Here is a 113,116-nt window from a genome sequence, read left to right on the forward strand (position 1 = left end):
GAAGAAGCGACCAAACTGGTGAGCGGCTTCGACAATCGCGCGATAGCCCGCGATATTTGCCATTGAGCTGAGCGCATCCAGCGCCTGGGCACGCGAAATACGCGGCACGGCGTCCATTGACATCACGGTGACGTTACGCGCCGCCAGTTTTTCCATCAGTTCTGCATTCTGGGCAGGCCAGATAAAGCTAATCAGCGTTGTGCCTGGATTGAGCAACGCTATTTCCGCATCCGTAGGCGCGTTCACTTTGAGAATGACATCCGATTGCCAGACGCTGCTGGAATCGGCGATTTCAGCACCGGCCAGGGTAAAAGACTCGTCATCAAAACTCGCCAGTTTACCTGCCCCGCTCTCAATAGCGACGGTGAAACCAAGTTTCAGCAATTGCTCAACCGTTTTCGGCGTTGCTGCAACTCGCGTTTCACCGGCCCACCGCTCTTTTGGTACACCAATACGCATAGTTTTCCCTTCCATCGATTTTTTGGAGATGGTTGTTGTATCGTCAGATGAAATCAGTGACGCGGTAAACCGCGCAAAATTGCATCTGCAAAATAAAACAGTAACAAACTTTCTATAACCTACTGAAAATAACGGCTGTGATCTACCGCAAGAAAAAACTATTTGCGTATTTATTGAGGAAACACCCTGTCATGCGCAGTCAGACAGTGATTTTCGCCTGAAAAGAAGAAGCATGACTGATAATTCGCTTGCTGAAGTGGCAAAAACGTCATGATATTTCTGCGCTAAAACTGCATTTAACATTATATTAACCTGACGAAGTGTTATGAATAATCGCTTTTGCTGGTCAAGCGTCTGTTTTTTCAACATATCACTTGTACTTATATCCCTCACCCCGGTCGGCAGAGCTAAGGTGAAAAATGACGCAGACAATCGCGCCGTTAAAATGCAATAATCAGCACAATTTTCGTCAACAACAATACCAGTCACTGGTTTGCGCAAGGCAAAGGACTCTTTTTTATGAAGCTTAAGAACACCCTCCTGGCATCCGCACTCCTGTCTGCAACTGCCTTGTCAGCACAGGCAGCAACGGAATTAACACCGGAGCAAGCAGCAGCGCTAAAGCCTTATGATCGCATCACGGTCACTGGCCGTTTTAATGCCATTGGCGATGCCGTCACCGCCGTTTCCCGCCGGGCAGATAAAATCGGGGCCGCCTCTTTCTATATTCAGGACACCTCCGACGCGAATAACAGCGGCAACTGGCGGGTAGTTGCGGACGTCTATAAAGAAAATGCGCCTGAAGCTGACCAGCCCAAAAATCGCGTGATTAACGGCGTGATGGAACTGCCGAAAGATCAGGCGGTGGCGCTGGAGCCTTTCGATACCGTGACTATTCAGGGTTTCTTCCGTACCCAGCCGGAAGTCAACGACGCCATCACGAAAGCGGCGAAACAAAAAGGTGCGGCGTCTTTCTACATCGTGCGTCAGGTTGATGCTAACCAGGGCGGCAACCAGCGTATTACGGCGTTTATTTATAAAGCGGATGCCAAAAAACGCGTGCTGCAAAGCCCGGATGCCATCCCGGCTGATTCAGAAGCCGGACGCGCAGCGCTGGCGAAGGGTGGCGAAGAAGCGAAGAAAGTTGAAATCCCTGGCGTTGCTACCAGTGCGGCCCCCAGCGCGGAAATCGGACGCTTCTTTGAAACCCAGTCATCAAAAGGTGGACGTTACACTGTCACCTTACCGGACGGCACGAAAGTTCAGGAAGTTAACAAAATCACCGCTGCCCAGATGGTGCCGTTCGATAGCGTCAAATTTACCGGCAACTATGGCAACATGACCGAAATTTCCTATCAGGTCGCCAAACGTGCGGCGAAGAAAGGCGCGAAGTTCTATCACATCACGCGCCAGTGGCAGGAACGTGGCGGTAACATTACTATCAGCGCCGATCTGTACAAATAACCTTCATACCACAATTCGGGTCTGGCCCTCAGACCCGAATTTCTTTAATTATTGGTGACAAAGTCGCCTTTCATCCCATTCATGATTGCATCTGTCTAATACACTTCGTACAATCCCGCGCCTTAGAGCGATCCACCATCTTTATGCGCTTTTATAAGATAAATATTCGCGTCTTCCCATTTTTGCCACAGGTTGCCAATGGAAAAGAAACTCGGCCTTAGCGCCCTCACCGCGCTTGTTTTAAGCTCCATGTTGGGAGCGGGTGTATTCAGTTTGCCGCAGAATATGGCGAGCGTCGCCAGTCCGGCCGCGCTCATTATTGGTTGGGCCATCACCGGCGTCGGCATTTTGCTGCTGGCATTTGCAATGCTGATCCTCACGCGCCTGCGTCCCGAACTCGACGGCGGTATTTTTACCTACGCGCGGGAAGGCTTCGGGGAACTCATCGGATTCTGTTCGGCCTGGGGCTACTGGCTGTGTGCGGTGATCGCCAACGTTTCTTATCTGGTCATCGTGTTTTCCGCGCTGAGCTTTTTTACCGACACCCCGGAACTGCGCATTTTTGGCGATGGCAATACCTGGCAGGCAATGGTGGGTTCATCCGTGCTGCTGTGGATTGTCCATGCGCTGGTACTGCGCGGGGTGCAAACCGCGGCCGGGATCAATCTGGTCGCGACTCTCGCCAAGCTGCTGCCGCTGGGCTTATTCATTGTGCTGGCGGCAATCGCCTTTAATCTCGATACCTTCAGCCTCGATTTTAGCGGTGTAAAGTTAGCCGTTCCGGTCTGGGAGCAGGTGAAAAATACCATGCTGATCACCCTGTGGGTGTTTATCGGTGTAGAAGGCGCGGTGGTGGTTTCCTCACGCGCCAAAAACAAGCGTGATGTCGGACGTGCCACTTTGCTGGCGGTGCTGGCCGCGCTGTGCGTCTATTTACTGGTAACGATGCTCTCGCTTGGCGTGGTGCCGCGCCCGGAACTGGCAGAAATGCGCAATCCGTCTATGGCCGGGCTGATGGTCAGAATGATGGGGTCCTGGGGCGAGGTGATTATCGCGACCGGCCTGATTATCTCAGTCTGCGGCGCTTACCTGAGCTGGACAATTATGGCGGCAGAAGTGCCGCTGGTCGCAGCGACCTATAAAGCCTTCCCGCGCATATTCGCCCGGCAGAACAAAAATAACGCGCCTGCCGCTTCGCTGTGGCTGACCAACATCAGCGTGCAGGTTTGTTTGTTGCTGATCTGGCTGACCCATTCGGATTACAACACGCTGCTGAATATTGCCTCGGAAATGATCCTCGTGCCCTATTTTCTGGTCGGCGCGTTCCTGGTCAAAATCGCCCGCCGCCCACTTTACCGGACGGTGGGTATCGGAGCCTGTATTTATGGCTTATGGTTATTGTATGCCTCCGGCCCGATGCATTTATTGCTCTCAGTGATCCTGTACGCGCCCGGCCTGCTGGTGTTTATCTACGCCCGCCGCACGCATCAGCACGACAGCCGCTTACGCAAAGGGGAGCAGGCGCTGATCGTGTTTTTACTGGTTGCTGTCATTCCCGCAACCTGGTTCCTGATGGGGTAACGCTTTTGCCCCGTCGCTAATCGTAGCAAGGAGATAACGATGGGAAGTCAGCCGCGCCCGATTTTAATTACCGGGGGAGGTCGCCGTATCGGCCTCGCCCTTGCCCACCATTTTCTCAATCATCACCAGCCGGTGATTGTCAGCTACCGCACCCGTTATTCCGCTATTGACGGTCTGGAAAAAGCGGGTGCGACCTGTATCGAGGCCAATTTTTGCCACGATGAAGGAATTCTGGCTTTTGCTGAGGAAGTCAAAAAACGCACCGACACGCTGCGGGCGGTGATCCACAATGCCAGCACCTGGCTTGCGGAAAAACCGGATGTCCCGCTGACCGACGTTCTCTCCACCATGCTGCACGTCCATGTTCACGCGCCCTACCTGCTTAATCATGCGCTGGAAGGGCTGTTGCGCGGACGGGGCCATGCCGCCAGCGATATTATCCATTTTACCGATTATGTGGTGGAGCGCGGCAGCGATAAGCACATCGCCTACGCCGCCAGCAAAGCGGCGCTGGATAATTTGACCCGTTCGTTCGCCCGTAAGCTGGCCCCGGAAGTGAAAGTCAATGCTATCGCGCCGTCGCTGATCCTGTTCAGTGAAAATGACGATCCCGACTACCGTCAGCACGCGCTGAATAAATCGCTGATGAAGATCGCGCCCGGCGAGAAAGAAATCATTGATTTAGTGAATTATTTGCTGACCAGTTGCTATGTCACCGGGCGCAGCTTTGGCGTCGATGGCGGACGCCCGCTGCGTTAGTGAAAGCGGCTCCAGACGAGGATCAGCAGCCAGGCGCTCAGGCTCCAGCAGACAACCGCACCGCCGAGCGCCAGCGGAAGGCGCAGAAAAGCGGTGAAATACCACAGCGAGAGCAAATAAAGGAAATACGGGATAATCGACCACATGCCGAACACAATCGTTGTGCGCAGTGCCTCCGTGCCGCGCTCGCTGGCGACAATATAATGAGCAATCAGCGCGAAGGTCGGAAATAACGGGATCAGTCCGGCGATATAATAGTTTTTGCTTTTTGATAACAGCCCGATCAGGAGCACCACCAGCGCGCCCAGCGTTGCTTTCAATACCAGCCCCATTCCTTTGCCTTTAACCGTTAAATAACCATTAACGCAGCATAGCGGAACTCATTCTGTTTATGAATGATTAATGGAAGCTTTTGCCCGGTCGGTGTATGTTGGCGTTTTCCCCCGGCATTCATGATATGAATAAGATTGTTTTTGTTGAAGACGACCCGGACGTTGGCGCACTGATCGCCGCTTATCTGGGCAAGCATGATATGGACGTGATTGTCGAAGCGCGCGGCGACCGCGCCGAAGAACGGGTACTTCAGGAAGCGCCGGATCTGGTGCTGCTGGATATTATGTTGCCGGGCAAGGACGGAATGACCATTTGCCGGGATTTACGCAGCCAGTGGCAGGGGCCGATCGTGCTGCTGACGTCTCTCGACAGCGACATGAATCATATTCTTTCCCTCGAAATGGGTGCCAGCGATTACATCCTCAAAACCACGCCGCCCGCCGTCCTGCTGGCGCGGCTGCGTTTACATCTTCGTCAGCATGTCAGCACATCCGCAGCCCCGGCAACCTCTGGCCTGACGCCGCATAAAGCGATTCGCTTTGGCACGTTATCCATAGACCCGGTGAATCGCCAGGTCTTATTGGGCCGCGAGGACATCGCCCTGTCCACCGCCGATTTTGATCTGCTGTGGGAGCTGGCAACCCACGCCGGGCAAATTATGGATCGCGATGCGCTGCTGAAAAATTTACGCGGTGTCAGCTACGACGGTATGGATCGCAGCGTTGACGTGGCCATTTCCCGTCTGCGCAAAAAGTTGCAGGATAGCGCCACCGAGCCGTACCGTATTAAGACCGTGCGTAACAAAGGCTATTTATTCGCGCCGCACGCATGGGAAAACTGACCGTTCGGGTGAAGCGATGAAAAAGCTGTTTGTGCAGTTTTACCTGCTGCTGTTTGTCTGCTTTCTGGTGATGACCATGCTGGTCGGGCTGGTGTATAAATTTACCGCTGAGCGCGCCGGGCGTCAGTCGCTGGACGACCTGATGAAAAGCTCGCTCTATTTGATGCGCAGCGAACTGCGCGAAATCCCTCCGCATGAATGGGGTAAAACGCTCAAGCGGCTGGATCTTAATTTGTCCTTCGATTTGCGTATTGAGCCGCTGAATAAATTCGCCCTCGCGCCCGGCGACATGCAGCATCTGCGAGCCGGAGATATTGTCGCGCTCGACGATCAGTACACCTTCGTCCAGCGTATCCCGCGCAGTCATTACGTTCTGGCAGTGGGGCCAATCCCCTATCTCTATTTTATGCATCAGATGCGGATGCTGGATATCGCGCTGATGGCGTTCATCGGTATCTCTCTGGCTTTTCCGGTCTTCATCTGGATGCGCCCACACTGGCAGGATATGCTGCGCCTGGAATCCGCCGCCCAGCGGTTCGGTGAAGGACATCTTAATGAACGCATCCATTTTGATAGCATGTCGAGTTTTGAGCGCCTCGGCGTGGCCTTTAATCAGATGGCGGATAATATCAATGCGCTGATTGCCAGCAAAAAGCAGCTGATCGACGGTATCGCTCACGAGCTGCGCACGCCGCTGGTCCGCCTGCGTTACCGGCTGGAGATGAGCGAAGGTCTGACGGAGGCGGAATCTCTGGCGCTGAATCGCGATATTGAACAGCTCGAAGCGCTGATCGAAGAACTGCTGACCTATGCCCGCCTCGACCGCCCGCAAACGGCCCTGACCTTAACCACCCCCGACCTTCCGGCGTGGATTAGCGCGCATGTAGAGGACGTTCAGTCCGTCCATCCGCAGCGGCACATCGTGGCAGGCGCGATGACGCCCGGCGACTATGGCGCGGTGGATATCCGCCTGATGGAGCGGGTGGTGGACAATCTGATCAACAATGCGCTGCGCTACAGCCAGCGGCAGATTGTCGTTAGCCTGGCGTTAAACGGCAGTCGCGCCTGTCTGATCGTCGATGATGACGGCTGCGGCATTGCTGAACACGAGCGGCAGCGCATCTTCGAGCCGTTTGTACGCCTCGATCCCAGCCGCGACCGCGCCACCGGCGGCTGCGGTCTGGGTCTGGCGATCGTCTTTTCAGTAGCCCAGGCGATGGCCGGGGACGTGACCTGCGAAACCAGTCCCGCAGGCGGCGCGCGCTTTCGTTTTAGCTGGCCGCTGTGGCATAACATCGCCCTTCCCGTTCCTGCCTGAAAAAGTTGCACTGCGGTTGAAGCTTGCGTAAAGTAAAAACCTTCAAGTATGTTGTAACTAATGAGAGGCAGCCATGGCACGTTATGATTTGGTTGAACGGTTAACCGCCACTTTTCGCCAGCTGGAGCAGGAATTGCAACTGCTGCGTGCCGATCTGCAAGACTGTCGGCTGCTGGCGGCCAGGGTTTTCTCCCTGCCGGAAGTGAAGAAAGAGCATGAGCATTCCCCGCTCAACCGTATTCATGTGGTGCAGCAACTCGGCAAAGCGGCGTTTGCCCAGGCGATGCAGCATTTCAGCCATCTGTTTATTCAGCAGCAGTCAGAAGCCCGCAGCAGTAAGGCGGCGGTGCGTCTGCCCGGCGTGATTTGTCTTCAGGTAACGGCGGCGCAGCAGGAAGCGTTACAGGCGCGAGTGACGCAGATTAATACCCTGAAAGCCGCCTTTGAGCAGATGGTCACCGTGGAGTCGGCACTGCCGGTGACGGCGCGCTTTGAATGGGTGCATCGTTACCTGCCGGGGCTGATTACGCTTAACGCCTATCGCACCCTCACCCTGCTGAACGATCCGAGTACCCTGCGCTTCGGCTGGGCCAATAAGCACATTATCAAAAATTTGACCCGCAATGAGGTGCTGGAACAGCTGGAAAAAAGCCTGAAGTCGCCGCGTGCCGTCGCCCCCTGGACGCGGGAGCAATGGCAGGCGCGGCTTGAGCAGGAACATCAGGATATCGCCGCGCTGCCGGAAAAGGCGCGGTTAAAAATCAAACGTCCGGTAAAGGTTCAGCCCATTGCCCGCGTCTGGTATGCCGGGCAGCAAAAGCAGGTACAGCACGCCTGCCCCAGCCCGATGATTGCGCTGATATCCGGCACCGGCGGCGTTAGCGTGCCGGATATTGGCGAGCTGTTAGATTATGATGCGGAAAACGTACAGCACCGCTATAAGCCGCAGGCGCAATCGCTGACGCTGATCATCCCACGACTGCACCTGTACGTGGCTAACGACTAGCCTGCATACTGCCGACCATTTCTTCCGGGCGCACCCAGCGGTCAAACTCCTCTTCGCTCAGATAGCCGAGCTTCAGGGCAGACTCTTTCAGGGTCAGCCCTTCTTTATGCGCTTTTTTGGCAATTTCCGCTGCTTTATCGTAACCAATGTGCGTATTGAGCGCGGTGACCAGCATTAATGATTCGTTAAGCAATTTCGAAATGCGCTCACGGTTTGGCTCGATCCCCACCGCGCAGTGAGCGTTAAAGCTGTCAATGCCGTCAGCCAGCAGGCGCACCGACTGGAGGAAATTGTGGATCACCATCGGGCGATAGACGTTCAGTTCAAAGTTGCCCGATGCGCCGCCAAGGTTAACCGCCACGTCATTACCCAGCACCTGACAGCACAGCATCGTCATGGCTTCGCACTGGGTCGGGTTAACTTTACCGGGCATAATTGAGGAGCCGGGTTCGTTTTCCGGGATTGCCAGCTCGCCAATACCGCAGCGCGGACCGGAGGCCAGCCAGCGCACGTCATTGGCGATTTTCATCATTGAGGCCGCCAGTCCTTTCAGCGCGCCGTGGGCATGAACCAGCGCGTCGCAGGTTGCCAGCGCTTCAAATTTGTTCGGCGCGGTGATAAACGCCTGGCCGGTCAGGGTTGCCAGCTCCTGCGCTACCCGCTGCGCATATTCCGGGTGTGTATTCAGCCCGGTGCCTACCGCCGTGCCGCCCAGCGCCAGTTCGCTTAAGTGCGGCAGGCTTTGTTGGATATGGCGAAGATTATGCTCCAGCATCGCCACCCAGCCGGAGATTTCCTGGCCCAGTGTTAACGGCGTGGCGTCCTGAAGATGCGTGCGGCCAATTTTAACGATATCGCTAAAAGCGGCGGATTTTTCCGCCAGCGTGGTTTTGAGGACGTCGATTTGCGGCAGAAGATCTTCCTGTACCGCGATCACCGCCGCCACGTGCATGGCGGTAGGAAAGACATCGTTTGAGCTCTGGCTTTTGTTAACATCATCATTCGGGTGGATTTTACGCTCCATCCCGCGCACGCCGCCGAGAAGCTCACTGGCCCGGTTTGCCAGCACTTCATTCATGTTCATATTGCTCTGGGTGCCGGAGCCGGTCTGCCAGATAGCCAGCGGGAATTCCTGCGGATGCTTTCCGGCCAGCACTTCATCGGCGGCGGCAATAATGGCATCCGCTTTTTCGGCGGGCAGCAGCCCTAAGTCCTGATTGACTTTAGCGGCGGCGCGTTTGGTCAGCGCCAGCGCGCGGATCAGCGAGACCGGCATTTTCTCGGTTGAGATCCGAAAATGCTCCAGCGATCGTTGAGTCTGCGCTCCCCACAGCTTGTCTGCCGGGACCTCAATTGCCCCCATCGAATCTTTCTCACTGCGATGCGTTGTCATGACTGTCTCCTTTGAATACAAAATGATGGAAGTGTCGACATTGCTCAACGGCAATAAAGAAGAAGTATTAGCTATTTTCCGCGCTTCACGTAGTACATCGTGCGCTTAAACAGGCCGGGCAGCGTTACCGCCCGGCCAGCGCTTATTATTTTACGCAGCGCGCGCACTGCGCGCTGTTAATCTGCTGAAAGAAGTCATTACCTTTGTCGTCCACCAGAATAAACGCCGGGAAGTTTTCGACCTCAATTTTCCAGATCGCTTCCATACCCAGTTCAGGGTATTCGACACATTCGAGACTTTTAATGCTGCTTTGTGCCAGCACCGCCGCCGGGCCGCCAATGCTGCCGAGGTAGAATCCACCGTGCTTCGCGCAGGCATCCGTTACCTGCTGGCTGCGGTTGCCTTTCGCCAGCATGATCATGCTGCCGCCGTTGGCCTGCAACTGATCGACGTAAGAATCCATCCGCCCGGCGGTGGTCGGGCCAAGAGAGCCGGAAGCATAGCCTTCAGGGGTTTTGGCCGGTCCCGCATAGTAAATCGGGTGATCTTTCACGTACTGCGGCAAATCCTCGCCGCGATCCAGCCGCTCTTTGAGCTTCGCGTGGGCGATGTCGCGGGCCACAATAATGGTTCCGCTCAGCGACAGTCGGGTGGATACCGGGTATTGGGAAAGCTGGGCCAGAATATCGTTCATTGGCCGGTTGAGGTTGACCTGAATGGCCTCGCCCTCGCCCGCCTGACGCAGCGCCTGTGGGATATATTTGCCGGGATTATTTTCCAGTCGCTCCAGCCAGATGCCGTGACGGTTGATTTTGCCTTTAATATTGCGATCCGCTGAACAGGAAACGCCCATCCCAACCGGGCAGGATGCGCCGTGGCGCGGCAGGCGCACCACGCGAATATCATGGGCAAAATATTTACCGCCGAACTGCGCACCGAGGCCCAGCTTCTGCGCTTCTTCCAGTAATTCGCGCTCAAGCTGCACGTCACGGAAGGCCTGACCGTATTCATTCCCCTCATGCGGCAGCCCGTCGTAATATTTGGTCGACGCCAGCTTGACGGTTTTCAGAGTTGCTTCAGCCGAGGTGCCGCCGATGACAAACGCAATATGGTACGGCGGGCAGGCCGCCGTTCCCAGCGTGCGCATTTTGTCCACCAGATAGCTTTTCAGCTTGCCCGGCGATAACAGCGCTTTGGTTTCCTGATAGAGATAGGTTTTGTTTGCCGAGCCGCCGCCTTTGGCGATGCACAGAAATTTGTATTCATCGCCGTCTACGCTGTAGAGATCGATTTGCGCCGGAAGGTTAGTCCCGGTATTAACCTCGGTATACATATCCAGCGCGGCGTTTTGCGAATAGCGCAGGTTATCTTCGATATACGTTTCATACACGCCACGCGCCAGCGCGGCTTCATCGCCGCCACCGGTCCAGACGCGCTGGCCTTTTTTACCCATGATAATCGCGGTGCCGGTGTCCTGACAGGTCGGCAGAATGCCCTTCGCGGCGATTTCAGAGTTGCGCAGGAATTGCAGCGCGACGTATTTGTCGTTTTCGCTGGCGTCGGGATCGTTCAGGATGTCCGCCACCTGCTGCTGGTGCGCCGGACGCAGCATAAACGATGCATCATGGAAGGCGTGGCGGGCCAGCAACGTCAGCGCCTGCGGGTCCACTTTCAGCACATCCTGACCGGAAAATTGCTCAACGGAAACGTATTGGTTGCTCAGAAGGTAGTAGTCAGTGTCATCCTTTTGCAGAGGAAAAGGATCCTGATAAACGAAAGGTTTGTTCGACATTTTGCTCTCACTGATGACTCAATATGGTTATGTATAGAGGCAGAGTTTCCCTTTGCCCTGTTCAAAGCGAGTCCGCTCATCCTACACATTTTTTTAACAAAAACTGAGAGTAATACGACTTTTTAGGTGCGAGGGTTACTTCTGGTCAGATTATTGGTTTAATACCGCGATTAATTCCATTAAATACAGGGCTTGATAATGCAAAAACTCATCAACTCAGTGCAAAACTATGCCTGGGGTAGTCAATCTGCGTTAACGGATCTCTACGGTATCGCCAATCCTGATAACCTGCCGATGGCGGAGTTATGGATGGGCGCTCACCCGAAGAGCAGCTCAAAAGTGCAGGACGAATCAGGTAACGCGCGCGCGCTGCGCGAGGTTATTGACGCGGATAAAGCCACGCTTTTGGGAGAGAAAGTTGCCAGCCGGTTTGGCGAGTTGCCTTTCCTGTTTAAAGTGCTGTGCGCGGCGCAGCCGCTCTCCGTTCAGGTTCACCCGAACAAAAAAGCGTCTGAAATCGGTTTTGCTAAAGAAAACGAAGCCGGGATCCCGCTGGATGCCGCCGAGCGTAATTACAAAGATCCTAACCATAAACCGGAACTGGTCTTTGCCCTGACGCCCTTCCTCGCCATGAACGCCTTCCGCGAATTTTCTGAAATCGTCTCTCTTCTGCAACCGGTCGCGGGCGCGCATACCGCCATCGCGCACTTTTTGCAGCAGCCAGGGGCAGAACGGCTGAAAGATCTGTTTGCCAGCCTGCTGGCTTTAGAGGGCGAAGAGAAAAGCCGGGCGCTGGCGATCCTGAAGTCTGCGCTCGACGCTCAGCAAGGCGAACCGTGGCAGACCATTCGCCTGATCTCTGAATTCTACCCGGACGACAGCGGTCTGTTCTCGCCGCTGCTGCTGAACGTGGTCAAGCTGAATCCCGGCGAAGCGATGTTCCTGTTCGCCGAGACGCCGCACGCTTATTTACAGGGGGTTGCGCTGGAGGTGATGGCGAATTCCGATAACGTGTTGCGCGCGGGTCTGACGCCGAAATACATCGACATCCCGGAACTGGTGGCTAACGTCAAATTCGAGGCAAAACCGGCGCGGGAACTGTTAACCCAGCCGATTCAGGACGGGCAGACGCTCGATTTCCCGATCCCGGTCGATGACTTTGCTTTCTCCCTGCACGATTTGTCGAATCAGGAGAACAGCATCGCGCAGCAGAGCGCAGCGATCCTGTTTTGCGTAGAAGGCGAAGCGGTGCTGCGCAAAGATGAGCAGCAACTGGTACTGAAACCTGGCGAATCGGCTTTTATCAGTAATGCAGAATCCCCGGTTGCGGTGAGCGGAACGGGACGCCTGGCGCGGGTCTACAATAAACTGGGGTAAGTTACTGAACCCTTTTTAAAAAATATTGCTAAGCTTAACGTACACTGGCGATCTTATCGGGCGGGTTGTTCCGCCCGTTTTCTTTTATGGATAAACATTATGAAAAAAACAGTGGTTGCAGCAGGAATTATCGTTGCTCTGGGCGTGGTCTGGACCGCAGGAGCCTGGTATACCGGTAAACAGTTCGAAAAGCACATTGCTACGGTTGTACAGCAGGCCAATGAACAGCTCAGGCTGACCGCCCCGGAAGCGGGCATTGAGGTTGCGTACCAGAACTACCAGCGCGGCCTGTTTACCAGCCATCTGGATCTGGTGGTGAAACCGGCGAACGGTGTCCCCAGCCCGTGGCTGAAACCGGGTCAAAGCCTGGTGTTCAATGAACGCGTCGATCATGGTCCTTTCCCACTGGCCCAGTTGAAAAAATTCAATCTGATCCCGTCGATGGCCTCGGTGAAAACCACACTGGCGAATAATGAAGCCGCGAAGCCGGTTTTTGACATTGCCAAAGGGCAATCCCCTTTTGAAGCCAATACGCGCATCAGCTATTCCGGCGACAGCCATTCGGATATCGACCTGAAAGCGCTGAATTACGATAAAGAAGGCGAGAAAGTCGCCTTCAGCGGCGGCGATTTCCAGCTTAGTGCCGACAAAGAGGGCAAAGTCTTGTCGCTGACCGGCGATGCGGAAAGCGGTCTGATTGATTCGGTTAATGAATATAATCAGCGCGTGCGCCTGACCTTCAATAATCTCAAAGTGGAAGGCGACAGTAAGCTGACCTCGTTTGATGAGCGCATTGGCAATCAGAAAGTGAATCTGGATAAACTGGCGATTGCCGTAGAAGGCAAAGAGCTGGCACTGCTGGAAGGGATGGCGCTTGATGCGAAATCCGATCTTAGCAAAGACGGTAAAAAGATCGATTCGCAGCTCGACTACACCCTTAACAGCCTGAAACTGCAAAATCAGGATATGGGTAACGGCAAACTGACGCTGAAAATTGGTCAGATTGACGGTCAGTCCTGGCACCAGTTTAGCCAGCAGTATAAATCGCAAACCCGGGCGCTGATGTCCCAGCCAGAGGTTGTCCAGGATCCGGCGCTGTACCAGCAAAAAATGGCCGAGGCGTTTTTCGGCGCACTGCCTTTACTGCTTAAAGGCGAGCCGGTGATCACCGTTGCGCCGCTTAGCTGGAAGAACAGTAAAGGCGAATCAACCTTCAACCTTTCCCTGTTCCTGAAAGATTCTTCGCAGAATCAACAGCCTGCGCAGACGCTGGCTGAAGAAGTGGACCGCAGCGTGAAAACGCTGGACAGCAAACTGGTGATCCCAACGGATATGGCTACCGAGCTTATGACGCAGATTGCGCGTCTGGAAGGCTATCAGAATGATGAAGCATCGAAACTCGCCAGCCAGCAGGTGAAAGGCCTCGCGGCAATGGGCCAGATGTTCCGCATCACCACCATGGAAGACAATAATATTACTGCCAGCCTGCAATACGGCAACGGTCAGGTGACGCTTAACGGGCAGAAAATGCCGCTGGAAGATTTTGTCGGCATGTTTGGCGTACCGGATTTAGGCATTCCGGCTCCGCAGGGCAATCCGGCAGTCCCGGCGCTCCCTTCTGACCCGGCAAATCCTGCCGCACCTGCGGTCCCGGTTACCCCGGCAGACCCGGCGGCACCGGTAACGCCAGTTAATCCGGCTGCTCCGGCTGCTCCGCAACAGTAATCTGTTCAGCCCCTCGTCGAGGGGCTATTTTTGGATCACCAGTCGGGGCGGCATAATTTGATTGCGTAACGGCGTACTGCTGCTCTCAATCCGCTGTAAAATTCTTTCCGCCAGGCGACTACCCATTTCTCTGGCTGGAGCGATCACCCAGCTTATCGGAATATCATCAAGCACCTGCTCCGGCACCTCGGCAAATCCCGCCAGCGTCACCTGCTGTTCAAAATAGCGTTGCAGACCACCTTCATCACTCTGTTTACCGGCACGCAACAGGCCAAACCATGCGCCCATCGCAATCACGCTGTTATAGCAAAGGATCGCGCTGATGGTGGGATTCTGGCGTAGTAGTTCGCCTGTCGCTTCGGCGGCCTGCTTCTGGCTTGAGCCGCATTCCACGACCCATTCGCTGTGAAAAGGTAACCCGAATTTCAGCAAGGTGGCACAGTAGCCGCCAACCCGCTCGGCGCGCGTCAGGGAGGCGCTTTCGCCGCCCAGCCAGGCGATGCGCTGATGGCCCTGCCGGATAAGATGCTCGGTGATCATCTGCGCCGCCTGCATGTTGTCAGGGCGGATCAGATCGACATCATCGAGGTAGCTGGCGCGGGACGCAAATACCAGCGGCACGTTGGATTGCTCTGCCAGCGCGCGAAACTCCACACCGCGCTCAATAGCTCCGGCAATGATAACCCCGTCGACGCCCTGGGAAATGAGCATATCGAGACGCCGCAGCATGAGATCGCCATCGCCGCCGCCCTGGGTCAGAAACACCATTTTACCCTGTGATTCCAGGGCACTGGTGATGCCGGTGGTCAGTTCAGCGTAGAACGATGAGGAGAGGTCGCTGACAATCAGGCCAATCACCCCGCTCTGCCCGCCGCGCAGCGAAGAGGCCTGCCGATTGCGCACAAAACCCAGTTGCTCAATCGCCTGATTGACCCGCTCCCCTGTGGCCGTCGAAATTCTCCCTTTACCGCTTAATACCAGCGAAACGGTACTGACCGATACGCCTGCGGCCTGAGCTACATCGCTGATTGTAATTTTTTTGGCGATTGTCATTGAGGTACGGTTTCCTTACACACTGAGATAAAACGTTTTATCTACTATGGCGCATGAGCAACACTATCATAAGCTAAAAGTGTGATACTAGTCGCACTAAAATTTGGTAAAACGATTTATCTTTCCGCTCCGTTAATCTCTGAATCTACAATGACAAGGAACCATGTATGAGTGCGAAAGCAGCACCTAAGATCACGTTATGGGAGTTCTTCCAGCAGTTGGGTAAAACGTTTATGTTACCCGTGGCGTTACTGTCCTTTTGCGGGATAATGATGGGCATTGGCAGTTCGCTGAGCAGTCATGATGTCACCACCCTGCTTCCCTGGCTGGATACGCCCATTTTGCAGGCCATTTTTGGCTGGATGAGCAAAGTCGGCTCATTCGCTTTCAGCTATTTACCGGTGATGTTTTGTGTTGCCATCCCGCTGGGGCTGGCGCGTGATAATAAAGGCGTGGCGGCGTTTGCCGGGTTTGTCGGTTATGCGGTGATGAATTTGGCCGTTAACTTCTGGCTGACCATGAAGGGCATTCTGCCGACCACTGATGCTGCGGTCCTCAAAGCGAACAATATCCAGAATATCCTCGGCATTCAGTCCATCGACACCGGTATTCTTGGCGCGGTGATCGCCGGTATTATCGTCTGGATGCTGCACGAGCGTTTTCATACCATTCGTCTGCCGGATGCCCTGGCTTTCTTTGGCGGCACCCGCTTTGTGCCGATTATTACCTCAGTGGTACTGGGTCTGGTCGGGCTGGTTATTCCGCTGATCTGGCCGGTATTTGCGATGGGCATCAACGCGCTGGGTTATGCCATCAATAGCGCGGGCGATTTTGGCCCGATGATTTTCGGCACCGGCGAACGTCTGCTGTTACCTTTTGGCCTGCATCATATTCTGGTGGCACTGATCCGCTTTACCGAAGCGGGCGGGACACTGGATGTTTGCGGTCACAGCGTCAGCGGCGCGCTGACCATCTTCCAGGCGCAGTTGAACTGTTCTGAAACCCACGGTTTTGCCGAAAGTGCGACCCGCTTCCTGTCCCAGGGCAAAATGCCTGCCTTCCTCGGCGGGCTGCCTGGCGCAGCGCTGGCAATGTATCACTGCGCACGCCCAGAAAACCGTCATAAAATTAAAGGCCTGCTGATTTCCGGCGTGGTGGCTTGTGTCGTTGGCGGCACCACTGAACCGCTGGAATTCCTGTTCCTGTTTGTCGCGCCGATCCTGTACGTTGTTCATGCTTTACTGACCGGACTTGGCTTTACCCTCATGGCGGTGCTGGGCGTCACCATCGGTAATACCGACGGCAATATTATTGATTTTGTGGTATTCGGTATGCTGCACGGTCTGGCAACGCGCTGGTATATGGTGCCGGTAGTGGCAGCAATTTGGTTTGTGGCTTACTACACTATTTTCCGTCTGGCGATCACCCGCTTTAATCTCAAAACGCCGGGTCGCGAAGTCGATACCACCAGCCCGCTGGAAAAAGCGGTGGCTGGCGTGACCGGTAAATCCGGCTACAACGTGCCTGCGATTCTGGCGGCGCTCGGCGGCGCGGAGAATATCGTTTCGCTGGATAACTGCATTACCCGCCTGCGTCTGTCGGTAAACGATATGAGCAAGGTAGACAGCGCGGCATTAAAAGCCAACCGCGCTATCGGCGTGGTCCAGCTCAACCAACATAATTTGCAGGTAGTCATTGGCCCGCAGGTACAGTCGGTGAAAGATGAAATGGCAACGCTGATGCACAGCGTGCAGGCATAAACAAGGCTTTCCCCCTTCCTGCAGAAGGGGGAAAATGCGCTTCCGATAAAAAAGATAAGGATGCTGACATGTTTGATTTTTCAACACCCGTCGATCGTCACGGCACCTGGTGTACCCAGTGGGATTATGTTGCCGACCGTTTTGGTGCCGCCGACCTGCTGCCCTTCACTATCTCCGATATGGATTTTGCCACCGCACCCTGCATTCTGGATGCCCTCCGTCAGCGGCTCGATCACGGCGTACTCGGCTACAGCCGCTGGAAGAATGACGAATTCCTCGCGGCGGTGGCCCACTGGTTCTCTTCCCGTTTCAACAGTCAGCCCGATATCCAACAGCTGGTGTATGGCCCTTCAGTGATTTATATGGTGGCCGAAATGATCCGCCAGTGGTCAGCCCCCGGCGATGGTGTGGTGGTACACACGCCCGCCTATGATGCCTTCTACAAAACCATTGAAAGCAATCAGCGCAGCGTCGCCGCCGTGCCGCTGCAAAAACAGGGTAACGACTGGCAGTGCGATTTCGACCGGCTTGAGCAGGTTTTGGCCCAGCCGCAAAATAGCGTGATGCTGTTATGCAGCCCACACAACCCCAGCGGCAAAGTCTGGACTCGCGCAGAGCTGGAAACCATGGCGCAGCTGTGTGAAAAGCATCACGTCGCGGTGATCAGCGATGAAATTCATATGGATATGGTCTGGGGCGCGGCGCAGCATATTCCGTGGTGCGAGGTGGCGCGTAGCCGCTGGGCGCTGTTAACCTCCGGCTCGAAGAGCTTTAATATTCCGGCGCTGACCGGCGCATATGGCTTTATCGCGGATGACGCTTCGCGCGAGGCCTATCTTAATGCGCTGAAAAATCGCGATGCGCTGTCTTCGCCGTCAGTCCCGGCGCTGGTTGCCCACGTTGCGGCCTATCAGCAGGGTGAGCCGTGGCTCGACGCGCTGCGCGAGTATCTTCAGGCAAATTTACGGTACGTTGCCGACGCGCTGAATAGCGCATTCCCGGCGCTGAACTGGCAGCCGCCGCAGTCAACCTATCTGGCGTGGATCGATCTTACTACGCTGGGCATTGACGACCAGGCGCTGCAAAAAGTGCTGATCGAGCAGCAAAAAGTGGCGATTATGCCTGGCTATACTTACGGCGCGGAAGGCAACGGGTTTGTTCGCCTCAACGCGGGCTGCCCGCGCAGCAAGCTGGAACAGGGTGTTGAACGGCTAATTGCCGGAATACAATCCTTACGCTGATCTTTTGCGCAACGGAGAAATCTGTTGCGCAAAATAGCTTTTTCCCCGCATTTGTTTTTATAATGGATCGCACTTTAACTAAAAAATGAGTGCGATCATGATTGATACTACCCTCCCATTGACTGATATTCACCGCCACCTGGATGGCAACATTCGCGCCCAGACCATTCTCGATCTCGGACGCGAGTTCAATCTCGCCCTCCCCGCCAGCACGCTTGACGCCCTGCGTCCGCACGTTCAGGTCACCCACAACGAACCGGATCTGGTCAGCTTTTTGTCCAAACTCGACTGGGGCGTGAAGGTACTCGGATCGCTGGAAGCCTGCCGCCGTGTGGCGTATGAAAATATGGAAGATGCCGCCCGCAACGGCCTGCACTATGTGGAACTGCGCTTCTCCCCTGGCTATATGGCGATGAGCCATGATTTACCGGTGGCAGGCGTGGTGGAAGCAGTGATTGCAGGCGTTCGCGACGGCAGCCGCGATTTCGGCGTTGAGGCGCGGCTGATCGGCATTCTGAGCCGCACCTTTGGCGAGGCGGCCTGTTCACAGGAACTGGAAGCTCTGCTGGCCTCCCGCGAACACATCACCGCGCTGGATCTGGCGGGTGACGAACTCGGCTTCCCCGGTTCTCTGTTCCTGAGTCATTTCAACCGCGCGCGTGACGCGGGCTGGCACATTACGGTTCATGCCGGCGAAGCAGCGGGCGCGGAAAGTATCTGGCAGGCGATCCGCGAACTCGGCGCGGAACGTATCGGCCACGGCGTTAAAGCGGTGGAAGATCCGGCGCTGATGGCGTTTCTCAGAGAACAGAAGATCGGCATTGAGTCGTGCCTGACCTCGAATATTCAGACCAGCACCGTCGCCTCTCTGGCGCATCACCCCCTGAAAACGTTCCTCGACCAGGGCGTACTTGCCAGCCTGAATACCGACGATCCGGCGGTTCAGGGCGTGGATATTGTTCATGAATATACCGTCGCGGCACCGGCGGCGGGTTTAAGCCAGGCCCAAATTCGTCAGGCGCAGATTAACGGCCTCGAAATTGCGTTTTTAAGCCGCCAGGAAAAAGATGCGCTGATCCAGCGCGTGCGTAACGCCTGAAAAAGTGCCCGCTTGCCGTGCGGTAAGCGGGCGCGAATATCAGGTCAGGCTAAGCGAAGCGCCCTGTTTGGATGACTCAATCCCCAGCTCAATCAGTTCCATGATTTGAATCGCCTGGCTTGCAGGAACCGGGTTTTCACCGTGACCATTCAGCGCGTCGCGGATCGCCGCATAGTAGGCCGGATAGTTGCCGGGGCTGGTCAGCAGCGGCGCGGTTTCAAGCCGATCTTCACTCACCGCCTGAGTCAGAACGCCGTCACGCATATCATAGCCCCAGTCGGCCTGCGGTAAACGCTCGCCGTTTTTCAGGCGCTCTTCCTGCGGGTCCACCCCATATTTAATGTAGCTGCCGCGCGAACCGTGCACGATGTAACGCGCGGTTTCGGCAGCCGCCAGCAGCGTGCCGTGCAAAACGACGCGGCGCTGCGGATAACGCAGAATGGCGTGGAAATAGTCAGTAGACTGCGCGCCCGGACGTAACTGCGCTAAATCAACGCTCAGACTCACCGGTAAACCAAACAAATTAACCGCCTGATCTAACAGATGCGGACCTAAATCGTACCAGATGCCGCTGCCCGGCCCGCCCTGTTCACGCCAGCGATTACGTACCTGTGGGCGATAACGGTCAAAGTGGGATTCAAACCACGCAACTTCCCCCAGCGTACCTTCTGCCAGCAGCGCTTTTACCGTCAGGAAATCGCTGTCCCAGCGGCGGTTGTGAAAGACGGAAAGCAGTCGGCCGAGGCTTTTTGCCAGCGCATCAAGCTCGCGTGCCTGTGACAACGTCACGGTGAACGGTTTATCCACCACCACATGCTTTCCGGCTTCCAGCGCCGCTTTCGCCAGCGGGAAATGGGTATCATTAGGCGTAGGAATGACAATCAGATCAATAGTAGGATCGTTAAACAAATGCTTCGGTTCGGAAACCACTTTAACGCCCGGCCAGTCAGCGTGGACTTTGTTTTCATCGCTGCTGGAGACGACGGCCAGTTCAAGCCCCGGCGTACCGTCTATGAGCGGCGCGTGAAATGTTTTACTGGCATAACCGTAACCGATTAATCCGACTCGAATATTGTCGCTCATCTTCAACCCCTTTTCGTTATCAGCCTCTATTTCACCTCATCTCAACTTTGGTCACAACATATTAATAACTTTCGCTAATGAAAAGTTTCATTACCGCTACTGTACGATAACCTGCTGATTCGACAGTTTTAATTTCATCCCTCTGTGAACTTGCCGAATTGCCGACGAGCGGCTAGGATTTATGAACGTTTTCAATAGCTTTAAGTTGCTTATGTTATCGCCATTCAGAAATATTCTTGAACTTGCCGGTTGGGTTGTCGTGGGCATTTCCGTTGTTTTGCTGCTTGTCGCCAGTCATATTGATCAGTATCAGCCACCGCAACCGCCTGACACCCCCGCACAGCATAAATAACCGCCCGAGCGCGATCCTCCTCGCAATACTGCAACCGGTTTCTGAAACCGGTTGCAGTATTGCGAGATCTGTTCGTATTATCTTTTTGGATCAGGATATTCAGCTTAAGAGGTAACAGATGACGGCTTTTGCGAAGGATTTTCTTTGGGGCGCGGCAACCGCAGCGTATCAGGTTGAAGGCGCGTATAACGAGGACGGGAAAGGTCCGTCCATCTGGGATATTTTTTCCCACCAGCCAGGCACGACTTATCAGGATACCAATGGCGATGTTGCCGTTGATCATTATCACCGCTTCCGCGAAGACGTGGCGTTAATGGCGGAAATGGGTCTGCAGAGCTACCGTTTCTCAGTCTCATGGCCGCGCCTGCTGCCCGCCGGACGGGGTGAGGTTAACGAAGCCGGGATAAAATTCTACAGCGATCTGATTGATGAGCTGCTGGCGCATAACATTGAGCCGATGCTGACGCTGTACCACTGGGATCTCCCTCAGGCGCTCCAGGATGAAGGCGGATGGGAATCCCGGGCCGTCGCCGAGGCGTTCGTGGAATATGCCCGCCTGTGTTATGCACGCTTTGGCGATCGGGTGAAACTGTGGGCCACGTTTAACGAAACCATCGTATTTATTGGTCATGGTTATATTACCGGCAGCCATCCACCGTCAGTAAAAGATCCGGCACGCGCGATTCAGGCCTGTCATCACGTATTCATCGCCCATGCGCTGGCGGTTCAGGCTTTTCGTGAAAGCGGCATTAAAGGTGAAATTGGCTTTGTGAATGTGCTTCAGCCGCATACTCCGCTGACCGATAGCCCGGAAGATGTTGCCGCGAGCGAACTTGCCGACGCCATTCACACCCACTGGCTGTACGATCCGGTCCTGAAAGGGAGCTACCCTGCCGGATTGCTCCAGCAAACTCAGGCACTGTGGGGCGTCCCGGTTTGTGCAGATGGCGATATGCAACTGTTGCGCGATAACCGCTGCGATTTTATCGGCCTTAACTATTATCGCCGGGAAACCGTCGCCGCTAACCCGGATGAAACCTGCACCCAGGCGAATAACAGCGGCGAGCGTCAAAGCGCCGGTGAGTTTGGCTTTAAGGGATTGTACAAGTTTGTGCGTAATCCTGACGGCGTGTATACCGACTGGGACTGGGAGATTTGGCCACAGGGATTAACTGACGGCATTATGATGATCAAAGCGCGCTACGATAATATTCCCATCTATATTACCGAGAATGGGCTGGGGGCGAAGGACCCGATCGTTGATGGCGAGATTGTTGACGATCCGCGCATTGACTATTTGCGGATGCATATCGACGCGCTGGAAAAAGCCATTGCAGCCGGGGCCGACGTGCGGGGCTATTATCCGTGGTCATTTATCGATCTGCTAAGCTGGCTTAACGGCTATAAAAAGCAATATGGCTTTGTGTATGTTGATCATCAGCAGGATTTGGCACGAAAACGCAAAAAGAGCTACTTCTGGTATCAGAACGTTATTGCCAGCCAGGGCGAACAGCGTTAATCTTCTCTGCGCAGGTGCCGTCCGGCATCTGCGTTATCGGGTAGGCATCTTTACTCTCTTCTGTAAATCAGTAATTTTATTCTCCTGAATTTACGATTTATTACTTAACTATTTAACGCCGCATTAAATGCCAAATTTCTGGGACGTTTAACAGCGAGTGCGCAGATACGGTAGAGAGTCATAAAGCATATCCATGCGATCAATATTTATTAACTTATTATTCTCATTATTAAATGGATCAACCTACAATGAGCGTACAGGATTATTTATTAAAATTCCGTAAAATCAATTCTCTCGAAACCCTGGAAAAACTGTTTGATCATCTTAACTACAGCCTGAGCGACGACGCCGAAATTATCAACATGTATCGCGCCGCCGACCACCGCCGCGCGGAGCTGGTTTCTGGCGGCAGATTGTATAACGTGGGTGAAGTCCCTAAGACGGTCTGGAAATACGTACAATAAAGTCTGTAAACATTAGCGCCAGATGTTTTATACTCCCTGCCCGGTCTTCTGACCTCTTTCTGGCGCTAATTTCTGGAGTTGGCATGTCTGTAAAACCTGGTGAACGCATCGGCGGCTGGCTACTGGCTCCCCTGGCCTGGCTGCTTCTGGCATTATTCAGCGCTTCGCTCTCACTGCTGATCTACGCAGGCGCACTTCTGACACCCCACATGCTGGACCAGTTGCAATCGCAAAGCATGAGCTATATCAGCCTGTGGGCGCTCTCCTGCCTGTTTGCGGTGGCGATGTGGTATTACACATTATGGCTGACCATCGCCTTTTTTAAACGCCGCGTCTTAGTACCGAAACATTATATTATCTGGCTGCTGATTTCCGTGCTGCTGGCGGTAAAAGCCTTTGCTTTTGCCCCTGTCGCTGACACGCTGGCACTGCGTCAGCTACTGTTCCCTCTTCTGGCGGCGGCGCTGCTGGCACCCTATTTCAGGCGTTCACAACGGGTCAAACACACGTTTGTGAACCCGTAATAACCCTACAGTTAACCTGTTGTCGCCTGGTGCAGTTTGACCGATAATAAGCGGCTTTTTTCATTCAGGTCGAGTAATGACTGACTATTTATTGCTATTTGTTGGAACAGTCCTGGTAAACAACTTCGTGCTGGTGAAGTTTCTGGGTCTGTGCCCCTTTATGGGGGTGTCGAAAAAGCTGGAAACAGCGATGGGTATGGGGCTGGCGACCACGTTTGTGATGACGCTCGCTTCCGTCTGCGCGTGGCTGATTGATAACTGGATCCTAATCCCGCTTGATTTAATCTACCTGCGCACTCTCGCCTTCATTCTGGTGATCGCCGTCGTGGTGCAGTTTACCGAGATGGTGGTACGCAAAACCAGCCCGGCGCTGTACCGGTTGCTGGGCATTTTTCTGCCGCTGATCACCACCAACTGCGCGGTGCTCGGCGTGGCGCTGCTGAATATTAATCTTGGTCACAACTTTTTGCAGTCGGCGCTATACGGGTTTTCCGCTGCGGCGGGATTCTCGCTGGTGATGGTACTGTTTGCCGCTATCCGCGAACGGCTGGCGGTGGCAGACGTTCCCGCGCCATTTCGCGGTAACGCCATCGCTCTGATTACCGCAGGCTTGATGTCTCTGGCCTTTATGGGCTTTAGCGGGCTGGTGAAGCTGTGATGACTGCAATCTGGATCGCCATTGCCGCCATCAGCGTGCTGGGCCTGATTTTCGGCGTCATTCTGGGCTATGCCTCGCGGCGCTTTGCAGTGGAAGAAGATCCCATCGTCGATAAAATCGACGCCATCCTGCCGCAAAGCCAGTGCGCCCAGTGCGGATTCCCCGGCTGCCGCCCTTACGCGGAGGCCGTAGGCCGCAACGGCGAGAGTATCAATCGCTGCGCCCCCGGCGGTGAAGCGGTAATGCTCAAAATTGCCGCCCTGCTTAACGTTGATCCGCAACCGCTGGAAGGCGATGCGCTGGCGCAGGAGCCGCTGCGGATGCTGGCGGTGATCGATGAAAATAACTGTATCGGCTGTACCAAATGTATCCAGGCGTGCCCGGTCGATGCCATTATTGGTGCCACCCGCGCCATGCACACGGTGATTAACGACCTGTGTACCGGCTGTAATCTGTGCGTTGATCCCTGCCCGACGCGGTGTATTTCCCTGCAACCGGCAGCCGTCACCACTGAAAACTGGAAATGGGATCTACACACCATTCCGGTGCGTAATATTCCTGTGGAACAACATGTTTAAATTATTTTCCGCCTTCAGAAAAGACAAAATCTGGGATTTCAACGGAGGGATCCACCCGCCGGAAATGAAACTCCAGTCCAGCAGCACGCCGCTGCGGCAATTGCCGCTGGCGCAGCGCTTTGTCATGCCGCTGAAGCAGCATATCGGCGCGGAAGGCGAGCTGTGCGTTAAAGTCGGAGACACGGTTTTACGCGGTCAGCCGCTGACCCGTGGTTTCGGCCGGATGCTTCCGGTTCACGCCCCAACGTCCGGCGTGATTACCGCCATTGCGCCCCACTCCACCGCGCATCCTTCGGCGCTGGCGGAGATGAGCATTATTATTGACGCCGACGGTGAAGACCGCTGGATCGACCGTGATGGCTGGCATGATTATCACACCAAAAGTCGTAGCGAATTAATTGAGCGCATTCATCAGTACGGCGTCGCCGGATTAGGCGGCGCAGGTTTTCCGACGGGTAATAAACTGCTCGGCGGTGGCAATAAAATAGAAACGCTGATTATTAATGCCGCAGAATGTGAGCCTTATATCACCGCCGACGATCGCCTGATGCAGGAGTGCGCGGCGCAGATTATCGAGGGCGTGCGCATCCTCGCGCATATTTTACAGCCCCGGCAAATCCTGATCGGCATTGAAGATAATAAACCGCAGGCAATTTCCATGCTGCGGGCGGTGCTGGCGGATGCCCACGACATCATTTTACGGGTGATCCCGACGAAATATCCGTCCGGCGGCGCAAAACAATTAACGCAAATCCTCACCGGCAAACAGGTCCCGCACGGCGGACGCTCGTCGGATATTGGCGTGCTGATGCAAAACGTCGGCACCGCTTATGCCGTTAAACGCGCGGTGATTGACGGCGAGCCGTTGACGGAGCGCGTGGTCACGTTGACCGGCGAGGCTATCGCCACGCCGGGCAACGTCTGGGCGCGTCTCGGTACGCCAGTCCGCCATCTGCTGGAGTCGGGCGGATTTTGTCCTTCAACCGGGCAGATGGTCATTATGGGCGGGCCGCTGATGGGCTTTACCCTGCCGTGGCTGGACGTCCCGGTCGTTAAAATCACCAACTGCCTGCTGGCACCCTCGGCAAGTGAAATGGGCGAGCCGCAGGAAGAGAAAGGCTGCATTCGCTGTAGCGCCTGTGCCGATGCCTGCCCGGCCGATCTGCTCCCCCAGCAGCTGTACTGGTTCAGCAAAGGCCAGCAGCATGACAAAGCTACCGCGCATAATCTGCAAGACTGCATCGAGTGCGGAGCCTGCGCCTGGGTATGCCCAAGCAATATTCCGCTGGTGCAGTATTTCCGGCAGGAAAAAGCGGAGATCTACGCAATTAGCCTGGAAGACAAGCGCGCGGCAGAAGCTAAAGCGCGTTTTGAAGCCCGGCAGGCGCGTCTGGAGCGGGAGAAAATCGCCCGTCTGGAGCGGCATAAACGCTCAGCCGTCCAGCCTGCGGCGGATGACCGTGACGCCATTCAGGCGGCATTAGCCCGCGTGCGGGAAAAACAACAGGTTGCCGGTCAGCCAATTGTCGTTGAAACCGGCAAAGCGCCGGACAATAGCGAAGCCATCGCCGCGCGTGAGGCCCGCAAAGCCCAGGCACGCGAGCGGCAAAGTGAAAAAACAGCGGTGGACGCCAGCGGTGACCCGCGTAAAGCCGCCGTCGAAGCCGCCATCGCCCGTGCGAAGGCGCGTAAAGCGGAACAGACGGTTTCCAGCGAACCGGCGCAGGCGACGGAAGATCCGCGTAAAGCCGCCGTCGAAGCGGCCATCGCCCGAGCGAAAGCGCGTAAAGCGGAACAGACGGTTTCCAGCGAACCGGCGCAGGCGACGGAAGATCCGCGTAAAGCCGCCGTCGAAGCGGCCATCGCCCGTGCGAAGGCGCGTAAAGCGGAACAACTGGCGGCCGCATCCGTCAGCGAAGATGACCCGCGCAAAGCCGCAGTTGCGGCGGCGATAGCCCGCGTTCAGGCAAGAAAATCCGCACAGCAGGTTGTTAACGAGGATTAAATGGTTTTCAGAATCGCAAGTTCCCCCTATACCCACAACCAGCGCCAGACGTCGCGTATTATGCTGCTGGTACTGCTGGCGACCCTGCCGGGCATCGCCGCACAGTTCTGGTTTTTTGGCTGGGGGACGCTAATACAACTGGTGATCGCCAGCCTGTCGGCGTGGATGGCGGAAGCGCTGGTCGTCACGTTGCGTAAACAAAGCGTTACCCGCATTTTATCCGATCACTCTGCATGGCTGACCGGCGTACTGCTGGCGATCAGTATTCCGCCACTTGCCCCCTGGTGGATGGTGGTGCTGGGAACGGTATTTGCGGTGATCATTGCCAAGCAACTGTATGGCGGACTGGGACACAATCCTTTCAATCCGGCGATGATTGGCTACGTGGTATTGCTGATCTCCTTCCCGGTCCAGATGACCTCCTGGCTGCCGCCGCAGAATATTGCCGCGACGGTGCCCGGTTTTCTGGACGCGTTGCAGATTATCGTCAGCGGGCACACCGCCGCCGGAGCGGATATGAATTTGCTGCGTCTCGGCATTGACGGCATCAGTCAGGCGACGCCGCTGGACACCTTCAAAACGTCGTTACGCGCCGGAAACCATGTCGATGGCATTATGCAACTGCCGATTTTTAACGGAGCGCTGGCGGGCGTGGGCTGGCAGTGGGTGAATCTCGCCTTCCTGGCGGGTGGGCTGTTTTTACTCTGGCAGAAAGCCATTCGCTGGCATATTCCGTTCAGCTTCCTGGCAAGCCTCGCCGTATGCTCAACGCTCGGCTGGCTGTTCTCCCCTGAAACGCTGGCGGCACCGTCAATTCATCTGCTTTCAGGGGCCACAATGCTGGGCGCGTTTTTTATTCTGACCGATCCGGTCACCGCCTCCACCACTAACCGTGGGCGGCTGATTTTTGGCGCGCTGGCGGGCCTGCTGGTCTGGCTGATCCGCTGTTTTGGCGGCTATCCAGACGGCGTTGCTTTTGCGGTACTGCTGGCGAATATTACCGTACCGCTGATCGACTACTACACCCGTCCCCGTGTTTACGGTCATCGCTGAGGAGATAACATGCTGAAGACGATGCGCAAACATGGCGTCACGCTGGCGCTGTTCGCAGCGGGAACGACCGGCCTGACGGCAGCAATCGATCAGGTCACTAAAAATACCATTGCGGTGCAGGCGGCAGGCCAGCAAAAAGCGCTGTTCGATCAGGTAGTTCCTGCTGACCTCTACAATAATGATTTGCAGCAAAGCTGTTTTCTGGTGAGCGATCCGGCGCTGGGGAAAGGCGAACATCGGGTGTATATCGCGATGAACGACGCAAACCCGGTAGCTGCGGTGATTGAAGCCACTGCGCCGGACGGCTACTCTGGGGCCATTCAGCTACTGGTCGGGGCAGATTTCCAGGGTACGGTCTATGGCTCGCGGGTCACTGAACATCATGAAACGCCGGGGCTGGGCGATAAAATAGAACTGCGTCTGTCGGACTGGATCACCCATTTTTCCGGTAAAAAGATTGCAGATGAAAATGACAGCCGCTGGGCGGTGAAAAAAGACGGTGGCGATTTCGACCAGTTTACCGGTGCCACCATTACCCCGCGTGCGGTGGTTAACGCCGTCAAACGGGCCGGACTGTTCGCCAGAACGCTGCCGCCCCGTCTTTCCCAACTTCCGGCCTGCGGAGAATAACGCATGAGTGAAGTCAAAGAAGTCATCGTACAGGGATTGTGGAAAAACAACTCGGCGCTGGTGCAGCTTCTCGGCCTGTGCCCCCTGCTGGCGGTGACATCAACCGCGACCAACGCCCTCGGACTGGGTCTGGCGACCACCCTGGTACTGACCCTGACCAACACCGCGATTTCCGCCCTGCGCCGCTGGGTGCCCACGGAGATCCGCATTCCGGTGTACGTGATGATCATCGCCTCGGTGGTCAGCGCCGTGCAGATGCTGATTAACGCCTACGCTTACGGGCTGTATCAATCGCTGGGAATTTTTATCCCGCTGATTGTGACCAACTGTATTGTTATTGGTCGTGCGGAGGCCTTTGCCGCTAAAAAGAGCGTTGCCCTCTCCGCGCTGGATGGCTTTTCCATCGGCATGGGGGCCACCAGCGCGATGTTTGTCCTCGGTTCGGTGCGTGAGATCCTTGGCAACGGCACGCTGTTTGATGGCGCAGACGCCCTGCTCGGCGGCTGGGCCAAAGCACTGCGCATTGAGATCTTCCACACCGATACGCCGTTCCTGCTGGCGATGCTGCCGCCCGGCGCATTTATTGGCCTCGGCATGATGCTGGCGATAAAATACCTGATTGATGAACGTTCCAAAAAACGCCGCGCGCAGGCCATTGTGACCTCCCCGACGGCGTCAGAGAAAGCCTGATGAACAATGCTAAACGCCTGACGATCCTGACCCGACTGCGTGAAAATAACCCGCATCCGACCACCGAGCTTCATTTCTCATCGCCGTTTGAACTGCTGATTGCGGTGCTGCTTTCCGCCCAGGCGACGGATGTCAGCGTTAATAAAGCCACCGCGAAGCTGTATCCGGTCGCTAATACGCCGCAGGCAATGCTTGAGCTGGGCGTTGAGGGCGTGAAAAGCTATATCAGGACAATTGGCCTGTTTAACAGTAAAGCCGAAAACGTGATTAAAACCTGCCGTATGCTGATTGAAAAACATGCGGGCGAGGTCCCGGAAGATCGCGCGGCGCTGGAAGCCCTGCCCGGCGTAGGGCGCAAAACGGCCAACGTGGTGCTGAATACTGCTTTCGGTTGGCCGACGATTGCGGTTGATACCCATATTTTCCGCGTTTGCAACCGGACACAATTTGCGCCTGGCAAAAACGTCGAACAGGTAGAAGAAAAGCTGCTGAAGGTCGTCCCGGCAGAATTTAAGGTTGACTGCCATCACTGGCTCATTCTGCACGGTCGATATACCTGCATTGCCCGCAAACCGCGCTGCGGCTCATGCATTATCGAAGATCTCTGTGAATACAAAGAGAAGGTTTACGCCTGAGAAGGCTGATGCAATGCGCTTCCTCCAGGAGGAAGCCGTTGCATGCACCGCCACCGACCTGCGTTTTATCCCGCGATAGATCGTGTTTGCAGTAAAAACATTTTTTTCGCTAAAAAAATTCTATAGCCTGTGGCCGCCTGGGCAATGTTAAAATTTTGTGCGCTTTTTGCGTGGATACAAATCGTTCACCATTGAGAAACCATTATTAAACAACACAATAAACCAGAATATTTTGAGAATATGGCCTATATCACTACAATAAACGCAAAACAGCAGAACATATCGCCATTAGCCCCCTGAAAACGGGAGCAGCCAGTTAAAAAAACCACTAAAAAATAAAAGATGAAATTAAACGCTGGATAACATTTGAATGTCAGGTTGATTATACGGTAAAATTTATATGTAACAGGTTATTACAAAAGTATTGCCTGAACGAGCAGGATAGTGAACATTACTGCCGTTTCCCCTCCAAGAATAACTATAAAGCGGATGTTTATTTTGCATCCCGCTGTAAAACACCCCCGTTGATATGGGATGTAAAAAAAGAGGTATTTGTGTCAACTGCAAACAAAAAACCAGCTGAAAGCGTGAGCATGAACGCTTTCAAACAACCCAAAGCGTTTTATCTCATCTTTTCAATAGAATTATGGGAGCGTTTTGGCTTCTATGGCCTGCAAGGGATCATGGCCGTCTACCTGGTCAGACAACTGGGTATGACCGAAACGGATTCCATCACTCTGTTTTCATCTTTTAGTGCCCTGGTGTACGGTCTGGTCGCGATCGGCGGCTGGCTGGGCGATAAGGTCCTCGGAACTAAACGCGTTATTATGCTGGGCGCTATCGTGCTTGCCATTGGTTATGCGCTGGTTGCCTGGTCCGGTCACGACGTTGCCATTGTCTATATGGGTATGGCCACAATTGCGGTAGGTAACGGTCTGTTTAAAGCAAACCCGTCCTCCCTGCTTTCCACCTGCTATGCCAAAAATGACCCGCGTCTTGATGGCGCATTCACCATGTACTACATGGCGGTCAACATTGGCTCGTTCCTGTCCATGATCGCGACACCGTGGCTGGCCGACAAATACGGCTGGAGCACCGCCTTCGCCCTCAGCGTTGTGGGTATGCTGATCACCGTAGTGAACTTCGCATTCTGCCAGCGCTGGGTCAAACAGTACGGCTCCAAACCAGACTTCGAACCGCTGCAGTTCGGGAAGCTGCTGATGACCATCGTCGGCATCGTGGCACTGATTGCGGTTGCAACCTGGCTGCTGCACAACCAGGGTGTTGCACGTATGACGCTGGGCGTCGTCGCTCTCGGTATCGTGTGCATCTTCGGTAAAGAAGCGCTGGCAATGAACGGCGCAGGCCGCCGTAAAATGATCGTGGCGTTCATTCTGATGCTACAGGCGATTATCTTCTTCGTGCTGTATAGCCAAATGCCGACCTCACTGAACTTTTTCGCCATCCACAACGTTGACCCGTCGATTTTGGGTATATCCGTTCAGCCAGAGCAGTTCCAGGCGCTTAACCCGTTCTGGATCATTATCGGTAGCCCGATTCTGGCAGCGACCTACAACAAGATGGGCGATACTCTGCCGATGCCGATGAAATTTGCGGTTGGCATGGTGCTGTGTTCAGCCGCATTCCTCGTGCTGCCGCTGGGTGCGAAATTCGCCAGCGATGCGGGCATTGTCTCCTCTGGCTGGCTGGTGTTCAGCTACGCGATGCAAAGTATTGGCGAATTGATGATCTCCGGTCTGGGTCTGGCAATGGTCGCGCAGTTGGTACCGCAGCGTCTGATGGGCTTCATCATGGGTAGCTGGTTCCTGACCACCGCAGGCGCAAACCTGATTGGCGGCTATGTGGCGAACCTGATGGCCGTCCCGTCTGACGTTAACGATCCGCTCCAGTCTCTGGTTGTTTATGGTGATGTCTTCCTGAAAATCGGTATCGCAACGGCCGTTATCGCCGTTCTGATGCTGCTGACCGCGCCGAAGCTTAACCGTATGACCTTAAACGATGAGAACGACGTTCGCGCAGAGCAAAAACCTGCCGTATAACGTTTGTCGGGAAACGCATAAAGAGAAGCCGCTAACCTGTTAGCGGCTTTTTTTTTATCCAAAGTCGCCCTACCATATAGCTACGCATCCCGTTGCCCTTAAGGAGTTTGACCGATGAAGCTATATTATAAACCCGGTGCCTGTTCCCTCGCGTCGCACATTATTTTGCGCGAAAGCGGTCTCGACTTTACGCTGGAGAAAGTCGATCTGGCGAACAAGCGGCTGGAAAATGGCGATGACTTTTTAAATATGAATCCGAAGGGCCAGGTACCAACGCTGCTGCTGGATGACAATGCCATCCTGACCGAAGGGGTGGCGATTATGCAGTTTATTGCCGATAGCGTCGCGGACCGACAGCTTCTCGCTTCGCCGGGCAGCATGGCGCGTTACCGGGCACTGGAGTGGCTCAATTATGTTGCTACCGAACTGCACAAAGGGTTTACCCCGCTGTTTCGCCCGGATACCCCGGAGGACTATAAACCGACGGTGCGCGCTCTGCTGGAGAAAAAGCTGCGCTTTGTGGACGAGGCATTGGGTGACAAGCCGTGGATCGGCGGAACGCGCTTTACGATCGCCGACGCGTATCTGTTTACCGTGCTGCGCTGGGCGCGGGCGGTAAAACTGGAGATGAGCGGCTTAAATCATATTCAGGCTTACATGGAGCGGGTCGCGGCCCGTCCTGCGGTAGCAGCGGCGCTGGCAGCGGAAGGTCTGTAAGACGATGCGTTTTTAGCAATAAAAAAAGCGCGGTTTCCCGCGCTTTTTTATGCCGTTTACGGCTTACTTCCAGCAAACGAGGCAGTAGTTTTTCTTACCGCGACGCAGCAGCGTATAACGCCCGAACAGGCGATCGCTGTCGGCAAAGGTGTATTCCGGGTCAGCCTGTTTTTCACCGTTGACCGTAACCGCATTAGACGCAATGGTCTTACGCGCCTGTCCACGTGAAGGCTGAAGTTCAGAGTCCACCAGCGCCTGCATCAGATCCGCGCCCTTCTCCATTTCAACCATCGGCACGCCATCCTGCGCCAGTTGCTCGAAGTCCGCTTCGCTCAGCGCGCTTAGCGTACCGTTGAACAGGCTTTCAGTAATGCGTTTTGCCGCCGTGAGACCTTCTTCACCGTGTACCAGACGTGTGACTAATTCAGCCAGCACGTACTGCGCGCGCGGTGCCTTACCGCTGTTTTTGTCTTCTTCTTCCAGGGCGTTGATCTCTTCAAGCTCCATAAAGGTGAAGAACTTCAGGAAGCGGTAAACGTCGGCGTCGGCGGTGTTGATCCAGAACTGGTAGAATTTGTACGGGCTGGTTTTCTTCGGATCGAGCCACACCGCGCCGCCTTCGGTTTTACCGAATTTAGTCCCGTCCGCTTTGGTGATCAGCGGCACGGTCAGGCCAAAGACCTGGTTTTGGTGCAGGCGACGGGTCAAATCGATACCCGAAGTGATGTTGCCCCACTGGTCGGAGCCGCCGATTTGCAGCGTCACGCCGTGCAGTTTGTTCAGGCAGGCGAAGTCATAGCCCTGAAGTAAATTGTAGGAAAACTCGGTGAAAGAGATACCCACGTCATCACGATTCAGGCGCTGCTTAACCGCTTCTTTGTTGATCATCTGATTAACAGAGAAGTGCTTACCAATGTCGCGCAGGAACGTCAGCACGTTCATGCCGCTAAACCAGTCATAGTTGTTGGCGGCAATAGCGGCGTTTTCACCGCCGTCGAAATCAAGGAACGGCGCAACCTGGCGGCGGATTTTTTCTACCCACTCCTGCACCGTATCTTCGGTATTCAACTTACGCTCGGTCGCTTTGAAGCTGGGATCGCCAATCAGACCCGTTGCGCCACCGACCAGGGCGACCGGTTTATGCCCGGCTTGCTGGAAGCGTTTCAGGCATAACAAAGGAACAAGATGCCCCAAATGCAAGCTATCAGCGGTGGGATCGAAACCGCAATAGAGTGCAATTGGCCCTTGCGCCAGTCGCTCTGCTAACGCTTCTTCGTCCGTTACCTGGGCTACCAGCCCCCGCTCTTGCAATTGTTTAATCAAGTTACTGCTTGCCATCAAAATCTCCATGTATAAAACGACTGTACCTTTGCCGGTACACGACTCTTCGCCTGATGCGAAGGAAATATAGAATAAAGCGCCGCAATCAGTTGTACCAGAACATAAAACAACATTTTGCCATCATTACGGCGCGAGACGATCTATTTTCCACTCATTTCCATCACGCTGGTATAAAAAACGGTCATGCAGGCGATGTTCACCACCCTGCCAGAATTCCATTTGATCAAAGCGCACGCGGAAACCGCCCCAGAAGCTCGGCAGAGGAACTTCACCCTGCTGGAATTTCTGTTTCAGTTCGAGGAATTTGCTTTCCAGAATACCGCGCGCGGAGATACGGCTGGACTGTTTTGACACCCAGGCACCAATCTGGCTGTCACGCGGGCGGCTGTGGAAATATTTCACCACTTCCAGAGTAGAAAGACGCTCAGCCTGGCCGATGACCATTACCTGACGCTCAAGCATATGCCACGGAAAAAGCAGGCTGATACGCGGATTATTTTCTAACTGGTGCGCCTTGCGGCTGCCAAGGTTGGTATAAAAGACCAGCCCTTTTTCATCGTAATGCTTGAGCAGGACGATGCGCTGATAAGGCTGTCCCTGTTCATCAACGGTGGCAACCACCATGGCCGTAGGGTCGGCAAGACGGGCTTCGCAGGCCTGGGCAAGCCAGCGCTCAAACAGGGCGAGCGGTTCGGCAGGAAGATCGTGGCGGCGCAGGCCGCCCCGGGTATATTCACGGCGCAAATGCGCGATGTGCTGTAAATCGTCGTTATCTGGCATAGCGTCAACCTGAACGAAAAAGTCATCATGTCAGGCTATTGTGCGCTGCGCCGGGTTAAATCTCAACGTTGGGCGGTGGCTAACTGACAGTTATTCAGTACGATACGATCCCGATTGTAGACCGTGGCACCGTCATCCTTCGACCAGAAAACCCAGATACCATCGGTATAACGCGTACCGGAAGCGGATAAGCCCTGTTTCAGCGTCAGCGGTTTATCATCATAGATAAAGTGAACTTCCTGGCGCGTATTATTAAGCTGAACGGTCAGCGGTTTTTCATCACACTGATATTCCAGCGTATCGGTGTGCATCCGCTCAACCATTTGTCCGTAATAACTGCACCCTGCCAGCATGAAAGGGAGGACGGCGAGAGCTATTTTTTTCATCAGACTTTTCCTTCAGACATTCAGGATGCGGGAGGATAAATGCATCCTCCCTGATGCGGACAGTCTAATGACAGAACGGGTGGCGGGAATTCGGTTAACTCCGATTTTGCCTCGGGTTTGCCGGAAAAATAGCGCCCAGAACGCTGGCCTCTGAAGCCCCGGTGACCGAGGGTAAATTTCCCGGCTGTCCGGCAATCGTGCGCCATGCCAGCCAGGCAAACGCCAGCGCTTCCATATCATCGCCGGAAATGCCGGCCTCGTCAGTGGTGGACACTTCGGTGCCGGGTAACAGCCCGGCAAGACGCGCCATTAGCAGCGGATTACGGCTACCGCCGCCGCAAACCAGCAGTCGATCGCAGCCACCGCTTAGCAAAACCTGCTCGCTAATAGTGACCGACGTGAGTTCCGCAAGCGTCGCCTGCACGTCTACCGCACTCAGCCCCGGATAGCGCGTCAGCAGCGACTGAAGCCAGCCAAAATTGAAATATTCTCTGCCGGTGCTTTTGGGCGCAGGCGCGGAGAAGTAAGGATCGCTGAGCATATCCTGCAACAGCGGAATGATGACTTTCCCTTCGCTGGCCCATTGCGCGTCCTGGTCGTAGGGTTTTTGCTGGTGACGCCAAATCCACGCGTCCATCAGCATATTTCCCGGCCCGGTATCGTACCCCCCCACCGCTCTGCCGGGGATTAACAGCGACAGATTGGCAATGCCGCCAATATTCAGCACCATCCGCCGCTCGGTGGGATGCGCCAGCAGCGCATGGTGAAACGCCGGAACCAGCGGCGCGCCCTGACCGCCGAGGGCGATATCGCGGCGGCGAAAATCACCGACCACGGTCACACCGGTGCGGGCGACGATGTGATTGTTATCCCCGATTTGTAGGGTATGCGGCGCATCCCCCACCGGTTCGTGCCAGACGGTTTGCCCATGACAGCCAATGGCCACCACATCTTCCGGGCGTAGTCCTTCACGGGTCATCAGGGCCTGCACCGCGTCGGCAAACAGGATACCCAGACGGGTATCAAGCCGACCAAACTGTGAAAGCGTGAGCTGCTGCCCCTGGCAGACCGCCAGAATCGCCTCTTTCAGCGCTATGGGCATCGGCCAGGTCAGGCTCGCCTGCTGCGCCACCATATGCTCATCGATCGTGGCAAGCACCACATCCACACCATCAAGGCTGGTCCCTGACATAACGCCAATATAGCGACCCGATATCATACGTCTTCCTTAATTTGCCGGACTGAAGGACTTCACTCCATCATAAACTGAACGCTAATGCTATGATGCATTAATCATTTTTACCAATATTTGCAGGCTGTAAAGCGGCATATTCGCTTCGTTGAGGCAATGTTCATGAAAAGCAGATTATTATTTTTACTAAAGTTTTACCGCAGCAAATGATCTGTCGCGCTGAAACGCATATAATTGATCCCAGACGGATGCTCGCCTGAGCTTTCTTGGTGAACAGGAGATTCATAAATGATTTTACGTGTGTTAGCCGTTTCGATGATCGGTTTTACTCTTGCGGGCTGTGTCAGTAATAGCGGCCTGTCGGGCGATGTTTACACAGCGTCGGAGGCCAAGCAGGTACAGAATGTCTCCTACGGTACTATCGTTCATGTCCGTCCTGTGCAAATTCAGGGTGGTAACGAATCTAACGCGATCGGTGCTATCGGTGGCGCGGTACTGGGTGGATTCCTGGGTAATACCATCGGGGGTGGCGCAGGCCGTTCACTGGCCACCGCAGCCGGTGCCGTAGCTGGTGGCGTTGCAGGCCAGGGCGTTCAGGGTTCAATGAACAAAACCCAGGGCGTTGAGCTGGAAATCCGTAAGGATGACGGTAATACCATCATGGTGGTGCAGAAACAGGGTGATTCCCGGTTCGCTGCGGGTCAGCGTGTGGCAATGGCCAGCAACGGCAGCCAGATTACCGTCTCCCCTCGCTAATCAACCTGCGTGCGTGATGAGCCATCATCACGCACCTGTTTGACCTGAATCCCCTTTCCCACATTCAGAAAACACATCAATTATTTTAATAATATTTATAATACGAATGTATTAATTTTCCGTTTCCCGGTATTTCTTTGCTTGCGCGCAATATTCCCGTTATTTATAAGTTATAGGATAGTTAATAAACAGGCCAGATGCCTGATTTATGGACAGAAACGCCGTCAGGTGCTTCATTGAGCAAAAGGAATCTCCTCTATGACTGACAAAAAATACGGCTTACAGCGCTATTTTCTTTTCTTTGCTATTTGTTTTATTGTGATTACCCTGCTGGAGCTGGCCTTCAAATCGATGATCCATGCCGGACAAGATCTGCCGCCGCTGCTTTTTCCCGCAATGACCATTTTTCTGCTGATATTTCACATCATGGTTGCCGGGTTTATGGTGATGAAATATCTGTGCGATAAACAACATCTCTATTTAATGGCGATAGCCTGTGCCTTCACCGGTTCGGCGGTCATGATGCTTGGTACGCTCAGCAGTTTTCCCGACTGGTTTCTGTGCCACACGACCGCCCTCGTTAATTATAATGACGCAATTATCTTTTTTACCTTTCGCAATATTATGATGGCGGTGTTATTCATCGTCTCCATCGTTCTTTTCCGGCAGCCCAAATGGGCCGCGCGCGGCGCGTTATTCCATACGTTTATTCTTAGCGGGATTATAACGTTTACATTACTGATGCTACTTCTGGCATATTTATATTCCAGCTATAACCCAATTTTAAGCGTATCGCTGGTAGATAATGAAACCCACACTTTCACCCCGCTCTGGAATGATTTTTTTAGCTGGGTATTAATCGCCACCTGGAGTCTGACGCTGGTGCTATTGCTGCGCGTCACCCGCTTATGCAGCACCTTCTGGTTCAGCGGTGCATTTTTTTGTACCTGTTATATCCTGACGATGATATTTCTTCTTTCGGATCATAATAGTGACGGCCTTGCCTGGTATCAGGCACGCTTTTTCGAAACCAGTTCTACGCTGTTTATTATTTTCACCCTGCTGTATGACATTTTTCATCTGTATCAGGATTCACAAAATAAGTATCTGGACTCTTATCAGAACGCCATCCGCGATCCGCTGACGCGCCTGCATAACCGCAGCTACTTTTACGACACGCTGGTGAAAAATCTTGCGGTGGCCTCGCCGATGCAGCCGGTTTCTGTCATCGTCAGCGATCTGGACCGCTTTAAGCGTATTAACGATACCTATGGCCATTTGCAGGGAGATAAGGTGATTCAGTTTGTGGCGACTGTCCTGCAGGATGCCGTGCACATTGATGATATTGCGGCACGGATTGGGGGCGAAGAGTTCGCCCTGCTGCTGGTGAACACCCCGGCGCAGAATGCGTTAATTGTGGCTGAACGCATTCGTCAGACTATCGCCCAACACGATGCAGCATCCAGCCAGCAACAGTTGCCGGAAGCGATCACTATTTCAATGGGGGTGTATACCGCCACCAGCGACGCGCTGACGGCAGAAGCCTGCGTTGAACGGGCTGATAAAGCCATGTATCAGGCCAAACAGACCGGGCGCAATCGCGTGGTGGTATGGGAGGAGCCTCGCCCGTCGCAAGGCTCCGCCATTAACCTTTCGCCTGAAGCTCAATAATATTTTGCTCAAGTCGACGGATCATGTCGATCAGTGCGTCCATCTCCTCCGGGGAGAAGCCAGAAAGGATTTCTCCCCGCGTTTCACTGATGACATCTTCCATTTGCGCGATCAGCGGCTCGGCCTTTTCAGTGAGCTTGATACGCTTTGCCCGGCGGTCGTTGGCACAGGTCTGGCGAGAAATCAGCCCTTTCTCCTCCAGTTGGTCGAGTGTACGCACCAGGGAGGGTTGCTCAATGCCTATCGCTTTTGCCAGCTGGATCTGCGACTGTTCGGGAGGTAGCTGATGAATATTGTGCAGCGTTACCCAGTGTGTCTGCGTTAGCTCCAGAGGCTTCAGGCGATGGTCAATCAGAGCACGCCAGATTCGCACTAAACGTGCCAGGTCAGATCCTAATGGCGATTCCAATTTCCTCTCCTTATAATTAGCTTGCTAAGTTATTATACTGATTTTAGAATAGTGTGCAGCATTTGTATTCCCAAAACAAATGCATTGCCGCATTCGCTCAGGGAATTGCAATGATTTACACTCAGTATAATCGGCCTGCCGTTTGCAAGGTGCGTTGATGCTAACGAGTCAATGTTCATTTACCGCAAAGGATTTCTGCTCGTGGAGTTGATATTCAATGCTTCAGGATTACTCCTGGAGGATCTGGTGGCTGGTGCATCCATCTACTTTCCCCCGCTGTTTAAAGCCATGGCGCTGGGTTTTTTAATCTGGCTGGTCGTCCATCGCCAGTTGCGTGACTGGATGTACGCAGGCGACATCTGGCATCCGATGCTGATGGATCTCTCCCTGTTTGCGCTTTCAGTGTGTCTGGCGCTGGCTATCCTCGTTTCATGGTAACACTATGTCTTTAAAGAAATTAAAATATTTCTCCACCCTGCTGGTGGTCGCTGTGGCGGTGGTCGCAATTTGGGCGATGTGGAATTTTTACATGCAGTCGCCGTGGACTCGCGATGGCAAAATTCGCGCCGAGCAGGTCAGCATTACGCCGCAGGTTTCCGGCACCGTTCAGACGCTCAACGTCGTGGATAACCAGTTTGTGAAAGCGGGCGACGTGCTATTGCGCCTGGATGAAACTCCGTGGCGCATTGCGGTGCTCAATGCCGAGGCGCAGCTGGCAAAAGCGCGGGCGGACGCCGCAAAAGCCAGCCACGAGGCGGGTCGTCGCCGTAATTTGCCGCAAAGTTATATTTCTGCCGAAGATCTCGACAGTGCCAATATGAATGTTGACGCCATGAAAGCCAGCGTCGCGGTGGCGCAGGCCACGTTGGATCACGCCCGGTGGCAGCTTGAGCAGACCACGGTAAAAGCGCCGGTTGACGGCTGGATCACCAATCTTTCCACCCGCATCGGCAATTATGCCACCGCCGGGCAGCCGCTTTTCGCGCTGGTGGACAGCCACTCTTTCTATGTCATCGGCTACTTCGAGGAAACCAAACTCCGGCACATTCAGCCAGGCCAGACGGCGAAAATCATTCTGTACAGCAGCGATCAGACGTTACAGGGTCACGTTTCCAGTATTGGTCGCGCTATCTATGACCAGAGCCTTGAAAGCGGCAGCGGTCTGGTTGCCGATATTAAGCCCAACATTCCCTGGGTCCGGCTGGCCCAGCGCGTGCCGGTACGCATTGAATTCGATCATCTCCCGGCGGGGTTAACGCTGGTGTCCGGCACCACCTGTAGCGTGGCGATTGGCGAACGCTAATGACCTTTCCTTCATTATCATGGCAGATGCTGCCCTGGTTTAAGGCGTCGCGCGCGCAGTGGCGCTATGCGTTACGCAATGGCATTGCCATGTGCCTGGCGCTGAGCATCGCCTATTATCTCAATCTCGATGAGCCTTACTGGGCGATGACCTCAGCCGCCGTGGTGAGCTTTCCAACGGTGGGCGGAGTGATCAGTAAAAGCTTCGGGCGTATCGCCGGAAGCCTGATGGGCGCGGCAGCGGCGTTGATTATCGCCGGGCATACGCTGGTCGATCCCTGGCTGTTCCTGTTCAGCATTTCAGCGTGGATCGCATTCTGTACCTGGAGCTGTGCATTTTTTAACAATAACGTAGCCTATGCCTTTCAACTGGCGGGCTATACGGCGGCGATCATCGCTTTCCCGGTGATCAACCTCACGGACGCCACAGAATTATGGGTTATTGCCCAGGCGAGGGTTTGCGAAGTCATTCTGGGGATACTGTGCGGGGGCATGATGATGATGATCCTGCCCAGCACCTCTGACGGCAGCGCCCTGCTCAGCGCCCTGAAAAACATGCACGGGCGCTTACTGGAGCACGCTTCGCTGCTCTGGCAGGCGGAGACCACAGACGCCATGCGTACCGCGCACGAAGGCGTGATCCGCCAGATTCTGACCATGAATCTGCTGCGCATTCAGGCATTCTGGAGCCATTACCGTTTTCGACGGCAGAACACGCTGCCGAATTATCTTCTGCATCAGCAATTGCGGATGACCAGTATCATTTCCAGCCTGCGGCGGATGCTGCTTAACTGGCCGCAACCGCCGCAGAATATCGCCCAGGTATTAAAGGATCTCATTCAGGCGTTGGCTCGCCCTGACGCCGATTTTTACGCCGTGGCGCGGGTAATTGCGCCACTGGCTCCTCACGATCCGCTGGATTATCGTCACCAGGCTTTCTGGCAGCGTCTGCGTTATTTTTGCCTGATCTATTTGCGCACCAGCCGCTGGCTAAAAAGAGTGGAAAATGCGTCGGCGGTGACGCAGTTTGCCGTTCCCGCCAGCCCGCCCCTGATGCGTCATACCGATCACGCCGAGGCGCTGTGGAACGGGCTGCGCACCTTTGGCGCGCTGCTGGCCGTCGGCGCGTGGAGTATTAGTACCCAGTGGGATTCCGGCTCGGCGGCGATCACTCTGACGGCAATCTGCTGCGTGCTGTATTCGATAGCGGCCTCACCGCACAATTCCCTCACGCTGCTGCTGCGCACGCTGATCCTGCTATCGCTTTTCAGTTTTGTGGTGAAATTTGGTCTGATGGTGCAAATCACCGATTTGTGGCAATTTTTACTATTTTTGTTCCCGCTGCTGACCACCATGCAACTGCTTAAACTGCTTCAGCCCAGGCAGGCGGGCCTGTGGGGGCAACTGATTGTTTTTATGGGTTCGTTCATCTCCGTGACCAATCCGCCAGCGTATGATTTTGCCGATTTCCTCAACGATAATATCGCCAAAATCCTCGGCGTTGCGGTCGCATGGCTGGCGTTTGCCGTTCTGCGCCCCGTCTCGGATGCACGCAAAGGACGGCGGCATATTCAGGCGTTACGGCGTCACTTTATCGACCAGTTAAGTTCGCATCCGCAAAACAGTGAAAACGAATTTGAATCGCTGGTTTACCACCGGATCAGCCAGCTTAGCAGTAGTCAGGACGAGCTGGCGCGGCGCTGGCTGCTGCGCTGGGGAGTGGTGCTTCTGAATTGTAGTCATGTGGTGTGGCAGCTTCGCGGCTGGGATACGCGTTCAGATCCGCTGTCCCGCGTGCGGGATGTGTGTATTGCGCATTTACGCAATGTGATGAGCGAACGCGGCGTTCAGCAACGACCGCTGGCGGCAACGTTAAAAGAGTTACAGCGGATTTGCGACAGTCTTTCCCGGCATCATCAACCTGCCGCCAGAGAGCTGGCGGCGATTGTCTGGCGGCTGCAATGCTCTCTGTCACAGCTTGAGCAGGCACCCGCCCCGGACATTACTTGATCACACCGCAGGCAAAGCGTGCCCCGCCACCGCCCAACGGCTCTGGTTTATCGGACATGTTGTCGCCACCGACATGGATCATCAGCGCTTTACCTTTTACTTCATCCAGCTTTTTCAGACGCGGCGCGACCACAGCTTTGTTGGCGTTGCCGTCTTTATCGACCACCAGCACCGGCAGATCGCCGGTATGGCCGTGACCTTCCGGCCCTTCATGCTTACCGGATTTATGCGGATCGAGGTGCCCGCCCGCCGCTTCCGCCGCGCTCGGTTTGCCCTCTTTCATGGCCGGTTCACAACTGCCCATCGCGTGGACGTGAAAACCGCGTTCGCCGGGCGGCAACGCTTTAAGATCGGGCGCAAATTCCAGCCCTTTATCCGTTTCGCTGATTTTGACGTGACCAATCGACTGGCCAATCCCCTGCGAGGTGACCAGATTCATTTCAACATCTTCACTTGCGGCCTGAGCCGCGCCGGTACACACCACCAGCGCTAAAAGTGCCAGATTAAAACGCTTCATATTGCCTCCGATAAATTCAGTGTCCGCGATAAGTGTAAACCACGGACACCGCTTTCACCGGAAAGCGCTTAAAAGCGTGCGTCAGGGCACATCGTAACCCAGTGCCGCTTTGCGAATGCGGAACCACTGCTGACGGGTGAGTTGCAGATGTTGTGCGGCGATAGCCGAACGCACGCGCTCGATCTTGCCTGAACCAATAATAGGTAAAGGCTGCGCGGGCAGACGCAGGATCCAGGCATACACCACCTGCTCAATACTTTCGGCGTTCAGTTCCTGCGCAACCTGAGCCAGTTCATCACGCAGCGGCTGGAAGGAAACATCGTTGAACAGACGCCCGCCACCCAGGCACGACCAGGCCATCGGGCGAATGCGCAGTTGCTGGAGTTGATCGAGCGTACCGTCAAGCAGCAGCGGCTGATGGACCGGCGAGATCTCGACCTGATTGGTGGCAAGCGTAAACGGCAGGCGCGATTGCAGAAGCGAAAACTGACGGGGCGTAAAGTTGGACACCCCAAAATGACGCACTTTACCGCTGTGATGCAGCGCCAGAAAAGCCTCAGCCACTTCGTCAGCGTCCATCAGCGGATCGGGGCGATGGATTAACAGCAGATCCAGACAATCGGTCGCCAGATGGGTCAGCGACTGTTCTGCGCTGCGAACAATATGGTCGCGATCGGTAATATAGTGTCCCAGCGCGTTTTCGGCGCGGGCGGTAGTGGCAATACCACATTTGGTGACAATTTCCATCCGCTGGCGCAGATGCGGGGCAAGTTTCAGGGCTTCACCGAATGCAGCTTCGCACTGGTAGCCACCGTAAATATCGGCATGATCAACGGTGGTAATGCCCAGATCGAGATGCTCTTCAATAAAGCTCACCAACTGGCGGGCGGACATATTCCAGTCCATCAACCGCCAGTAACCCATAACAAAACGCGAGAATTCCGGTCCCTGTGGAGCGAGGGTAATGCGCTGAACCATTGTGTTTTCCTCAACATAGATTTGCGTTGAGTATACGCACTTACGGCGCTAAAAAAGTGAGGGTTGTTGCGGTTCTTCGTCGGAGGGAGCTTTGTTTGCGCGGATTTTACGCAGCAGACGCTGATGGCACAGCCGCAACACCTCCTGTTTTTGCGCATCGCTAAAATTCTCCCAGTTAAAACGTTCTTCCCGGCTACGCATACAGCCACGGCAATACCCGCGCTCATCCGTCTGACAAATGCCACGGCAAGGGCTTTGCAGCGGAAAAAATTCCAGTTGTTGTGCCACTATCGCCTCCCGGTGAGCCATCGTTACTGTTATTGAAGACGCAGATAGCTGAACGCGCAACCTGAAATCGGCACTTGCATTAGACCGACTGGTCTATTACAGTGACGTCATGAACAAACATACTGAACACGGAACGCGCGAACATATTCTTGCCATTGGCGAGCAGCTTTGTATGCATCGCGGTTTTACCGGCATGGGATTAAGTGAGCTGCTGAAAACCGCAGAGGTGCCGAAAGGCTCGTTTTATCACTATTTTCGTTCTAAAGAAGCGTTTGGCGTGGCGATGCTTCACCGGCATTATGAGAACTATCAGCAGGCGCTGACTGTACACTTTTCGGCCGGGCAGCGTGATGCCCGCACGCGTCTGCTTGACTGGTATCAGCAAAATATCGATCAGTTTTGCCAGAACGGCACCATCAGCGGTTGTCTGACGGTAAAACTCTCTGCTGAGGTATGCGATCTTTCTGAAGATATGCGCGCCGAAATGAATCAGGGTGTCAGCATGATCATTTCCCGGCTGGCGCTGGCGCTGGAAAAAGGGCGTGAAGAAAAAAGCCTGGCCTTTAGCGGCGAAGCGTTAACCCATGCGCAGGTCCTGTATTCCCTGTGGCTGGGCGCTAATTTGCAGGCCAAAATGTCGCGCAGCGCACTGCCGCTGGAAAGCGCCTTTGCCCATCTCACAACGATTATTGCAGTGCCCGACTGATGCGGGCATTTTTATTTCATTTATTACCAGACGACCGGTCTACTCAGGAGTGAATATGACAACCGAAAAACTTTTTTCCCCGCTGAAGGTGGGTGCAATTACCGTCCCAAATCGTGTCTTTATGGCTCCCCTCACCCGTCTGCGCAGCATTGAACCGGGTGATATCCCGACGCCGCTGATGGCAGAATACTATCGTCAGCGCGCAAGTTCCGGGCTGATTATCTCTGAAGCCACCCAGATCTCCGCCCAGGCAAAAGGCTACGCGGGTGCGCCGGGTCTGCACAGCCCGGAGCAAATCGCCGCCTGGCAAAAAATTACCGCAGGCGTCCACGCGGAAGACGGCCGCATCGCCGTGCAACTGTGGCACACCGGGCGTATTTCTCACAGCAGCATTCAGCCTGGTGGTCAGGCACCGGTTGCACCGTCTGCGCTGAATGCCGGCACCCGTACCTCACTGCGTGACGAAAAAGGCAACGCCATTCGCGTCGATACCTCCACGCCTCGTGCGCTGGAAACCAGCGAAATTCCGGGTATTGTTGATGACTTCCGTCAGGCGGTCGCTAACGCGCGCGAAGCGGGCTTTGATTTAGTTGAGCTGCACTCCGCACACGGCTACCTGCTGCATCAGTTCCTGTCCCCGTCTTCTAACCAGCGTACTGACCAGTACGGCGGCAGCGTGGAAAATCGCGCCCGTCTGGTACTCGAAGTCATTGATGCAGTCAGTAAAGAGTGGAGCGCCGACCGTATTGGTATTCGCGTCTCCCCGGTCGGCACGTTCCAGAATACGGACAACGGCCCGAACGAAGAAGCCGATGCGCTGTATCTGATCGAAGAGCTGAATAAGCGCGGCATCGCGTATCTGCACATGTCCGAGCCGGACTGGGCAGGCGGCGAACCTTACAGCGACGCTTTCCGCCAGAAAGTGCGCGAGCGCTTCGACGGGGCGATTATTGGCGCGGGTGCCTACACGCCGGAAAAAGCGGAAACGCTGATCGAAAAAGGGCTGATTGACGCGGTGGCTTTTGGCCGTGATTACATTGCCAACCCGGATCTGGTTGAACGTCTGGCCCGCAAAGCAGAACTCAACCCGCAGCGCCCGGAAAGCTTCTATGGCGGTGGCGCTGAAGGCTATACCGATTATCCCACTTTGTAATCGTTCATTGATAGCGGCGGGGATCCGCCGCTATACTAAAACAACGTTTCTTTTTGAAATGTCAGGATAATCATTTAATTTGAGAGGATAAGATGCGCTTACTTCATACCATGCTGCGCGTTGGCGACCTGCAACGTTCCATCGATTTCTATACAAAAGTGCTGGGCATGTCACTGCTGCGTACCAGTGAAAACCCGGAATACAAATACTCTCTCGCTTTTGTTGGCTACGGTCCTGAGAGTGAAGAAGCGGTCATCGAACTGACCTATAACTGGGGCACCGATCGTTACGATCTGGGAACCGCTTACGGTCATATCGCGCTCAGCGTGGATAATGCCGCCGAAGCCTGCGAAAAAATTCGCCAGAACGGGGGCAACGTGACGCGTGAAGCCGGTCCGGTTAAAGGCGGCACCACGGTGATTGCCTTCGTTGAAGATCCTGATGGCTACAAAATTGAGCTGATTGAAGCCAAAGATGCCGGTAAAGGTCTCGGCGCATAATCCCAGGTGGGCCTGTTCTGGCCCGCCCTTTTCTCCTTTCTGCTACTGCAACGCCAGGCAAAATTTGCCATAATGCGCGCTACTTTTTTCGCATAAGAGATACTGATGTCCGATAACGCTCACCTGACTGGTCTGTGCGACCGTTTTCGTGGTTTTTACCCTGTCGTCATTGATGTTGAGACCGCAGGTTTTAATGCCAGAACCGATGCGCTGCTTGAAGTCGCCGCCATTACCCTGAAAATGGACGAACAAGGCTGGCTGATGCCGGACACTACCCTGCATTTCCACGTAGAGCCTTTCGAAGGGGCAAATCTGCAGCCGGAAGCGCTGGCGTTTAACGGTATCGACCCCAGTAATCCGCTGCGTGGCGCGGTCAGCGAATATGACGCTCTGCACGCCATTTTCAAAGCGGTGCGCAAGGGAATTAAAGATCAGGGCTGTAACCGGGCGATTATGGTGGCGCACAATGCCACTTTCGATCACAGCTTTATGATGGCGGCAGCCGAACGCGCGTCGCTGAAGCGCAATCCCTTTCATCCGTTTGTGACCTTTGACACCGCGTCGCTAAGCGGACTGGCGTTGGGGCAAACCGTTTTGTCGAAAGCCTGTGCGGCGGCGGGACTGAATTTTGACAGTAGTCAGGCGCACTCCGCACTCTATGATACCGAGCAAACGGCGCTGTTGTTTTGCGAGATCGTCAACCGCTGGAAACGGCTGGGCGGCTGGCCGCTACCGACGGCCCCGGAACCGGTATGATCAAAAAAGCGACCCGGTTGGGTCGCTTTTTACCGTGGCGGCTTACTGCGCCTGAGAGCCTTCGGCCGGGTACTTCGCCGCAGTCTCTTTGATCAGCGACTGAAGTTCACCGCGCTGATACATTTCGATGATGATATCGCAGCCGCCAACCAGTTCGCCATCCACCCACAGCTGCGGGAAAGTCGGCCAGTTTGCATACTGCGGCAGCTCGGCGCGAATGTCCGGGTTTTGCAGAATATCAACGTAGGCAAAACGCTCGCCGCAGGCAGAAAGTGCCTGAACAGCCTGCGCGGAAAAACCGCAGCTCGGTAATTTCGGGGAGCCTTTCATGTATAGCAGGATTGGATTTTCAGCGATTTGACGCTGAATTTTTTCGATTGTTGTACTCATTGTCATGCTTCCTCAAACTTCTTTTACGGCAGTAGTCTTCCATTGTAGCGTTTCATGCCCGCGACAGAAAATAACATTTTATTCACGCGCTATTATTTTATCGACTTAGCCACCAGGACACCCTGGTAATACGCTTTTCCTGTTCATAAAAGAAATTTATCGCGCACTCTGTGAGCGTTTAGCCGCCAAAATGACGATTTTTTTTGCGCCCGTTAACGAATCGCTATTTTAGATGCAAAAAGACTATTAACTTTCAGGCTTTTTATGCATTAGAATCGTCAGGATTTTTGTCATCACCCGCAGGCATCTTACTTTGCCTGCCCGAATCAGGGGAATGCTCAGTGGCGCGGATAAATAAAGTTTCGATCACGCTCTGTGCTTTACTGTTTACATCGCTCACTTTTTCGCCACTCGCCTTATCATCGGAACAGTCGAGAGCGTCTGCCGTGCAGAAAACGCATCTGGCAAAGACGTCCGGGGCAAAAAACACGAAAACGGCCTCCGCTAAAAAATCCAGCAAATCAACCAGTAAGCCAGCGACAAAAACCAGTAAAAGCAGCAGCAAAAGTAAAACTAAAAGTAAAACCACCCTCACCGCCAGTAAAACCAGCCGCTCTAAAACCCGATTAACCAAAACCGCCGCAGTCAACGTGACGGGAAAATGTACGGTGCGCAAAGGCTATAAAAAGAAATGCCTGAATGCGTCAGCCAAACCGCTGGCATTAAGCGAAGTTCACAAGGTCCGAATGCAAAAAGCGCAGAAAACGGCCATGTCGAAATTAATGAATCAGATTGGCAAACCTTATCACTGGGGCGGTTCTTCTCCACGCACCGGTTTTGATTGCAGCGGTCTGGTTTACTACGCCTATAAAGATTTGGTAAAGATTCCCATCCCGCGCACGGCCAATGAAATGTATCACCTGCGTGATGCGGCTCCGGTCGAGCGCACCAGCCTGGAAAGCGGCGATTTAGTTTTCTTCCGCACCCAGGGACGCGGCACCGCCGATCACGTCGGCGTGTACGTGGGTAACGGCAAATTCATTCAGTCACCGCGTAGCGGTCAGGATATTCAAATCTCCTCGCTGACCGAAGACTACTGGGTTCGTCATTACGTCGGCGCGCGCCGGGTGATGACAGCGAAAAATATCCGCTAATCAAAACCCTGCTGCCAACGCAGCAGGGTTTCCCTCTTCTGCCTCCTGCTTTATTTTGTTAATATACCCATACTTAATATGTGGATATTAAGTTAACAAAATAAAAAGGGAGTCATGCAATGTCGTTTGAATTACCTGCATTACCGTATGCAAAAGAGGCGCTGGAACCGCATATTTCTGCCGAGACGCTGGAATATCATTACGGCAAACATCATCAGGCCTATGTGACCAACCTCAATAACCTCATCAAAGGCACTGAGTGGGAAAACAAAACGCTGGAGCAGATTGTTTGCGGCGCGGAAGGCGGCGTGTTCAATAACGCGGCCCAGGTGTGGAATCATACGTTCTACTGGCACTGCCTGGCACCAAACGCGGGTGGCGAGCCTGGCGCAGAACTGGCAAGCGCGCTTAACGCAGCGTTTGGCAGCGTGAGCGAATTCAAAAAGCAGTTTACCGAGGCGGCAGTTAAAAATTTTGGCGCGGGCTGGACGTGGCTGGTGAAAAAAGCGGACGGCAGCCTGGCTATCGTTTCCACCTCCAATGCCGGTTCGCCGTTGACCAGCACAGACACGCCGTTACTGACCGTGGACGTCTGGGAACATGCCTACTACATTGATTACCGCAATGCCCGCCCGGTTTATCTGGAGCATTTCTGGGCGCTGGTGAACTGGGATTTCGTCGCGCAGAATCTGGCGGCGTAACCGGCAGGCGCAGAAGGTTTTCGCCTTCTGCGCCTGAGCGTAATCAGCGACTGGCGCAGGCTTCACGCTCTGACTGACGGCCGGAGAAGAACACCACCAGCAGGGCCAGACCGGCAATAATCGCCCCCATCACCGGGACAAAGCCGTAACCCAACCCACCAGAAATGACTGCCCCACCGGCCACTGCACCCAGCGCATTACCGAGGTTGAACGCGCCAATATTAACCGATGACGACAGCCCCGGCGCTTCGCTGGCAACCCGCATAACCCGCATTTGTAAGGGCGGAACCACGGCAAAGGTTGCCGCGCCCCATACCAGCATACTGACGGCCGCGCCGAATTCGTTACGCGCCAGCAACGGGATCGCCAGCATAATCGCGATTAGCAACAGCAAAAATCCTTTCAGCGTTGCGCTCACCGAGCGGTCGGCAAATTTGCCCCCCAGATAATTGCCGATGGAAAACCCCGTTCCCACCAGCACCAGCATGACGGTAATAAACGCGGGCGTGGCGTCGGCGATGCTGTGCAGTACCGGCGCAATGTAAGTATAAAGCGTAAACATCGCGCCCGCGCCGAGCACCGTGGTCAACAGCGCGCTTAATACCTGCGGGCGCACCAGCACTGACAGTTCCTGACGCACATTTGGCCGCTCGCCTGCCCCACCTTTCGGCAGCGAGAACCACAGGCTGAGCATCGCGATCACCCCTAATCCGGCCGTCGCCAGAAATGACATCCGCCAGCCGATGGTTTCACCCAGCCACGTCGCCGCCGGAACGCCACCAATATTGGCAATCGTTAGCCCCATAAACATGGTCGCTACCGCGCTGGCCTGTTTATGCTTCGGCACCACGCTCGCCGCCACCACCGATCCAAGGCCAAAAAACGCCCCGTGGTTAAGGCTGGTGACTATACGCGACAGCATCAGGGTCGTGTAATCAGGCGCGATGGCAGAAAGCACGTTGCCGAGGGTAAAGATGGCCATCAGGAAGATCAGCGCATTACGCCGCGCTCGGTGTGACAATAATAACGTCATCACCGGCGCGCCCACCATCACGCCAACGGCATAGGCGCTGATCAACATTCCGGCGGTAGGTATAGAGACGCCCACGCCCTCGGCGATGGTCGGCAGCAATCCCATCGGAGAAAACTCGGTGGTGCCAATACCAAACGCCCCAATTGCGAGCGCCAGCAAGGGGTAATTCACTTTCATTCACAGACTCCGTTTCAGCCGTCGAAATAACGGCACGACGAAAAGATGTCAAAAGCATGACATTAATCACAAAAAAACAGAAGTTACATAAATGGCAAAAGAGTATTGCGGAAAAGAGAACAATCAGCGAGGGAGGTGGCCCTCCCCCGGAAAATCAATGCAGCGCAGCAACCAGACCGCTGGCAACAATCAGACCCAGAACAATAATCGTCGTTACCAGAGAAAACTTAAGATCGGTACTCATCAATTTTTACTCCTTGTTATTACCCTGTGAAAAGTGAGCTTGTTCATTTTTACACACCTGACGGTGAAAATCTTGCCTGATTTAGATTGATCGCCATTTTTTCGCTTTCCCTTTTGCTCAGAATCGGCCAAAATTCCACGCTTAATTATAAGCGTACCAGCCATTGACCCCCACCTGACGTTCTGTGTCGTTTTCCCGGCCTGTTGCAATCATCACATTTTGCGCCAGGGGTGTGTGCAGGCAAACGTTTACCTTTATTTGCAGGCGTTCAGTAATCGGGTCTGGAGTAAGATTTTAATGGCAACAATTAAAGATGTCGCGAAGCGCGCAAACGTTTCCACTACAACCGTATCACATGTTATTAACAAAACGCGTTTTGTAGCGGAAGACACTCGTGAGGCGGTATGGGCGGCGATAAAAGAACTTCACTATTCCCCGAGTGCGGTTGCCCGCAGTCTGAAGGTCAACCACACTAAATCAATTGGCCTGCTGGCGACCAGCAGCGAAGCCGCCTATTTTGCGGAAATTATTGAGGCGGTCGAGAAAAGCTGTTTCCAGAAAGGCTATACCCTGATCCTCGGTAACGCCTGGAACGATATTGAAAAACAGCAGGCCTATCTGTCGATGATGGCGCAAAAGCGCGTCGATGGCCTGCTGGTCATGTGTTCTGAATATCCGGCTCCCCTGCTGACCATGCTCGAAGAGTACCGGCATATTCCAATGGTGGTAATGGACTGGGGCGAGGCGAAAGCTGACTTCACCGACTCGGTCATTGATAACGCATTTGAAGGCGGCTACATGGCCGGGCGCTACCTGATCGAACGCGGGCACCGGGACATCGGTATTATCCCCGGCGCCCTGGAGCGCAATACCGGCGCAGGTCGCCTGAGCGGTTTCCTGAAGGCGATGGAAGAAGCGCAGATCACTATTCCGCAGCCGTGGATTGTGCAGGGTGATTTTGAACCGGAATCCGGCTACCACGCGATGCAGCAGATCCTTAATCAGGCCCATCGCCCGACGGCGGTCTTTTGCGGCGGTGATATTATGGCCATGGGCGCACTGTGCGCCGCTGATGAAATGGGTCTGCGGGTGCCGCAGGATATTTCAGTCATTGGCTATGATAACGTGCGCAACGCGGAGTTTTTTACTCCGGCGCTGACCACCATCCATCAGCCGAAGGATTCCCTCGGCGAAGCGGCGTTTAATATGCTGCTGGATCGTATCGTTAATAAACGCGTCGAGTCGAAGTCCATTGAAGTGCATCCGCGCCTGGTCGAACGTCGCTCGGTGGCCGACGGCCCGTTTGTGGACTATCGGCGTTAAGTTATTCATCGGGAGCCGCAGCGTCCGGCTCCCGCAGCCATTCCCGGTTCAGCGTTTCACTGTCCCCCAGATACTCCAGCAGCCACGCCAGCGCAGGTGAGATATCGCTTTGCTGCCAGGTCAGGCAGCAGGCGGCATCAGGAAAAGGATTTTCAAGTTCCAGCGCCCGCCACTTTCCGTTGTCAATCCACGGACGGGCAAAATGCGCGGGCACCATCGCCACGCACAGTCCGGCGGAAATACAGGTTGCCGACGATCCCCAGTCCGGCACCACGACCCGTTTCTGATTATCCAGTAGCCAGGTAATGCGCTTGGGCAGCGAACGCGAGGTGTCTTCACGTACCAGCGACGGCCAGTTGCGCAACTCATCATCGCTCAGCGGCCCCGGCAGACTCGCCAGCGGATGATCGTGGGCGACCACGCAGCGCCAGCTTAGCATTCCCATATCGCGAAACGCGTAGCGCCCGCCGACCGGGATCGCCTGGGTTGCGCCAATGGCCAGCTCCACCCGCCCGTCGGCGAGGGCATCCCAGACACCGTTAAACACTTCCTGGAAGACAATAAGCTCCACGTCGGGAAAGTGACGGTAAAAATCGACAATCATCTGCCGGGTTCGCTCCGGGCGGACAATATTATCCACCGCAATCGGCAACTGACTGCGCCAGCCGTGAGCGATTTGCTGGCACTGCTGACGGGTGATCTGCATTTTTTTGATAACAGTCCGCCCTTCTTTCAAAAACCAGCTCCCGGCAGGCGTTAATTCCACATCCCGGTGCCGCCGCTCAAAGAGACTAACGCCCAGCCATTCCTCCATTTGCCGCACGGTATAGCTGACCGCAGAAGGCACACGATGCAATTCCTGGGCAGCAGCGCTGAAACTGCCGTTGCGTGCGACCGCATCTATCACTTCGAGGGAATATTCCGACCACATTTTCTGCCTGCAAATTTTTTGATGTCACCGCGCAAATATTAGCGTTTCACAAGCCGGAATGCACTGCCTACACTCTGGCGCACTATCATCTGTCATCAATAAGAGAATAACGATGCAACCTGGAAAAGGTTTTCTGGTCTGGCTTGCCGGGCTGAGCGTGCTGGGTTTTCTGGCCACCGACATGTATTTACCGGCGTTTGCGGCGATCCAGCGCGACCTGAATACTCCAGCCGCTGCGGTCAGCGCCAGCTTAAGTCTGTTTCTGGCAGGCTTCGCACTGACCCAGTTAATTTGGGGACCATTGTCGGATCGTTACGGCCGGCGTCCGGTTCTGCTAAGCGGGCTGGCTATTTTTGCGCTCGGTTGCCTGGGGATGCTCTGGGTTCAGGATGCCACCACCCTGCTGATCCTGCGGTTTGTCCAGGCGGCAGGTGTCTGCGCGGCGGCGGTCACCTGGCAGGCGATGGTCACCGATTATTATCCGGCCCAACGAATTAATCGTATCTTCGCCACCATCATGCCGCTGGTCGGGCTTTCTCCGGCGCTGGCACCGCTGCTGGGAAGCTGGCTGCTGGTACATTTTGACTGGCGGGCGATTTTCGCCACTCTTTTCGTTATTACGATCCTGCTGATGCTGCCCGCCCTGCGTCTGAAACCCGCCCCGAAAAAAGCGCCTGAAGATCGCAGTCCCCTGACGTTTGCGACCCTGTTGCGTTCGCGCCCGTATTGCGGCAACGTGCTGATTTATGCCGCCTGCTCTGCCAGCTTCTTTGCCTGGCTCACGGGTTCACCGTTTATTCTTAGCGCGATGGGCTATGGGCCTGGCGTGATTGGCCTGAGCTATGTACCGCAAACTATCGCTTTTCTGGCCGGTGGCTACGGCTGTCGCGCTGCGCTGCAAAAATGGCAGGGTGCGCGTCTGCTGCCCTGGCTGCTGAGCGTTTATGCATTAAGCGTGGTGGCGACCTGGGGCATCGGCCTGAGCGACGGAGCTTCTCTGACTGCATTGTTAATCCCGTTTTGCATCATGGCGCTGGTCAACGGAGCGATTTACCCGATTGTGGTCGCCCAGGCCTTACGCCCCTTCCCGCAGGCCACGGGACGCGCCGCCGCGCTTCAGAACACGTTACAGCTCGGGTTATGTTTCCTGGCAAGCCTGGCGGTTTCCTCGCTGATGGCAACGCCGCTATTGACCACCACCAGCGTGATGCTGGCGACCGTATTGCTGGCGGGACTGGGCTATCGGATGCAGCGTAACGGCAACGTCACCGTCGCACACGATGAAGATAAAAAGTCCTGTCGCGCCTGATTATGTTGTATGCATGTAATTAGCTTGCTAAGACTTTTGTATTGAATCAGCGAGTTTAGCGTCCTATACTGGTTTTCGTTGTCTTATAATTACGATAAATCAGTGATACTTAGCGGGTGGAGGAACTCACCCGTTTTAACCACGGATGGCATTTCGGCAAGGGTACTCTCCCTTCCTCTGTTTCTACGTCGGATAGCAGGCTTACGGATTTTCCGTGAGATTTCTCACAACCCAAAATAGCATCTACGCTGTTAAAAGGTTCTGATCACATACGCGTGATGGAGAAGCTATGAGTTCATCGTGTATAGAAGACGTTAACATCCCGGATGATGACTGGTATCGCATTACTAATGAGTTACTCAGTCGTGCCGGAATCGCCATTAACGGCACCGCCCCTTATGATGTGCGGATCAAAAACCCGCAGTTCTTCCGGCGCGTGTTGCAGGAGGGTTCACTCGGCCTGGGGGAAAGTTACATGGACGGCTGGTGGGAATGTGACCGGCTGGATATATTTTTTACCAAAGTGCTGCGTGCCGGGCTGGAAAGCCAGCTCCCTCACCATCTGAAAGATACCCTGCGCGTTGCCGCCGGTCGCCTGTTCAATCTGCAAAGTAAAAAAAGAGCCTGGATTGTCGGCAAAGAACATTACGATCTTGGTAACGACCTGTTCAGCCGAATGCTTGATCCGTACATGCAGTATTCCTGCGCCTACTGGAAAGAAGCCGATAATCTGGTGGATGCGCAGCGTGCCAAACTGCAACTTATCTGCGAAAAATTGCAGCTTGAGCCGGGGATGCGGGTACTGGATATCGGCTGCGGCTGGGGCGGTCTGGCGTCGTGGATGGCGAAAAATTATGACGTAAGCGTCACCGGCGTCACCATTTCCGCCGAGCAGCAAAAGATGGCGCAGGCGCGCTGTGAAGGTCTGGACGTGACCATTCTGCTTGAAGATTATCGCGATTTGCAGGATCAGTTTGACCGCATTGTGTCGGTCGGAATGTTTGAGCACGTCGGCCCCAAAAACTATAAAACCTATTTTGAAATTGTTGACCGTAACCTGAAACCGGACGGTATTTTCCTGCTGCACACTATCGGTTCGAAAAAAACCGACAATAATGTCGATCCGTGGATTGATAAATACATCTTCCCGAACGGCTGCCTGCCCTCAGTGCGCCAGATTGCTGTCGCCAGCGAGCCGCATTTTGTGATGGAGGACTGGCATAATTTTGGTGCCGATTACGATAAAACGCTGATGGCCTGGCACGAGCGCTTTATCGAATCCTGGCCAGAAATTGCGGATAACTATTCGGAGCGTTTCCGGCGGATGTTCAGCTATTACCTGAATGCCTGTGCTGGCGCCTTTCGCGCGCGGGATATTCAGCTCTGGCAGGTGGTATTTTCGCGCGGCGTGGAAAACGGCCTGCGGGTCGCGCGTTAATCGATAAAAATAACCCCGGCTTGCCGGGGTTATTTTTTACTCTGCTGACTGCGCCTGAAGCAGCGCCGCTTCGCGTGAGGCCAGCACCCGCTCTACGGTATCAACGACCGCCTGCGTTTGCGGGTCAATTTCTACATTAATGCGGTGCCCCAGTTTTTTCTTCCCAAGCGTGGTGCGCTGAAGCGTCTCTGGAATTAAATATACGCAAAAACGTGTTGCCGTCACCTCACCCACCGTCAGGCTAATACCGTCCACGCCGATAAATCCTTTATACAGGATGTATTTCATCAGCGCCGGGTCCTGGAGTTTAAACCAAATCTGGCGATTGTTTTCCGAGGTGAGTATTTTTGACACCTCTGCGGTGGTCATAATATGGCCGGACATCAAATGCCCGCCAATTTCATCGCTGAATTTTGCCGCCCGCTCGACGTTAACTTCATCACCGACTTTTAAGTCGCCCAGATTCGTGATGCGTAACGTTTCTTTCATTAAATCGAAGCTAATGTGGCTGCCGTTAATCTCGGTCACTGTCAGGCAGCAGCCATTGTGAGCCACCGATGCCCCCGTCTCCAGCCCATCCAGCATCTCCGGGGGGAGCGCGACGACGTGAGTGCGGAAATTAGGTTTCTCATCAATGGACACGATTTTTGCCGTGCCCTGTACAATACCAGTAAACATGCCTTGACTCCTGTATGCCATCATTACGTTTTAATCGCTGTATTTCTGCTACGCACAATAACAGGTGGAAAATAGCCTTGCCAGTCCGCTATGTGCGCTTATGACTTTTTCACTGGCTTAATCAATAATCCCCGTTACAATAGCCAGATAACCTCTTGAAAATTCTTTTTCGCTGCCATTAATGGCGGCTTTTTTGTCTCTTAAATAACTACAATACTCAAGGTGTTCACGTGCAGAAGTATCTCAAAGAGGCGCGTCAGCTTCTGGCGCTGGCCATTCCAGTTATTATCGCTCAGGTTGCCCAGACGGCAATGGGCTTTGTCGATACGGTTATGGCAGGTGGCTATAGCGCGACGGATATGGCCGCCGTCGCGATTGGCACCTCCATCTGGCTACCCGCCATCCTCTTTGGTCATGGCCTGCTGCTGGCACTGACGCCGGTCATTGCCCAGCTTAATGGTTCCGGGCGACGCGATCGCATCGCCCATCAGGTGCGTCAGGGTTTCTGGCTGGCAGGCTTTGTCTCGATTCTGGTGATGGTGGTGCTGTGGAACGCCGGGCATATCATTCATGCCATGCACAATATCGATCCAGAACTGGCCGACAAAGCCGTGCGTTATTTGCGTGCGCTGCTATTTGGTGCGCCGGGCTACCTGTGCTTTCAGGTGGCGCGTAATCAGTGCGATGGCCTGGCGAAAACCAAACCGGCGATGTTTATTGGCTTTTGCGGCCTGCTGGTCAATATTCCGGTCAACTATATATTCATTTATGGCCATTTCGGGATGCCCGAGCTGGGCGGCGTCGGCTGCGGTGTGGCGACCGCATCCGTTTACTGGGTGATGCTGTTCTGTATGCTTTCCTATGTCAAAAGCGCGCGCTCAATGCGGGATATCCGCAATGATATGCACTTTGGCAAACCTGACTTTGCGGTGATCCGGCGTTTAATTCAGCTTGGGCTACCCATCGCCCTCGCGCTCTTTTTCGAAGTGACGCTGTTTGCCGTCGTCGCCCTGCTGGTTTCACCGCTGGGCATTGTCGATGTGGCGGGCCACCAGATCGCGCTGAATTTCAGTTCGCTGATGTTTGTACTGCCGCTGTCGCTGGGTGCTGCGGTCACTATCCGCGTGGGCTACCGGCTGGGACAAGGCTCCACGCTCGATGCTCAGACATCTGCCTGGACCGGGCTGGGCGTCGGGGTCTGCATGGCGATTATGACTGCTATCTTCACCGTGTCGCTGCGAGAGCCCATTGCGCTGTTGTATAACGATAACCCGGAAGTCGTGATCCTCGCCTCGCACCTGATGCTGCTGGCGGCTATCTATCAGATTTCGGATTCGATTCAGGTGATCGGCAGCGGGATACTGCGCGGCTATAAAGATACCAGTTCGATCTTCTTTATTACCCTGGTTGCCTACTGGTTCCTGGGATTGCCCAGCGGCTATGTGCTGGCGCTAACCGATTTAGTGGTGGATCGCATGGGTCCGGCGGGATTCTGGCTGGGCTTTATTATCGGACTCACCTCGGCGGCGATCATGATGATGATCCGAATGCGCTTCCTGCAACGTCAGCCTTCGAGCGTCATTTTGCAACGCGCTTCGCGCTAATATCAGAGTAGCCGCCGCCCGGCGGCTACTTTCTCAACATTTTGCACAGTAGTTCCGCAATCGCGTGAATTACTGAAGAAAAATAGCATTTCCCTCTTGCCACTTCCCTGCTGTGCCGCTAATATTCGTCCCCGTTGTCAACCACAACAATGCGTTCATAGCTCAGTTGGTTAGAGCACCACCTTGACATGGTGGGGGTCGTTGGTTCGAGTCCAATTGAACGCACCATCTCTTTACAGTGCGTCCGTAGCTCAGTTGGTTAGAGCACCACCTTGACATGGTGGGGGTCGATGGTTCGAGTCCATTCGGACGCACCATTTCAGCAGTTTCCGGTTATTCCTTTAGCTGTTTTTCCAGCCACAATAAAGAATTGTTGCCTTCTCTGGCGATATCCGTCATCGGTGCTGCCTGATAGCTGTCATTAAAAATTTCCAGCGACCAGGGTCCGCGATAGCCACGCCGCTGAATGTCCTGCGCCAGCATGACGACAGGCAGTTGTCCTTTCCCGGGAAAACAGCGGAAATGACGGCTCCACTGCTGAACCTCCATTTCCATTTTCGGCGCGTCGGCCAGCTGGACGAAGGTGAGTTTCTCCAGCGGAACGTCCTCCAGTCCGTCAAGCGTGTCGCCCAACGACAGAATATGAAAGCTGTCCAGCACAATGCCCATTGCCGAACTGTCTACCTGCCGTACCCGCGCCCACGCCTGCCGCCAGCGCTGAACGTGATGGCCCCAGGCCAGCGCCTCGTAGCCGATGACAATCTGTTCCTGCTCGGCTAAGGTGGCGAGGATGCGCAAATCTTCGCACTGGCGATCGGGATTTGCGCAACTGTCCGCGCGGGTATTGCTGCACAGCAACAGACGATCGCAGCCCAGCTCGTGCATCAGGGCAATTTTGCGTTTCGCCCGCTCTATGCTCCCGGCAAAGTCCTTGCGGGGATTACCTTCCACATCGCGCAACGGCTGGAACAGGGTAATTTGCAGCCCCAGATCGGCGGCCAGTTGGCGAAGGGTGGCAGGTGTACCGGAGAAATTCAGCAGATCCTGGTCGAAGATTTCGACCCCCTGAAAACCTGCCGCAGCGATGGCGCGGATTTTATCCGCCAGGCTTCCGCCAAGTGAGACGGTGGCGATTGAACGAAGCATGTTCCCCTCCTTAGGGTAAAGCGAAAGTTGCAGCAACGAGTGTAGACTATTGCCCCGCCAGCGCTTTCACCACCTGCTCCATTGCCTCACGGGTCAATTCCGGGCGAACGATATTTTTGTTTGCCAGCGCCGTTCTTACCACACCCGCAATGACGATGTGCTTAGGCTCCTGACCCAGATCGCGCATCTCAAGAACGACTTTGCCAACGACCCGACACATCTCCTGATACAGCGCTTCATCTTTCGCTCGTTGACTCATGCATCGCTCCACAATATTTAACAATATAATCACAGTATCACTAAAAAAGCCTGATAAATCAAACAACAGCCCTGCATAACCCCTTTTAACGCGCGTCTTTTACCGATTATTTCAGATGCGCTTATTACGATGTTCTAACAATCCGCCAACAAGCTCTGGATGAATGCCCAAAGAGTTATTAAAACACTGTTTTTATTTTCCTTTTAACGCTTAACATCGTATAATGCGCACCGTTTCTTAATTGAATGGTTTCAGCGCCTTGAACTATCTACTCAAACGCGTATATCTTCATTTAACTTCCTGGGCTGAACCACCAGCGCACATTCCTCTGCACGCTTTTTTGATGTCACCTATCCTTATCGTGTGGCATCACAGTTTTCGCATCACTGGTTCGACTCCGTGGCACTACGTCCCCGGCACGTCACCTTCATATTCTTCTCAACTTAAAGACTAAGACTGTCATGAAAAAGACCAAAATTGTTTGCACCATCGGCCCAAAAACCGAATCCGAAGAGATGCTGACCAAAATGCTCGACGCGGGCATGAACGTAATGCGTCTTAACTTCTCCCACGGCGACTATGCAGAACATGGTCAGCGCATTCAGAACCTGCGCAACGTGATGAGCAAAACCGGTAAAAAAGCGGCGATCCTGCTGGACACTAAAGGTCCTGAAATCCGTACGATCAAACTTGAAGGTGGTAATGACGTTTCCCTGAAAGCCGGTCAGACCTTCACGTTCACTACCGATAAAACCGTTGTCGGCAATAGCGAAACCGTGGCCGTCACTTACGAAGGCTTCACCTCTGACCTGTCTGTTGGTAACACCGTGCTGGTGGACGATGGCCTGATCGGGATGGAAGTCACCGCTATCGAAGGCAATAAAGTTGTTTGTAAAGTGCTGAACAACGGCGACCTCGGCGAAAACAAAGGCGTTAACCTGCCGGGCGTTTCCATTGCCCTGCCCGCGCTGGCTGAGAAAGACAAACAGGATCTGATCTTCGGCTGCGAACAGGGCGTTGACTTTGTTGCTGCCTCCTTCATCCGTAAACGTTCTGACGTGGTTGAAATTCGCGAGCACCTGAAAGCGAACGGCGGCGAAAATATCCAGATCATCTCCAAAATCGAAAATCAGGAAGGCCTGAACAACTTCGACGAAATCCTTGAAGCTTCTGACGGCATCATGGTTGCGCGTGGCGACCTGGGCGTTGAAATTCCGGTTGAAGAAGTTATCTTCGCGCAGAAGATGATGATCGAAAAATGTATCCGCGCACGTAAAGTCGTTATCACCGCGACCCAAATGCTGGATTCCATGATCAAAAACCCGCGTCCGACTCGTGCAGAAGCCGGTGACGTGGCCAACGCCATCCTCGACGGTACTGATGCTGTGATGCTGTCCGGCGAATCCGCTAAAGGTAAATATCCGCTGGAAGCAGTGACCATTATGGCCACCATCTGCCAGCGTACTGACCGCGTGATGACCAGCCGTCTGGACGACAACCACGACAGCCGCAAGCTGCGTATTACCGAAGCCGTGTGCCGTGGCGCAGTTGAAACCGCTGAGAAACTGGAAGCCCCGCTGATCGTCGTGGCAACCAACGGCGGTAAATCTGCGCGTGCCGTGCGTAAATACTTCCCCGATGCCACCATCCTGGCGCTGACCACTAACGAAGTGACTGCCCGTCAGCTGGTGCTCAGCAAAGGCGTTGTCGCGCAGCTGGTGAAAGAAATCAACTCTACCGACGATTTCTACCGTCTGGGTAAAGAAGTCGCCGTAGAAAGCGGTCTGGCGCAGAAAGGTGACGTGGTAGTGATGGTTTCCGGCGCGCTGGTTCCAAGCGGCACTACCAATACGGCTTCTGTCCACGTACTGTAATAATTTCCAGATGTGTCAGTTTGTTTAAAAAGCGTCCTGCGGGACGCTTTTTTTATATCTGCAATCGCTCAATAATCTGGAAAAGCAAATCGTATTTTACTATTTAAATATGATTTATCTAAGAAGAATCCGATGGAAGCTTCCTGTTTTCACACAGTTTTTTGTATGCTTCAGCACAAGTAGATGCTTCTTTGAGCGAACGATCAAAAATAAGCGCATTCCCATCAAAAAAATATTCTCAACATAAAAAACTTTGTGTAATACTTGTAACGCTACATGGAGATTAACTCAATCTAGAGGGTATTAATAATGAATCGTACTAAACTGGTACTGGGCGCGGTAATCCTGGGTTCTACTCTGCTGGCAGGTTGCTCCAGCAACGCTAAAATCGATCAGCTGTCTTCTGACGTTCAGACTCTGAACGCTAAAGTTGACCAGCTGAGCAACGACGTGAACGCAATCCGTTCCGACGTTCAGGCTGCTAAAGACGACGCAGCACGTGCTAACCAGCGTCTGGACAACCAGACTCGCACTTACAAGAAATAAGTGTTCGCTGGCTAATGAAAATGGCGCACATTGTGCGCCATTTTTTTTGCCCTGATTTTGTCCCTACTGTAATACCGGGCTGCTGGCTGATACCAGCGTACCTGACGCCTGGCTCACTGGTGCCACATTGCTTCTGACGCTCTGTACCGGCATCACCGGCGTTGAAGGACTGGCAGTCGCGTTGACCTGCACCGGATACCCTGCCCGCCGCACAATGGCGCTGTTAATGCCATTATAATCGCTCCCCGTTTCCTCAGTGAACTGCACGAAGCGCGCCGTCACCGCAATCGGCACCGTCTGCGGATCTTCCCAGTCATTACGCGACAGCGGCTGATGCACTTCAACATAGCGCCTGCCATCCGGTTCGACGGAGAATTTTATCGGCTCATTGACGATTTGCACCCGCGTTCCCCACGCAGCCTGCGCGAAGAGCGTCTGGATATCCGCCGCCCTCATGCGCATACAGCCTGAACTGGCCCGTAAACCCACGCTGCTGCGCGCATTGGTGCCGTGAATGAGATATTCCCCACCTCCCTGCTCCAGGCGCAGGGCATAGCGTCCCAGTGGGTTATTTGGCCCGGCAGGGATCACCGCTGGCAGTTTTATTCCCTGAGCCAGCGAACGGGCGCGGATATTCGCCGTCGGCGTCCAGGTCGGATTAGGGATTTTTTGAATAATGCGGGTGGACATCACCGGCGTTTCCCGCCCCTGCTGCCCGATGCCAATAGGGAAAACCTGAACGATGTTTTTCCCCGGCGGATAGTAATACAGCCGCAGTTCCGCCAGATTGATGACAATTCCCTCGCGCGGCGTATCCGGTAACAGCATTTGCGACGGGATGGTTAATTCGCTGCCCGGCATCGGCAATAAGGGATCCACTGTATTATTCGCTTCCAGCAATAATAAAATGCCGGTATCAAAACGCTGGGCAATCGACTCCAGGTTTTTACCGTCAGCAGGCACGGTATAAATCTGGTTCTGTCCAATAAGCCGACTGCCGGGCGCAGGCAGAGTATAATCCACCGCCCAGACGCCGTGAGACGCGCTGAGCGAGCCGAGAAGACTTAGAGTAATGAGAGACGCGCGTTTCATACTGGAATTCCTTTATTCACTGGCAGACACCAGAAAGCTGAAAACCAGCGAGGCGGAAAACCGCCTCGCGTAACAGAATGAAAGCTGTTTTTTGAGTTTAGCCGAGATTAGCGGCTTTGGAGCGAATTGCGCGGATCATTGCTTCCAGCCCCTGAGAGCGGGAAGGTGTGAGGTGCTGGGTCAGAGCCATCTGTTGAAAAAAAGGACGCACATCGTAGGCCAGGATATCCTGTGCCGTCATCTGATGGTACAACGCGAAAACAACGGCGATAAGACCTTTAACGATTGCCGCGTCACTGTCGCCCTGAAGTTCAATAATTCCCTCATCGTTGCGACGGATCACGATCCATACCTGGCTTTGACAGCCCTGAATGGTATTTTCCGCGCTGTGCGCTTCATCACTCAGCGGCGGCAGGCGCTGCCCCAGTTCGATGATATACAGATATTTCTCTTCCCAGTTGGCGCAGCGCTGAAAATTGCGCAGCAGCTTTTCTCTGTCCGGTAATGCAGCCATATAACCTCCCTGTTATCCCAGCAACTGATGAATGCGTTTCAACCCGGTAACCAGCCGATCCACCTCTTCATGCGTGTTGTACATGGCGAGGGAGGCGCGGCACATCGCGGGCACCTGATAATGCTGCATCAGCGGCATCGCGCAGTGATGGCCGGTGCGCACGGCAATCCCATAGTTATCAAGAAAGCTTCCCACGTCATAAGCGTGATGCTGCCCAAGATTAAAAGCAATCACGCCCAGTCGCTGCTGCGGGCCATAAATTAGCAGATCCGGTACGCTGGCAAGCTCTTTCAGGGCATAGGCCATCAGGGCGGTTTCGTATTCATGAATATTGTCAAGTCCCAGGTGGCTGACGTAGTCCAGGGCGGCACCCAGCGCGATAATCCCGCCGGTGTTAGGCGTGCCCGCCTCGAACCGCCACGGCGCTTTGGCGAAGGTGGTGCCTTCGGACAGGCTGACGGTGGCAATCATCGAACCGCCCCCTTCCCACGGCGGCATATCCGCGAGAATGGCTTCTTTGGCGTACAGCACGCCGATCCCGGTTGGACCGTACAGTTTATGCGCCGAGAACAGATAAAAATCGCAGTCCAGCGCCTGCACGTCTGTCGCATGGTGCATCACCGCCTGTGCGCCATCCACCAGCACTTTTGCGCCGTGCTGGTGAGCGAGTGCAACGATCTCTGCAACCGGGTTTTCGGTGCCCAGCACGTTTGAGACGTGGGTAATGGCCACCAGCCGCGTTTTATCGTCAAACAGTCCAGGCAGCACGCTGAACTCCAGCGTGCCCTCTGCGGTCAGTGGGATCACCCGCAGTTCCGCCCCTTTACGCGCGCACAGCATCTGCCACGGAACGATATTCGCGTGGTGCTCCATCGCGCTGATGATGATGTTATCACCGGGCTGGATCTGGCTTTCTCCCCAGCTATTAGCGACGAGGTTAATGCCTTCCGTGGTGCCGCGCACAAACACCAGTTCCTCTGGCGTCCGGGCGTTTAAAAACGCTGCCGCCTTGACCCGCACGTCTTCCATACGCTCCGTCGCTTCGGCGCTTAGTGTATGAATGCCACGGTGAACCGCCGCATAGCCGTGACGGTAAAATTCGCTTTCAGCGTCAATCACCTGATTCGGTTTTTGCGCGCTGGCGGCGCTGTCGAGATAAGCCAGCGGCAGGCCGTTGACTTCACGAGCCAGGACGGGAAAATCTTCCCGCACCCGCTGAACGGAAAATGTCATGCTTTTCCCCCTGCAAGACGCAGGCCGATACGGGCCAGCACCTGTTGTTTAAGCGCCCCGTCGCTGATGGCTTCGGTCAGTTCAGCGGCAAACGCATAGATGATCATCTGTTGCGCCGCCTGCTCACCAATCCCGCGCGAGCGCAGGTAAAAGAGCTGTTCGTCATCAATTCGCCCAATGGTCGCGCCGTGGCTGCACTTGACGTCATCGGCATAGATTTCCAGTTGCGGTTTGGTGTCCACTTCTGACAAACGGCCTAACAGCAGATTGTTATTGGTCATCTGTCCGTCGGTTTTAATCGCGTGCTGCGCGACGTTAATCAAACCATTAAAGACCGCGCGGCCTTTATCGTTGACGATGGTTTTGTGCAACTGGCGGCTGTTACAGTAGCCTTTGTTGTGCTCAAGCCAGGTGCGGCTGTCACAGACTTCTGATTTTACCGGCATCGCCAGGCTGTTCAGACGCAGGGTGGTATTTTCGCCGTTCAGCTGGCTGCTGGTATTATGGCGCAGCACGGCGCTGCCCAGTAAAAAACTGTGGCTGAATGCCGCTGCGTCCTGCCCCAGCACGATGTCATTGTGCGCAAAGTGATAGCTGGTGTCGGCCTCGAAAGCCAGCTTAAGATGATGCAGCTGCGCGTTTGCGGCGACGTTCATCGTTACCCGTGAACCGGTGAAATGGCGCGCATTGTCCAGGCTGACATAATGCTCAAGCAGCGTGGCCTCAGCGCCTTCTGCCAGCTCGATATGATGGCGATAGTGCGCCGTGTTCATCTCTTCGCCCGCCGCACCCCGGGTGATGTGCATCAGCAGCAGCGGTTTCGCCGGGCGCTGATTGCGGGCAACGCGGATGGTCGTCACGCTGGTCGCCAGGCTTTCGGTCAAATGCAGAAAAACTTCCGGCTGGATGGCGGCGGGCAGATCCTGCGCCGCAGCGTCAGTGTGGATCTCATAACCGCTGTTTTCGGTGTTATCACTTAAGGCCGGGTCAAAGCGACCATCGACAAACACCAGTCGCAGGGCATCCACTTCAAGCGCCAGCGCATCACGCTGGGCAGCGGTGATAGCGCCCGGCGCAACAGCAACAAAGGTGTTGCCAAGCAGTCCATCCAGCGGCGTATATTTCCAGTTTTCGTGCTTGCGGGTCGGCAGACCGAGCCGCAAAAGCTGTTGCAGATGCTGCTGCGCGCGCGGCGAACGCTGTGCGCTCTGCGCTTCAAAAAGGTGGTGCCACTGTTGCAGCGCGTTACTGCTGTTCGGTAAGCCAGCCATAGCCCTGCTCCTCCAGTTGTTTGACCAGAGTAAAATCGCCCGATTTCACAATCCGCCCCTGATAAAGAACGTGAACATAATCCGGCTTGATGTAGTCAAGAATACGCTGGTAGTGGGTGACGATGATAAAAGCGCGTTTGCCGTCGCGCAGAGCATTGACCCCTTCGGAGACGATTTTCAGCGCGTCGATATCCAGCCCGGAATCCGACTCATCGAGAATGCACAGTTCCGGCTCCAGCACCGCCATCTGCAAAATGTCATTGCGCTTTTTCTCACCACCGGAAAAGCCGACGTTCACCGAACGGGTCAGCAGATCTTCTGGCATCTTCAGCAACTGGATTTTTTCTTCCATCAGATCCTGAAAATCAAAGCGGTCGAGCGCTTCCTGCCCCCGGTAAGTACGCACCGCATTCAGCGCGGTTTGCAGGAAAAACTGGTTGCTGACGCCGGGAATTTCTACCGGGTACTGAAAGGCCATAAAGATGCCCTCACCAGCGCGATCTTCCGGTGACAGCTCCAGTAAATCCTTCCCGCGAAACGCTACGCTGCCCCCGGTGACTTCGTAATCTTCGCGCCCGGCAAGCGTGGCTGAAAGCGTGCTTTTGCCTGAGCCGTTCGGTCCCATGATCGCGTGAACTTCGCCCGGACGGACGTCAAGATCCAGCCCGCGCAGGATCTGTTTATCTTCTACTGAAACCTGTAAATCTTTAATGCTTAACATGATTGTTCCTTTAATCTTAACCGACGCTGTGTTCAAGGCTGATGGCCAGCAGTTTTTGGGCTTCAACCGCAAATTCCAGCGGCAGTTCTGAAAATACGTCCTTACAGAAGCCGTTGACGATCATCGAGATCGCATCATCTTCGCTAATCCCGCGTTGCAGGCAGTAGAAAAGCTGATCTTCACCAATACGCGAGGTGGTGGCCTCATGCTCAAGCTGGGCGCTGTTATTACGGCATTCGACGTACGGGAAGGTGTGCGCCCCGCTGTCAGGCCCGATCAGCATAGAATCACACTGGGTAAAGTTACGCGCGTTGGTGGCCGTCGGCATAATTTTGACCAGACCGCGATAGCTGTTCTGGCTGTGTCCGGCGGAGATCCCCTTCGAGATGATGGTCGATTTGGTGTTTTTGCCGATATGGATCATCTTGGTGCCCGTGTCGGCCTGCTGATGCCCGCTGGTCAGCGCCACGGAGAAAAACTCGCCGATGGAGTTATCGCCGCGCAGAATACAGCTTGGATATTTCCAGGTGATAGCCGAACCGGTTTCCGACTGGGTCCAGGACATTTTGCTGTTTTCGCCTTCGCACAGCGCGCGCTTGGTCACGAAATTCAAAATGCCGCCGGTATTGTTATCGCCAGGGAACCAGTTCTGCACCGTGGAATATTTCACCTCAGCGTCTTTATGAATGATCACCTCCACGACCGCCGCATGAAGCTGGTAGCTGTCACGCACCGGGGCCGAGCACCCTTCGATGTAACTCACGTAGCTGCCTTCATCAGCCACCAGAATAGTGCGCTCAAACTGCCCCGTTTTTTCCGCGTTGATACGGAAATAGGTCGACAGCTCCATCGGGCAGGTCACGCCTTTGGGTACGTAAATAAACGTGCCGTCAGAGGCCACCGCCGCATTAAGGGCGGCAAAGAAATTGTCGTTACCGGGCACCACGGTGCCGAGGTATTTTTTGATCAGTTCAGGGTGATCGTGAATGGCTTCGCCAAAGGAGCAAAAGATAATCCCCTGTTCCGCCAGCTTTTCACGGTAGGTAGTGGCGACAGATACCGAGTCGAAAATGGCATCCACGGCCACTTCACGCCCTTCGCGCACCGGTACGCCAAGCTGGTTAAACGCGGCTTCCACTTCGTCGGTCAAAAACGACGCCGGGCCGGTTTGCTGTACCGCGCCGGGCTGCGATGCGCAGGTGTCGTCGCAGTTACCGCAGGACGGCGCGGAATAGTAGCTGTAATCCTGATAGTTCAGCTTTTCGTAGTGCGCCTTCAGCCAGTGCGGCTCTTCCATCGTCAGCCAGGCTTTATACGCATTCAGACGGAATTCCAGCATCCACTCCGGCTCGTTACGTTTAGCGGAGATCGCGCGCACCACCTCTTCGCTGATCCCGTGCGCCAGTTCGTCGGTTTGTAAGTGGGTAAAAAAGCCTTCTTTATAATTCAACGGCCCGGACCACATTTTGACATCGTCAGTTGCTTCAGTATTACGTGACATAATTATTCCGCCTGCACCCCAAAACTTTCTCCGCAACCACATTCATGTTGCGCTTTCGGGTTATGAAATTTGAAGATCTGGTTTAAGCCTTCACGGACATAATCTATTTCGGTCCCGTCGATAAAGGGCATCGCTTGCAGGGGCACCCACAGGCGTGCACCCTCGGACTCAAAAAGAAGATCGTCTTTCTGCGGCTCAGTTACCGTATCCAGCACATAGCCAAAGCCTGCGCAGCCGGTTTGTTTAACACCCAGCCTCAGCCCCTGAATGCCAGGCTGCTTATTAACCAGCTGGCGAATATGTTCAGCGGCTGCCGGGGTCATTGTCAGACCATGCCAGGCAAACTCCGTGGGATCAAAGGTCCCGGAATGCAAATCCATAGGTCTACCTCACGTTAAATAGGCGGAAAAGTTAATACTATGTTAGTGATAATGATTATCACTTCAACCCACTCGCAGTGCGGGTATTCACCATAGTGACCATTCCATTGCGCATGTATTAAGCATAGACCCCCTGCATTAACTCGCTGCGGGGAATCTCAATTACTTAACCCATTGATAATAAATAATACTAATTAAAAAGACGGCGCTAAAAAGCGACAGATGAAAAGTTGTATAGGTAATGCCTATTTATGAAATCAAAAAAAGGCAAATATGCGACACAGATTAATAACGCTACTAAAAAAGCCGTGTTAGAGTGCAGCCAGGGTGTAATAATGACCTGCCGCTTCGCAATCCCGCAGTCACCGCATGTTGAGGTTAACCGTCATTGTCGGCGCATTATTCGTTGCCAGTCTGTGGCTAACAGAGGGGAAAATATGACAAACATTATTTTAGGCATGATTGCCAAGATTTCTAAAATGGATGCGGAGACGAAACAACTTACGGCCCGCGTTGAGGCGCAGACGCTGCTGCTGAGTGCTTTTTTACTCACCGTGAGCAAGGAAGGCGGCGTGGTAGAAATGATTGAGGCGGTTAAAAAAGCCATCAACACTGCAATTGAACTCGCCGAAAGCCCGCTGAAATCAGATGCAGAAATTCTGCTTAATGAATTTAATGAAATTCTGTCGTTTGCCCAGCTAATCACCAACGCCAATGCCGAACTGGATGTGCAGGCGCTGAAAAGCCTCACGTCTGGCGATGACCACAAATAAAACGCGGGGCCATCGCCCCGCGTTTTACCTCAAAAATAGAGTGATGACTCTCCCGCCGGGCGCGTTTTAAAACGCCGGTGGATCCACAGATACTGCTCTGGCGCGCGCAAAATTTCATGCTCAATCATTTTATTGATATAGCTGGCCGCTTCAAATTCATTGCCGCGCGGAAAATCATCAATTTTCTGCCCGATATGCAATGAGTAGCCGCGCCCACTGTCTTTACGTACCATCGAAATCGTCAGAATTTCGGCACCGGAAAGGCGGGAAATGACATAGGTGCCGTTGGTCGTCGCGGCATTCTGTACCGAGAAGAAAGGGGCAAACGTGCTGCCCTTCGGACCGTAATCCTGATCCGGCGCAAACCATACCGCCTCACCGCCTTTCAGGGCATTGACCAGTCCTTTGAGGTTATGGCGGTCAATCATCGATTTATTCGAGCGCAAGCGACCACGGGTCTGAACCCATTCCATTACCTCGCTGTTATGCGGACGGTAGGTCGCCATCATCGGCTGGCACAGCCCCATCACGCGACCCCCCAACTCCAGCGACATAAAATGGACGCCAACGACCATAACGCCTTTTTGCTTACGCTGGGCGTCGAGCAGGTACTGATACCCTTCCACGTCAAACCATTTGCGTACCCGGCGATCGGACCAGAACCACGCCATGCCGGTTTCGATGAGCGCCATACCCAGCGAGGCAAAATTCTTCTCGATCATTGATTTACGCTGTGGTGCATCCATGCCGGGAAAACAGAGTTCAAGATTACGGTTAGCGATGGTAGCCCGGCGCTGAAGAAAGCGCTGCGAGGTGCGACCCAGCGCTGAACCAAACCAAAAAAGAAAGGGATAGGGTAACTGGACCAGTAACCACAGGACGCCCAGACCAAACCAGGTCAACCAGTGGCGTGGGTGAAGAAACGATAATTTAAATTGTGGACAAGCCATATTTGTTCCTTAAGCGGAAGTCGTGTAGCGCTTAAAGGAGAAACGAATGAATTCATTAGTCGTTACGCGATACGGGTTTTAACTAGGACATCTGAAGGAGGGAATAAATCCGTGGGCGGAGAATATCATACGCTTTTAAAAGTAAAAGGATATTACGTGCGGGCACACTTCTTTTCAGAAGTGTGCCCGTGCCTTATACCACGGCGGTGGTCAGCCGGGAGGTGCAACATAACCGGCCTTGTTCATCAACAATATTAATTTGCCAGACCTGATGACGCCCCCCGAGGTGCAGGGCCTGGCATTTCCCGCGCACCCGCCCGCTGCGTACCGACCGCAGGTGGTTGGCGTTGACTTCCACCCCCACCACTTTTTGCTCTCCCTGGGTACAGAGATAACCCGCTACCGAGCCGAGGGTCTCAGCCAGCACCACCGATGCGCCGCCGTGCAGTAAGCCAAACGGCTGATGGGTGCGACTGTCAACCGGCATGGTCGCTTCCAGATAGTCGTCACCAAGCGCTTCGAAGCGAATATCCAGCAGCCCGACCATATTTTCCGCCCCCATCGCGTTGAGGGCGTCCAGGGTGGTTTCGCGTTTCCAGATCATCCGATAATCTCCAGCAGCGCCTGTAGCGGATGACGCACGCCGTTCCCTTCCACACGTTTAACCTGGCTGCGGCAGGAATACCCGGTAGCCAGGCAGCGGTTGCGCGGCAGGCGCTGCATGGCCTGCTGCCAGGAGAGTGCGTAAATGCCCAGCGAATTAGCGTGATTTTTGACCTCATGACCGTAGGTGCCCGCCATTCCACAGCAGCCGACGCTGACGCTTTCCAGCTTCGCGCCGAAACGAGCAAAAATTGCGGCCCACTGACCCGGCGCGCCAGGCAGCGCGGTCACTTCAGTGCAGTGGCCGAACAAATACCAGGCTTCGCCGCTCACTTCACCGCGTGCTTCCTGTGTCAGCGCCTGCGCCAGCCACTCATGCACCAGCATAACGTGAAACTCACCGCGCTGATTGCCCAGTACCTGCTTGTATTCATCGCGATAGCACAGCACCAGCGCAGGATCGACGCCAACCATGGGTATCGCCAGTTGCGCCACGCGGTTGAGGAAGTCCGATGTTTTTTGCGCCGTTTTCGCAAAGCGGGTCATAAATCCTTTAATATGCTGCGCTTTACCATTCGGTGAGAACGGCAGCAGCACTGGCTGATAGCCCACTTTTTCCACCAGCCGGACAAAATCCGCCACCACCTGCGCATCGTAATAGCTGGTGAACGGGTCCTGCACCACCAGCACCATCCGCGCTTTTTGCTCAGCCGTCAGCGCCTCCAGTTGCTCAAGCGTCATATTGGCCGAGCGATGAGCGACCAGTTGCTGTTGCAGCGACGGCGCGGAAAGCAGAGGCAGATCGACCATGCCGATATGTTTCTCTGACAGCCTGCGCATCCACGGCTGGCTCATAAAGAAGTTGAAGGTTTTCGGCGCGCGCGCCATCAGCGGCGCGTAGCTTTCTACCGACGCCACCAGGTGATCGCGAAGGGGTCGCAGGTAGCGTGTGTGATAAAGCTGCAAAAAGCGCGAGCGAAACTCCGGCACGTCGATTTTAATCGGACACTGGGTTGAGCAGGCTTTACAGGCCAGACAGCCGGACATGGCCTCTTTCACCTCGTGCGAGAAATCATATTCGCCCTTACGCGCGTGCCAGCTATTACGGGTGCGCTCGATCAGCGTGCGCAAACTGGCGCGTCGCCCCGGCAGTTCTTTTTCCAGTTGATTCGGATCGATGCCCCGATCGGCCAGCAAACGCAGCCATTCGCGGACCAGCGTCGCACGGCCTTTCGGCGAGTGAATGCGATTACTGGTGATTTTCATCGACGGGCACATCGGGCTTCTGGCATCAAAGTTAAAACACAGGCCGTTGCCGTTACACTCCATTGCGCCGCGCCAGGCGCTACGCACGGCGATTGGGATTTGCCGATCGTAAGTGCCGCGCTTGATGGCGTCCACTTTCATCATCGGTGCATCATGACCTTCCGGCGGACAGATTTTGCCGGGATTAAGACGGTTATCCGGGTCAAATGCGGCTTTTATTTTGCGCAACTCGCCATACAGCTGCTCGCCAAAAAACGCCGGACTGTATTCGGCCCGGAAGCCCTTCCCGTGCTCGCCCCACAGCAGGCCGCCGTATTTCGCCGTCAGCACCACCACCTCATCAGAAATCTGCTTCATCAGCATCTCCTGCTGCGGATCGCACATATCCAGCGCCGGGCGCACATGCAGAACACCCGCATCGACGTGACCAAACATCCCGTAACTCAGACCGTGGCTGTCGAGCAGCGCGCGAAACTCGGTGATATAGTCAGCCAGATGCTCCGGCGGCACGCAGGTATCTTCCGCAAAGGGAATCGGTTTGGCTGCGCCTTTGGCGTTGCCCAGCAGACCCACCGCTTTTTTACGCATCGCATAGATACGCTCAATACCGGCAAGCTCGCTGCAAATCTGCCAGCCAATCACCCCGCCCGTGCCCTGCGCCATCATCCCGTCCAGACCGGCGCACAGGGCGCTCACCTGGCTGTCGATCAGCGCTTCGTCATCACCGGCAAATTCGACAATATTCAGCCCAAGCATGTCTTTATCCGGCACGCTGGCGATAAGCTCGCTCACCGAATGCCAGACAATATCTTCCCGCGCCAGATTAAGCACTTTGGAATCGACGGTTTCGACCGACAGCGCCTTCGCCTGCACCATAAAAGGCGCGTTGCGCAGCGCGGAATCAAAGGAGTCATATTTAACGTTAACCAGACGGCGCACTTTCGGCAGACGGGTGATATCCAGCCGCGCTTCGGTAATGAAGGCGAGCGTGCCTTCAGAGCCGGTCAGCACGCGCGTTAAATCAAACTCGGTCATGTCATCATTAAAAACGTGCCGCAGGTCATAACCGGTAAGAAAACGGTTCAGTCCGGGAAACTTATCCAGAATGAGCTGACGGTTTTCGCGACAGCGCTGGTACACCGTGCGGTAAATTCGCCCGGAGGCGGACTGTTCTTTGCCCAGCGTTTCCGCCAGCGCGACAGGCATCGGCTGGGTATCCAGAATATCGCCACCGGCTAAAATCGCCCGCACGCCGAGGACGTGATCGGAGGTTTTACCATACACCAGCGATCCCTGACCGGAAGCGTCGGTATTGATCATGCCACCCAGCGTCGCGCGGTTACTGGTCGACAGTTCCGGCGCGAAGAAATAACCGTAAGGCTTCAGATACTGGTTTAACTGGTCTTTGATCACTCCCGCTTCGACCCGCACCCAGCCCTCTTCCGGGTTAATTTCAATGATGCGGTTCATATAGCGGGACATATCAACAATGATTCCCTGATTCAGCGCCTGCCCGTTAGTGCCGGTACCACCGCCGCGCGGTGTAAACACTAATGTTTTAAAGCGTTCTTCTGCGGCAACCCGCGCCAGCAGCGAAACATCCGCCGTCGAGCGCGGAAAAACAATGGCATCGGGAAGAAGCTGATAAATACTGTTATCCGTCGCCATCGTTAGCCGGTCGGCATAACTGGTGGCGGTATCACCTGTGAAACCCTGTTGCTCCAGCGACTGCAAAAAATTCAGCACCAGTTGTACTACGCCTGGCGCCTGAGAAATCTGTGGGATCATTAGCGTTGACCCTGCCTGACTGTTGTTATGTGAGGGAATTAATCGTTTGCGTTGTGCGTTCATCGTTTTATCACATTTTTTTCTTATCCGCCCGACAGAATTACGCGCTATAACGTCCGGCGAAATCGCTGGTATCATTAGCGGTCAAGCTTTATGCCGCGCCCGCATGGTGGCGTTTAAAAAAGGTAAATTTACGTTATGGTCAATTTGAACCAGCCCAGGGATGTGCCGCAAATTTTACTGTCGGTGCTGTTTTTAGCTCTTATGATCGTCGCCTGCCTGTGGATTGTGCAGCCTTTCATTCTCGGTTTCGCCTGGGCCGGCACGGTGGTTATCGCGACATGGCCGGTATTAATTCGTCTACAGCGCGTTCTGTTCGGACGACGCTCGCTGGCGGTGCTGGTCATGACGCTGCTGTTGTTCCTGCTGTTTATCATCCCGATTGCGCTGCTGGTGAATAGCGTGGTTGATAGCGGCGTACCGCTAATTCGTTCAATTTCTTCGGGTGAAATGACCCTGCCGGATCTCAACTGGCTTAACAGCATTCCGATGGTCGGCGAGCGGCTTTATACCGGCTGGCACAATCTGCTGGATATGGGCGGCACTGCGATTATGGCGAAAATCCGGCCATATATCGGCACCACCACCACCTGGTTCGTCGGGCAGGCGGCGCACATTGGCCGCTTTATGATGCACTGTATGCTGATGCTGCTGTTCAGCGCCCTGCTCTACTGGCAGGGAGAAAGAGTCGCGCGCGGTTTCCGTCATTTTGCCACCCGCCTGGCGTCCAGGCGTGGTGACGCTGCGGTGGTCCTGGCCGCGCAGGCCATCCGCGCCGTCGCGCTCGGCGTGGTCGTCACCGCCCTGGTGCAGGCCGTATTGGGCGGCATCGGGCTGGCCATTTCCGGCGTACCCTACGCCACTATTCTCACCGTGGTCATGCTTTTCTCCTGCCTGGTTCAGCTTGGGCCATTGCCGGTGCTGATACCGTCAATTATCTGGCTGTACTGGAGCGGCGACACCACCTGGGGCACGGTGCTGCTGGTGATAAGCTGCGTGGTCGGCACCATTGATAACGTCCTGCGACCGGTACTGATCCGCATGGGCGCAGACCTGCCGATGATCCTGATTCTGTCGGGAGTCATCGGCGGGCTGATCGCGTTCGGGATGATTGGCCTGTTTATCGGTCCGGTACTGCTGGCCGTCTCCTGGCGTCTGTTTGATGCGTGGGTGAAAGAGGTCCCACCGCCGCAGGATAGCGTTGATACCGTGCTGGAGGATATCCCCGCGCCAGGCCCCGCTGACGAATAAGTTTTACCCCTTCTTATAGCCTGCCCGTCGGCAGGCTTTTTTACATTGTTAAGCGCAGCTAATAAATTGTTTAGCCAGTCACGCGGTAAATTGCCCGTATTTGCCCCCGTCCCTGAATAGAGTTATCCAACTCATCACATTCATTAAACTAATGAGATGAATCTGATCGACGCTCCCGGAGCCGATGCTTATGATTAGATCACGATTATAAATCAACGCCTTGATTTATAAGCATGGAAATCCCCTGAGTGAAACATGAATTGCTGTGTGTAGTCTTTTGCCCATCTCCTATGATGGGCTTTTTTTTATGGTATTCATAAAAAAATCCCCGACATCACTGCCGGGGATTTTTGTTTCAAACTATACCTGTTTATTCAATTCAGCCAGGCTCAGCCAGGTTTGCACCACCGTGTCCGGGTTAAGCGACAGGCTGTCGATGCCCTCTTCCATTAACCAGGCGGCAAAGTCTTCATGATCCGAAGGACCCTGCCCACAAATACCGACGTATTTGCCCTGTTTTTTGGCCGCGCGGATTGCCATTGACAGCAGCGCTTTTACCGCCTCGTTGCGTTCGTCGAACAATTCAGAAACCACGCCGGAGTCACGATCAAGACCCAGCGCCAGCTGCGTCATATCGTTGGAACCGATGGAGAAGCCGTCGAAGTGTTCCAGGAACTGCTCTGCCAGCAGCGCATTCGACGGAATTTCACACATCATGATGATTTTCAGTCCCTGCTCGCCGCGTTTAAGCCCCTGACGCGCCAGTTCATCAATGACTGCTTTCGCCTGTTCCACGGTGCGCACAAACGGGATCATGATTTCAACGTTGGTCAGACCCATTTCATTACGCACCCGCTTCACCGCATCGCACTCCAGCGCGAAACAGTCGCGGAAACTATCGGAGACGTAACGACCCGCGCCACGGAAGCCGAGCATCGGGTTTTCCTCTTCCGGCTCGTAGCGTTCGCCGCCCACTAGGTTGGCATACTCATTGGATTTAAAATCGGAGAGACGGACGATCACCCGCTTCGGCCAGAATGCGGCACCGAGGGTAGCGATACCTTCCGCCAGCCGTCCGACGTAAAACTCTTTCGGCGAATCATAACCTTTAATGATGTCGCGAATTTCGTTTTGCAGTTTGACATCCTGATCGTCAAACTCCAGCAGCGCGCGCGGGTGGACACCGATCATGCGGTTAATGATGAATTCCAGACGCGCCAGGCCCACGCCTTCATTAGGCAGACAGGCGAAATCAAATGCGCGATCCGGGTTGCCGACGTTCATCATAATTTTCAGCGGCAGATCCGGCATTTTATCAACGCTGGAGCTTTTCACGCTGAAGTCGAGCATCTCGGCGTAAACATAGCCGGTATCCCCTTCGGCGCAGGAAACCGTTACCTCTTCATCATCCTTGATCCGATCCGTCGCATCGCCGCAGCCAACGACCGCCGGAATACCCAGTTCACGGGCGATGATCGCCGCATGACAGGTACGCCCGCCACGGTTTGTCACGATAGCAGCGGCTTTTTTCATGATCGGCTCCCAGTCCGGGTCGGTCATGTCGGTCACCAGCACGTCGCCCGGCTGGATACGATTCATTTCACTGATATCGTGGATCACTTTGACCTTACCGGCACCGATGCGATGTCCGATGGCGCGGCCTTCAGCTTTAATTTTACCCTGCGCGTGCAGGGTATAACGCTCCATCACCTGCCCACGCGAACGCACGGTTTCCGGTCGCGCCTGCACGATAAACAGTTTGCCAGTGTGTCCGTCTTTCGCCCACTCGATGTCCATCGGACGGCCATAATGTTTCTCGATTTGTACCGCCTGTAGCGCCAGCTCCTGCACTTCGTCGTTGGTCAGGGAGAAAATGTCGCGGTTTTCCTGCGGGACGTCCTCAATTTTAACCTGTTTCCCGTGCTCCTGGGTTGGGGCGTAGACCATGCGGATTTTTTTCGAGCCCATCGTGCGGCGGACAATCGCCGGTCGGCCTGCGGCGAGGGTCGGCTTGTGGACATAAAATTCATCCGGGTTGACCGCACCCTGCACCACCATTTCACCCAGTCCCCAGGCGGAAGTGATAAAGACGACCTGATCAAAACCCGATTCCGTGTCGATGGAGAACATCACGCCAGACGACGCCAGGTCGGAGCGCACCATCCGCTGAACCCCCGCAGAAAGCGCGACGCCACGGTGATCGTAGCCCTGATGGACGCGATAAGAGATGGCGCGGTCGTTAAACAGCGAGGCGAATACATGCTTCACCGCGACCAGCACCGCATCGAAACCCTGTACGTTGAGGAAGGTTTCCTGCTGACCGGCAAAAGAGGCATCCGGCATATCTTCCGCCGTCGCCGATGAGCGCACGGCAAAGGAGGCGTCGCTGTCGTCGGATGAAAGCTGGTCATAGGCTTCACGAATGGCATCTTCCAGTTCGCTCTGGAACGGGGTATCGATTATCCACTGGCGGATCTGCGCGCCGGCTTTCGCCAGTTCGGAGACGTCGTCAATGTCGGTTTCATCCAGCAGTTGATAAATGCGCTGGTTAACACCGCTTTGGTCAAGGAACTGATTAAATGCATCAGCGGTCGTGGCAAATCCGTTGGGCACGGCAACGCCCACCGACGCCAGATTAGTAATCATTTCTCCCAGGGAGGCGTTTTTACCTCCGACTCTGTCTACATCATTCATGCCGAGTTGGTTGTACCAAAGCACCAGCGGTGACGAGCCATTATTGGACATCGATCAATCCTTTTGTGATTTATGTGCGAGAGATAAGAATCTACTGATTCGTCATTTATCCTGACATATTTACCCCACTAAAAAAAACGGTGAATCGTTCAAGCAACCGGTTTTTTATTTTTTTAGGAGTGTTTAACGCTTCAGGCTAACCCGCTGATTACGATAGATTCCCTTGTGAACCACCGGTCTATTACCAGCAAAGAAAAATGAACCAGACATTTCATAAAAAATAAAAACATCATTTCATTTTTAAATGCAGGACAAAATCTGATGAGATGTGTTTAACTTAATTCAGGTCGGTAGTTGATTCGCCAAAATAATGGGATGGATATAATGGATAATACTGTAGATCGTCACGTTTTTTATATTTCTGATGGCACGGCGATCACCGCTGAAGTGCTGGGACACGCAGTGATGTCGCAATTTCCGGTGGCGATCAACAGCATTACCCTGCCGTTCGTTGAAAGTGAAGGCCGCGCACGGGCGGTGAAAGATCAGATTGACGCTATTTACCAGCAAACCGGCGTGCGTCCGCTGGTATTCTACTCAATTGTGCTCCCGGAAATCCGCAGCATTATTTTGCAAAGCGAAGGGTTTTGTCAGGACATTGTGCAGGCGCTGGTTGCGCCCTTGCAGGAAGAACTTAAGCTGGACCCGACGCCCATTGCCCACCGCACGCACGGTCTGACACCCGGTAATCTGACGAAATACGATGCCCGTATTGCCGCCATTGACTACACGCTGGCGCATGATGATGGCATTTCGCTGCGTAATCTCGACCAGGCGCAGGTGATCCTGCTCGGCGTTTCCCGCTGTGGGAAAACCCCCACCAGCCTGTATCTGGCGATGCAGTTTGGCGTGCGGGCGGCAAACTATCCGTTTATTGCCGATGATATGGATAACCTCGTGCTTCCGGCCGCGCTTAAGCCGCTTCAGCACAAACTTTTTGGCTTAACGATCCATCCTGAACGACTGGCCGCCATTCGCGAAGAGCGGCGCGAAAACAGCCGCTACGCCTCAATGCGCCAGTGCCGAATGGAAGTTGCGGAAGTCGAAGCGCTGTACCGCAAACATCAAATCCCGTGCCTGAACAGTACCAACTATTCAGTAGAAGAAATGGCGACCAAAATTCTCGATATTATGGGATTAAGCCGCCGCATGTACTGATCCCCGGGTGAAATTAAACGTGGTTATCGGCAGTTTGCAGATGAATTTGCGCGCAGCCGTTGATCCCGCCGGTAACGTTCAGATATCCCTTCTCGCCCTGGATTTGGGCGAAATTAAGGCTAAAACACTCTTTCGCTGCGCTGCATACCGCGACGAATCCGCTGAGCCGGATCATTGAAGCAGACTCGCTGAATTATCTTTTCAACGCTCTGTGGTACGGACTGGTGCAGGTCAGATCCTGAATGTACTATCAAACTAGTTCACGGATTCGATAAATACTGTTACTATCCCTTCCATCAGACTTTTCTGCTGCACTTGAAATCGTCGGGGATTGGTTTATCGTGATGCGCATCACTTCCCGGTATGTTTGCCGCAGAAGCCCAATATTTTTGAGACAGATGATGAATAAAACCGATGAGCTGCGCACCACGCAGATCGACAGCCTTGTTACGCCCGCTGAACTGGCGCAGCGTTATCCGCTTACGCCGGAAGTTGCCAGCCACGTCACCGCTTCGCGTCGCGGTATAGAGAAAATCCTTAGCGGAGAAGATCGCCGATTGCTGGTGGTCATTGGTCCATGCTCCATTCACGATCTGGATGCGGCCCTTGAATATGCCCGTCGTTTACAGCCGATGCGCGAGAAATACAGCTCGCGGCTGGAAATCGTGATGCGCACCTACTTTGAAAAGCCGCGTACCGTCGTGGGCTGGAAAGGACTGATTTCTGACCCGGATCTGAACGGCAGCTACCGCGTGAATCATGGTATCGAGCTGGCGCGCAAGCTATTACTTCAGGTCAACGAGCTGGGCGTGCCAACAGCCACCGAATTTCTTGATATGGTTACCGGTCAGTTTATTGCCGATTTGATTAGTTGGGGCGCTATTGGTGCGCGTACTACCGAGAGCCAAATCCACCGTGAAATGGCCTCCGCGCTTTCCTGCCCGGTCGGATTTAAAAACGGCACCGATGGCAATACGCGAATTGCCGTAGATGCTATTCGCGCCGCGCGCGCCAGCCATATGTTCCTGTCGCCGGATAAAAACGGACAGATGACGATTTATCAGACCAGTGGCAACCCGTATGGTCATATCATTATGCGGGGTGGTAAAAAGCCCAATTATGGCGCGACGGATATTGCCGCCGCCTGCGATACGCTGCACGAGTTCGAGTTGCCGGAACAACTGGTGGTCGATTTCAGCCACGGCAACTGCCAGAAGCAGCATCGCCGCCAGCTTGAGGTGTGTGATGATATTTGCCAGCAAATTCGTAATGGTTCCACGGCCATCGCCGGGATCATGGCGGAAAGTTTCCTGCGTGAGGGAACGCAAAAAATCATCGCCAGCCAGCCGTTGATTTACGGCCAGTCCATCACCGATCCCTGCCTTAGCTGGGAAGACAGCGAACGCTTGTTAGAGAAACTCGCCAGCGCGGTCGATAGCCGCTTCTGATTCATACCACCGCTTCGGCGGTGGTTTTCTGGCTTATCCCTCCCCCCCCCAACAATAGCACTTGCCGTTCCCGCCATCATTCATGATAATGATTATCACTTTAACATTGATAATTATTTTATATCTTTCGTATGCAACCGACAGAGACGTCATCCTCCGCCATAAACCACACGCCTCACCCTCTGCCCGACGACCGCCGGATAGAAAGTGACACCCTGCTGGGTGAAGAAGGACGTGTGGTTATCGAACATGAGGGTCAGCAATATTTACTGCGCCAAACGCAATCCGGCAAGCTTATCCTGACCAAGTAATACCGGGCTAACTGGAGCAGCTTACCTCAAGCCGCTTGCCCCAGTCGGGTGGACGGCGGCTATAATCATCGTCTCTGCTGCGATAAGGTTCACGCAGCACGGCATGCAGGCGTTCCAGTTCGTTCATCTCTCCCCGTTCCGCCTGTTCAATAGCACGTTGCGCCAGCCAGTTGCGTAACACCACCGCCGGATTGACCGCCTGCATTGCCTGCTGGCGCTGCGCGTCATCAATTTGTTCCTGCTGTAAACGCTCGCGATATCGGGTAAACCAGCTATCGAATGCGTCGCGATCGATAAACTCATCGCGTAACGGGGAAGCCGCGCTGCGCTGTTCCGTCAGGCTAAGCATCCGCAGGGTGCGGGTGTAATCGCTTCCCTCGTGCGCCATCAGCGCAAAAAGGGTATTCAATAGTTCGTTGTCCGCTTTTTGCTCGGTAAAAAAGCCCAGCTTACGGCGCATTTTCTGGCCGTACTCGGTAAGCAGCGCCTGCTGATAGTGGTCGAGCGTGGCGTTTAGCGTATCCACATCGATGAAAACGGACAGCGTTTGCGCCAGTCGTTGCAGGTTCCACAGCCCCACCGCTGGCTGATTATCGAAGCTGTAGCGCCCCTGGTAATCGGAATGGTTACAAATAAAGCCAGGCTGGTAATCGTCCAGAAAACCATACGGGCCATAATCCATCGTTAGCCCCAGTATCGACATGTTATCGGTGTTCATCACCCCGTGCGCGAAGCCCACCGATTGCCAGCGGGAAATCATCACGGCGGTGCGCTCGACAACATCACGAAACCAGAGCGCGTATTTATCCGCTTCATTAGCCAGATGGGGCCAGTGATGGCGAATCACATAATCGGCCAAGAGGCGGACTTTTTCCGGTTCGCGGCGATAATAAAAATGCTCGAAGTGACCGAAGCGAACGTGGCTTTCTGCGATACGCATCAGCATCGCGCCCTGCTCGGTAGTTTCACGCTGCACCGGCGTATCGCTGGAAACAATAGCCAGCGCCCGGGTAGTGGGAATACCCAGCCAGTGCATTGCTTCTGAGGCCAGGCTTTCACGAATAGTGGATCGTAATACGGCGCGCCCGTCGCCCATACGTGAATATGGCGTTTTCCCGGCGCCCTTCAGGTGCCAGTCGACTTTACTGCCGTCAGGTAACTGCTGCTCACCAAGCAGGATCCCCCGCCCGTCGCCAAGCTGTCCCGCCCAGACGCCGAACTGGTGCCCGCTATAGACCTGAGCCAGCGGTGACATGCCCGGTAACAACGCCTCACCGCCCCATACGCCAGCGCCCTGAGACGGATTAAAAAGCTCATCGCTCACGCCAAGGGTGTGTGCCAGGGAGTCATTGCGCCAGATCACGCGGGCATGATGCAATGGTGTGGGTGCCAGTGCGGTGTAAAATTCTGGCAGTTCATCACGCCAGCTATTAATAAAAGACAGGGTCATAGATCCTCCTGTCTGTAAGTGTAGTGGCTTATGCGGGGAGTGAATACAGAGAGTTAGCAGGGTTATCGCTGAACCAGCGACGTGACGTCGGCAACTTTTACCGCAGGCCATAATGCGCCCTGCATGGCGCTAAAAGGAAAAGACGCCACCCGCTGCTTTGCCATTTCATTATCTATTCCGCTAATCATGACGCTGGTACAGAAAGAACTTATTTGCGAAAGTAGCGCGCGCATAAACGGTTCAAAGGCTATTCCTGATAATTGCTGCTGAACAAATGACTTATCCAGCATAACCCGTTTAAACAGCCCGGAAAATACGGCGCGGGTTGAGGCATCTCCGGCACCGAAATTGACCAGCAACAGGGGAAAGCGTTGAGCTAATGGAACAAGAGGATGCGCTTCGGTAAATTGATTCAACCCTGGATAATTCTCATTTACGGTCAGTTCGAGGAAAGGAAAACGCTCTACGCTGGCAATAAGTTCGCTGTCAGTTAACAGCGCGCTGGCCACCGCCGGGGTTATACTTATCCAGGCTAAAAGCTGATGCTGAATAAAAAATATCTGACAGGTTTCCAGTAAATTGATTTTCTCGCGGAACAGACGAACTTCCTGTTCGGCACAGAGCAATGGGGTGATGAGTTCAAGCGGGATGCGAACATCGGCGCGTACAGCGCTGAAACTGGCGATAACCTCAAGACCGATCAACTGTTCCCCACCAGTTCTGGCAGGCAGGAATAGTAATTCCGAACGATAATCGTTATCCAGCGAAACTATCATTGCACCAACCCCTCATCAAGGACGAGAACAGGCTTTCTGAAATGGCAAGGCGGGAAATGTGGATGAATAACTTTTAATAACAACTGTCTCATAAGGTCCATTTTCATTGCGGATTTCCTTACCCATCGGCGTTCAGTGTAATCCAGATCGGATAAATAATACAATTACCGGTTTTGCCAGAACTCTCTGATTTAATGCAATCACAACAGATCCCGACCGGGCGTTTACTTAGCAGGCTTTCTTTTTGCCACACCCGGCTTATACAGGCCATTGCGCAGTATATTAATTTACAGTCAGAAGCATCAAATAGATGGTGAGGTAAGGTTATAACGCTTCAGAAGCGTTCAGGGAAGGATAATACTCCGAATAAAAATCAGGTAAATTGCGTTATATCATCTTTTAATGTTTTGAATGAAAACCGCGCACCCCGGAAAAACACGGTTTTCGAATTAAAACGTTAAATACGACGCGCCTGCCAGAAGTTTTTGCTCCAGTAGACGTTATTCAGTGAGGAGCGCATCACCCCGCGGCTGGTGGAGGCATGAATAAAATTGTTGTCGGTATCGTAAATACCGACATGTAGCCCGCTTTCCCCGGACCCGGTTTTAAAGAACACCAGATCGCCCGGCAGCAGTTCGTCTTTGTCGATTTCCGTACCGACTTTTGCCTGCTGGCGCGTTTCTCTGGGCAGTTTTAGCGCAAATTTATCACGGAAGGTCATCAGCACAAAGCCGGAACAATCTACGCCACGGTGACTCATCCCGCCATAGCGATAAGGCGTTCCGCGCCAGGCGTGAAGCTGTTCATTGAGATTAGCAATGACCGTGATGGAATCGGCAAGCTTCGGATTCGGCGGAGGTGCCCGGTGAATGCTACAGCCTGCTAATAAAAGTGCCACTATAAAAATAAACCCGCAGCGCATGTCCGTGCGATCCTTCTGGTCTTTAACTTGCACAATAATTTACCCTGCCAACTATCAGCCTGACAAGAGACCAATCGTGCTACGCGCCCGCCAGCAGGATCCGCTCCCCGGCGACATCAAGCCGACGAAACGGCATCCCGTAAGCGCGGGTCAGTAATGGCGGAGTTAGCGTTTCTGCCGTGGCTCCGCAGGCGAGCATTTGGCCATCCCGCATCAGCCAGACCCGGTGCGCATGGCGCAGCGTATGGTTGAGATCGTGCCCGCTCATGATGATCGTCACCCCTGCCTGACATAGCTCGTCCAGCAGATAATCTAACGCCGCCTGTTGCGCTACGTCGAGACTGTTCATCGGTTCGTCGAGCAATAATAGCTGCCCTTGCGGATTGCCGTGGGGATGGATTTGCACAATCACCGCAGCCAGCCTGACCCGCTGCCACTCGCCGCCGGAGAGCTGATTCACCTGCCGGTTGAGCTTATCGGTGAGATGCAGCTTATCGGCCACGCGTTGCAGAAGCTGGCCCTGGGCGTTTTCTGCCTGATGTAACCGAAGATAATGCCAGACCGGCATGGCAAACGGCGGCGTTTGTTGCTGCGCGAGGAAAGCGCGCTGGCGTGCCAGCACCGACGCCGGATATTCCTCCAGCGACTGGTGGTTAAAAATTACCTCCCCCAGCCCGCCGGAAAGCCCGGCGATCCGCGTTAATAGCGTGCTTTTCCCCGCCCCGTTAGGCCCTGTCAGATGAATAATTTCCCCTGACCTGACCGCCACGGAAACCGGGCCGAGCCGCCCGGCTTCCGCCACTTCATGCAGTTGCATCAGTACCGGCATTATTTTGCCAACGCCAGCTTAATCGCTTCCATCACGATAGGATCTTCCGGCAGCATATCCGGCGAAAAGCGCTGGACGACCTGTCCGTCACGTCCAATCAAGAACTTTTCAAAGTTCCACAAAATATCGTCAGGATAAAGCGGCGCGCGCCCCTTGCTGGCCATGCGCTCGTAGAATCCGCTACTTTCTGGCGCAACGGCCGTCGGCGCGGCATTGATGAGTTTCTGATACAGCGGGTGACGGTTTTCACCGTTCACATCGATTTTACTGAACAGGGGGAAAGTCACACCGTAAGTGGTGCTGCAAAAGGTTTTAATTTCCTCTTCGCTGCCCGGCTCCTGGCCCAGAAACTGGTTGCACGGGAATCCGAGAACCTTAAAGCCGTCTTTTTCCCACGCTTTATGGATATTTTCCAGGCTCTCATACTGCGGTGTCAGACCACATTTCGACGCCACGTTAACCACCAGCAGGACATCACCCTGGTAACGAGCAAGCGTAGTTTTTTCCCCATCAATGGTTATCACTTCTGTATCAAGAATGTTGTCAGGCATAGCGTCCCCTTAGTGAAGTAATCCGGGTCTCATCGCCCGGCCTTTAATAATAGCCAGATAAAAACAGGTGCGCCCAGTGTGGCGGTCACAACGCCAATGGGTAACTCCGCAGACGACAGCGCCAGGCGGGCCATGATATCCGCCAGCAGCAGCGCCGTTGCGCCCGCCAGCGCGCAGGCTGGCAGCAGAACACGATGGTCGCTTAAGCCACACAGACGCAGCATATGTGGAATAACAAGACCGATAAAACCGATGGCTCCGGCCAGCGCCACGCTGACGCCGACCATCCAGCCAGTGGCGATCACCAGCAGATTACGCCACAGGGCGAGCGGAAGCCCCAACTGACGCGCAGACACCTCGCCCAGCGCCAGCAGATTCAGCACCGCCGACTGGCAGCAAGTCCAGCCCATCACCGGGAGCAGCGCCAGCATTAGCCAGCTTTGCTGCCAGTCCACGCCGCCAAAGCCACCCATCATCCAGTACATTAACTGCCGCAGATCGAAAGAGGTAGAAAAGTAGATGGCCCAGGTCATCAGGGCGCTACAGATAATCCCCAGCGCCACGCCTGCCAGCAATAAACGGCTGGTCGAAAGATGACGTCGGGCAAAGCGCAACAGAATAAGCGTGATGACTAATGCGCCTGCAATAGCGCACAGACCCAGCGCCCAGGCCGGCATTTCCTTACCGAGCAATACGGCGGCAATCAGCCCAACGCCTGCGCCGTTAGAGACGCCCAGCAGTCCCGGCTCGGCGAGCGGGTTATCGAAAAGCGCCTGCATCACCGCCCCGGAAAGCGCCAGCGCCGCTCCCACCAGCAGCACCGCCAGGGTTCGCGGCAATCTTATTTGCAAGATGAATAATTGCCCCTGCGGCGTGGTCCACGAGGCGGGACCGATCCACTGCTCTCCGGTCGAAATACTGATAAACACACTCAGCAGCAGTACGGCGGCGAGGCCGAGTAACCAAACCCGATGATAGCGTTGTTGTCGTTGTTCCCAGACCAGCATCTGTTATCCCTGAAAGTCTGTGCCAAAGAAAAAAGGCCGCAAGAGCGGCCTTTTTAGTTAGTTCAGATTACTCTGCTTTGGGCGAAGCGTTTTCGACACGGCTTTTCAACTTCTGTCCGGGTCTGAACGTCACTACGCGCCGGGCTGTAATGGGAATATCTTCGCCCGTTTTCGGGTTACGACCCGGGCGTTGATTTTTATCACGCAAATCAAAGTTACCAAAACCGGACAGTTTCACCTGTTCACCGTTTTCCAGAGCGCGACGGATCTCTTCGAAAAACAGCTCAACCAGTTCTTTGGCATCCCGCTTGCTAAGCCCAAGCTTATCAAACAGATATTCTGACATTTCAGCTTTTGTAAGCGCCATAGGTTCAATCCCTCAATGATGCCTGGAATCGCTCTTTTAGTGCCTCTACGCATCTGGCAACGGTAGCGGCAATCTCCTCTTCTTCGAGTGTACGGCTGGTATCCTGAAGGATGAGGCTAATAGCGAGGCTCTTAGAACCCTCCGCTACGCCCTTGCCGCGGTACACGTCAAACAAGTTTACGCCAACTACCTGATTTACGCCAACTTTCTTACATTCTGCCAAAACATCCGCCGCAGGGACATTTTCAGCCACGACAACAGCGATATCGCGACGGTTTGCCGGGAAGCGGGAAATCTCCTGCGCCTGAGGCACGGCGCGGTCTGCGAGCTTGTTCCACTCCAGTTCAAACACCAGCGTGCGACCGTTAAGATCCAGTTTACGTTCCAGCTCAGGATGAACAACGCCAATAAAACCAATACGTTCATCTTTCAGATAAATCGCGGCGGACTGTCCTGGATGCAGTGCAGGATTGGCTTCTGCTTTGAACTGAATATCCGTAAGTTTGCCGGTCAAATCGAGAACAGATTCCAGATCGCCTTTCAGATCATAGAAATCAACGCTTTCTTTCGCCAGGTCCCAGTGCTCATCAACGCGATTACCGCAGATGACGCCAGCCAGCATCACATCCTGACGAATGCCTAAATCGGCCTGGGTATCAGGCACAAAACGCAGGCCCGTTTCGAAAATGCGCACCCGGTTTTGTTGACGATTTTGGTTATACACTACCGTGCCCAGCAGCCCCGTCCACAGCGACAGGCGCATCGCCGACATTTCGCTGGAAATCGGGCTTGGCAGGATCAGCGCGTCCTGTGACGGGTGAATCAGCTGCTGTAGTTTAGGATCGACAAAGCTGTAGGTAATGACTTCCTGATAGCCTTTATCCACCAGCAGCGTTTTCACGCGTTTCATTGGCAGGCTGGCTTCGCGGTGGCTCCCCATAATCAGTCCCGCCTGAACTGGCGCGTCCGGGATATTGTTGTAGCCATAAACGCGCGCGACTTCTTCGACCAAATCTTCTTCAATTTCCATGTCGAAACGCCAGCCTGGCGCGACGGCCTGCCACTGATCCTGACCTTCAGTCACGTCGCAGCCCAGACGACGCAGAATGTCGCTCACCTGCTCATCGGCAATGTGATGACCGATCAGGCGATCCAGCTTGCTGCGGCGAAGAGTCATCGTCGCGCGTTTTGGCAGCGTGGATTCATTAGTCACGTCAATAATTGGACCGGCTTCACCGCCGCAGATATCCATCAGCAGACGCGTGGCCCGCTCCATGGCTTTAAACTGGAGCTGCGGATCTACACCGCGCTCGTAGCGGTGGGACGCATCGGTATGCAGGCCATGCCGACGCGCGCGACCAGTAATGGACAGCGGGTTGAAGAATGCGCATTCCAGCAGGACGTTCTGCGTTTCATCATTAACGCCGGAGTGTTCGCCGCCGAAAATGCCGCCCATCGCCAGCGCCTTGTGATGATCCGCAATGACCAGCGTGTCGGTGCTCAGCTTCGCTTCGCTACCGTCCAGCAGCACCAGCGTTTCGTTTTCTTTTGCCATCCGCACAACGATGCCGCCATCAATACGGTCACGGTCAAAAGCGTGCATCGGCTGCCCCAGCTCAAGCAGCACGTAGTTGGTCACGTCAACAACTGCGTCAATGGAGCGAATACCACAGCGGCGTAGTTTTTCACGCATCCACAGCGGAGTAGGCGCTTTGACGTTGATACCTTTCACCACGCGGCCCAGATAACGCGGGCAGGCTTCGGCGGCTTCAACGGTAATTGGCAGCGTGTCGTTGATAGTGGCGGCAACCGGCGCAATTTCAGGCTCGATCAGCGGCGCTTTGTTCAGTACCGCGACATCGCGAGCGATGCCGATAATGCCCAGGCAGTCGGCGCGGTTTGGCGTGACGCTGATTTCAATGGTGTTATCGTCGAGTTTCAGATACTCACGGATATCGGTGCCAACGGGTGCATCCGCAGGCAGTTCGATAATCCCGCTGTGATCGTCAGAAATTCCCAGCTCGGAGAAAGAGCACAGCATACCTTCAGACGGCTCACCGCGCAGTTTAGCCGCTTTAATTTTAAAATCACCCGGCAGCACCGCGCCGATGGTAGCGACGGCAACGCGCAGCCCCTGACGGCAGTTAGGCGCACCGCAGACGATATCCAGCAGGCGCTCGCCGCCCACATTGATTTTGGTAACGCGCAGTTTATCGGCGTTAGGATGCTGGCCGCATTCAACGACTTCACCGACCACCACACCATGAAACGCGCCAGCAACCGGCTCCACGCCGTCAACTTCCAGACCCGCCATAGTGATTTGATCGGACAGCGCTTCGCTATCAATTGCCGGGTTAACCCATTCGCGTAACCACAGTTCACTGAATTTCATTATTTTGTCCTACCCTTATTTAAACTGTTTGAGGAAACGCAGATCGTTTTCGAAGAAGGCGCGCAAATCGGTGACACCGTAACGCAGCATGGTCAGACGCTCCATACCCATGCCGAATGCAAAGCCGGAATACACTTCCGGATCGATGCCTACATTACGCAATACGTTTGGGTGCACCATTCCGCAGCCCAGCACTTCCAGCCATTTGCCATTTTTGCCCATTACGTCCACTTCTGCAGACGGTTCAGTAAACGGGAAATAGGACGGGCGGAAACGGATCTGCAAATCTTCTTCAAAGAAGTTACGCAGGAAGTCGTGCAGCGTGCCTTTCAGGTTGGTGAAGCTGATGTTGGTGTCAACAATCAGCCCTTCCATCTGGTGGAACATCGGGGTGTGAGTCTGGTCGTAGTCGTTACGATACACGCGGCCAGGCGCAATAATGCGGATTGGCGGCTGCTGGTTTTTCATGGTGCGGATCTGCACGCCAGAGGTTTGGGTGCGCAGCAGGCGCGTGGCATCAAACCAGAAGGTATCGTGGTCCGCGCGCGCCGGATGATGACCCGGAATGTTCAGGGCATCAAAGTTATGGTAATCGTCTTCAATTTCCGGGCCGGTGGCAACGGTAAAGCCCAGTTCGCCGAAAAAGCTTTCGATACGGTCGATGGTGCGTGTCACCGGGTGCAGGCCGCCGTTTTCGATACGACGTCCAGGCAGGGAAACGTCGATAGTTTCCTGTGCCAGACGCGCGTTCATGGCCGCGCTTTCTAAATCAGCCTTGCGCGCGTTCAGCGCCTGCTGAACCTGCTCTTTAGCTTCGTTAATAACCGCGCCTGCCGCCGGACGCTCTTCTGCCGGTAATTCACGCAGGGTGGTCATTTGCAGGGTCAAATGCCCTTTTTTGCCCAAATATTCAACGCGTACATTATCTAACGCGGCAACATCTGACGCCTGGTTAATGGCTGCCGTCGCACTGGCAACCAGCTCTGCGAGATGTGACATGATTTTCCTCATTATGTGACGATATTTCTAAACCCCAGATACAAAAAAAGCCTCCGCTGGGAGGCTTTCTGGCGCTGTTTTCCGTTTCTTTTCTCACGCGCAAGCCTCCTGGTTTCAGGTGCTAAAGTAAAAAAAGAAGCGGAAAATAGCAGCATTCATGCTTGCAGTTACCTTGTTGAGTGAGAACCGTAAGGCTTTATTGAAAAGGCTTAGCGGAAAAAAGTCAATCAAAACAAAAAAGAGGGAGCCAGGCTCCCTCTCTTAACTGGCTTACGCCAGAGCTGATTTCGCTTTTTCGACCAGAGCGGTGAACGCTACTTTGTCGAATACGGCGATGTCAGCCAGGATCTTACGGTCGATTTCAACAGAGGCTTTTTTCAGGCCGTTGATGAATTTGCTGTAAGAAATACCGTTCTGACGTGCTGCTGCGTTAATACGTGCAATCCACAGTTGACGGAACTGACGCTTACGCTGACGACGGTCACGATAAGCATACTGACCAGCTTTGATAACAGCCTGGAAGGCAACGCGGTATACGCGTGAACGCGCACCGTAGTAGCCTTTAGCTTGTTTCAAAATTTTCTTATGACGTGCACGTGCAATCACACCACGTTTTACGCGAGCCATGGCTCTCTCCTGTATCTATATTCTGAGTTAGCCCTCAGCCTGAAGCTGACGGGCGGAAAAAAAGTTAACTTATGCGTACGGCAGGCAAGCAATTACCAGACCCAGATCGCCTTTAGAAACCATGGCTTTCGGGCGCAGATGACGTTTACGCTTGGTCGCTTTTTTAGTCAGAATATGACGCAGGTTAGCGTGCTTGTGCTTAAAACCACCTTTACCGGTTTTTTTAAAGCGCTTAGCAGCACCGCGTACGGTCTTAATTTTTGGCATTTTATTAACTTCCACTTCGCATTGTTGATAAACGAAACAAAGGCGAACCCACCTGTGAGCCTAAGCCCACAGGTAAGATTACTTGATGGCCTTACTGTTTCTTCTTAGGAGCGAGCACCATAATCATCTGGCGGCCTTCGATCTTCGTTGGGAAGGATTCGACTACTGCCAGTTCATTCAGATCTTCTTTCACGCGGTTAAGCACTTCCATACCGATCTGTTGGTGGGCCATTTCACGACCGCGAAAACGCAGCGTGATCTTGGCCTTATCGCCCTCTTCGAGAAAGCGAATCAGGCTGCGGAGTTTTACCTGATAGTCACCTTCATCTGTACCAGGACGGAATTTAATTTCCTTCACCTGGATAACTTTTTGCTTTTTCTTCTGTTCCTTAGAAGATTTACTCTTTTCATAGAGGAATTTGCCGTAGTCCATTATACGACAAACCGGCGGCTCGGCGTTAGGGCTGATTTCGACTAAGTCTACTCCGGCTTCTTCAGCTTTTTCCAGAGCTTCTCTCAGACTCACAATACCAAGCTGCTCGCCTTCCAGACCTGTTAAGCGAACTTCCTGGGCGCGAATTTCGCCGTTGATACGATTAGGACGCGCCGTTTGAACTCGTTTTCCGCCTTTAATACCTTATTCCTCCAGTTGTTGAAGACTGCGGCTGCGTATCTCTTGTTGCAGCTTCTCGATAACTTCATTTACGTCCAGGCTACCCAGGTCTTTGCCACGACGGGTACGCACGGCAACCTTGCCGGCTTCAACCTCTTTGTCACCACAGACCAACATGTAAGGGACACGACGTAAAGTGTGCTCGCGGATTTTAAAGCCAATCTTCTCATTTCTCAAGTCTGCTTTTACCCGAATGCCCGCATTTTGCAGTTTGCGCGTCAATTCGTTAACGTAATCAGCCTGAGAATCAGTAATATTCATGACCACTACCTGCACTGGCGCAAGCCAAGTTGGGAAGAAGCCAGCAAATTCTTCAGTCAGGATGCCAATAAAGCGCTCCAGGGACCCAAGAATAGCACGGTGAATCATTACCGGCACCTGACGCTCGTTATTTTCGCCAACATAAGAGGCGCTTAAGCGAGCAGGTAACGAGAAGTCCAACTGGACTGTACCGCACTGCCATGCACGATCGAGGCAGTCGTATAAAGTAAATTCAATTTTCGGACCGTAGAATGCGCCTTCACCCAACTGATACTCAAATGGGATTTGATTTTCTTCCAGCGCAACTGCCAGGTCCGCCTCTGCACGATCCCACATCTCGTCGCTGCCAATACGTTTTTCAGGACGAGTGGAGAGTTTGACAACGATCTTCTCGAAGCCAAAGGTACTATACATATCATAGACTAAACGAATGCAGGCGTTGACTTCATCGCGTACCTGTTCTTCCGTACAGAAGATATGAGCGTCATCCTGGGTAAAACCACGAACGCGCATCAGGCCGTGCAGCGCGCCTGACGGTTCATTACGATGACAACTACCGAATTCCGCCATACGCAGCGGCAGATCGCGGTAAGACTTCAGACCCTGGTTGAAAATTTGCACGTGACCAGGGCAGTTCATTGGCTTGATGCAGTATTCGCGGTTCTCTGAAGACGTCGTGAACATGGCATCTTTGTAGTTGTCCCAGTGGCCGGTTTTTTCCCACAGCACACGGTCCATCATGAACGGGCCTTTCACTTCCTGATACTGGTACTCTTTCAGCTTGGAACGCACGAAGGTTTCCAGCTCGCGGAAAATAGTCCAGCCGTCATTATGCCAGAAAACCATGCCCGGCGCTTCTTCCTGCATATGGTACAGATCAAGCTGCTTACCGATTTTACGGTGGTCGCGTTTTGCCGCTTCTTCCAGACGTTGCAGATAGGCATTCAGCGCCTTTTTGTCTGCCCACGCCGTACCATAAATACGCTGCAACATTTTGTTGTTGCTGTCGCCGCGCCAGTACGCGCCCGCCGTTTTCATCAGTTTGAAATGATGGCAGAAACGCATATTTGGCACGTGCGGTCCACGGCACATGTCGATATATTCTTCATGATGATACAGGCCAGGCTTGTCATCATGGGAAATATTTTCATCAAGGATAGAAACCTTATAGGTTTCGCCACGCTGCACAAACGCTTCGCGCGCTTCGTGCCAGCTCACTTTTTTCTTGATGACGTCATAGTTCTTCTCGGCGAGCTCGTGCATACGTTTTTCGAGCGCGTCGATGTCTTCCTGAGTCAGCGTGTGATCGAGGTCAACGTCGTAGTAAAAGCCGTTGTCGATAACCGGGCCAATCGCCATTTTAGTGTGGGGCCACAGTTGCTTAATCGCGTGACCTAACAAATGCGCGCAGGAGTGACGAATGATCTCAATACCGTCGTCATCTTTAGCGGTGATAATGGCTAATTGTGCATCGTTTTCAATCACGTCGGAGGCATCAACCAATTCGCCATTAACGCGACCTGCGATGCAGGCTTTTGCAAGGCCAGGGCCGATATCAAGGGCAACATCCAGCGGGCTAACGGGGCGATCGAATTGGCGTTGGCTGCCATCAGGAAGAGTAATTACAGGCATTTTATGTCCTTATTTGCAGTGGTGACCCACACGAAAGATCACATACAAAGAGAATAATCGTTTATGAACAGTAAATTGCGAAACCATCTAACCAACAATTGCTAAATTGGCTCACAATTTGAAATCAGGCGTGATATTTCACGCCATCCGGGAATAGTAACATTAAAAAAAGCGAGTGTGCAGCACTCTCTTTCATATTGGTTCAATTGACTTTTTTGCCGGGGGAAGGCTATCAATTTGTTACAGACGATAGAGATAAAATAACATGCCGGGAAGCACATTTATAGCGGGCCGATAATAACCGGCCCGCTGTATTTACATCTTGTAGCCCAGTGAGAGCGTGGTGCGGCGATCGGTATGTTCTGGCGCGGAATCCGGCGGATTGGAGTTCCAGGTCACGTTGTAAGCCACCTTCAAACCGAAATGCTCGTTAATGGCGACGTTGAGCGCGCTTTCAGAGTTTAACGTAGTGTCTTCAGCACCGAAAACAGAAACGCCCTGGGTAAATTTGGCGTTGTCGGTCATCTGCCAGGCATAGGTGCCGGAAGCATAACCTAACGGCTGGGTTTCATTACCGCCGTCAGTGTATTCGTCATAGCGCACGCCCGGACCAAATTCAAAACGCAAACTGTGTACCGGCCCGTTCAGAAACTGGCGACCATAACCGGCGGTTGCGATATCGCGTGCCTGATAGCCGTTGTAACGGTCAGTCAACCAGCTACCCTGCCCAAAGAGATAGTTTTCATCGGACAGGTTATAGCGCGAACGTCCACCGATGGCATATTTCTCAGAAGAACGCTCGTTATTGGAAGAAGTATTGCTGGCGTTACCCCACAGCGACCAGGCAGTCACGTTGCCGTACCAGGTCAGGGTGGAATCCGCCGTCAGGGAGGAGCTATCGGTGTTTCCCGACTGCGCCAGATAACCTGCGTTAACAGTGCCTTCAAACGGTTTTTTTGCAGTAGAGGGATCGTCCATGACAGTAAAAACGGAGTCGTCAGCGGCTGCATACATTGACGCAAACACGCCTCCCGCCAGCATAACCGCAGCGGGAACTGTCTTCAAAAGCTTCATTTATAATTAAGTCCGTACAACAAAAAAAGAGACCATCACGGTCCCGGAAACTTTCGTGGGGATCAACGTTGACGATCCAGAGAAAGGTAACAAATTATAAAAAGGCTCATTTAACATAGCAATGAAATATTGCAGGATTTTTTGAATAAGAACGATCTCAAAACCTTACTGTTTTTTTAGTCGGCAGAGGAAAAGACACAGCGTATTTATTTGTAAAATCATGCTCTTGCCCTACCCTTCCTGACGGTTAAGTGCCAGGATTAATTCAATCCATATTTGGGCCGCACCTTTAATCGCTTACAGGAGGTACCACATGGCTAAGATCTATACCCTCACTTTTGCCCCTTCGCTTGATAGCGCCACCCTGACGCCGCAAATCTACCCTGAAGGAAAATTACGCTGTAGCGCCCCGGTCTTTGAACCCGGCGGCGGCGGGATTAACGTCGCCCGTGCTATCACCTTTCTCGGCGGAAAAGCCACTGCCCTGTTTCCGGCAGGCGGCGCGACCGGCGAGCATCTGGTAAGTTTGCTGGCGGATGAGCAGGTGCCGGTGAAGACCATAGAAGCAAAGGACTGGACCCGGCAAAACCTGCATGTTCACGTCGAATCGAGCGGCGAGCAATATCGCTTCGTGATGCCCGGTGCCGCGCTGACCGACGATGAATTTCGCCAGCTGGAAGAGCAGGTGCTGGCAATAGAAGCGGATTCTTTACTGGTGATCAGCGGTAGCCTGCCGCCGGGCGTTAATGTTTCGCGGCTGGTACAGCTTATCAAATCAGCGCAGCAACACGGTATTCGCTGCGTGGTCGACAGTTCCGGCGAGGCACTGGCCGCCGCGCTGGAGGTCGGGAATATCGAACTAGTCAAACCCAATCTCAAAGAATTAAGCGCGCTGGTGCAGCGGGACTTAACCCAGCCTGACGATGTCCGCGACGCCGCGCAGGAAATTGTCCGCAGCGGAAAAGCCTTGCGCGTGGTGGTTTCTCTGGGGCCGCAAGGCGCACTGGCGGTAGACAGCGAAAATTGCGTTCAGGTCGTACCGCCTCCGGTCAAAAGCCAGAGTACCGTCGGTGCCGGTGACAGCATGGTGGGCGCGATCACCCTGAAACTCGCAGAAAACGCCTCCCTGGAAGAGATGGTGCGCTATGGCGTCGCCGCCGGGAGCGCTGCGACAATCAATCAGGGAACCCGGCTCTGCTCTCGCGAGAATACGCATAAAATCTATGATTATCTGTGCCGCAGCTAATCACGTAACGCATCGCCAAACGGTCACGATCGGCTATGCTAAAAAAATTTGGGAATAACCAGGAGAGGCATTATGAGCGAAGGTGGTATTACGCGTTACGTTGTCACGGTGAAGTTCCATGAAGAAACGCTGACGCAAATTAACGAATTAAATAATCAGTTTTCGCGCGCAGGCTTTACTCTTACGCTAACCGATGACGAGGGAAAAGTGCATGAACTTGGCACCAATACCTTCGGTTTAGTCAGCCCACAAAACGAGCAGCAGGTTAATGAACTGGCGACCGGGCTTGCTGAGGGCGCGCTGGGCGTGCAGCCAGAAGTTGAGGTCACGGTTTTCGATCGCTGGCTGAGTAATAATCCATAAGCAATATGTGCCATTGCGGCAGACAGTTTTTTCAGTTGTGCGTTGGTTCGGGTTTTTTCACTGCATTTGTGCGCTAACGTTATGATATGGCAACAAAGATGGGGGAGAGAACATGTGGCAGGCTATCAGTCGACTGTTAAGTGAGCAACTTGGCGAAGGCGAGATCGAACAACGCCAGGAGCTACCGGGCGGAGAAATCCATGCTGCATGGCGCATTCGTTTCGCCGGGCGCGATTTTTTTGTCAAGTGTGATGAACGCGAACTACTGCCGATCTTTACCGCCGAGGCAGACCAACTGGAATTACTGTCGCGCAGTAAAACCGTCACTGTTCCTGATGTCCATGCGGTGGGAAGCGAGCGCGACTACGCTTTTTTAATTATGGATTATCTTCCGGTCCGTCCGCTGGATGCGCATAGCGCTTTTCAGCTTGGGCAACAGCTGGCACATCTGCACCAGTGGAGCGACCAGCCACAGTTTGGCCTTGATTTCGACAATGACCTTTCCACCACCCCGCAGCCCAATGCCTGGCAACGCCGCTGGTCAACTTTTTTTGCCGAGCAGCGCATTGGCTGGCAGCTCGAACTGGCTGCGGAGAAGGGTCTGGAGTTTGGCGACATTGACGCCATCGTCGCCCACGTTCAGCAGCGCCTGAGCTCGCATCAGCCGCAGGCTTCTTTATTACACGGTGATTTATGGTCAGCCAACTGCGCGCTGGGGCCGGACGGACCTTTTATTTACGATCCTGCCTGCTACTGGGGCGACCGGGAATGCGATCTGGCGATGCTACCGCTGCATCCCGATCAGCCGCCGCAAATCTATGATGGCTATCAGTCTGTTTCGCCACTGCCCTCTGGTTTTCTCGACAGGCAGCCGATCTATCAGCTTTATACATTGCTGAATCGGGCGATTTTATTTGGCGGGCAACATCTGGTGACGGCGCAGAAAGCGCTGGAGAAAGTGCTGGGATCGTAGACCTCCCGGCATCCGGGAGGTCTGGCGGGTTTATTAGTTCAGCTTGACGCCGCCATTGATGCGGAACTCGATGTTCATAATAAGCCCGCTGCCCGGTTTACCGGATTCGTAACGCCATTTGCGCATTGCCGCTTTCACCTCGCGCTCAAACATATTCGCAGGTTGGGCAGAAAGAATTTGCACATTATCGACCCGACCATCCGCCGTCACGTCAAATTTCACCCGCACTTTACCTTCCATGCGTAACGCCAGCGCGCGCGCCGGATAAGACGGTTGATTACGCGTCAGGGCACGTGGACCGGCAGGGGTGGTCACCGCCGGTTTAGCGGTGGGCGGCGTATTGTTATTGACCGGACGCGCAGGTGCATTGTTTTCAAATGGCGATGCCGCGCGCGGCTCAACCGGCTTAACGTCGCGTTTTGGCTGCTCAACCTTTTTCACCGGCTTGGGTTTCGGCTTAGGTTTAGGCCTGGGTTTTTCAATCACCACCGGCGCTTCTTTGGGTGGCTCGGGAACGGGTTCCGGCTCCGGCTCTGGTTCAACGACAGGCTCCGGCGCAGGAGGCTGAACAACAGGCTCTGGCTCAGGCGGCGCGACCAGCGTGACGGAGATAGGCTGCGCAGGCGCAGGCATTTCAATAACCTGATTAACCGAGGTATAAAGCAGACCAGCTACTACTGCTCCGTGGATGCAGAAAGAGAGCAACGTTGGCCACGGGAAGCGGCGTGGTAAATCAAGGGCCATTGAAGTCATAGTCGTTTCAGTTTAAAAATGATGCGCTAATTTTAAATGCAAATAGCAATCATATTCAATAAGGTATTCTCTCTTCCGCCATTTTTTGCCCAATTTGCTGTTATTCAGCCATATTTTTGCTCGGGATTTTGCCTGCTGACGCGGTTGATGATTGCAGTGAACGCGACTTTCACTTACCGTGCTGAATGAGATAACAGAAAAGGAGCTCACACCGTGCTGTATGTTATTTATGCTGAAGATAGTGAAGATTCTCTGGAAAAACGCCTCTCGGTGCGCCCTGCTCACCTGGCACGTTTACAGTTGTTGCACGATGAGGGGCGTCTTCTGACCGCCGGTCCGCTGCCTGCCGTAGACAGCAACGATCCTGGTGCAGCCGGTTTTACCGGTTCAACGGTAATTGCAGAATTTGAATCCAGCGAAGCGGCGAAAGAATGGGCGGATGCCGATCCGTATGTGGCGGCGGGTGTTTATCAGAAAGTTACGATTAAGCCCTACAAAAAAGTCTTCTGATATAAGGGGGCACCGTATCCGGTGCCCTTTTTTAAACTCAAAGATCGTAAATCGCAAACAGCAGCACATTACGATGCTGGTTAAGTAAACACTTTCTGATCGAGTGAATACGAATATTGCGACGGGACTGACCTTCAAGCCAGCGGGATTTACGCCGACTCGCCTGCCTGAGCATGCGCCAGCGCCCCACTTCCGTTCTACTACGCTTCATTTTTACAGCTCTTACAAAGGAAGAACGTGCATTATAGACCCTTGCTGCCGCCAGACCAGCGCTTTTCATCGCCGCTTTTTATTTGCCAGAAAGTGTTGTCCGCGTACACTCTTAACTATCGGCTCAAAAAAGGATTTCTTTATTTATGACAACCTTCTACACGGTGGTGAGTTGGCTGCTCATTCTTGGATACTGGTTACTCATCGCGAGTATTACCTTACGCATACTGATGAAGCGCCGCGCTGTTCCTTCCGCGATGGCATGGCTGTTGATTATCTATATTCTTCCTCTGGTCGGTATTATCGCTTATTTGTCGGTCGGGGAACTGCATCTGGGCAAACGACGGGCGGAACGCGCGAAGGCCATGTGGCCCTCGACGGCAAAATGGCTACACGATCTCAAAGCCTGCAAACATATTTTTGCTGAAGAAAACAGCGCCGTCGCCTCATCGCTGTTTAAACTGTGTGAACGTCGTCAGGGCATTGCCGGGGTAAAGGGGAATCAGCTCCAGTTATTGACCACCTCCGATGACGTCATGCAGGCGCTAATCCGCGATATTCAGCTCGCCCGCCATAACATTGAGATGGTGTTTTATATCTGGCAGCCGGGCGGCGTCGCCGATCAGGTTGCTGAATCCTTAATGGCCGCCGCTCGTCGCGGCGTTCATTGTCGGCTGATGCTGGATTCCGCCGGTAGCGTGACGTTCTTTCGCGGTCCTTGGGCCAATATGATGCGTAACGCGGGCATTGAGGTGGTTGAAGCGCTGAAAGTTAACCTGATGCGCGTATTCCTGCGCCGCATGGATCTGCGCCAGCACCGTAAAATGGTGATGATCGATAACTATATAGCCTATACCGGTAGTATGAATATGGTCGATCCCCGCTTCTTCAAACAGAGCGCAGGTGTGGGGCAATGGGTCGATTTAATGGCGCGGATGGAAGGTCCGGTGGCGACGGCAATGGGCATTGTCTATTCCTGCGACTGGGAAATTGAAACTGGCAAGCGCATCCTGCCCCCGCCTCCCGACAGCAATATTATGCCGTTTGAGGAAGCCAGCGGGCATACTATTCACACCATCGCCTCCGGTCCGGGCTTCCCGGAAGATCTTATTCACCAGGCGCTGCTGACCGCGACCTATGCCGCCCGTGAATATTTGATTATGAGCACGCCCTATTTCGTGCCGAGCGACGATTTACTGCACGCTATTTGCACTGCCGCCCAGCGCGGGGTGGACGTCAGTATTATCCTGCCGCGCAAAAATGATTCCGTGCTGGTCGGTTGGGCCAGTCGCGCCTTTTTCACCGAACTGCTGGCGGCAGGCGTTAAGATTTACCAGTTTGAAGGTGGACTGCTGCATACCAAAAGCGTGCTGGTCGATGGCGAATTAAGCCTGGTCGGTACGGTCAATCTGGATATGCGAAGCCTGTGGCTTAATTTTGAGATCACGCTGGTGATTGATGACGCCGGTTTCGGCGGCGATTTAGCCGCCGTGCAGGACGACTATATTTCCCGCTCGCGCCTGCTTGACGCGCGGTTGTGGGTAAAACGTCCTTTCTGGCACCGGATTGCCGAGCGACTGTTTTACTTCTTCAGCCCGTTGCTGTAAAACGTGCCCATTAGCTATTTAACAGGTAATCATCATGGATATGGATCTCAATAACCGCCTGACTGAAGACGAGACGCTTGAGCAGGCCTACGATATTTTTCTTGAGCTGGCGGCGGATAATCTCGATCCGGCAGATATCATTCTGTTTAACCTGCAATTTGAAGAGCGCGGCGGCGCGGAGCTTTTCGATCCGTCAGAGGACTGGCAGGAACACGTTGATTTCGATCTGAACCCGGATTTCTTTGCTGAAGTAGTTATTGGTCTGGCGGAAACGGACGGTGGCGAGCTAAACGACGTCTTTGCCCGCGTGCTGCTGTGCCGCGAGAAAGATCACAAGCTGTGCCATATTCTGTGGCGTGAATAATGCTAAAAAGGGCTGACGATTGTCAGCCCTTTTGTTTTATAGCGGATCCACCTTCAGGCAGGAAACCGCATGGCGGAAACTGCCCTCCAGTACCGGGCGGGTTTTGGCGCATTCCGGTCCGGCAATCGGACAGCGGGTACGGAAAACACAGCCTGACGGCGGATTGATCGGCGAGGGTAATTCGCCTTCCAGCAACTGGATCTTTTTATTCTTTTCTTTATCGGGGTCGGGTACCGGCACCGCCGACATCAGCGCTTTGGTATAAGGATGCAGCGGATTATGGTACACCTCATCGTAGGTGCCCAGCTCCACGGCATGACCGAGATACATCACCAGCACGCGATCGGAGATATGTTTCACCACCGCCAGGTCGTGGGCGATAAAAATCAGCGACAGCCCCATTTCACGCTGCAACTGCTGAAGAAGGTTAACCACCTGCGCCTGAATCGACACGTCCAGCGCCGATACCGGCTCATCGCAAATAATCAGCTTTGGCTCCAGAATTAACGCGCGGGCGATACCGATACGCTGGCACTGACCGCCGGAAAACTCATGCGGATAGCGGTTGATCAGGTTAGGTAACAGCCCGACCTTCATCATCATGGTTTTCACCCGATCGCGCACTTCCTGACGTGGCATTTTCGGATGATAAGTGCGCAGCGGCTCAGCGATAATTTCCCCGATGGTCATACGCGGATTCAGCGACGCCAGCGGGTCCTGGAAAATCATCTGGATGTCGCTGCGCACGTCGCGCCACTCATCCGGTTTCATCCCCAGCAGATCTTTACCCAGCCAGGCCACTTTGCCATCGGTGGCTTTTACCAGCCCGATAATCGCGCGGGCGAAGGTCGATTTGCCACAGCCGGATTCACCGACCACTCCCAGCGTTTCACCTTCATACAAGCGCAGCGTAACGCCGTCTACCGCCTTGAGGGTTTTTGCCGGTTGCCAGAACCACTGCTTGCCATCTTTAATATCAAAATGGACTTTCAGGTCAGCGATTTCGAGCAATACGTTTCTGTTTTCAGTGATGGCATTCATACCAGTTCCTCCACCGGCTTAAAGCAGGCGCGCAGGCGTCCCGGCGCGAATTCCACCAGCGGCGGTGCGCTGTTGCAGATTTCCATGGCGTGCGGACAGCGCGGCTGAAACGGGCAGCCTTTCGGCAGGCGCAGCAGATTGGGGGGATTACCCGGGATCGTCAGCAGCGATCCGCCTTCAGCATCCAGACGCGGAACGGCATTCAGCAGGCCGATAGAATACGGATGCGCCGGACCGTAAAATACGTCGCGGGCGTTGCCATATTCCATCGTGCGCCCGGCATACATCACCAGCACTTTGTCACAGATCCCGGCCACCACGCCCAGATCGTGGGTGATCATGATGATGGCGGTATTGAACTCACGCTTCAGCTCGTTCAGTAAGGTCATGATTTGCGCCTGTACCGTCACGTCCAGCGCGGTAGTCGGTTCATCGGCGATCAGTAATTTGGGCCTGCACAGCAGCGCCATTGCAATCATGACGCGCTGACGCATCCCGCCGGAAAACTCATGCGGATACATGCGCATACGCTTGCGCGCTTCCGGCATCTTGACTGCGTCCAGCATCTTCACGGATTCTTCAAACGCTTCCGCTTTCCCGAGTCCTTTATGCAGCATCAGCACTTCCATCAGCTGCTCATCAACCCGCATATAAGGGTTGAGCGAGGTCATCGGGTCCTGAAAAATCATGGAGATTTGCTTTGCGCGCAGCTTATTCAGCTCATTTTCGGGCAAATTAAGGATCTGCCGACCGTTAAAGGTCGCCGAACCGCCAATGCGCCCGTTAGACGCCAGCAGCCCCATCAGCGCGAAGGCGGTTTGCGATTTACCGGAGCCGGATTCACCCACGATCCCCAGCGTCTCGCCTGCCCGCAGGCTAAAGTTAAGATCGTTCACAGCGGTCACGTCGCCATCGGGCGTGCTAAACGTGACGCGCAGATCTTTGACGTCCAGCAACAGGCCGGATTTCTGTTCCACCGGTACAGTTTCAATAATGCTCATGGTGGCGCTCCTTAACGATCTTTCGGGTCGAGGGCATCACGCAGGCCATCGCCGATAAAGTTAAAACAAAACAGGGTCACAACCAGGAAACCTGCCGGAAAGAGCAACAGCCACGGAGACACTTCCATTGAGTTCGCACCGTCACTCAACAATGCGCCCCAACTGCTCAGCGGCTCCTGAGTCCCCAGACCCAGAAAGCTCAGGAAGGATTCGAACAGGATCATGCTCGGCACCAGTAATGAAGCGTAAACCACAACCACACCCAGCACGTTGGGCACGATATGACGCACGACAATATTCGCCGTTGACACACCGCCAACCTGTGCCGCTTCGATGAACTCTTTACGCTTCAGGCTGAGCGTTTGACCGCGCACGATACGCGCCATGTCCAGCCAGGAGACCATGCCGATGGCAACAAAAATCAGCAGGATGTTTTGTCCAAAAAACGTCACCAGCAGAATGACGAAGAACATAAACGGAAAGGAGTTAAGGATTTCCAGCAGGCGCATCATGACCGAGTCCGTCTTGCCACCCAGATAGCCAGAAAGCGATCCGTAAAGCGTGCCGACAATCACCGCGACCAGCGCAGCGGCGATGCCCACCATCAGCGAAATACGTCCGCCGATTGCCACGCGCACCAGTAAATCTCGACCCGATGAGTCGGTGCCGAAATAGTGCCCGGACTCGGTATCCGGTGCGGCGGACATCATGCCCCAGTCGGTATCGAAATAGGTAAACTGGGACAGAATGGGAGCGAAGATCACGAACAGGGCAATCAGTCCCAGTAAAATCAGGCTGGCTACCGCCGCACGGTTATGGACGAAACGACGGCGGGCGTCCTGCCACAGGCTGCGTCCTTCAATTTCCAGTTTCTCACTGAAGTTTTCCAGCGCCTCGCTGTTTTTCTTACTCAACATCATGGCGAACTCCAGTGTCAGTAACGGATTTTCGGGTCAATAACGGCATACAGCACGTCAACAACCGCGTTGAAAAGAATGGTTAGCGCGCCAACCAGAATGGTCAGGCTCAGCACCAGCGAATAGTCACGGTTAAGCGCACCGTTAACAAACAGCTGACCGATGCCTGGCAAACCGTAGATCGTCTCAATGACCATAGAGCCGGTAATGATGCCGACAAAGGCCGGCCCCATATACGACAGTACGGGCAACAACGCTGGTTTCAGCGCATGGCGCAGAATAATGCGGCGCATCGGCAACCCTTTCGCTTTCGCGGTGCGGATGAAGTTTGAGTGTAAAACTTCAATCATTGAACCACGGGTAATACGCGCGATACTGGCGATATAAGCCAGGGACAACGCCACCATCGGCAGGATCATGTATATCAGCGCCCCGCCGTTCCAGCCGCCTGCGGGCAACCATTTGAGGGTGATAGCAAATATCAGTACCAGCAACGGCGCGACGACAAAACTGGGGATCACGACGCCGGTCATCGCCACTCCCATCACGGAATAATCCCAGCGGGTATTCTGTTTCAGGGCCGCGATAACTCCTGCCGTAACGCCCAGCACCACCGCCAGCAAAAAGGCAGCCGCGCCAAGTTTGGCGGAGACAGGGAAACTGGCCGCGACCAGATCGTTTACTGAATAATCTTTATACTTAAACGACGGACCGAAATCGCCGTGCGCCAGTTGCTTCAGATAATTGAAGTATTGGGTAGAGATAGGATCGTTCAGGTGATATTTCGCTTCGATATTCGCCATCACTTCTGGCGGCAGAGTACGTTCACCGGTAAAAGGACTTCCCGGAGCCAGACGCATCATAAAAAACGAAATGGTAATAAGAATAAAAAGCGTCGGAATCGCTTCCAGACAACGACGTAGAATAAATTTCAACATTGCCCATACCTTCTGGCGTGTGCCTTTACAGTGCGATGAAATAAGACACTGTGGGGCAGCCTCACGCTGCCCCACCTATTGCCATTAATGCTTAATAATGTACATATCTTTGGTGTAGAGATCGTCCATCGGATCTTTACCGGAATAGCCACCTACCCAGGGTTTCACGAGGCGAGCATTCACGTAGTAATAGACCGGAACAATGGCGCTGTCTTTACCCAGCTGCTGTTCAGCTTTATCGTACAGGGCGGTACGCTGCGCTTCATCGGTCGCTTTGACCGCGTCTGCGAGAATGCTGTCGAATGCCGGGCTCTTATAATGCGCGGTATTCATTGAGCTACCAGAAAGCATGGTATTAAGGAAGGAAGTCGGCTCGTTATAGTCCGCACACCAGCCCGCACGCGCTACGTCATAGGTCCCCTGATGACGGGTATCGAGGAAGGTTTTCCATTCCTGATTCACCAGCTTAACGTTAACACCCAGATTTTTCTTCCAGATGGATGCGGCAGCGATAGCCAGTTTTTTGTGCAGATCGGACGTATTATAAAGCAGGTTAAAGGTCAGCGGTTTATCAGCGGTATAACCCGCTTCAGCCAGCAGTTTTTTCGCTTCTTCGTTACGTTTTTCTTGCGTCCATGTAAACCATTCCGGCGTGGTCAGTTTAGCGCCGTCGGTATATGGCGGGGTGTAACCATAGGCTGGCAGGTCGCCCTGCGCTTTAACTTTGCTGGTGATAATATCGCGATCCAGACCCAGTTTCAGTGCGGTACGCACGCGCGCATCGGTGAACGGGGCTTTCTGGTTATTAATTTCATAGTAATAAGTACACAGGTACGGATCGACATGGACTTCGCTCGGGATCTCTTTCTTCAGCTTCTGGAACAGCTCGATGGGCAGATTGTTATAGGTCATATCGATTTCACCGCTGCGGTAGCGGTTAACGTCGGTGACTTCAGAAGAGATCGGCAGGAAGGTGACCTGATCGATGACCGTTTTAGCGTTATTCCAGTAATTAGTATTACGCTCCATCACGATACGTTCGTTAACAACCCAGTCTTTTAGCTTGTAAGCACCGTTAGAAACAATGTTCGCAGGCTGGGTCCATTTCTCGCCGAATTTATCAATGGCGGCTTTATTGACCGGTGACATCGCCGGGTTAACCAGCAGTTTATAAAAATAGGGTACAGGCTCGCTTAAGGTGACTTCGAGGGTATTGGCGTCGATAGCTTTAACACCGAGTTCAGTCGGCGCTTTTTTTCCTTCAACAATTTCATCAACGTTGAGGATATGACCATACTGCGGATAGCTGGCATAAGGAGAGGCGGTATTCGGATCGACCAGGCGCTGCCAGCTATAAACGAAATCTTGTGCGGTCACGGGCTCGCCGTTAGACCATTTGGCGTCTTTACGTAAATGGAATGTCCAGACTTTAAAATCTTTATTATCCCAGCTCTCTGCTACGCCCGGAACCGGGTGACCATCAACCGGTGAAGTGACCAGCAGGCCTTCAAACAGGTCGCGGCTGACGTTTGCTTCCGGCACCCCTTCAATTTTATTAGGATCAAGCGATTGGGGTTCTGCCCCGTTATTACGGATCATGGTTTGCTTATCCGCCAGTTGCACACCGGCGGGAACATCGGCAGCCATGGCAACATTTCCTGCGATCAGCGCAGCGAGAATGCCTGCTGCAACCAGACTTTTTTTCGTGATGATGGACATTGTGTTAAGACTCCAATAATTATAATTACTGACTCTGGGCCAGCCTGTTCAGTACCCTTTGGGTTCCCGGTCAACACAGGAGCTATAGTTGCCGCCGGGGTTTTCCTGCTGCTATCACCGACTTATCTATTACGGCTGGCTCTGATGGCCACCTTTCGTCGATTCTTTAATATGCCTCCCCTGTCGGGGCATATTGTGTTTCTGCGCACAAAGCGCTATTTGAAAATAATTCTCATCTACATCAATACTGCTGTTTATTGCCTGGCCGGAAAGTATCAAATGCAATCATTTGCTGCCAATATAATTTGCAAATTTGTTAACTAATTCTCTTTTGCATAATTGCCAGGCCCGGCACCAGCGCGCAAAAAACGCACTATTTATTCAAAAAACACTTTCTTTACAACGTTGTAAGAGCTGTAACACCCTCTGCAACTCTCACCGTCCTCTTCGACAGGCGGATTTTGCAAAAAATTAACATTTGCTTACTATTTAGCACATTAATCTGTCAGGAAGCTGAAATTACTAATAACATTTCAATTATGCGGGAGCAAGCCCCAGAGTATCATGTGATAAAAATAACACGGCGCTTGATGGTTAACTGTACAGAAGATGAAGGTAATGGTTTTTATGTCGTTGATATTGAAGTGATTTAACAATTATTGAATTTTATTATGTATTAGCGCTATTTCAACTTTATTTATATATTTTGCTAATAATAGTGCAAACGAAGCCAGGGCTTCGTTTGCAGATTTTGCGAGTGCAGAGAAAAGGATTCAATGAATGAGGCCGGGAAAGATACTCTTTATACCGGTCACGATAAATTCAATGCCCAGCGCCATCAGCAGCAGACCCATAATACGGGTAATGACGTTAATGCCTGTCTGACCCAGCATACGAACCAGCCAGGGGGCCATACGGAAAACACCCCAGCAGCAAAGGGCAAACAGGGCAATGGCGATTGAAAAACCCAACAGATGCATCAGATTATGGTAACGCGCGCCCCAGACAATCGTTGAACTGATTGCCCCCGGCCCTGCCATTAAAGGCAGCGCCAGCGGTACGACCCCAACGCTTTCACGGATTGCGGTTTCTGACTTCTCCTGCTTGTTTTGCTTATCTTCACCAAGCTTGCCGCTGATCATCGACATCGCAATGGTCACGACCAGAATACCGCCAGCAATGCGGAACGAATCAATAGAGATGCCAAAAAGCTGAAGAATGGTGTCACCCAGAAAGAGCGACGTCCAGAGGATAATCGCCACGGAAAGATTCGCCGTGAGATTAGTTTTGTTGCGAGCCACTGCCGTCTGGTAACTGGTCATGCTAATAAAGACGGGCATGATACCGATAGGGTTAACTAAAGCAAAAAGGCCAATAAAAAATTTAAAGCACGTAGGAAAATCGAACAGCAAATAGCTCACGGTTGGCTCCGCACCTTCTCAAAAGTGGTAGTTGACTTCATGTCATTATAAACCCGCGCTGAAGATACGCTTTTTGACAGAACACTTCACCAGATATCTGCCAAAAAACCTTTTCATTATGCGGTGTTATGTATTTGTATAAATTATGCTACTGTGAATTTTGTGCATTCATCCAAACATTTAACATTTGATACAAGTCACCTAAAACAACCTGCTGAAAGGTGTCAGCTTTGCTTAAATTTGACCTGGATCACGTATTTCCTACTCAGAAGTGAGTAACCTTAGCGACATCGCAGAGATGAACATGTTTGCGAAGGTAGCGTGAAGTAAGGCAGAGCTGTTTTAGTAAATCAGTGGATCAATTTGTAAGTAAGTTTATGTTTTGTAAGCTCTTACGCAAGCCATGTCCGGTCTGACTATACTGACCATTCAGGCAGTTGATTTACTAAAAAAGTTTAACATTATCAGGAGAGCATTATGGCTGTTACTAATGTCGCTGAACTTAACGCACTCGTAGAGCGTGTCAAGAAAGCCCAGCGTGAATATGCCAGTTTCACTCAAGAGCAAGTTGATAAGATCTTCCGCGCTGCCGCTCTGGCCGCTGCTGATGCTCGTATCCCCCTTGCTAAAATGGCCGTTGCCGAATCCGGCATGGGTATTATCGAAGATAAAGTGATTAAAAACCACTTCGCTTCTGAATATATCTACAACGCTTATAAAGATGAAAAAACCTGTGGTGTGCTGTCTGAAGATGACACTTTCGGCACCATCACTATCGCAGAACCTATCGGTATTATCTGCGGTATCGTTCCGACGACTAACCCAACGTCTACTGCTATCTTCAAATCGCTGATCAGCCTGAAGACGCGTAACGCCATCATCTTCTCTCCACACCCGCGTGCTAAAGACGCAACAAACAAAGCTGCTGACATCGTTCTGCAGGCTGCGATTGCTGCTGGTGCACCGAAAGATCTGATCGGCTGGATTGACCAACCGTCTGTTGAGCTGTCTAACGCGCTGATGCATCACCCTGACATTAACCTGATCCTTGCGACCGGTGGTCCGGGCATGGTTAAAGCGGCGTATAGCTCCGGTAAACCGGCTATCGGCGTAGGTGCAGGTAACACCCCTGTTGTTATCGACGAAACCGCTGATATCAAACGTGCTGTGGCGTCTATCCTGATGTCCAAAACGTTCGATAATGGCGTAATTTGTGCATCTGAACAGTCTGTTATCGTTGTTGATTCCGTTTACGACGCCGTTCGCGAACGTTTCGCCAGCCACGGTGCTTACATGCTCCAGGGCAGCGAACTGAAAGCCGTTCAGAACATCATTCTGAAAAATGGCGCACTTAACGCAGGCATCGTAGGTCAGCCAGCATACAAAATTGCTGAACTGGCAGGCTTTAGCGTTCCGGTCAGCACCAAAATTCTGGTAGGTGAAGTGACTCTGGTTGACGAAAGCGAACCTTTCGCCCACGAAAAACTGTCTCCGACGCTGGCAATGTATCGTGCGAAAGATTTCGACGATGCTGTTGTGAAAGCAGAAAAACTGGTTGCCATGGGCGGTATCGGTCATACCTCCTGTCTGTATACCGATCAGGACAACCAGCCGGAACGCGTACAGAAGTTTGGCGCAGAAATGAAAACCGCGCGTATCCTGATCAACACCCCGGCTTCTCAGGGTGGTATCGGTGACCTTTACAACTTCAAACTCGCGCCTTCCCTGACTCTGGGTTGTGGTTCATGGGGTGGTAACTCCATCTCTGAAAACGTTGGTCCGAAACACCTGATCAACAAGAAAACCGTTGCTAAGCGAGCTGAAAACATGTTGTGGCACAAACTTCCGAAATCTGTCTACTTCCGCCGTGGCTCTCTGCCAATCGCGCTGGATGAAGTGATTACTGATGGTCACAAACGTGCAATGATCGTGACTGACCGCTTCCTGTTCAATAACGGTTATGCCGATCAGATCACCTCCGTACTGAAAGCTGCGGGCGTTGAAACTGAAGTCTTCTTCGAAGTCGAAGCGGATCCGACTCTGACCGTGGTACGTAAAGGCGCTGAACTGGCGAACTCCTTCAAACCAGACGTGATTATCGCTCTGGGCGGTGGTTCCCCGATGGATGCCGCGAAAATCATGTGGGTAATGTACGAACACCCGGAAACCCACTTCGAAGAACTGGCGCTGCGCTTTATGGATATCCGTAAACGTATCTACAAGTTCCCGAAAATGGGCGTGAAAGCGAAAATGATCGCGGTCACCACCACTTCCGGTACCGGTTCAGAAGTGACGCCGTTTGCGGTTGTTACCGACGATGCTACCGGTCAGAAATATCCGCTGGCAGACTATGCGCTGACCCCGGATATGGCGGTTGTCGATGCTAACCTGGTTATGGATATGCCGAAGTCACTGTGTGCTTTCGGTGGTCTGGATGCCGTCACTCACGCCCTGGAAGCTTACGTTTCCGTACTGGCTTCTGAGTTCTCTGACGGTCAGGCTCTGCAGGCTCTGAAACTGCTGAAAGAAAACCTGCCAGCGTCTTACCACGAAGGTTCTAAAAACCCGGTTGCCCGTGAACGCGTTCACAGTGCAGCGACCATCGCCGGTATCGCGTTTGCGAACGCCTTCCTCGGTGTATGTCACTCAATGGCGCACAAACTGGGTTCACAGTTCCACATTCCGCACGGTCTGGCGAACGCCCTGCTGATCTCCAACGTTATTCGTTATAACGCGAATGACAACCCGACTAAGCAGACTGCATTCAGCCAGTATGACCGTCCGCAGGCACGTCGTCGTTACGCTGAAATCGCTGACCATCTGGGTCTCACCGCGCCGGGCGACCGTACTGCGGCTAAGATCGAGAAGCTGCTGGCATGGCTGGAAAGCATCAAAGCTGAACTGGGTATTCCTAAGTCTATCCGCGAAGCTGGCGTGCAGGAAGCTGACTTCTTGGCTCACGTTGACAAACTGTCTGAAGATGCGTTCGATGACCAGTGTACCGGTGCTAACCCGCGCTACCCGCTGATCTCCGAGCTGAAACAGATCCTGATGGACACCTTCTACGGTCGTGAATACACCGAAGGCGCTCCGGCAGAGCAAGCTGTTGCTCCGGCAGTAAAAGCGGACAAAAAAGCGAAAAAAATGGCTTAAGTAGTTAGCCACGACGCTTAATAAAAAGCCTCATCACATGATGAGGCTTTTTTTTGTCTTATGCATGTCGTACAGAGCCTGAAGGCCTCTGTAAAGCGATGAAATACTCAGCAGGATGAATGGCGGTGCTGGTCCTGAATAGCCGTCAGAGAGCCTACAGCCAGCGCCTCTTTATAATGCTTACGACAGACCGAGATATACCTTTCATTACCCCCAATCACCACCTGTTCCCCCTCATTATACGGACGCCCGCTCTGATCGAGTCGCAGCACCATACTCGCTTTACGCCCGCAGAAGCAGATGGTTTTAAGTTCGACCAGTTTATCTGCCCAGGCCAGCAGATATTGACTCCCGGTAAATAACTCACCCCGGAAATCCGTTCTTAAGCCATAACACAGGACCGGGATATCAAGTCGATCTACCACCTCTGAGAGCGCATGAACCTGCTGACGTGTAAGGAACTGGCTTTCGTCCACTAAAACACAGTGTACGCGCGCAGACGCGTTTTCTGCGTCAATCTCTGCCAGCAGGGAGGTATTCTGGTTAAAGAGCTTTGCGGGCGAGGAAAGACCAATTCGCGAACTCACCTTCCCCGAACCAAAGCGGTTATCAATTTCTGCGGTATATACAAGCGCCCGCATACCCCTTTCCTGGTAATTGTATGAAGACTGTAACAATGCAGTTGATTTGCCTGCGTTCATTGCAGAATAGTAGAAATAAAGTTGTGCCATCGGCCGCATAACCTCAGTCAAAGTGTATTAATTGCTGCGCGGCAGTGTACCATATTTTACGTCTGGCCCATCCGTGCCACGTAAAGAGAAACGGTAATCGCCCTCCCCTCTGGCTGTAGGGATATAGCCACTATTAAAGACTTCAACGCACTATTTTGCAGCAATGGAGCATTAATGTGGGACTTAATGCTTTGTCATTACATTCTCCTAACAAGCGACTTATCTGCGAAAACGACCTCTGGCAGGCGATTTACTATTAGGATGGCTTGATTTTGGATAACGCAATCTGCTAATACGCGAGGTCGATATTTATCCGCCCTTACTATATTTTCGCCCTGCGCATTTTCAAAAAAAATCATATGTCGTCGGGGGTTAACCTCTGGTCTGACCGGCCAGATTATGTATAGGAAAAGCGTGATAGCAGGCAAAATTTAAGTTAACAGGAATTACAAACGCAAAAAATAACAACTAATTTTGTCTTCCTTACATTTCTCCCTATTGCACAACTCAAATTAACGCTCTATTATTAGTTTAACAAACCACCCCACAATATAAGTTTGAGATTACTACAATGAGCGAAGCACTTAAAATTCTGAACAACATCCGTACTCTTCGTGCTCAGGCCAGAGAATGTACCCTTGAGACACTGGAAGAGATGCTGGAAAAATTAGAAGTTGTTGTCAACGAGCGTCGTGAAGAAGATACTGCTGCTGCGGCAGAAGTTGAAGAACGCACTCGCAAACTGCAACAATATCGTGAAATGCTGATTGCTGATGGTATCGATCCGAATGAATTGCTGAACAGCATTGCTGCAGCAAAAACCGGTACTAAAGCAAAACGCGCTGCACGTCCTGCTAAATATAGCTACACCGACGAAAACGGTGAAACTAAAACCTGGACCGGCCAGGGCCGTACTCCTGCTGTTATCAAAAAAGCAATGGACGAGCAAGGCAAACAGCTGGACGATTTCCTGATTAAGAATTAATCTTCCTGCTTCAGAAAATCCCGCTTCGGCGGGATTTTTTTTGCCTGAATGTTGGACTTGATAACCCACCCATCTTTCAGGCAAAAAAAACCGGGAATATCGCATCCCGGTTTGATAATGATTATAACTCTACTTTGTCACGCCAACTGTCTCTTCCAGCCAGGCTTTAAATTCTTCGCCCAGAGAGTTATGGCGAATACCATACTCAACGAATGCCTGCATATATCCGAGCTTATTACCGCAGTCGTGGCTTTTGCCTTTCATATGATAGGCTTCAACAGTCTCTTTTTCGATTAGCATATCGATAGCATCGGTAAGCTGAATTTCATCGCCTGCGCCCGGAGGGGTCTTCGCCAGCAGCGCCCAAATTTCCGCGCTCAGCACGTAGCGGCCAACAACAGCGAGATTTGAAGGGGCGACGTTCGCTTTTGGCTTCTCGACCACGCCTACCATCGGCACGCTTTCGCCCGGCTGCAAAGGCACGCCTTTACAGTCAACAACACCGTAGGCGGTCACGTCTGCCACTGGCTCTACCATGATCTGGCTACAGCCCGTTTCATCA

General features: G+C 53.7%; 111 protein-coding genes, 2 tRNA genes, 1 other RNA gene, 1 pseudogene and 1 other annotated feature (2 of these 116 running past the window's edge). Of the genes and pseudogenes, 57 read left to right on the top strand and 58 right to left on the bottom strand.

Features of this window, described 5'->3' with window-relative positions; translation table 11 throughout:
* Nucleotides 1-459, bottom strand: the beginning of a protein-coding gene (pntA, locus tag RT197_RS03645; RefSeq protein ID WP_312947293.1) for a Re/Si-specific NAD(P)(+) transhydrogenase subunit alpha. 1,071 nt of this gene lie to the left of the window's left edge; the window shows 459 of its 1,530 coding nt (coding positions 1-459); the start codon lies at nt 457-459; its stop codon lies off the left edge, out of view.
* A gap of 519 nt (nt 460-978) precedes the next feature.
* Here pntA and ydgH point away from each other — a divergent pair.
* The 3 genes from ydgH to folM all read left to right on the top strand — a co-directional run bounded on the left by ydgH (nt 979) and on the right by folM (nt 4,263).
* Nucleotides 979-1,923 (top strand): DUF1471 family protein YdgH, encoded by a 945-nt coding sequence (gene ydgH / locus RT197_RS03650; protein WP_312947294.1) that lies wholly within the window; start codon nt 979-981, stop codon nt 1,921-1,923.
* Nucleotides 1,924-2,121: 198 nt separating this feature from the next.
* Nucleotides 2,122-3,504 carry an amino acid permease gene (locus RT197_RS03655; protein WP_312947297.1) on the top strand — a complete coding sequence of 461 codons (1,383 nt, stop codon included), beginning with the start codon at nt 2,122-2,124 and terminating at the stop codon, nt 3,502-3,504.
* Between the two features lie 39 nt (nt 3,505-3,543).
* Nucleotides 3,544-4,263 carry a dihydromonapterin reductase gene (folM, locus tag RT197_RS03660; protein WP_312947299.1) on the top strand — a complete coding sequence of 240 codons (720 nt, stop codon included), beginning with the start codon at nt 3,544-3,546 and terminating at the stop codon, nt 4,261-4,263.
* Here the strand turns inward: folM and RT197_RS03665 are convergent.
* Nucleotides 4,260-4,595, bottom strand: coding sequence for a GlpM family protein (locus RT197_RS03665; protein WP_312947301.1), 336 nt, complete (start codon nt 4,593-4,595; stop codon nt 4,260-4,262). The genes folM and RT197_RS03665 overlap by 4 nt on opposite strands.
* 125 nt (nt 4,596-4,720) lie before the next feature.
* Between RT197_RS03665 and rstA the strand changes: the two genes are divergently transcribed.
* The 3 genes from rstA to tus all read left to right on the top strand — a co-directional run bounded on the left by rstA (nt 4,721) and on the right by tus (nt 7,761).
* The gene (gene rstA / locus RT197_RS03670; protein WP_312947304.1) at nt 4,721-5,437 is read left to right on the top strand and encodes a two-component system response regulator RstA; all 717 of its coding nucleotides are present in this window, start codon (nt 4,721-4,723) and stop codon (nt 5,435-5,437) included.
* A 16-nt stretch (nt 5,438-5,453) separates the two neighbouring features.
* Complete coding sequence (gene rstB, locus RT197_RS03675) at nt 5,454-6,755, top strand: two-component system sensor histidine kinase RstB (protein WP_312947305.1); 1,302 nt, start codon at nt 5,454-5,456, stop codon at nt 6,753-6,755.
* A 73-nt stretch (nt 6,756-6,828) separates the two neighbouring features.
* Complete coding sequence (gene tus / locus RT197_RS03680; protein ID WP_312947307.1) at nt 6,829-7,761, top strand: DNA replication terminus site-binding protein; 933 nt, start codon at nt 6,829-6,831, stop codon at nt 7,759-7,761.
* Here the strand turns inward: tus and fumC are convergent.
* Nucleotides 7,751-9,154: a class II fumarate hydratase gene (fumC, locus tag RT197_RS03685; RefSeq protein WP_312947308.1), complete on the bottom strand. Its 1,404-nt coding sequence runs from the start codon at nt 9,152-9,154 to the stop codon at nt 7,751-7,753. The genes tus and fumC overlap by 11 nt on opposite strands.
* Before the next feature lie 145 nt (nt 9,155-9,299).
* On the bottom strand, nt 9,300-10,946 hold the full coding sequence (fumA, locus tag RT197_RS03690; RefSeq protein WP_312947310.1) for a class I fumarate hydratase FumA: 1,647 nt from the start codon (nt 10,944-10,946) through the stop codon (nt 9,300-9,302).
* Nucleotides 10,947-11,144: 198 nt separating this feature from the next.
* Here fumA and manA point away from each other — a divergent pair, with 198 nt between their 5' ends.
* Together manA and RT197_RS03700 are read left to right on the top strand one after the other, a co-directional pair.
* On the top strand, nt 11,145-12,323 hold the full coding sequence (gene manA, locus RT197_RS03695) for a mannose-6-phosphate isomerase (RefSeq protein ID WP_312947311.1): 1,179 nt from the start codon (nt 11,145-11,147) through the stop codon (nt 12,321-12,323).
* Nucleotides 12,324-12,422: 99 nt separating this feature from the next.
* Entirely contained in the window at nt 12,423-14,048 is a 1,626-nt protein-coding gene (locus RT197_RS03700; RefSeq protein ID WP_312947313.1) for a YdgA family protein, read from the top strand.
* 24 nt (nt 14,049-14,072) lie between these two features.
* On the opposite strand, the gene RT197_RS03705 is transcribed toward RT197_RS03700, so the two are convergent.
* Nucleotides 14,073-15,101 (bottom strand): Mal regulon transcriptional regulator MalI, encoded by a 1,029-nt coding sequence (locus RT197_RS03705; protein ID WP_312947314.1) that lies wholly within the window; start codon nt 15,099-15,101, stop codon nt 14,073-14,075.
* Nucleotides 15,102-15,268: 167 nt separating this feature from the next.
* On the opposite strand from RT197_RS03705, the gene malX reads away from it, so the two are divergent.
* The 3 genes from malX to add all read left to right on the top strand — a co-directional run bounded on the left by malX (nt 15,269) and on the right by add (nt 19,201).
* Entirely contained in the window at nt 15,269-16,861 is a 1,593-nt protein-coding gene (gene malX / locus RT197_RS03710; protein WP_312947316.1) for a maltose/glucose-specific PTS transporter subunit IIBC, read from the top strand.
* A gap of 68 nt (nt 16,862-16,929) precedes the next feature.
* The gene (locus tag RT197_RS03715) at nt 16,930-18,102 is read left to right on the top strand and encodes a MalY/PatB family protein (RefSeq protein WP_312947318.1); all 1,173 of its coding nucleotides are present in this window, start codon (nt 16,930-16,932) and stop codon (nt 18,100-18,102) included.
* A gap of 97 nt (nt 18,103-18,199) precedes the next feature.
* Entirely contained in the window at nt 18,200-19,201 is a 1,002-nt protein-coding gene (gene add, locus RT197_RS03720) for an adenosine deaminase (RefSeq protein WP_312947319.1), read from the top strand.
* Between the two features lie 39 nt (nt 19,202-19,240).
* Here the strand turns inward: add and RT197_RS03725 are convergent, their stop codons facing one another.
* Nucleotides 19,241-20,284 (bottom strand): oxidoreductase, encoded by a 1,044-nt coding sequence (locus RT197_RS03725; protein ID WP_312947321.1) that lies wholly within the window; start codon nt 20,282-20,284, stop codon nt 19,241-19,243.
* 211 nt (nt 20,285-20,495) lie between these two features.
* Between RT197_RS03725 and blr the strand changes: the two genes are divergently transcribed.
* The 13 genes from blr (at nt 20,496) to gstA (ending at nt 32,169) form a co-directional block, all read left to right on the top strand.
* Nucleotides 20,496-20,636 (top strand): division septum protein Blr, encoded by a 141-nt coding sequence (gene blr, locus RT197_RS03730; protein WP_312947583.1) that lies wholly within the window; start codon nt 20,496-20,498, stop codon nt 20,634-20,636.
* A gap of 118 nt (nt 20,637-20,754) precedes the next feature.
* The gene (locus RT197_RS03735; protein WP_312947323.1) at nt 20,755-22,155 is read left to right on the top strand and encodes a GH1 family beta-glucosidase; all 1,401 of its coding nucleotides are present in this window, start codon (nt 20,755-20,757) and stop codon (nt 22,153-22,155) included.
* Between the two features lie 248 nt (nt 22,156-22,403).
* Nucleotides 22,404-22,619: a transcription modulator YdgT gene (gene ydgT, locus RT197_RS03740; protein ID WP_312947325.1), complete on the top strand. Its 216-nt coding sequence runs from the start codon at nt 22,404-22,406 to the stop codon at nt 22,617-22,619.
* A gap of 83 nt (nt 22,620-22,702) precedes the next feature.
* A complete protein-coding gene (locus RT197_RS03745; protein WP_312947327.1) occupies nt 22,703-23,143 on the top strand; it encodes a DUF2569 domain-containing protein in 441 nt (146 codons plus the stop codon).
* A gap of 76 nt (nt 23,144-23,219) precedes the next feature.
* Nucleotides 23,220-23,801 carry an electron transport complex subunit RsxA gene (gene rsxA / locus RT197_RS03750; protein ID WP_312947330.1) on the top strand — a complete coding sequence of 194 codons (582 nt, stop codon included), beginning with the start codon at nt 23,220-23,222 and terminating at the stop codon, nt 23,799-23,801.
* The gene (gene rsxB, locus RT197_RS03755) at nt 23,801-24,379 is read left to right on the top strand and encodes an electron transport complex subunit RsxB (RefSeq protein ID WP_312947331.1); all 579 of its coding nucleotides are present in this window, start codon (nt 23,801-23,803) and stop codon (nt 24,377-24,379) included. Before rsxA ends, rsxB begins: the two co-directional genes overlap by 1 nt.
* Nucleotides 24,372-26,384 carry an electron transport complex subunit RsxC gene (gene rsxC, locus RT197_RS03760; RefSeq protein WP_312947332.1) on the top strand — a complete coding sequence of 671 codons (2,013 nt, stop codon included), beginning with the start codon at nt 24,372-24,374 and terminating at the stop codon, nt 26,382-26,384. The genes rsxB and rsxC overlap by 8 nt, the downstream gene beginning before the upstream one ends.
* Nucleotides 26,385-27,437 carry an electron transport complex subunit RsxD gene (gene rsxD / locus RT197_RS03765; RefSeq protein ID WP_312947334.1) on the top strand — a complete coding sequence of 351 codons (1,053 nt, stop codon included), beginning with the start codon at nt 26,385-26,387 and terminating at the stop codon, nt 27,435-27,437.
* Nucleotides 27,438-27,446: 9 nt separating this feature from the next.
* A complete protein-coding gene (rsxG, locus tag RT197_RS03770; RefSeq protein ID WP_312947336.1) occupies nt 27,447-28,067 on the top strand; it encodes an electron transport complex subunit RsxG in 621 nt (206 codons plus the stop codon).
* 3 nt (nt 28,068-28,070) lie between these two features.
* Nucleotides 28,071-28,757: an electron transport complex subunit E gene (locus RT197_RS03775; protein WP_312947339.1), complete on the top strand. Its 687-nt coding sequence runs from the start codon at nt 28,071-28,073 to the stop codon at nt 28,755-28,757.
* Nucleotides 28,757-29,392, top strand: a complete 636-nt coding sequence (gene nth, locus RT197_RS03780) for an endonuclease III (protein ID WP_312947341.1) — start codon at nt 28,757-28,759, stop codon at nt 29,390-29,392. Before RT197_RS03775 ends, nth begins: the two co-directional genes overlap by 1 nt.
* 554 nt (nt 29,393-29,946) lie before the next feature.
* Nucleotides 29,947-31,452 (top strand): dipeptide/tripeptide permease DtpA, encoded by a 1,506-nt coding sequence (gene dtpA / locus RT197_RS03785; protein ID WP_312947344.1) that lies wholly within the window; start codon nt 29,947-29,949, stop codon nt 31,450-31,452.
* Nucleotides 31,453-31,566: 114 nt separating this feature from the next.
* Complete coding sequence (gene gstA / locus RT197_RS03790) at nt 31,567-32,169, top strand: glutathione transferase GstA (protein ID WP_312947346.1); 603 nt, start codon at nt 31,567-31,569, stop codon at nt 32,167-32,169.
* A gap of 63 nt (nt 32,170-32,232) precedes the next feature.
* On the opposite strand, the gene tyrS is transcribed toward gstA, so the two are convergent.
* The 4 genes from tyrS to anmK all read right to left on the bottom strand — a co-directional run bounded on the left by tyrS (nt 32,233) and on the right by anmK (nt 35,895).
* On the bottom strand, nt 32,233-33,507 hold the full coding sequence (tyrS, locus tag RT197_RS03795) for a tyrosine--tRNA ligase (protein WP_312947348.1): 1,275 nt from the start codon (nt 33,505-33,507) through the stop codon (nt 32,233-32,235).
* Nucleotides 33,508-33,633: 126 nt separating this feature from the next.
* On the bottom strand, nt 33,634-34,290 hold the full coding sequence (pdxH, locus tag RT197_RS03800) for a pyridoxamine 5'-phosphate oxidase (protein ID WP_312947351.1): 657 nt from the start codon (nt 34,288-34,290) through the stop codon (nt 33,634-33,636).
* A gap of 62 nt (nt 34,291-34,352) precedes the next feature.
* Nucleotides 34,353-34,676 carry a C-type lysozyme inhibitor gene (gene mliC, locus RT197_RS03805; protein ID WP_312947353.1) on the bottom strand — a complete coding sequence of 108 codons (324 nt, stop codon included), beginning with the start codon at nt 34,674-34,676 and terminating at the stop codon, nt 34,353-34,355.
* Nucleotides 34,677-34,770: 94 nt separating this feature from the next.
* On the bottom strand, nt 34,771-35,895 hold the full coding sequence (anmK, locus tag RT197_RS03810) for an anhydro-N-acetylmuramic acid kinase (protein WP_312947356.1): 1,125 nt from the start codon (nt 35,893-35,895) through the stop codon (nt 34,771-34,773).
* A 261-nt stretch (nt 35,896-36,156) separates the two neighbouring features.
* Between anmK and slyB the strand changes: the two genes are divergently transcribed.
* Together slyB and RT197_RS03820 are read left to right on the top strand one after the other, a co-directional pair.
* Nucleotides 36,157-36,624, top strand: a complete 468-nt coding sequence (gene slyB, locus RT197_RS03815; RefSeq protein WP_312947358.1) for an outer membrane lipoprotein SlyB — start codon at nt 36,157-36,159, stop codon at nt 36,622-36,624.
* Nucleotides 36,625-36,882: 258 nt separating this feature from the next.
* Complete coding sequence (locus RT197_RS03820; protein ID WP_312947360.1) at nt 36,883-38,295, top strand: GGDEF domain-containing protein; 1,413 nt, start codon at nt 36,883-36,885, stop codon at nt 38,293-38,295.
* Here RT197_RS03820 and slyA read toward each other — a convergent pair.
* Nucleotides 38,270-38,704: a transcriptional regulator SlyA gene (gene slyA / locus RT197_RS03825; protein ID WP_312947361.1), complete on the bottom strand. Its 435-nt coding sequence runs from the start codon at nt 38,702-38,704 to the stop codon at nt 38,270-38,272. The two genes, RT197_RS03820 and slyA, sit on opposite strands and share 26 nt — an antisense overlap.
* Before the next feature lie 171 nt (nt 38,705-38,875).
* On the opposite strand from slyA, the gene RT197_RS03830 reads away from it, so the two are divergent.
* The 3 genes from RT197_RS03830 to RT197_RS03840 are packed head-to-tail and all read left to right on the top strand — an operon-like array spanning nt 38,876 to nt 42,016.
* A complete protein-coding gene (locus tag RT197_RS03830; protein WP_409529671.1) occupies nt 38,876-39,142 on the top strand; it encodes a DUF1656 domain-containing protein in 267 nt (88 codons plus the stop codon).
* Between the two features lie 4 nt (nt 39,143-39,146).
* Nucleotides 39,147-40,007, top strand: coding sequence for an HlyD family secretion protein (locus RT197_RS03835; protein WP_312947365.1), 861 nt, complete (start codon nt 39,147-39,149; stop codon nt 40,005-40,007).
* The gene (locus tag RT197_RS03840; protein WP_312947366.1) at nt 40,007-42,016 is read left to right on the top strand and encodes an FUSC family protein; all 2,010 of its coding nucleotides are present in this window, start codon (nt 40,007-40,009) and stop codon (nt 42,014-42,016) included. The genes RT197_RS03835 and RT197_RS03840 overlap by 1 nt, the downstream gene beginning before the upstream one ends.
* Here the strand turns inward: RT197_RS03840 and sodC are convergent.
* The 3 genes from sodC to RT197_RS03855 all read right to left on the bottom strand — a co-directional run bounded on the left by sodC (nt 42,009) and on the right by RT197_RS03855 (nt 43,802).
* Nucleotides 42,009-42,533 (bottom strand): superoxide dismutase [Cu-Zn] SodC, encoded by a 525-nt coding sequence (gene sodC, locus RT197_RS03845; protein ID WP_312947368.1) that lies wholly within the window; start codon nt 42,531-42,533, stop codon nt 42,009-42,011. The two genes, RT197_RS03840 and sodC, sit on opposite strands and share 8 nt — an antisense overlap.
* A gap of 81 nt (nt 42,534-42,614) precedes the next feature.
* The gene (locus RT197_RS03850; protein WP_312947370.1) at nt 42,615-43,511 is read right to left on the bottom strand and encodes an aldo/keto reductase family oxidoreductase; all 897 of its coding nucleotides are present in this window, start codon (nt 43,509-43,511) and stop codon (nt 42,615-42,617) included.
* A gap of 48 nt (nt 43,512-43,559) precedes the next feature.
* Nucleotides 43,560-43,802 (bottom strand): DUF1289 domain-containing protein, encoded by a 243-nt coding sequence (locus tag RT197_RS03855; RefSeq protein WP_312947584.1) that lies wholly within the window; start codon nt 43,800-43,802, stop codon nt 43,560-43,562.
* A 106-nt stretch (nt 43,803-43,908) separates the two neighbouring features.
* Between RT197_RS03855 and RT197_RS03860 the strand changes: the two genes are divergently transcribed.
* The 4 genes from RT197_RS03860 (at nt 43,909) to rnt (ending at nt 46,914) form a co-directional block, all read left to right on the top strand.
* The gene (locus RT197_RS03860; protein ID WP_312947371.1) at nt 43,909-44,505 is read left to right on the top strand and encodes a TetR/AcrR family transcriptional regulator; all 597 of its coding nucleotides are present in this window, start codon (nt 43,909-43,911) and stop codon (nt 44,503-44,505) included.
* A gap of 55 nt (nt 44,506-44,560) precedes the next feature.
* Nucleotides 44,561-45,658, top strand: a complete 1,098-nt coding sequence (locus RT197_RS03865) for an alkene reductase (protein WP_312947373.1) — start codon at nt 44,561-44,563, stop codon at nt 45,656-45,658.
* Between the two features lie 92 nt (nt 45,659-45,750).
* Nucleotides 45,751-46,158 carry a lactoylglutathione lyase gene (gene gloA / locus RT197_RS03870; protein ID WP_312947375.1) on the top strand — a complete coding sequence of 136 codons (408 nt, stop codon included), beginning with the start codon at nt 45,751-45,753 and terminating at the stop codon, nt 46,156-46,158.
* A gap of 105 nt (nt 46,159-46,263) precedes the next feature.
* On the top strand, nt 46,264-46,914 hold the full coding sequence (rnt, locus tag RT197_RS03875; RefSeq protein WP_312947378.1) for a ribonuclease T: 651 nt from the start codon (nt 46,264-46,266) through the stop codon (nt 46,912-46,914).
* A gap of 42 nt (nt 46,915-46,956) precedes the next feature.
* Here rnt and RT197_RS03880 read toward each other — a convergent pair whose 3' ends face one another.
* Nucleotides 46,957-47,304: a Grx4 family monothiol glutaredoxin gene (locus RT197_RS03880; RefSeq protein ID WP_312947381.1), complete on the bottom strand. Its 348-nt coding sequence runs from the start codon at nt 47,302-47,304 to the stop codon at nt 46,957-46,959.
* A 341-nt stretch (nt 47,305-47,645) separates the two neighbouring features.
* Here RT197_RS03880 and RT197_RS03885 point away from each other — a divergent pair, with 341 nt between their 5' ends.
* Nucleotides 47,646-48,458, top strand: a complete 813-nt coding sequence (locus RT197_RS03885) for a C40 family peptidase (protein WP_312947383.1) — start codon at nt 47,646-47,648, stop codon at nt 48,456-48,458.
* 119 nt (nt 48,459-48,577) lie between these two features.
* A complete protein-coding gene (gene sodB, locus RT197_RS03890) occupies nt 48,578-49,159 on the top strand; it encodes a superoxide dismutase [Fe] (RefSeq protein WP_312947386.1) in 582 nt (193 codons plus the stop codon).
* 43 nt (nt 49,160-49,202) lie between these two features.
* Here sodB and RT197_RS03895 read toward each other — a convergent pair whose 3' ends face one another.
* Both RT197_RS03895 and RT197_RS03900 read right to left on the bottom strand, forming a co-directional pair.
* The gene (locus tag RT197_RS03895) at nt 49,203-50,369 is read right to left on the bottom strand and encodes an MFS transporter (protein ID WP_312947389.1); all 1,167 of its coding nucleotides are present in this window, start codon (nt 50,367-50,369) and stop codon (nt 49,203-49,205) included.
* 154 nt (nt 50,370-50,523) lie between these two features.
* Nucleotides 50,524-50,613, bottom strand: coding sequence for a YnhF family membrane protein (locus RT197_RS03900; protein ID WP_312947390.1), 90 nt, complete (start codon nt 50,611-50,613; stop codon nt 50,524-50,526).
* A 297-nt stretch (nt 50,614-50,910) separates the two neighbouring features.
* On the opposite strand from RT197_RS03900, the gene purR reads away from it, so the two are divergent.
* On the top strand, nt 50,911-51,936 hold the full coding sequence (gene purR, locus RT197_RS03905; RefSeq protein WP_312947393.1) for an HTH-type transcriptional repressor PurR: 1,026 nt from the start codon (nt 50,911-50,913) through the stop codon (nt 51,934-51,936).
* A 1-nt stretch (nt 51,937) separates the two neighbouring features.
* Here purR and punR read toward each other — a convergent pair whose 3' ends face one another.
* A complete protein-coding gene (punR, locus tag RT197_RS03910) occupies nt 51,938-52,867 on the bottom strand; it encodes a DNA-binding transcriptional activator PunR (protein ID WP_312947394.1) in 930 nt (309 codons plus the stop codon).
* 112 nt (nt 52,868-52,979) lie between these two features.
* Between punR and punC the strand changes: the two genes are divergently transcribed.
* Nucleotides 52,980-54,176: a purine nucleoside transporter PunC gene (punC, locus tag RT197_RS03915; RefSeq protein WP_312947397.1), complete on the top strand. Its 1,197-nt coding sequence runs from the start codon at nt 52,980-52,982 to the stop codon at nt 54,174-54,176.
* A gap of 289 nt (nt 54,177-54,465) precedes the next feature.
* On the top strand, nt 54,466-55,614 hold the full coding sequence (gene cfa / locus RT197_RS03920) for a cyclopropane fatty acyl phospholipid synthase (RefSeq protein ID WP_312947399.1): 1,149 nt from the start codon (nt 54,466-54,468) through the stop codon (nt 55,612-55,614).
* A 36-nt stretch (nt 55,615-55,650) separates the two neighbouring features.
* Here the strand turns inward: cfa and RT197_RS03925 are convergent, their stop codons facing one another.
* On the bottom strand, nt 55,651-56,292 hold the full coding sequence (locus RT197_RS03925; RefSeq protein WP_312947401.1) for a riboflavin synthase subunit alpha: 642 nt from the start codon (nt 56,290-56,292) through the stop codon (nt 55,651-55,653).
* Nucleotides 56,293-56,522: 230 nt separating this feature from the next.
* Here RT197_RS03925 and mdtK point away from each other — a divergent pair, with 230 nt between their 5' ends.
* From mdtK to RT197_RS03940, 3 genes are all read left to right on the top strand, one after another.
* Entirely contained in the window at nt 56,523-57,896 is a 1,374-nt protein-coding gene (gene mdtK / locus RT197_RS03930) for an MdtK family multidrug efflux MATE transporter (RefSeq protein WP_312947402.1), read from the top strand.
* A gap of 151 nt (nt 57,897-58,047) precedes the next feature.
* Nucleotides 58,048-58,124 (top strand) — tRNA-Val (locus RT197_RS03935).
* 12 nt (nt 58,125-58,136) lie between these two features.
* Nucleotides 58,137-58,213 (top strand) — tRNA-Val (locus RT197_RS03940).
* Nucleotides 58,214-58,235: 22 nt separating this feature from the next.
* Here RT197_RS03940 and RT197_RS03945 read toward each other — a convergent pair.
* Both RT197_RS03945 and fumD read right to left on the bottom strand, forming a co-directional pair.
* Nucleotides 58,236-59,042: pseudogene (locus RT197_RS03945) on the bottom strand (sugar phosphate isomerase/epimerase family protein); the annotation flags it as partial.
* A 46-nt stretch (nt 59,043-59,088) separates the two neighbouring features.
* Entirely contained in the window at nt 59,089-59,301 is a 213-nt protein-coding gene (gene fumD / locus RT197_RS03950) for a fumarate hydratase FumD (RefSeq protein WP_312947404.1), read from the bottom strand.
* A gap of 461 nt (nt 59,302-59,762) precedes the next feature.
* Here fumD and pykF point away from each other — a divergent pair, with 461 nt between their 5' ends.
* Together pykF and RT197_RS03960 are read left to right on the top strand one after the other, a co-directional pair.
* A complete protein-coding gene (gene pykF, locus RT197_RS03955) occupies nt 59,763-61,175 on the top strand; it encodes a pyruvate kinase PykF (protein ID WP_312947405.1) in 1,413 nt (470 codons plus the stop codon).
* 309 nt (nt 61,176-61,484) lie between these two features.
* The gene (locus tag RT197_RS03960; protein ID WP_049840772.1) at nt 61,485-61,721 is read left to right on the top strand and encodes a major outer membrane lipoprotein; all 237 of its coding nucleotides are present in this window, start codon (nt 61,485-61,487) and stop codon (nt 61,719-61,721) included.
* 63 nt (nt 61,722-61,784) lie between these two features.
* Here RT197_RS03960 and RT197_RS03965 read toward each other — a convergent pair whose 3' ends face one another.
* From RT197_RS03965 to sufA, 7 genes are all read right to left on the bottom strand, one after another.
* Nucleotides 61,785-62,813 carry a L,D-transpeptidase family protein gene (locus RT197_RS03965; protein ID WP_312947406.1) on the bottom strand — a complete coding sequence of 343 codons (1,029 nt, stop codon included), beginning with the start codon at nt 62,811-62,813 and terminating at the stop codon, nt 61,785-61,787.
* 97 nt (nt 62,814-62,910) lie between these two features.
* Nucleotides 62,911-63,327, bottom strand: a complete 417-nt coding sequence (gene sufE / locus RT197_RS03970) for a cysteine desulfuration protein SufE (protein ID WP_312947408.1) — start codon at nt 63,325-63,327, stop codon at nt 62,911-62,913.
* Between the two features lie 12 nt (nt 63,328-63,339).
* Nucleotides 63,340-64,560: a cysteine desulfurase SufS gene (sufS, locus tag RT197_RS03975; RefSeq protein ID WP_312947410.1), complete on the bottom strand. Its 1,221-nt coding sequence runs from the start codon at nt 64,558-64,560 to the stop codon at nt 63,340-63,342.
* Nucleotides 64,557-65,831, bottom strand: a complete 1,275-nt coding sequence (gene sufD / locus RT197_RS03980) for a Fe-S cluster assembly protein SufD (RefSeq protein ID WP_312947411.1) — start codon at nt 65,829-65,831, stop codon at nt 64,557-64,559. The genes sufS and sufD overlap by 4 nt, the downstream gene beginning before the upstream one ends.
* A complete protein-coding gene (gene sufC / locus RT197_RS03985) occupies nt 65,806-66,552 on the bottom strand; it encodes a Fe-S cluster assembly ATPase SufC (RefSeq protein ID WP_312947414.1) in 747 nt (248 codons plus the stop codon). The genes sufD and sufC overlap by 26 nt, the downstream gene beginning before the upstream one ends.
* Before the next feature lie 16 nt (nt 66,553-66,568).
* Complete coding sequence (sufB, locus tag RT197_RS03990; protein ID WP_312947417.1) at nt 66,569-68,053, bottom strand: Fe-S cluster assembly protein SufB; 1,485 nt, start codon at nt 68,051-68,053, stop codon at nt 66,569-66,571.
* 2 nt (nt 68,054-68,055) lie between these two features.
* Complete coding sequence (gene sufA, locus RT197_RS03995; protein WP_312947419.1) at nt 68,056-68,433, bottom strand: Fe-S cluster assembly scaffold SufA; 378 nt, start codon at nt 68,431-68,433, stop codon at nt 68,056-68,058.
* A gap of 437 nt (nt 68,434-68,870) precedes the next feature.
* On the opposite strand from sufA, the gene iraP reads away from it, so the two are divergent.
* Complete coding sequence (iraP, locus tag RT197_RS04000; protein ID WP_312947586.1) at nt 68,871-69,206, top strand: anti-adapter protein IraP; 336 nt, start codon at nt 68,871-68,873, stop codon at nt 69,204-69,206.
* Nucleotides 69,207-69,235: 29 nt separating this feature from the next.
* Here iraP and lpxP read toward each other — a convergent pair whose 3' ends face one another.
* The 3 genes from lpxP to RT197_RS04015 form a co-directional block, all read right to left on the bottom strand.
* Nucleotides 69,236-70,156, bottom strand: a complete 921-nt coding sequence (lpxP, locus tag RT197_RS04005; protein WP_312947421.1) for a kdo(2)-lipid IV(A) palmitoleoyltransferase — start codon at nt 70,154-70,156, stop codon at nt 69,236-69,238.
* 193 nt (nt 70,157-70,349) lie between these two features.
* Nucleotides 70,350-70,760: a 1,4-dihydroxy-2-naphthoyl-CoA hydrolase gene (gene menI / locus RT197_RS04010; RefSeq protein ID WP_312947422.1), complete on the bottom strand. Its 411-nt coding sequence runs from the start codon at nt 70,758-70,760 to the stop codon at nt 70,350-70,352.
* Entirely contained in the window at nt 70,757-73,813 is a 3,057-nt protein-coding gene (locus RT197_RS04015) for an FAD-binding and (Fe-S)-binding domain-containing protein (RefSeq protein ID WP_312947424.1), read from the bottom strand. The genes menI and RT197_RS04015 overlap by 4 nt, the downstream gene beginning before the upstream one ends.
* 198 nt (nt 73,814-74,011) lie before the next feature.
* Between RT197_RS04015 and ydiK the strand changes: the two genes are divergently transcribed.
* Both ydiK and rprA read left to right on the top strand, forming a co-directional pair.
* Entirely contained in the window at nt 74,012-75,124 is a 1,113-nt protein-coding gene (ydiK, locus tag RT197_RS04020) for an AI-2E family transporter YdiK (RefSeq protein WP_312947426.1), read from the top strand.
* A 201-nt stretch (nt 75,125-75,325) separates the two neighbouring features.
* An RNA gene (gene rprA / locus RT197_RS04025) (antisense sRNA RprA) lies at nt 75,326-75,433 on the top strand.
* Nucleotides 75,434-75,484: 51 nt separating this feature from the next.
* Here the strand turns inward: rprA and ppsA are convergent.
* A complete protein-coding gene (ppsA, locus tag RT197_RS04030) occupies nt 75,485-77,869 on the bottom strand; it encodes a phosphoenolpyruvate synthase (protein ID WP_312947428.1) in 2,385 nt (794 codons plus the stop codon).
* Nucleotides 77,870-78,202: 333 nt separating this feature from the next.
* Between ppsA and RT197_RS04035 the strand changes: the two genes are divergently transcribed.
* Nucleotides 78,203-79,036 (top strand): pyruvate, water dikinase regulatory protein, encoded by an 834-nt coding sequence (locus RT197_RS04035; protein WP_312947431.1) that lies wholly within the window; start codon nt 78,203-78,205, stop codon nt 79,034-79,036.
* Between the two features lie 13 nt (nt 79,037-79,049).
* Here RT197_RS04035 and RT197_RS04040 read toward each other — a convergent pair whose 3' ends face one another.
* Nucleotides 79,050-79,211 carry a hypothetical protein gene (locus RT197_RS04040; protein ID WP_312947435.1) on the bottom strand — a complete coding sequence of 54 codons (162 nt, stop codon included), beginning with the start codon at nt 79,209-79,211 and terminating at the stop codon, nt 79,050-79,052.
* A gap of 226 nt (nt 79,212-79,437) precedes the next feature.
* Here RT197_RS04040 and aroH point away from each other — a divergent pair, with 226 nt between their 5' ends.
* Together aroH and hemP are read left to right on the top strand one after the other, a co-directional pair.
* Complete coding sequence (aroH, locus tag RT197_RS04045) at nt 79,438-80,484, top strand: 3-deoxy-7-phosphoheptulonate synthase AroH (protein ID WP_312947588.1); 1,047 nt, start codon at nt 79,438-79,440, stop codon at nt 80,482-80,484.
* A gap of 131 nt (nt 80,485-80,615) precedes the next feature.
* Nucleotides 80,616-80,795, top strand: a complete 180-nt coding sequence (gene hemP / locus RT197_RS04050) for a hemin uptake protein HemP (RefSeq protein WP_312947437.1) — start codon at nt 80,616-80,618, stop codon at nt 80,793-80,795.
* 7 nt (nt 80,796-80,802) lie between these two features.
* Here the strand turns inward: hemP and selO are convergent, their stop codons facing one another.
* The 15 genes from selO to RT197_RS04125 all read right to left on the bottom strand — a co-directional run bounded on the left by selO (nt 80,803) and on the right by RT197_RS04125 (nt 94,622).
* Entirely contained in the window at nt 80,803-82,245 is a 1,443-nt protein-coding gene (gene selO / locus RT197_RS04055; protein WP_312947440.1) for a protein adenylyltransferase SelO, read from the bottom strand.
* A gap of 62 nt (nt 82,246-82,307) precedes the next feature.
* Nucleotides 82,308-83,021: an EAL domain-containing protein gene (locus tag RT197_RS04060; protein WP_312947443.1), complete on the bottom strand. Its 714-nt coding sequence runs from the start codon at nt 83,019-83,021 to the stop codon at nt 82,308-82,310.
* A gap of 457 nt (nt 83,022-83,478) precedes the next feature.
* Entirely contained in the window at nt 83,479-83,943 is a 465-nt protein-coding gene (locus tag RT197_RS04065; protein ID WP_312947589.1) for a C40 family peptidase, read from the bottom strand.
* 79 nt (nt 83,944-84,022) lie between these two features.
* Complete coding sequence (btuD, locus tag RT197_RS04070) at nt 84,023-84,772, bottom strand: vitamin B12 ABC transporter ATP-binding protein BtuD (protein WP_312947445.1); 750 nt, start codon at nt 84,770-84,772, stop codon at nt 84,023-84,025.
* On the bottom strand, nt 84,772-85,323 hold the full coding sequence (locus tag RT197_RS04075; RefSeq protein ID WP_312947448.1) for a glutathione peroxidase: 552 nt from the start codon (nt 85,321-85,323) through the stop codon (nt 84,772-84,774). The genes btuD and RT197_RS04075 overlap by 1 nt, the downstream gene beginning before the upstream one ends.
* 29 nt (nt 85,324-85,352) lie before the next feature.
* Complete coding sequence (btuC, locus tag RT197_RS04080; RefSeq protein ID WP_312947450.1) at nt 85,353-86,330, bottom strand: vitamin B12 ABC transporter permease BtuC; 978 nt, start codon at nt 86,328-86,330, stop codon at nt 85,353-85,355.
* Nucleotides 86,331-86,397: 67 nt separating this feature from the next.
* Complete coding sequence (gene ihfA / locus RT197_RS04085) at nt 86,398-86,697, bottom strand: integration host factor subunit alpha (RefSeq protein ID WP_006820203.1); 300 nt, start codon at nt 86,695-86,697, stop codon at nt 86,398-86,400.
* 4 nt (nt 86,698-86,701) lie between these two features.
* The gene (pheT, locus tag RT197_RS04090) at nt 86,702-89,089 is read right to left on the bottom strand and encodes a phenylalanine--tRNA ligase subunit beta (RefSeq protein WP_312947451.1); all 2,388 of its coding nucleotides are present in this window, start codon (nt 89,087-89,089) and stop codon (nt 86,702-86,704) included.
* Between the two features lie 15 nt (nt 89,090-89,104).
* On the bottom strand, nt 89,105-90,088 hold the full coding sequence (gene pheS / locus RT197_RS04095; protein ID WP_312947453.1) for a phenylalanine--tRNA ligase subunit alpha: 984 nt from the start codon (nt 90,086-90,088) through the stop codon (nt 89,105-89,107).
* A gap of 40 nt (nt 90,089-90,128) precedes the next feature.
* Nucleotides 90,129-90,252, bottom strand: a sequence feature (Phe leader region).
* On the bottom strand, nt 90,203-90,247 hold the full coding sequence (gene pheM, locus RT197_RS04100; protein WP_001386830.1) for a pheST operon leader peptide PheM: 45 nt from the start codon (nt 90,245-90,247) through the stop codon (nt 90,203-90,205). It overlaps the preceding feature by 45 nt.
* Before the next feature lie 106 nt (nt 90,253-90,358).
* The gene (gene rplT, locus RT197_RS04105) at nt 90,359-90,715 is read right to left on the bottom strand and encodes a 50S ribosomal protein L20 (RefSeq protein ID WP_000124852.1); all 357 of its coding nucleotides are present in this window, start codon (nt 90,713-90,715) and stop codon (nt 90,359-90,361) included.
* A 69-nt stretch (nt 90,716-90,784) separates the two neighbouring features.
* Nucleotides 90,785-90,982: a 50S ribosomal protein L35 gene (gene rpmI / locus RT197_RS04110; RefSeq protein ID WP_001124225.1), complete on the bottom strand. Its 198-nt coding sequence runs from the start codon at nt 90,980-90,982 to the stop codon at nt 90,785-90,787.
* A 91-nt stretch (nt 90,983-91,073) separates the two neighbouring features.
* On the bottom strand, nt 91,074-91,616 hold the full coding sequence (gene infC / locus RT197_RS04115; protein WP_312947591.1) for a translation initiation factor IF-3: 543 nt from the start codon (nt 91,614-91,616) through the stop codon (nt 91,074-91,076).
* 3 nt (nt 91,617-91,619) lie between these two features.
* Nucleotides 91,620-93,548 (bottom strand): threonine--tRNA ligase, encoded by a 1,929-nt coding sequence (gene thrS / locus RT197_RS04120; RefSeq protein WP_312947471.1) that lies wholly within the window; start codon nt 93,546-93,548, stop codon nt 91,620-91,622.
* A gap of 315 nt (nt 93,549-93,863) precedes the next feature.
* Nucleotides 93,864-94,622 (bottom strand): YdiY family protein, encoded by a 759-nt coding sequence (locus RT197_RS04125; RefSeq protein WP_312947474.1) that lies wholly within the window; start codon nt 94,620-94,622, stop codon nt 93,864-93,866.
* Nucleotides 94,623-94,935: 313 nt separating this feature from the next.
* On the opposite strand from RT197_RS04125, the gene pfkB reads away from it, so the two are divergent.
* The 3 genes from pfkB to RT197_RS04140 all read left to right on the top strand — a co-directional run bounded on the left by pfkB (nt 94,936) and on the right by RT197_RS04140 (nt 97,204).
* Nucleotides 94,936-95,868 (top strand): 6-phosphofructokinase II, encoded by a 933-nt coding sequence (pfkB, locus tag RT197_RS04130; RefSeq protein ID WP_312947477.1) that lies wholly within the window; start codon nt 94,936-94,938, stop codon nt 95,866-95,868.
* Nucleotides 95,869-95,940: 72 nt separating this feature from the next.
* Nucleotides 95,941-96,231: a type V toxin-antitoxin system endoribonuclease antitoxin GhoS gene (gene ghoS / locus RT197_RS04135; protein ID WP_312947479.1), complete on the top strand. Its 291-nt coding sequence runs from the start codon at nt 95,941-95,943 to the stop codon at nt 96,229-96,231.
* A gap of 112 nt (nt 96,232-96,343) precedes the next feature.
* Nucleotides 96,344-97,204, top strand: a complete 861-nt coding sequence (locus tag RT197_RS04140; RefSeq protein WP_312947482.1) for a fructosamine kinase family protein — start codon at nt 96,344-96,346, stop codon at nt 97,202-97,204.
* Nucleotides 97,205-97,237: 33 nt separating this feature from the next.
* Here the strand turns inward: RT197_RS04140 and tonB are convergent, their stop codons facing one another.
* Nucleotides 97,238-97,957 carry a TonB system transport protein TonB gene (gene tonB, locus RT197_RS04145; protein WP_312947485.1) on the bottom strand — a complete coding sequence of 240 codons (720 nt, stop codon included), beginning with the start codon at nt 97,955-97,957 and terminating at the stop codon, nt 97,238-97,240.
* A gap of 213 nt (nt 97,958-98,170) precedes the next feature.
* Between tonB and RT197_RS04150 the strand changes: the two genes are divergently transcribed.
* Entirely contained in the window at nt 98,171-98,467 is a 297-nt protein-coding gene (locus RT197_RS04150; protein ID WP_312947488.1) for a YciI family protein, read from the top strand.
* Nucleotides 98,468-98,504: 37 nt separating this feature from the next.
* Here the strand turns inward: RT197_RS04150 and RT197_RS04155 are convergent, their stop codons facing one another.
* On the bottom strand, nt 98,505-98,678 hold the full coding sequence (locus RT197_RS04155; protein WP_312947491.1) for a YciY family protein: 174 nt from the start codon (nt 98,676-98,678) through the stop codon (nt 98,505-98,507).
* A 145-nt stretch (nt 98,679-98,823) separates the two neighbouring features.
* On the opposite strand from RT197_RS04155, the gene cls reads away from it, so the two are divergent.
* Together cls and RT197_RS04165 are read left to right on the top strand one after the other, a co-directional pair.
* Nucleotides 98,824-100,284, top strand: coding sequence for a cardiolipin synthase (gene cls / locus RT197_RS04160; protein WP_312947493.1), 1,461 nt, complete (start codon nt 98,824-98,826; stop codon nt 100,282-100,284).
* 34 nt (nt 100,285-100,318) lie between these two features.
* The gene (locus RT197_RS04165) at nt 100,319-100,648 is read left to right on the top strand and encodes an HI1450 family dsDNA-mimic protein (protein ID WP_312947494.1); all 330 of its coding nucleotides are present in this window, start codon (nt 100,319-100,321) and stop codon (nt 100,646-100,648) included.
* A 36-nt stretch (nt 100,649-100,684) separates the two neighbouring features.
* Here the strand turns inward: RT197_RS04165 and oppF are convergent, their stop codons facing one another.
* The 6 genes from oppF to RT197_RS04195 all read right to left on the bottom strand — a co-directional run bounded on the left by oppF (nt 100,685) and on the right by RT197_RS04195 (nt 107,685).
* Nucleotides 100,685-101,689: a murein tripeptide/oligopeptide ABC transporter ATP-binding protein OppF gene (gene oppF / locus RT197_RS04170; protein ID WP_312947496.1), complete on the bottom strand. Its 1,005-nt coding sequence runs from the start codon at nt 101,687-101,689 to the stop codon at nt 100,685-100,687.
* On the bottom strand, nt 101,686-102,690 hold the full coding sequence (locus tag RT197_RS04175; RefSeq protein WP_312947498.1) for an ABC transporter ATP-binding protein: 1,005 nt from the start codon (nt 102,688-102,690) through the stop codon (nt 101,686-101,688). Before RT197_RS04175 ends, oppF begins: the two co-directional genes overlap by 4 nt.
* Before the next feature lie 11 nt (nt 102,691-102,701).
* On the bottom strand, nt 102,702-103,610 hold the full coding sequence (gene oppC / locus RT197_RS04180; protein ID WP_312947501.1) for an oligopeptide ABC transporter permease OppC: 909 nt from the start codon (nt 103,608-103,610) through the stop codon (nt 102,702-102,704).
* A 14-nt stretch (nt 103,611-103,624) separates the two neighbouring features.
* Complete coding sequence (gene oppB / locus RT197_RS04185; RefSeq protein WP_312947504.1) at nt 103,625-104,545, bottom strand: oligopeptide ABC transporter permease OppB; 921 nt, start codon at nt 104,543-104,545, stop codon at nt 103,625-103,627.
* An 84-nt stretch (nt 104,546-104,629) separates the two neighbouring features.
* Complete coding sequence (gene oppA, locus RT197_RS04190; protein ID WP_312947507.1) at nt 104,630-106,264, bottom strand: oligopeptide ABC transporter substrate-binding protein OppA; 1,635 nt, start codon at nt 106,262-106,264, stop codon at nt 104,630-104,632.
* A 773-nt stretch (nt 106,265-107,037) separates the two neighbouring features.
* Nucleotides 107,038-107,685, bottom strand: coding sequence for a YchE family NAAT transporter (locus RT197_RS04195; RefSeq protein ID WP_312947509.1), 648 nt, complete (start codon nt 107,683-107,685; stop codon nt 107,038-107,040).
* A gap of 477 nt (nt 107,686-108,162) precedes the next feature.
* Between RT197_RS04195 and adhE the strand changes: the two genes are divergently transcribed.
* Nucleotides 108,163-110,838: a bifunctional acetaldehyde-CoA/alcohol dehydrogenase gene (gene adhE / locus RT197_RS04200; protein ID WP_312947512.1), complete on the top strand. Its 2,676-nt coding sequence runs from the start codon at nt 108,163-108,165 to the stop codon at nt 110,836-110,838.
* Between the two features lie 107 nt (nt 110,839-110,945).
* On the opposite strand, the gene tdk is transcribed toward adhE, so the two are convergent.
* Nucleotides 110,946-111,569: a thymidine kinase gene (gene tdk, locus RT197_RS04205; protein ID WP_312947514.1), complete on the bottom strand. Its 624-nt coding sequence runs from the start codon at nt 111,567-111,569 to the stop codon at nt 110,946-110,948.
* A gap of 571 nt (nt 111,570-112,140) precedes the next feature.
* Here tdk and hns point away from each other — a divergent pair.
* Nucleotides 112,141-112,554, top strand: a complete 414-nt coding sequence (hns, locus tag RT197_RS04210; protein WP_312947516.1) for a histone-like nucleoid-structuring protein H-NS — start codon at nt 112,141-112,143, stop codon at nt 112,552-112,554.
* Between the two features lie 129 nt (nt 112,555-112,683).
* Here hns and galU read toward each other — a convergent pair whose 3' ends face one another.
* Nucleotides 112,684-113,116: the 3' portion of a UTP--glucose-1-phosphate uridylyltransferase GalU gene (galU, locus tag RT197_RS04215; protein ID WP_312947518.1), read on the bottom strand. The gene runs 476 nt beyond the window's last position; 433 of the gene's 909 nt are visible here — the last part of the coding sequence; its start codon lies beyond the right edge, outside the window — the gene reads right to left on this strand; its stop codon occupies nt 112,684-112,686.

Origin of the sequence: Superficieibacter sp. (assembly GCF_032071645.1) — a bacterium.
Lineage (GTDB): Bacteria > Pseudomonadota > Gammaproteobacteria > Enterobacterales > Enterobacteriaceae > Superficieibacter.

What these genes read in the sequence shown, in the direction of transcription:
- ydgH (WP_312947294.1), top strand. Translation starts at nt 979, where the DNA reads ATGAAGCTTAAGAACACCCTCCTGGCATCCGCACTCCTGTCTGCAACT.
- RT197_RS03655 (WP_312947297.1), top strand. Translation starts at nt 2,122, where the DNA reads ATGGAAAAGAAACTCGGCCTTAGCGCCCTCACCGCGCTTGTTTTAAGC.
- folM (WP_312947299.1), top strand. Translation starts at nt 3,544, where the DNA reads ATGGGAAGTCAGCCGCGCCCGATTTTAATTACCGGGGGAGGTCGCCGT.
- RT197_RS03665 (WP_312947301.1), bottom strand. Translation starts at nt 4,595, where the DNA reads ATGGGGCTGGTATTGAAAGCAACGCTGGGCGCGCTGGTGGTGCTCCTG.
- rstA (WP_312947304.1), top strand. Translation starts at nt 4,721, where the DNA reads ATGAATAAGATTGTTTTTGTTGAAGACGACCCGGACGTTGGCGCACTG.
- rstB (WP_312947305.1), top strand. Translation starts at nt 5,454, where the DNA reads ATGAAAAAGCTGTTTGTGCAGTTTTACCTGCTGCTGTTTGTCTGCTTT.
- tus (WP_312947307.1), top strand. Translation starts at nt 6,829, where the DNA reads ATGGCACGTTATGATTTGGTTGAACGGTTAACCGCCACTTTTCGCCAG.
- fumC (WP_312947308.1), bottom strand. Translation starts at nt 9,154, where the DNA reads ATGACAACGCATCGCAGTGAGAAAGATTCGATGGGGGCAATTGAGGTC.
- fumA (WP_312947310.1), bottom strand. Translation starts at nt 10,946, where the DNA reads ATGTCGAACAAACCTTTCGTTTATCAGGATCCTTTTCCTCTGCAAAAG.
- manA (WP_312947311.1), top strand. Translation starts at nt 11,145, where the DNA reads ATGCAAAAACTCATCAACTCAGTGCAAAACTATGCCTGGGGTAGTCAA.
- RT197_RS03700 (WP_312947313.1), top strand. Translation starts at nt 12,423, where the DNA reads ATGAAAAAAACAGTGGTTGCAGCAGGAATTATCGTTGCTCTGGGCGTG.
- RT197_RS03705 (WP_312947314.1), bottom strand. Translation starts at nt 15,101, where the DNA reads ATGACAATCGCCAAAAAAATTACAATCAGCGATGTAGCTCAGGCCGCA.
- malX (WP_312947316.1), top strand. Translation starts at nt 15,269, where the DNA reads ATGAGTGCGAAAGCAGCACCTAAGATCACGTTATGGGAGTTCTTCCAG.
- RT197_RS03715 (WP_312947318.1), top strand. Translation starts at nt 16,930, where the DNA reads ATGTTTGATTTTTCAACACCCGTCGATCGTCACGGCACCTGGTGTACC.
- add (WP_312947319.1), top strand. Translation starts at nt 18,200, where the DNA reads ATGATTGATACTACCCTCCCATTGACTGATATTCACCGCCACCTGGAT.
- RT197_RS03725 (WP_312947321.1), bottom strand. Translation starts at nt 20,284, where the DNA reads ATGAGCGACAATATTCGAGTCGGATTAATCGGTTACGGTTATGCCAGT.
- blr (WP_312947583.1), top strand. Translation starts at nt 20,496, where the DNA reads ATGTTATCGCCATTCAGAAATATTCTTGAACTTGCCGGTTGGGTTGTC.
- RT197_RS03735 (WP_312947323.1), top strand. Translation starts at nt 20,755, where the DNA reads ATGACGGCTTTTGCGAAGGATTTTCTTTGGGGCGCGGCAACCGCAGCG.
- ydgT (WP_312947325.1), top strand. Translation starts at nt 22,404, where the DNA reads ATGAGCGTACAGGATTATTTATTAAAATTCCGTAAAATCAATTCTCTC.
- RT197_RS03745 (WP_312947327.1), top strand. Translation starts at nt 22,703, where the DNA reads ATGTCTGTAAAACCTGGTGAACGCATCGGCGGCTGGCTACTGGCTCCC.
- rsxA (WP_312947330.1), top strand. Translation starts at nt 23,220, where the DNA reads ATGACTGACTATTTATTGCTATTTGTTGGAACAGTCCTGGTAAACAAC.
- rsxB (WP_312947331.1), top strand. Translation starts at nt 23,801, where the DNA reads ATGACTGCAATCTGGATCGCCATTGCCGCCATCAGCGTGCTGGGCCTG.
- rsxC (WP_312947332.1), top strand. Translation starts at nt 24,372, where the DNA reads ATGTTTAAATTATTTTCCGCCTTCAGAAAAGACAAAATCTGGGATTTC.
- rsxD (WP_312947334.1), top strand. Translation starts at nt 26,385, where the DNA reads ATGGTTTTCAGAATCGCAAGTTCCCCCTATACCCACAACCAGCGCCAG.
- rsxG (WP_312947336.1), top strand. Translation starts at nt 27,447, where the DNA reads ATGCTGAAGACGATGCGCAAACATGGCGTCACGCTGGCGCTGTTCGCA.
- RT197_RS03775 (WP_312947339.1), top strand. Translation starts at nt 28,071, where the DNA reads ATGAGTGAAGTCAAAGAAGTCATCGTACAGGGATTGTGGAAAAACAAC.
- nth (WP_312947341.1), top strand. Translation starts at nt 28,757, where the DNA reads ATGAACAATGCTAAACGCCTGACGATCCTGACCCGACTGCGTGAAAAT.
- gstA (WP_312947346.1), top strand. Translation starts at nt 31,567, where the DNA reads ATGAAGCTATATTATAAACCCGGTGCCTGTTCCCTCGCGTCGCACATT.
- tyrS (WP_312947348.1), bottom strand. Translation starts at nt 33,507, where the DNA reads ATGGCAAGCAGTAACTTGATTAAACAATTGCAAGAGCGGGGGCTGGTA.
- pdxH (WP_312947351.1), bottom strand. Translation starts at nt 34,290, where the DNA reads ATGCCAGATAACGACGATTTACAGCACATCGCGCATTTGCGCCGTGAA.
- mliC (WP_312947353.1), bottom strand. Translation starts at nt 34,676, where the DNA reads ATGAAAAAAATAGCTCTCGCCGTCCTCCCTTTCATGCTGGCAGGGTGC.
- anmK (WP_312947356.1), bottom strand. Translation starts at nt 35,895, where the DNA reads ATGATATCGGGTCGCTATATTGGCGTTATGTCAGGGACCAGCCTTGAT.
- slyB (WP_312947358.1), top strand. Translation starts at nt 36,157, where the DNA reads ATGATTTTACGTGTGTTAGCCGTTTCGATGATCGGTTTTACTCTTGCG.
- RT197_RS03820 (WP_312947360.1), top strand. Translation starts at nt 36,883, where the DNA reads ATGACTGACAAAAAATACGGCTTACAGCGCTATTTTCTTTTCTTTGCT.
- RT197_RS03830 (WP_409529671.1), top strand. Translation starts at nt 38,876, where the DNA reads ATGTTCATTTACCGCAAAGGATTTCTGCTCGTGGAGTTGATATTCAAT.
- RT197_RS03835 (WP_312947365.1), top strand. Translation starts at nt 39,147, where the DNA reads ATGTCTTTAAAGAAATTAAAATATTTCTCCACCCTGCTGGTGGTCGCT.
- RT197_RS03840 (WP_312947366.1), top strand. Translation starts at nt 40,007, where the DNA reads ATGACCTTTCCTTCATTATCATGGCAGATGCTGCCCTGGTTTAAGGCG.
- sodC (WP_312947368.1), bottom strand. Translation starts at nt 42,533, where the DNA reads ATGAAGCGTTTTAATCTGGCACTTTTAGCGCTGGTGGTGTGTACCGGC.
- RT197_RS03850 (WP_312947370.1), bottom strand. Translation starts at nt 43,511, where the DNA reads ATGGTTCAGCGCATTACCCTCGCTCCACAGGGACCGGAATTCTCGCGT.
- RT197_RS03860 (WP_312947371.1), top strand. Translation starts at nt 43,909, where the DNA reads ATGAACAAACATACTGAACACGGAACGCGCGAACATATTCTTGCCATT.
- RT197_RS03865 (WP_312947373.1), top strand. Translation starts at nt 44,561, where the DNA reads ATGACAACCGAAAAACTTTTTTCCCCGCTGAAGGTGGGTGCAATTACC.
- gloA (WP_312947375.1), top strand. Translation starts at nt 45,751, where the DNA reads ATGCGCTTACTTCATACCATGCTGCGCGTTGGCGACCTGCAACGTTCC.
- rnt (WP_312947378.1), top strand. Translation starts at nt 46,264, where the DNA reads ATGTCCGATAACGCTCACCTGACTGGTCTGTGCGACCGTTTTCGTGGT.
- RT197_RS03880 (WP_312947381.1), bottom strand. Translation starts at nt 47,304, where the DNA reads ATGAGTACAACAATCGAAAAAATTCAGCGTCAAATCGCTGAAAATCCA.
- sodB (WP_312947386.1), top strand. Translation starts at nt 48,578, where the DNA reads ATGTCGTTTGAATTACCTGCATTACCGTATGCAAAAGAGGCGCTGGAA.
- RT197_RS03895 (WP_312947389.1), bottom strand. Translation starts at nt 50,369, where the DNA reads ATGAAAGTGAATTACCCCTTGCTGGCGCTCGCAATTGGGGCGTTTGGT.
- RT197_RS03900 (WP_312947390.1), bottom strand. Translation starts at nt 50,613, where the DNA reads ATGAGTACCGATCTTAAGTTTTCTCTGGTAACGACGATTATTGTTCTG.
- purR (WP_312947393.1), top strand. Translation starts at nt 50,911, where the DNA reads ATGGCAACAATTAAAGATGTCGCGAAGCGCGCAAACGTTTCCACTACA.
- punR (WP_312947394.1), bottom strand. Translation starts at nt 52,867, where the DNA reads ATGTGGTCGGAATATTCCCTCGAAGTGATAGATGCGGTCGCACGCAAC.
- punC (WP_312947397.1), top strand. Translation starts at nt 52,980, where the DNA reads ATGCAACCTGGAAAAGGTTTTCTGGTCTGGCTTGCCGGGCTGAGCGTG.
- cfa (WP_312947399.1), top strand. Translation starts at nt 54,466, where the DNA reads ATGAGTTCATCGTGTATAGAAGACGTTAACATCCCGGATGATGACTGG.
- RT197_RS03925 (WP_312947401.1), bottom strand. Translation starts at nt 56,292, where the DNA reads ATGTTTACTGGTATTGTACAGGGCACGGCAAAAATCGTGTCCATTGAT.
- fumD (WP_312947404.1), bottom strand. Translation starts at nt 59,301, where the DNA reads ATGAGTCAACGAGCGAAAGATGAAGCGCTGTATCAGGAGATGTGTCGG.
- pykF (WP_312947405.1), top strand. Translation starts at nt 59,763, where the DNA reads ATGAAAAAGACCAAAATTGTTTGCACCATCGGCCCAAAAACCGAATCC.
- RT197_RS03960 (WP_049840772.1), top strand. Translation starts at nt 61,485, where the DNA reads ATGAATCGTACTAAACTGGTACTGGGCGCGGTAATCCTGGGTTCTACT.
- RT197_RS03965 (WP_312947406.1), bottom strand. Translation starts at nt 62,813, where the DNA reads ATGAAACGCGCGTCTCTCATTACTCTAAGTCTTCTCGGCTCGCTCAGC.
- sufE (WP_312947408.1), bottom strand. Translation starts at nt 63,327, where the DNA reads ATGGCTGCATTACCGGACAGAGAAAAGCTGCTGCGCAATTTTCAGCGC.
- sufS (WP_312947410.1), bottom strand. Translation starts at nt 64,560, where the DNA reads ATGACATTTTCCGTTCAGCGGGTGCGGGAAGATTTTCCCGTCCTGGCT.
- sufD (WP_312947411.1), bottom strand. Translation starts at nt 65,831, where the DNA reads ATGGCTGGCTTACCGAACAGCAGTAACGCGCTGCAACAGTGGCACCAC.
- sufC (WP_312947414.1), bottom strand. Translation starts at nt 66,552, where the DNA reads ATGTTAAGCATTAAAGATTTACAGGTTTCAGTAGAAGATAAACAGATC.
- sufB (WP_312947417.1), bottom strand. Translation starts at nt 68,053, where the DNA reads ATGTCACGTAATACTGAAGCAACTGACGATGTCAAAATGTGGTCCGGG.
- sufA (WP_312947419.1), bottom strand. Translation starts at nt 68,433, where the DNA reads ATGGATTTGCATTCCGGGACCTTTGATCCCACGGAGTTTGCCTGGCAT.
- iraP (WP_312947586.1), top strand. Translation starts at nt 68,871, where the DNA reads ATGACAAACATTATTTTAGGCATGATTGCCAAGATTTCTAAAATGGAT.
- lpxP (WP_312947421.1), bottom strand. Translation starts at nt 70,156, where the DNA reads ATGGCTTGTCCACAATTTAAATTATCGTTTCTTCACCCACGCCACTGG.
- menI (WP_312947422.1), bottom strand. Translation starts at nt 70,760, where the DNA reads ATGATCTGGAAACGCGAAACCACCCTGGACGCCCTCAACGCGATGGGG.
- RT197_RS04015 (WP_312947424.1), bottom strand. Translation starts at nt 73,813, where the DNA reads ATGATCCCACAGATTTCTCAGGCGCCAGGCGTAGTACAACTGGTGCTG.
- ydiK (WP_312947426.1), top strand. Translation starts at nt 74,012, where the DNA reads ATGGTCAATTTGAACCAGCCCAGGGATGTGCCGCAAATTTTACTGTCG.
- ppsA (WP_312947428.1), bottom strand. Translation starts at nt 77,869, where the DNA reads ATGTCCAATAATGGCTCGTCACCGCTGGTGCTTTGGTACAACCAACTC.
- RT197_RS04035 (WP_312947431.1), top strand. Translation starts at nt 78,203, where the DNA reads ATGGATAATACTGTAGATCGTCACGTTTTTTATATTTCTGATGGCACG.
- RT197_RS04040 (WP_312947435.1), bottom strand. Translation starts at nt 79,211, where the DNA reads ATGATCCGGCTCAGCGGATTCGTCGCGGTATGCAGCGCAGCGAAAGAG.
- aroH (WP_312947588.1), top strand. Translation starts at nt 79,438, where the DNA reads ATGAATAAAACCGATGAGCTGCGCACCACGCAGATCGACAGCCTTGTT.
- hemP (WP_312947437.1), top strand. Translation starts at nt 80,616, where the DNA reads ATGCAACCGACAGAGACGTCATCCTCCGCCATAAACCACACGCCTCAC.
- selO (WP_312947440.1), bottom strand. Translation starts at nt 82,245, where the DNA reads ATGACCCTGTCTTTTATTAATAGCTGGCGTGATGAACTGCCAGAATTT.
- RT197_RS04060 (WP_312947443.1), bottom strand. Translation starts at nt 83,021, where the DNA reads ATGATAGTTTCGCTGGATAACGATTATCGTTCGGAATTACTATTCCTG.
- RT197_RS04065 (WP_312947589.1), bottom strand. Translation starts at nt 83,943, where the DNA reads ATGCGCTGCGGGTTTATTTTTATAGTGGCACTTTTATTAGCAGGCTGT.
- btuD (WP_312947445.1), bottom strand. Translation starts at nt 84,772, where the DNA reads ATGCCGGTACTGATGCAACTGCATGAAGTGGCGGAAGCCGGGCGGCTC.
- RT197_RS04075 (WP_312947448.1), bottom strand. Translation starts at nt 85,323, where the DNA reads ATGCCTGACAACATTCTTGATACAGAAGTGATAACCATTGATGGGGAA.
- btuC (WP_312947450.1), bottom strand. Translation starts at nt 86,330, where the DNA reads ATGCTGGTCTGGGAACAACGACAACAACGCTATCATCGGGTTTGGTTA.
- ihfA (WP_006820203.1), bottom strand. Translation starts at nt 86,697, where the DNA reads ATGGCGCTTACAAAAGCTGAAATGTCAGAATATCTGTTTGATAAGCTT.
- pheT (WP_312947451.1), bottom strand. Translation starts at nt 89,089, where the DNA reads ATGAAATTCAGTGAACTGTGGTTACGCGAATGGGTTAACCCGGCAATT.
- pheS (WP_312947453.1), bottom strand. Translation starts at nt 90,088, where the DNA reads ATGTCACATCTCGCAGAGCTGGTTGCCAGTGCGACGGCAGCCATTAAC.
- rplT (WP_000124852.1), bottom strand. Translation starts at nt 90,715, where the DNA reads ATGGCTCGCGTAAAACGTGGTGTGATTGCACGTGCACGTCATAAGAAA.
- rpmI (WP_001124225.1), bottom strand. Translation starts at nt 90,982, where the DNA reads ATGCCAAAAATTAAGACCGTACGCGGTGCTGCTAAGCGCTTTAAAAAA.
- thrS (WP_312947471.1), bottom strand. Translation starts at nt 93,548, where the DNA reads ATGCCTGTAATTACTCTTCCTGATGGCAGCCAACGCCAATTCGATCGC.
- RT197_RS04125 (WP_312947474.1), bottom strand. Translation starts at nt 94,622, where the DNA reads ATGAAGCTTTTGAAGACAGTTCCCGCTGCGGTTATGCTGGCGGGAGGC.
- pfkB (WP_312947477.1), top strand. Translation starts at nt 94,936, where the DNA reads ATGGCTAAGATCTATACCCTCACTTTTGCCCCTTCGCTTGATAGCGCC.
- ghoS (WP_312947479.1), top strand. Translation starts at nt 95,941, where the DNA reads ATGAGCGAAGGTGGTATTACGCGTTACGTTGTCACGGTGAAGTTCCAT.
- RT197_RS04140 (WP_312947482.1), top strand. Translation starts at nt 96,344, where the DNA reads ATGTGGCAGGCTATCAGTCGACTGTTAAGTGAGCAACTTGGCGAAGGC.
- tonB (WP_312947485.1), bottom strand. Translation starts at nt 97,957, where the DNA reads ATGACTTCAATGGCCCTTGATTTACCACGCCGCTTCCCGTGGCCAACG.
- RT197_RS04155 (WP_312947491.1), bottom strand. Translation starts at nt 98,678, where the DNA reads ATGAAGCGTAGTAGAACGGAAGTGGGGCGCTGGCGCATGCTCAGGCAG.
- cls (WP_312947493.1), top strand. Translation starts at nt 98,824, where the DNA reads ATGACAACCTTCTACACGGTGGTGAGTTGGCTGCTCATTCTTGGATAC.
- RT197_RS04165 (WP_312947494.1), top strand. Translation starts at nt 100,319, where the DNA reads ATGGATATGGATCTCAATAACCGCCTGACTGAAGACGAGACGCTTGAG.
- oppF (WP_312947496.1), bottom strand. Translation starts at nt 101,689, where the DNA reads ATGAATGCCATCACTGAAAACAGAAACGTATTGCTCGAAATCGCTGAC.
- RT197_RS04175 (WP_312947498.1), bottom strand. Translation starts at nt 102,690, where the DNA reads ATGAGCATTATTGAAACTGTACCGGTGGAACAGAAATCCGGCCTGTTG.
- oppC (WP_312947501.1), bottom strand. Translation starts at nt 103,610, where the DNA reads ATGATGTTGAGTAAGAAAAACAGCGAGGCGCTGGAAAACTTCAGTGAG.
- oppB (WP_312947504.1), bottom strand. Translation starts at nt 104,545, where the DNA reads ATGTTGAAATTTATTCTACGTCGTTGTCTGGAAGCGATTCCGACGCTT.
- oppA (WP_312947507.1), bottom strand. Translation starts at nt 106,264, where the DNA reads ATGTCCATCATCACGAAAAAAAGTCTGGTTGCAGCAGGCATTCTCGCT.
- adhE (WP_312947512.1), top strand. Translation starts at nt 108,163, where the DNA reads ATGGCTGTTACTAATGTCGCTGAACTTAACGCACTCGTAGAGCGTGTC.
- tdk (WP_312947514.1), bottom strand. Translation starts at nt 111,569, where the DNA reads ATGGCACAACTTTATTTCTACTATTCTGCAATGAACGCAGGCAAATCA.
- hns (WP_312947516.1), top strand. Translation starts at nt 112,141, where the DNA reads ATGAGCGAAGCACTTAAAATTCTGAACAACATCCGTACTCTTCGTGCT.